Below are 85,582 nucleotides of genomic sequence, written 5' to 3' on the forward strand. Positions count from 1 at the left end.
GATAAATATTCAGCCTCAGATTCCCCACTTGGCTTTAAGTATTTAGTATCTGTATTTGCATCCCATTTTAATTCTTTTGCAGCTGCTTGGATTCCTTCCCAAGTACCTTGGTTAAATGATTTATCATCAATTGTTCCAGAATCTGTTACCATCCCTACTTTAAATCCTGCTTTTGAATTTGAATCACTTTTGTTTCCAGAATCTTTACCACATGCACCTAAAATAGTACCTGCAGCAAGAGCCATAGATAACACTAACCCCGCTTTTTTCATCTTCATTTGAGCTTTTCCCCCTGTTTTTTTATTTACTTTGTTACTAGTTTGGTATATAATCGCTTTTTAACGATCCACCTCCCTAATAGGAATTTTTTCAAAATAATTCAATAAACTAATAATTCACTAATTAGAATGCGCTTACAAACTAAAAGCGCTTTCTAAACACATTAAAGCTAAACTGGTCAGATCGAAAATAATTAAATGAATGCATTAACGGTCGATCAAGTTCATCATAATGTAATTGTTCAATTAACAGTAATGCTACTTCAGGTTCACATTGTAGTAATGGAGAAACTTTATCATGGTAACCAATTGGTTCGATTCTTGCATTTGAATACATGATATTTCTTCCAGTTTCATTTTTTATGTAATTGAAAAACGATACATCTTCAAAAGAAGGTACTTGCTTAAAATAAGTTGAAGGCATTTTATCAACACAATATACAACAGGCTCACCGTTGGCAGTTCGAATTCGTTCAATTACATAGATTTTGTCATTTTCAGTAATTGAGAAATTTTCTAAATCCTCTTTTGAAGGTGACTGTACCTTTGAAGAAAGAAAAATTGTTCCTGGAGACTTTCCAGCTTCTTCAATCATTTCTGATACACTACTAAGTTGTTCAATCCCTGTCCGAAATACAGGTTTAGGCTTTATAAACGTACCTACACCATGCTTTCTAACTAATACACTCTCTTCTTCTAGTACTCTTAGAGCCTCTCGTAATGTAGCCCTACTTACCCCAAAAATCTTAGATAACTCATACTCTGATGGAAGTTTATGATGCGGTAAATATATTCCGTTTTCTATATCTTGTTTAATTCGTTCCATCACCTGGAGATAGAGTAATCTTGAATCAGTTTTTATCTTCACGGTGTATCCCCCAAACTACAGATTTCAGACAACTGTTGTTAGACATCAGTCGTATAATCCATCTTTACTATACTTTGTTTTAATCTACTTTTCAATCAATTTTAATGTAATTCTAGTCTTTTTAATCAAACATTAGCAAAAAAAGCATTTTTCACAATATTTGTGCAAAAAAAATTCTTCTAATCGCCTTATTCACTATGTGAAAAAGCCAGATTAGAAGAATAGTTGTTTACAATTTATGTATGCATCCATTTCTTTACCAATGCTTTTTCCCCATAGTATAGCAATTAAGGTTGCCATGTAGAGACTTTTGACCCATATCGTCAAAATTATATGAGGAGTATTTGTATATCTGAAGTCATAATATCATTCAATTCCAAAAGTTGTCAACATTATTCGACATTTTATAAAAAGATTGCATATTCTTAATAGGTCATTAAAGTCTATTATAATATTTGGAAAGCCTCTTCCTTTCAAAAGAAGACAATAATTAAAAAGGCTGACTTCTTATACTTTGTTGCTATTTGATAATGTGGTAAGTTGATTTACAGTTCAGGTTGCTCGCTTTCCGTGGGGCGGGCGGTGAGCCTCCTCGTCGCTATCGCTCCTGCGGGGTCTCACCTGTCCCGCTGGTCCCACAGGAGTCTCGCACCTTCCGTTCCAATCAACTTTATAATCAACATTTTCCAAATATAAAAACTTTTAACAATATACTTAGATAAAAGTGACATTAAAAAAGCTTCAAGTAAATTATCAAATAATTACTTGAAGCTTTTTTATCCTATTCAATTAAGAAGATGCTTGCTCTTCAATTGGTGTAGTTGTAATAAGAACTTCTCTTGGTTTACTTCCTTCATAAGGTCCAACTATTCCATTTGCTTCCATTGCATCAATTAGCCTTGCAGCTCGAGTATAACCAATTCTAAATCTTCTTTGTAGCATCGATACAGAAGCAGATTGCATATTTAATATTAATTCAACCGCTTCCGGATATAGATCATCATCTACACTTTGTTGTTGCTCACTTTCTTCTTTTACCATCATTTCTTCTTGATACTGTGCCTTTTGCTGTGAAACCGTATATTCAACTACTCTTTCAACTTCATCATCAGACAAAAATGCACCTTGTACGCGAACTGGTTTAGAAGCACCAATTGGTTGATATAACATATCTCCGCGACCTAAGAGCTTTTCAGCACCACCTGAATCTAAAATTGTCCTTGAATCAATTTGTGAAGATACACTAAATGCAATCCTTGATGGGATATTCGCTTTAATTATACCCGTGATAACATCTACAGATGGTCTTTGGGTTGCAATAATTAAATGGATTCCAGCTGCACGAGCCATTTGGGCTAATCTCGTAATTGAATCTTCAACGTCAGAAGAAGCAACCATCATTAAGTCTGCTAACTCATCAACTATTACAACAATGAAAGGAAGTAATGGTTGTTTTGCTTCTACCATTTCATTATTTTGTCTAACTAATTCATTGTATGATTCAATATTTCTCGTACCAGTATGTGAAAACAGATCATATCTTCTTTCCATCTCACTTACAACTTTACGCAAAGCTTGAGAGGCCTTTTTAGGATCTGTCACAACAGGTGTAAGTAAATGAGGGATTCCATTGTAAACACTTAACTCAACCATCTTTGGATCAATTAGCATTAATTTTACATCTGAAGGTTTTGCATTCATTAAAAGACTAACGATGATCCCATTTATACATACACTTTTACCACTTCCGGTAGCTCCTGCAATTAATAGATGTGGCATTTTATTTAATTCTGCAAAAACTGCCTCACCAGAAATATCTTTTCCTAATGAAACGGCAAGTGGATTTGTAAGTTTCGGATTTTTTGCCTCAAGTACTTCTCTTAGGAGTACTGCTGATACGACATTATTCGGTACTTCAATTCCAATAGCTGATTTCCCAGGTATTGGAGCCTCTATTCTAATATCTTTTGCAGCTAGAGCTAAAGCTAAGTCATCACTCAAATTAACAATTCGACTTACTTTTACTCCTGCATCAGGGTGAACCTCATATTTCGTAACAGCAGGACCATGATGTACTTTCATTACTTTTGCTTTTACACCAAAACTTTGGAAAGTTTTCTCAAGAATATCTGCATTTTCTTTTAATTTCGATTCATTCTCTCGTTTTTTTACTCCTTTTGGCATCATTAATATGTCCAATGAAGGTAACTCATAAGATGATTCTTCATTTTCATCAACAGATAACTCAATAGATTGTTCATCATTTAAATCTTGCTCACTACCGATTTCTAAAGTATTTCTAACTTCTTGGATTGCTTTTTCTGTTTGATTCTCAGCTTGATTCACTGGTTGAAAACTAGGTGCATATGAAATTTGTAACTCCGGTTGATTATTTTCTTCTTGTTCAACTTCAAAGGAATTTGAATTTATTGCAATTTCATCCCTATTATTTTCTTCCTCTATCTGTTTATTAGCTCTAGTAGATCTTTTTTGCTTAACTGATGCTCTAGTACCTACTGGTTCACTCTTTTTCGTAAAGAATTTTTTAATATCCAATCCTACTGTTTTCCAAAAATCCACAATTTTAGGTTGAATGGAATTAAAAAGATAACTTCCAAGAGGTTTTCCTGTAATAAACAATATACCTGCAGCAATCATAATAATACCAAAGATAATTGTTCCAGTACGGTCGAATAAAAAATAGAAGACAGCGAACAGAATTGCTCCAATCATTCCCCCACCTAAATCAACGGTATTGGCTTGTCCTTTGGCTTCTATCATAAACAAGTCATATGTATTTTTTATAACAGATGGATCCTTAAATTGACCATTTTTTGTCAGTAAATCAAAAAGTGTTACATGGCTAAACATCAAAATGCTTAAAAATATTAATGAACCTCCAATTGTAATTGAGGAGATAAATGGCGGTTTTTTACGATAAATTATACTATATCCGGATAACCCGATAATAAATAAAAAACTTAGCATATACCATTCGCCGAAGAAGAAGCGAAGGAAAAGAACAAATAGTTTTCCTACAAAACCTAATTTTAAAATTGTGATAAGTGATAAAGCTATGAATAATAATCCACTAATTTCATACCAAATGGATCCATTCGATATGTTTTTAGTTTTAGCCTTTTGTTGTTTTTGTTTTGCCATCTTTTCACCTCCTAGTACGATTTTATACAGTTAAAGAAAGCAGCCTTAGTGGCTGCTTTCCATTTTTACATAATTATACCATATAAGAACATATGTTTACCATGTATTCTAACTTAATTAAGCTTATGAAGTTACATAAATTTTTTGACCTGGTTGGTATTGCATAAAATGTTGTGGGTCTGTACTCATAACTCTGGAAATTTCATATGATGTACCATCAACACTTTGAACAAGCATTGGCACTCCATTATATTCTAAATATTTTTGCTGAGTAAATATTTGCTGATCAATCGGATAAATTGTTTCTTGAGGCATTATTGTATAGAGAATCATATTTTTCATTACTCCCCATTTTTTGTTTGTTCTTGTCTTTGGTCAATAAACTGTTGTAATTTTGCAAGAGCTTGACCAATTCCTCCAACCTCATCAATAATTCCATATTTAACAGCATCTAATCCTACAACATTCGTACCAATGTCTCGAGTTAAGTTTCCTTTTGTAAACATTAGCTCTTTAAAGCGTTCATCTGTTATTTTTGAATGCTTCGTTACAAACTTTGTAACTCTTTCTTGCATTTTATCTAGATATTCAAAAGTTTGCGGGACACCAATAACAAGGCCTGTTAATCTTATTGGATGAATTGTCATTGTAGCAGTTTCGGCAATATATGAATAGTTTGTACTAACCGCTATTGGCACACCAATACTATGTCCGCCACCTAATACAAGTGACACAGTAGGTTTTGACAATGTTGCAATCATTTCTGAAATTGCTAATCCGGCCTCTACATCTCCACCAACTGTATTTAATATGATTAACAAGCCTTCTATTTTTGGATTTTGTTCAATCGCTACAAGCTGTGGTATTAAATGTTCATACTTTGTTGTTTTATTTTGTGGTGGTAATGCAACATGCCCTTCAATTTGACCCACAATCGTTAAACAATGAATTTTTGATTCACTTAAAGATGGAACATTCGTTTGCCCTAGCTGCTGGATTTTTTCTACAAGGCTAGATTCTTTTGAATCTGGTTGATTATTTGGCACTTCCTCATCTGAGGTTGGTTGATTATTAATTGAATTTGACACGGTACTTCCCCCAATCTTATTCATACAATTTAGTATGTAAAAAAGAAGGAAATTCATGCATTCATGTTCCAATTTTACTCAAAAAACCTAAACTAGTTATATTTCCATTAATATAGGTAAAATCATCGGACGCCTCTTTGTTTCTTCGTACAAATAGGCATTTAATCCGTCTCTAATAGAATTTTTTAACAAGGTCCATTCAATTTGATCATTTTCAAGTATTCTTTCTGTAATTTCTTTAACGATGTCTGTTGACTTTGAAATTAATTTCTCCGACTCCCTAACATAAACAAAGCCTCTTGTAATGATTTCAGGACCTGAAATGATAGACTTTCTTTGTTTACTGAATGTAACAACTACAACTAAAATACCATCTTTAGATAAAAGCTTTCGATCACGCAGAACAATATTGCCTACATCGCCGATTCCAATACCATCTATTAAAATATTTCCTACTTCCACTCGTTCAGATGGAATAGCTAGTTTATTTTTAAATGCGATTGAATCACCTTTATCAATTATGAAAATATTACTTTTACTTATCCCAACTTCTTCTGCAATGTGGCCATGCGCTTTTTGCATTCGAAATTCTCCATGAACCGGAATAAAGTATTTAGGCTTCATTAATTGAAGCATTAATTTCAATTCTTCGTCGTAACCATGGCCTGATACATGCACCTTTTTATATCCATAAATTACATTAGCACCTGCTTTAAAAAGCAAGTTAACACTTGAAGATACAAGCATTTCATTACCTGGGATAGGCGTTGCAGCCATAATGACAGTATCACCTTTTCGAATAGATACTTGTTTATGTGTCCCCTTTGCAATACGTGATAAAGCAGCCATCGGCTCCCCTTGTGTTCCAGTTGTTAAAATCACAATATCACTTTCTTTATAATTGTCTGTATCAACAATTGAAATAACTAGATCTTCAGGAATATGAATATAATTTAGCTCCTTGGCAATTTCAATCATTTTTACCATACTTGCCCCAACTACTGCTAATTTTCTTTCGTTTTGGGCACAAGCATCAATGACTTGTTGAATACGATATATATTTGAAGAGAAGCACGCAATAATTACTCTTCCCTTTGCATTTTGAACTTCTTTACTGATTTCTTCAGCTACTTTCTTTTCTGAACCAGAATATCCTTGTCTTTCAGCGTTTGTACTATCTGATAGTAAACAAAGAACTCCTTTATCACCTATTACTGCTAGTTTTCCGATATCTGCTCCAGGATATGGACTTTTTGATTGATCAAACTTAAAATCGCCTGTATAAACAATTGCCCCTTGGTTAGTATGTATTGTGAAACCAAAAGAATCTGGAATACTATGTGTTGTTCTAAAAAAAGAAATAGATGCTTCATTAAATTGAAATGAAGATGTTTCATCATAAATTACAACATGATTAAAATGTTTTATTCCTTGTTCACTTAATTTTTCTAAAAGTAGTGAACGAGTTAATTTATTTACATAAAACGTTACATTTGGCAGTTTTTTCAAGACATATGGAACTGCTCCAATATGATCTTCATGTCCATGTGTAATGAATATTCCGACAATTCTATCTGCATTTTTTTCTAAGTAGCTTATATCAGGTATGACTAGATCTATCCCGTACATTTCTTGTTCAGGAAACTTTAATCCTGCATCGAGAACAAATAGATCTTGTCCAACTTCAACTACGTACATATTTTTTCCAATTTCACCTATTCCACCTAAAGCAAATACTTTTACTGTTTCTGTAATATCTCTTTGCAATGTCCTGTCCTCCTAATAATCCCATAACTTTTAGACCGTTCAAAATCTTACAAATATTATATCCTAGATGATTATTAGAAAACAAGATGATTTCGAATTATGTTACAGATTGCTATTACATTATGTGTAAGTTGATTTCCACTCCAGGATGCTCGCTTTCCTGGGGCGTGAGCTGAGCCTCCTCGTCGCTTACGCTCCTGCGGGGTCTCAGCCTTCCCGCATCTCCCACAGGAGTCGAGCATCCTTCCGTTCCAATCAACTTCTGTCTTTTTTATAACATAAGCTAAAAGCAACAATCTTTAAAAAAGAGACACCCATTCTAATAAAATTTACACCATGGCCCATGAAAATAAGGAATTCATCCTATAATGACTATCTTTTAAGATGTTATTTTCAGGGGTAGGCTAATAATTAATCAAAGAAGTTTTGAAATATTATCCGCTGTACTACTGCTCAAAAACAAGGCAGCCTAGACCACATAGTAGGGAATCCAATGGTTCTTCCGAAGAAATCAAGTAAATTTAAGCGAATTTCAACAATCCGTTTAACAAACCTAAATATAAAAATACCCTAGAACCGTTTTGGTAAAAAACGATACTAGGGCAAATTTTATTAAGCGTTTTGCAATTCTATCTCTAACTGTTCAAGTAAACTTTTTACTGTAGTACGTTCATCTTCAGATAATGGAACTAATGGTAAACGAACTGATCCAACATCTAGGCCTTTCATTTGTAAAGCAGTTTTTACAGGAGTTGGACTTGGCGCCATAAACAGTCCAGTAAAAATTGGATATAATTTACGGTGATAAAATTGAGCAGTATTTAATTCTCCTGTAAAGAATGCCTCAACAAGAGATTGCATCTCTTTTCCTACGATGTGTGAAGCAACAGAGATTGTTCCCTTAGCACCGATAGATAGAGCTGGTAATGTAAGTCCATCGTCACCACAATACAGTTCAAAATCTTCTGGTGTTTTTTCAATAATTTCCGTCATTATACCAAGATCACCAGTAGCATCCTTAATTGCAACAATGTTTTCAATTTCGGATAATCTTACAACTGTATCTACAGAAATGCTCGTAACTGTTCTTCCAGGTACGTTATAAAGCATAACTGGTAAATCTGTACTCTCTGCAATTGCTTTAAAATGTTGGTACAGACCTTCTTGATTCGGTTTATTGTAATATGGTACAACAACCATAATTGCATCAACGCCAGTTTGGGCAGCCTTTTTAGTCATTTCAATTGTAGCATACGTATTATTGCTACCTGTACCTGCAATGACAGGAACTCGGTTATCCGCTACTGTTACCACATGTTGTAATAAAGCTAATTTTTCTTCTGTTGTTAAAGTTGGTGACTCTCCTGTAGTTCCACAAACAACAAGTGAATCTGAGCCATTATTAATTAAATAATTTACCAGTTTTGTTGTTTTAGCAAAGTCAATATTCCCTTTTGCATCAAAAGGTGTTACCATCGCCGTCGAAATTCTTCCAAATCTAGACAAACTCCCACTCCTCTTTTAAAAATTTATTTAGATTAAAATCTTTATTATTTTTCTGCGCTCAATTCAAATACTTCATGGAGAGCGTTAACTGCGTCTATCATATCTTCATTTTTCACTAATACCCAAATTGTCGTATGACTATCTGCAGATTGTAAGATTTTTATTCCTTTTTCCGCTAATGCAGTTACCATTTTTGAAGTAACACCAGGTACTCCGTTCATAGCCGCTCCTACAATCGATACTTTTGCACAACTTGAAGTAATAATAGGTTCATAACCAATTCCTTGAAGAACATCAACCGCTTTAGGAGCCACATCATCATTTACAGTATAGACAACACCATTTGGAGAAATGTTAATAAAATCAACACTAATCTCGTTATTTGCCATTGCTTTAAATACTTGTGAATGTAAATCATATGTGTGTTCTTTTGACGTAACTTTAATTTGCGTAACATTTGGTACGTGCGCTATTCCTGTAATTACACGATCTTGAATATCTGTAGCTGCAGCACCTTCTTCAGGAGAAGAAGTAACAAGTGTTCCTAAACTGTCTGAATAAGTTGATCGTACTCGAATCGGAACTTTTCCTTGCATTGCAATTTCAACAGCACGAGGATGAATAACTTTAGCACCTTGATAAGCCATATTACATATTTCAGCATATGTCACGACTGATAAAGGTCTTGCTTCTTTTACAATTCGTGGATCAGCAGTCATTACTCCTTCAACATCGGTAAAAATTTCGATTGTTTCAGCACCAACTGCTACTCCTAAAGCAGAAGCTGATGTATCACTTCCACCACGGCCTAAAGTTGTAATATCTCCTTGTTTTGTTGCACCTTGAAAGCCTGCAACAACTACTACATCATACTCTTCTAATTCGTTTACTAATCGTTCACATTTCATATCAACAATTTTAGCATTACTAAATTCTTGATTTGTTCTAAATCCTGCTGCAGCACCTGTTAAAGCTGTAGCTTTGATACCATTATCATTTAGAAGATTAGAAAAAACAATCGATGAGATTGTTTCTCCACATGACATTAGTAAATCTAGCTCTCGAAGTGAAACATTACTTTCTTTTGCATTTACTAAACTTAATAATGTATCAGTTGCGTATGGTTCTCCTTTTCGCCCCATCGCAGATACAACAACAACGACTTTATAGTCATTTTCTAACGCTTCTTTTATATGTTTAAGTGCGTGAAATCTACCGTTATCATCTCTTACAGATGTTCCGCCAAATTTCTGTACTAAAATTTTCATTCTTGCACCTCTCTAGCTAAACTTTCTAAATGATGTTTAATGCAATTAATCTTTCTGCAATTTGTACTGAATTCCAAGCTGCACCTTTTAATAAATTATCAGATACAACCCATAAGTGGAAACCTAGTGGATTATCTAAGTCTTTACGAATTCGACCTACAAACACATCATTACTTCCAATGCTATAAAAAGGCATAGGATAAAGTTGTTGACTTGGATCATCTTGTAATACGATCCCTGGTGCATCCTTTAATAAGTTTTGCAGTTCTTCAACAGTCATTTCTTTTTCTACTTCGATATACACTGACTCTGAATGACCAGAGATTACTGGTAATCTAACACATGTAGCACTTATTTCTAATTCTGGTAAATGCATGATTTTTTTTGTTTCATTTATCATCTTCATCTCTTCGTAAGTATAGCCATTTTCAGTGAAGACATCGATTTGTGGAATCGCATTGAACGCAATTTGGTAATGTTTTTCACCACTTTTTACTGGAAGTACTGAAGGTGCTAATTCTTCATTATTTAAAAATGCTTGTGCTTGATCTTTTAATGCCTCAATTGCCGTTACACCAGCACCAGAAACTGCTTGATAAGTTGAAACAATCACCTTTTTTAACCCAATTGTTTGTCTGATTGGCTCAAGAGCAACAACCATTTGAATTGTAGAACAATTTGGATTTGCAATGATTCCTTTATGCTCAAATAAATCCTTTTCATTTACTTCAGGTACGACTAATGGTACTTCAGGATCCATTCGGAATGCACTTGTATTATCTACTACAATTGCTCCTCTTTTTACAGCCTCATGAGCTAATTCTTTTGTAACTGATCCACCTGCACTAAATAAAGCGATGTCTACACCTTCAAATGAATCTGGAGTAGCTTCTTGTACTGTTACACTTTCGCCGTTATATGATAAAACAGTTCCAGCTGAACGTTTTGATGATAAGAAACGAATTTCTTTAACTGGAAAATTTCTTTTCTCTAAAGTAGAAATCATTTGTTGCCCTACTGCTCCTGTTGCACCAACAACCGCAACTACGTAAGCTTGTTTATTCTGCATGATCTACACCTTCCCTGTTTACAACATTTCTTTTTCTACTTTTACTTTCGAACAAATTTGTCGATTGTAAATTAAAGTGTTAATTAAATTAACATCATGATAACGAGTATGTATCAGATTTGACACATACTCAATTTTCTTCATTCTATCACATCTATCTTACTGAAATAAATTTTTTTACAAATTATTTATTCCAAATCACGATATTTTTCGACTAGGATTGGTTGTAACTGTTTTCCTGTAATTGCTGTTTTTACTGTATCAAGTAATGCAGACATTCTAGCCACCATCGAATTTGGTTTTTTAACAGGATCATCTTGACCAAAAGGAATAAAATAAATATGTTTTGTACTCAATAAGCGCATTAAATTTGTTCCATTTAATCCTAAAGCGTCATTTGTTGAAATACCAAGAACTACAGGACGACTATTTCGCAATGTTGCTTTGGCCGCCATAAGTACAGGAGAATCTGTTTGAGCATTTGCGAATTTACTCATCGAATTACCTGTTAACGGAGCTATTACCATACAATCCAATTGTGTTTTCGGTCCGAAAGGTTCTGCTCCAACAATTGAATCGACAGTTTTATTCCCTGTTATTTCTTCAATTTTACGGATCCAGTCTTCCCCTTCTCCAAATCTAGTAGTTGTGTTTTTCACTGTAAAGGTTACAACTGGATAAACATCTGCTCCTTCATCTACTAATTTTTGAATTTGTGGAACTACTTCACTATACGTACAGTGTGATCCTGTGATTCCAAATCCGATTTTTTTTCCTACTAATGTCATTTTTGCTTTTGCCCCTTTCTAGCATCTATATCATCTTTTAATAATTGAGATAAGACATTTGCTATAATCTGTCCCGCTGTCTTTGGAGCGACAATCCCTGGCAAACCAGGAGCCAACAAAGCTTTTATCCCTCTTTTTTCAGCGTATCTAAAATCCGTTCCTCCTGGTTTAGAAGCTAAATCAATGATTAAAGTATGTGGCTGCATTTTTGAAATGACACTTGCATTTACAATTAAGTGAGGAATTGTGTTGATCACTACATCTACATTTTTCAATGAATTTTCAATATTTTTCAATTCAAAAGGTTCTAATCCCATTTCAAGGATTCTTGCTAAATGCTCTGACTTTCGTGCTCCTACCTTTACTTTTGCACCAAGATTATAAAATGCTCTTGCGACACTCATTCCTGTTCTACCAAGACCTAAAACCGCAACTTTTGAACTGTGAATCGTGTACTCTGTATGCTGAATTACCATCATAATTGTCCCTTCAACAGTTGGGATACTGTTAAAGATCGCAACATCATCTCGTTCAAATAATTTAACTAATTTATGATTAGTAGAGGACGTAATGTCATCTAAGTATGCATTACTAATACCTGAATAAATCGTGCAATGTTTTGGTGTTTTCTGTAAAAGCTCCTTTGTTAAAACTACTTTTTCATTTGAAAATATTGTATCTACTACTCCTTCTTGATTTGTACCTGGTATTGCTAATAGAATTGCATCAAAATCTTCAAAATTAGCTTCATTTATTAATTTCTTATTAGCTCCTGTAAACCCATGATCTAATTGTTCAAACCCGATTAAGGTAACCTTCGCATCAAGCTCTGTTAATTTCCGGATTACTTCTAGCTGTCTGGCATCTCCTCCAATTACAGCAATTTGAAGATCAGTTAACATGTATCATTCACCTTCTTTATCCGCAGTGGTAAATGGAATTATGACCAACATTTTATGGACAACTGCCTAACTTATTGCTCTTCAACATATTATGAAAATAAGGTGTTTTTGGTGAAAAAAAAATAAAGAAAACGCCCTTATTTAAAGGGACGTCTTCTTTATTAAATCCCTTCTGGAAGAATTCCATCTGGGCTCACAAGTGCAATGGCATGTTCATCAGTAAAAACAAATTTCGCCATTTCCATCACACTATTTATTGTGACTTTATCAATTAAGTCAATAACTTCATCTAATGATTTATGAGATTGAAGTAAAAGTTCATTTTTTCCATTTCGACTCATTCTACTATTCGTACTTTCAAGTCCCAGCATTAAATTACCTTTAAGCTGTTCTTTACAATTTTGAAGCTCTTTTGCAGAAATACCATCAGATTTAAGCGTATGTAATGTTTGTTGAATCGTATCAAACAACTGGTTTACTTGTTGCTTTCCGGTTCCTCCATAAATAGCTACCATTCCACTATCTTGATATGCTGAGTGATAAGAGAAAACGGAATATGCAAGACCTCTTTGCTCACGAACTTCTTGGAACAATCGGCTACTCATGCTTCCGCCAAGAATATTATTTAATGTGATTAATGAATAAATCTCTTCGTGACCAATTTCTAACCCGCGATATCCAATACATAAATGAGCTTGTTCTGTTTCTTTTTTACGAACAATTTTATCATCAAGTAAAATTGGTATTTCAATTTTTGTTTCCTTTTTCTTTCCTTCATATCCACCAAATAATTTCTCAACTTGCTGAATAAATTTTTCATCTACATTACCAGCAATTGAAATGACAGTTTGATCTGGTGTATAGAAATCTTTCATATATTGACGTAATGTATCTCCATTAAACGTACTCAATGTTTGTTCATTTCCTAAAATTGGGTATCCAATTGGATGTGAACCGTACATCGCTTTGCTTAGTAAATCATGTACTAGATCATCTGGTGTATCTTCATACATTTTAATTTCTTCATAAACAACGTTTTTCTCTTTTTCTAGTTCTCCTTCATCAAAAGTTGAATTAAAGAACATATCACCTAATATTTCAAGTGCGTAAGTAGCATGTGTATCTAAAACTTTTGCATAATAGCAAGTATATTCTTTTGAAGTAAAAGCGTTAACTTGGCCACCGATTGAATCGAAGCTTTCTGCTATTTCTTTTGCAGATTTAGTAGTTGTCCCTTTAAAAAACATATGTTCTAAAAAATGTGAAACTCCATTTAATTCTGGTGTTTCATTATTTGAACCTGTTTTAACCCAAATACCTATGGCAACTGATCGAACTGTAGGTATATTTTCTAGTACAATCCTAACGCCATTCTTACATTTTTGTCTAACGATCATAAAGTGCCTCCTAGTGTATGTTGAACTCTATAAAAAATATAGCTTATTGTTCAATATTAAAGCATGTTGATATGAATCTTTTTTGAAACGTTTTCAACTTTAAAAGTTGCGTTTCATGATGTTCACTATTCATCTTAACAAAGCTAGCAAATATTGTCATTTATTTTTCAATTACTCTCTGTTTTCACTTAACAAAGTTGATATATTAACCACTTTTCTACCGGTTTTTTCTATTTTAGTTAATAATTCATCTAAAGAATCCGAAGTTGGAGATGTTGGATGCATTAACACAATTGTACCATTCTCTAATTTTTTCATTACACGATTAATTAGGATCTCTCTAGAAGGTCGTTGCCAATCAATCGTATCCGCTGTCCACATGATTGTTCCCAATCCTAATCGTGCTGCTTCCTTTATCACATCATCTCGATAGCTTCCACTCGGTGGTGCAAACCATTTTACTTTTTCTTTTGTAGTCGCTTCAATAATTGAGTTTGTTTTGATCAATTGTAAATTGATTGCTTGAGTTGTCAAATTAGCCATATCAGGATGTGAATAAGAATGATTTCCAATTTCTTGATTTGCATGCTTTATTAATTGGGCAAGTGTTGGATTATCCTTTACCCAGCGTCCTTCTAAGAAAAAGGTTGCTCCCGCATGATGTTTTTTTAAAACTTCGAGCATCTTTGGTAAGTATTCATTTCCCCATGCTACATTTATTGTAAATGCTACCATTTTTTTATCTGAAACCCCTCTATAAACTGGGGTAGGAGGTAAGTCACTTAAATGTACTTTTGGCGGAACTTGCTTAAATACTAGTTTATCTTTATTAAACTTACCGGAATCTTTCATCTTATTATAGGATGCTTTTATATCAACTTTTAAGCCATTGTATCCTGGTATAGCTTTCCAAACACTATCAATATGAGCATCTTTTGGCGCCACTTCGTATTTTGGTGCCTCTTTTTCAATTGTTTTTATTAATTCGTTTGAACTTCCATTAGTTTCAATCGATACAGAGGCTAGAGTCTCAGTAAAACGATTGGTATATTTGTTATTCACTACAAATACAATGATAAAAAATGATACAAAAACTGCCCACATTTTTAAATGAGTTTTCACCATTTGAGCCAACCTCCTAATAGAAGGAATATGTAAGATTGTAAATAAATAGAACAAGCTATTAAATTTAGTGTAACCAAAAAAAGTGTCATGCACTCTTAGGAAATCCTAAAGTACATGACACTTTTTTATTAATTTTTATTTTACAGTTGTGAGCAAGTCGATTCCGCTTTTTCGTTCTGTCTAGCTTCATGAACTAGCTCTTCGGTCGTTTCATAAATACTAAGTGAAGGGAAAACCACCCTTCTCTTAGTATTTACTCCAACGCCTTTCAGAGCTAAGCGAGTTCATTACGCTTTTCGTTATTCTCCAGCTTTCTCTTTTTGCTCTTTTAATACTGCTTTACGAGAAAGGTTTACTCTACCTTGTTTATCGATTTCAGTAACTTTTACTAGGAATTCGTCACCTAATGCAATAACATCTTCCACTTTATTTACACGTTCTTCTGCAAGTTCTGAAATGTGTACTAATCCGTCTTTGCCAGGGAAAATTTCAACGAATGCACCGAATTTTTCGATACGTTTTACTTTACCCATGTATAGTTCTCCAACTACTACTTCACGAACTAGGTCTTCAATGATTTGTTTTGCTTTGTCATTCATATCTTGGTCCACTGAAGAAATGAAAACTGTACCATCTTGTTCGATGTCAATTTTAACGCCAGTTTCTTCAATAATCTTATTAATTTGTTTTCCGCCAGGTCCAATAACATCTTTAATTTTTTCTGGGTTAATTGTCATCATTAAGATTTTTGGAGCAAATTCAGATAAAGCTTTACGTGGTTTACTTAACGTCGCAAGCATTGAATCTAAAATTTGCATACGGCCAATTTTCGCTTGTTCAAGAGCTTCTTTTAAGATATCACGAGAAAGACCATCAATTTTAATATCCATCTGAAGTGCAGTAACACCCTTAGCCGTACCTGCAACTTTAAAGTCCATATCTCCTAAATGATCTTCCATACCTTGAATATCTGTTAACACTGAGTAATGTTCACCAGATTTAATTAACCCCATTGCAATACCAGCCACTGGTGCTTTAATTGGCACACCTGCGTCCATCATTGCCAGAGTACTAGCACAAATACTTGCTTGAGAAGTTGAACCGTTAGATTCTAATACTTCAGAAACAAGGCGGATTGTGTAAGGGAAATCTTTTTGATCTGGAAGACTTGGTTCAAGTGCACGCTCACCTAATGCTCCATGACCGATTTCTCTTCGACCTGGTCCACGCATTGGTCCAGTTTCACCAACACTGAATAATGGGAAGTTGTAATGATGCATGAAACGTTTTGACTCTTCAATTCCTAATCCATCTAAGATTTGAACATCACCTAGAGCTCCTAGTGTACAAATACTTAGAGCTTGAGTTTGCCCACGTGTAAATAATCCAGAACCGTGAGTACGTGGTAAAAGACCAACTTGTGAAGATAAAGGACGAATTTCTTCTAATTTTCTACCATCTGGACGTACTTTTTCAACTGTGATTAGACGGCGAACCTCTTCTTTTACAAGCATTGAAAGAATTTCTTTTACTTGTCCAAGTACTTCTTCTTCTGCTTCATTTTCTTCAAATTGTGCAATTACACGATTTTTCACTTCAGTAATCGCAGCTTCACGAGCGTGTTTTTCTTGTACTTGAATTGCTGTTTTTAAATCTGATTCGCAAAGATCACGAATTTGCTTTTCAAGATCAGCATCAACCTCATAAAGAGAAACTGCAAGTTTTTCTTTACCAACTTTAGCCACTACTTCTTCTTGGAAAGCAATTAATCGTTTAATTTCTTCATGACCAAACATAATAGCTTCTAACATCACTTCTTCAGGTACTTCATTTGCTCCTGCTTCTACCATGTTAATAGCATCTTTTGTTCCTGCTACAGTTAAATGAATATCACTTTTTTCTGCTTGGGTAACTGTTGGATTAATGATAAATTCTCCATCAATACGTCCAACTACAACACCAGCGATAGGACCATTGAACGGAATATCCGACACTGATAATGCTAACGAACTACCAAACATTGCTGCCATTTCTGAAGAACAATCTTGATCAACACTCATTACAATGCTGACAACTTGTACTTCATTACGGAATCCATCTGCAAATAACGGACGGATTGGACGATCGATTAGTCGACTCGCTAAAATTGCTTTTTCACTTGGACGGCCTTCACGCTTAATAAAGCCACCTGGTATTTTTCCTACTGCATATAAGCGTTCTTCATAGTTAACAGTTAACGGGAAAAACCCAACTTTTTTTGGTTCTTTTGACGCTGTAACAGTTGATAAAACAACTGTATCACCGTATCTTACTAATACCGCTCCATTTGCTTGCTTTGCTAATTGACCAATTTCAACTGTTAATGGTTGGCCAGCAAGCTCGGTGGAAAAAACATGCTTTTGTTGTTCCATATGGTATAAATACCCCTCTCTATTGCTATTCAATTATGTAAAAAATTTATATGTAAAATTAAACTCATATCTTCTATTATCTCCTATGTTAGTAAAAGAAATCAACTAACTTATAGATAATTAATGTTTTATTTACAAGAAAAAGCGGGAAATATCCCGCTTTTCTAATTGGTCATTGTATTTAATATTAAAATTAGCGACGTAAACCAAGTTTTGTGATTAATTCACGGTAACGAGTAATGTCTTTGTTACGTAAGTAGTTAAGTAAGTTACGACGTTTACCAACCATTTTTAATAGACCACGACGAGAATGGTGATCTTTTTTGTGAACACGTAAGTGATCGTTTAAAGTGTTGATTTCGTGAGTTAAAACAGCGATTTGAACTTCTGGAGAACCAGTATCGTTTGCATGTGTTTTGTACTCGTTAATGATTTCGTTTTTACGTTCTTGAGAAATTGCCATGTTTTTTCACCTCATAATATTTTTCTTGAACACCTATTACCGAGCAATCGTTGGTGAATCGAAGAGCCAAGCAATGGTTTTTCAAATACGTACTTTAGTTTACTATGTTTCGTAACGAATTTCAAGTCAATGAATTAGACTTTGAGAAATAATTTTTAACTGTTTCACGATCCTCATTTAATTGAGCTACTAATTCATCGATTGAATTAAATTTTTTCTCATCTCGAATTCGTGCATAGCAATAAAGAATAAATTCTTTACCATAAATATCTTCATTGAAGTCAAAAATGTTAACTTCAATTGTTTGTTTTTGGAACTCTGTATAAAAAGTAGGTTTATATCCTATGTTACACATACCCGTATACATTTCACCATTAACTTCACATTTTACAGCATAAACTCCCACGGTTGGAAGTGCATAAGGAATTGCTACAGCAATGTTTGCAGTAGGAAAGCCTATTGTGCGTCCTCGTTTATCACCATCTACAACGATTCCTTTTATTTGATAATTACGTCCAAGCAATGAAGTAACTTCTTCCATTTGACCATCTCTAATTGCTTGACGAATTCTTGTTGAACTAACTTTTTCATTTTCAAATTCAAATTTATTCACAACAGTTATGTCAAAAGCATTTCTTGAATGAAATGGTAATGTTTCCATTGTCCCTTTTCCGTATTTCCCAAAAGAGAAATCAAATCCGGCAACTACATGTTGTACATTTAATCCAATAAGATAATTGTCAACAAACTCCTGTGGTAATAAATTTGCAAAAGCCTCATTAAATTCAACGATATAGAGTAAATCAATTCCTAAGTCTGCAACTAGTTTTACTTTTTCATCTGTCGGTGTTAAGTAAGAAATTGTTTCTTCTCTATTTCCTAATATAGTAGAAGGATGTGGATCAAATGTCATTACAGCACTTTTATACCCATTTTCATCTGCTATCTTTTTTGCTGTCATAATCACCTGTTGGTGACCTTTATGAACTCCATCAAAAAAGCCCAATGCCATAACCGTATTAGGACATGTTTTTGCATCAATTGAATGAGGATGGGTGATAGTAATAATTTCCAATTTTTCATCACCTTTTCTAAATCTTATCTTCTACAACATTATAGAGCAAAAAACAAAATTAATGTAGTATTTTCTATTGGCCTGTTAACTTTGTTGCTATTTAGTATGCGTTAGTTGATTACAACTCCAGGATGCTCGCTTTCCTTGGGGCGTGAGCTGAGCCTCCTCGTCGCTTACGCTCCTGCGGGGTCTCAGTCTTCCCGCATTTCCCACAGGAGTCGAGCATCCTTCCGTTGTAATCAACTTCTGTCTCTAAAGTTACAAAACCTAAAAGCATCAATCTTTAAAAGAAAGTGCAAAGAAAAAGAGCCTTTTTATTTGTTATGAAATACTCTAGTAGGCTTAATTAATTGGTCATTTTTGGGGTTAACCGAATATACCGCAATTATTTTCGAATTACTATTTTTGACAGTAGCATATTCGCCTTCTTTGAGACCTATTTCATTTCTAAACATTCCACCATTGAAGACCTTTGTCTCATCTTCTTCGTTTACAGTTATACTTGGATAATCATCTAACGCTTCTTCAATCGTCATGAAGGCTTCGTTTAATAAATCAGCGTTTATCATTTCCTCAAGTTGTTCAAATGTTACACAATCCTCGATTGTAAATGAACCAGCTTTTGTTCTAGTCAAGTAAGACATATGAGCAGGATATCCAAGCATTTCACCAATTTGAACTGCTAATGTTCTTACATATGTTCCTTTACTACAAAATACTTCAAATGAAAAAGAAACTTCTTCGCCTTCAAATTCAAGTTGATCATCTAATAAATTAAGATGATAAATTTCAACTTCACGTGTGGGTCTTTCAACTTCTATACCCGCTCTAGCATATTCATATAGTTTTTTTCCATTTACTTTTACAGCTGAATACATCGGAGGAGTTTGCCTAATGGTGCCAGTAAGTTTTTGAAATATAGTTAGAATTTCATCACGAGTGATTACTCGGTCAACATTTTTCTTTTCTACTACTTCACCATGAGCATCTTCAGTAGTTGTTGAATAGCCAAGAGTTACTTTCCCTATGTATTTTTTTCGATCATCTGTTAAGTATGGAATTAGCTTTGTTGCCTCACCAACGCAAATTGGAAGTACTCCAGTTACTTCAGGATCAAGTGTACCCGTATGACCAACTTTTCTTGTTTTTAGTAGTTTTCTTACTTTATACACACAGTCATGCGAAGTAAGACCTGCTGGTTTATTTAAAGGTATTACACCGTTCATTTTGCTCACCTAACTTTTAAAAATTTTATCAACTATTTGTGAATAAAAATGGATAGACGCTTGCCGCCTATCCATTTTCTAATTATTCTTTTATTATTTATCTTCATTATTAATTTGAGTAAGGATCGTTTCGATACGGTGTCCGTAATCGATTGATTCATCAAACTCAAAAATTAATTCCGGTGTTTTACGCAAACGGATTCTTTGGCCGATTTCTGATCTAATAAAGCCTTTAGCTTTTGCTAGACCTCTTAATGTGTTCTGTCTTTGTTCTTCATCACCTAACACAGAAATATAAACCTTTGCTTGTTGTAAATCACCACTTACTTCAACGTCAGTGACTGTAACAAAACCGATTCTTGGGTCCTTAATTTTACGGCCAATTATTTCACCAAGTTCTTTTTTCATTTGTTCACCAACACGGTGTGCTCTAACTTTCATGATTTCACCTCAACTTACAGAGAAAAACTATAGTACTTTCATAAGTAGTTTAACTAAAGTGTCTTCATTTTATGAAGTACATGTTTTGGCATATTATTAAGCGCGTTTAATTTCTTCCATTACGAACGCTTCAATAACGTCGCCTTCTTTAATATCATTGAATTTCTCGATTGTAATACCACATTCGTAATTAGTTGCAACTTCTTTTACATCGTCTTTGAAACGTTTTAATGTATCTAATTGACCTTCAAAAACAACAATGCCATCACGAATTAAACGAACTCCGCTCTCACGAGTAATTTTACCATCAGTAACATAACATCCAGCAATTGTACCAACTTTAGAAACTTTGAAGACTTGACGAACTTCTGCTTGACCAATTACTTTTTCTTCAAACTCTGGATCAAGCATACCTTTCATTGCAGCTTCAATTTCTTCGATAGCTTTGTAAATAATGCGATGTAAACGAATATCTACCTTCTCTAATTCAGCTGTACGTTTTGCATTTACATCTGGACGAACGTTAAATCCAATAATAATTGCATTTGATGCAGATGCTAAAATAACATCAGATTCTGTAATTGCGCCAGCACCAGTATGAATAATTTTTACTTTGACACCTTCAACTTCAATTTTTTGAAGTGAACCTGCCATTGCTTCAACAGAACCTTGAACGTCCGCTTTAACAATGATATTGATGTCTTTCACTTCACCTTTTTGGATTTGAGCAAATAAATCTTCTAAAGATAATTTTGAACTCTCACTACGTTGTTGAAGAATCGCATTTTTCGCACGAGATTCACCAACTTGACGAGCACGTTTTTCATCTGAAAAGACCATAAAACGATCGCCAGCTTGTGGAACTTCATTTAAACCAGTAATTTCAACTGGTGTTGATGGACCAGCTTCTTTAATACGACGGCCTAAATCGTTTACCATTGCACGAACACGTCCAAATGTATTACCTACAACGATTGGGTCACCAACTTTTAACGTACCATTTTGCACTAGTAAAGTTGCTACTGAACCTTTTCCTTTATCTAATTCAGCTTCGATAACAGTACCAAGTGCTAAACGGTTTTTATTCGCTTTATATTCTTCTACTTCACTTACTAGTAAGATCATTTCTAATAACTGATCAATTCCATCACCAGTTAGTGCAGAAAGTGGAACGAAAATTGTATCTCCACCCCAAGCCTCAGAAACTAATCCATACTCAGTTAATTCTTGCATAACTCTGTCAGGGTTTGCTGACTCTTTATCCATTTTATTCACAGCAATAATAATTGGTACTTCTGCTGCTTTAGCATGGTTAATCGCTTCAACAGTTTGTGGCATAACACCGTCATCTGCTGCAACTACGATAATTGTAATGTCTGTTACTTGTGCACCACGAGCACGCATTGTTGTAAATGCTGCGTGACCTGGAGTATCTAAGAAAGTAATTTTTTTGCCTTCTACTTCTACTTGATAAGCACCGATATGCTGAGTAATTCCGCCAGCTTCTCCAGCAGTTACTTTCGAATTACGAATTGAATCTAATAATGTTGTTTTACCATGGTCAACGTGTCCCATAATTGTAACAACTGGTGGACGTTCTGATAAATCAGCTTCATCATCTGCTACATCGATAAAATTTTCAAAGTCATTCTCATCAATTACAACTTCTTCTTCAACCTCAATACCATAATCAGTTGCGATTAATTCAATTGCATCTTTGTCTAAATCCTGATTTATAGTAGCCATAACACCTACCATAAATAATTTTTTAATAATTTCTGAAGGTTCTTTTCCTAATTTTTTAGCAAGTTCAGAAACTGTTAAAGAACCTGCAAAAGTAATCTTATTTGTTGCGTTCTCTGTTGAGTTATTTTTTTGAGTCATATTGTTATTGCCTTTCTTATTCCCATTGTTAAATTGATCTGAACGATTTTGTATTTGCTTTTTACTATCTGTCTTTTTCTTTTTATTACTATTTTTCTTTGAAGTATTCTTTGTTTCTTCTTCATACTTAACTTCAAAATCTAGCTCTTCGCTTGTTTCCTCTTGGAATGCAGGCTTTACTTTAACTACAGGAGTTGATTTTTGGACTTGGGGTTGTTTAACAGCAACGGATTTTGGATGAAAAGATTGATTTAACTTTTCAACGACATCCTCCGCAATTGTGGCCATATGATTTTTAACGTCAACTTTTAAGTCTTTGAGCCTTTGGATAATCTCCTTACTGGAAACATTTTGTTTCTTTGCATACTCATAAATTCTTATTTTTGTCATACGTTCACCCCCAGATTATTCAATCATTCTAATAATGTTTGTAGTTTACTTGCAAATCCTTGATCAGTAATTGCAACAACTACACGAGCATCTTTTCCAATTGCATGACCTAATTCATATCGATTTTCAACAAAGCAAAGTGGAACTTTATAGAAAGTTGTTTTATCTGTGATTTTCTTTGCGGTAAGCGTAGAGGCATCCTTTGAAAGGATAACTAGCTTAGCACGCTTTTGCTGTACTTCTTTCACTACTAATTCTTCACCTGAAATTAATTTTCGTGCTCTTGCAGCTAATCCAAGTAAAGAAAGTCCCTTTTGATTCATTTTTACTCCTTCTCAATAAATGCAAGAAGTTCATCATAAAGGCTTGCATCAATTTTTGTTTTTAATTGGTGATCAAGAGTTTGCTTTTGCTGAGCCAGTTTTACGACTTCAGCTGACTTTGTTAAATAAGCTCCTCTCCCCGACTTTTTCCCTGTAGGGTCAATGGAGACTTCACCTTCTTTTGAACGAACGATACGAATTAATTCTTTTTTAGATTTCATTTCTTGCGTAACAACGCATTTACGTAATGGTATTTTACGATTCATGAGCTACCTCACTCCTCATTAAAATCGTTTTTGAAAACATCAAATTCTTCACTTGAACTATTCAAATTACTAGAATAATCAATGCCTAACTTATCAGCATCTGATTGTGATTTGATGTCTATTTTCCAACCAGTTAAACGTGCTGCTAAACGAGCATTTTGTCCACGTTTACCAATTGCTAATGAAAGCTGGTGATCAGGAACAACAACAGTTGTTGCTTTTTCTTCTTCATTTACTAATACTTTTAAAACTTGTGATGGACTTAGAGCGTTTGCAACAAACTCAACTGGATCTGCAGACCAACGTACAATATCAATTTTCTCACCTTTTAATTCATTGACAATTGTTTGAACACGTTGACCTTTTTGACCAACACAAGCGCCAACTGGATCTAAATCTGGATTGCTTGTATAAACTGAGATTTTTGAACGATCTCCAGCTTCACGAGCTACAGAGCGAATTTCTACAACTCCATCGTAAATTTCTGGCACTTCCGTTTCAAACATTCTTTTTAAAAGTCCTGGATGAGTTCTAGATACGAATATTTGTGGACCTTTTGACGTTTTTTCTACTTTCGTAACAAAAACTTTAATACGGTCATGAATTTTATACTTCTCAGTTGGAATTTGCTCATTAACCGGAAGGACAGCTTCAATTTTACCTAAATTGATGTAAATTGCACGTGCATCGATTCGTTGAACGGTCCCCGTCATCATATCTTCTTGGCGATCAATATATTCTGAATAGATTACACCACGTTCTGCTTCACGAACACGTTGTGTTACAACCTGTTTAGCTGTTGTTGCAGCAACACGTCCAAAATCTTTCGGAGTTACTTCAAGTTCAATAACATCGCCAACATGATAGTTAGGATTATGTTCTCTAGCTTCCTCAACTGAAATTTCTAAGCGCGTATCAAAGACATTACTTACAACTTCTTTACGAGCAAATACACGGATTGATCCGTTTTGTAAGTTAAAATCAACTCGCACATTTTGTGCTTGGTTAAAGTTACGTTTATAAGCAGAAATTAAAGCTGCCTCAATTGCATCAATTACGACATCTTTACTAATGCCTTTTTCTTTTTCAATAATCTCAAGAGCTGTTAATAGTTCAGAACTCATGGTTCTTAAATCCCCCTAACTAGAAAAACGTTACTGCAAGTCTTGCGCTTGCAATTTTTTGTGTTGGAATTGTTATTTGTTTTTTGCGTGTTTTAATGGTTAATTCAAGTACTACTTCTTCAGAAGAATACGATAAAAGTTTACCTTCAAAATTCTTTTCATCTTGGATTGGTTCATAAGTTTTTATCGCGATATATTTACCAATAGCTTTTACGAAATCTTCTTCTTTTTTTAATGGACGTTCAGCACCAGGTGAAGAAACATCTAAAAAGTATAAATTTTCAATTGGGTCCTTTTCATCAAGTACCTCACTCAATCTTTCACTTACGGCCCCACATTGCTCTAGATCAATACCTGTTTCACTATCTATAAATACTCGAAGGAACCAATCTTTTCCTTCTTTTACATATTCTACATCAACAAGCTCTAATCCTAGTTCTTCTACAATTGGTTTCGCAAATTCTGTAACTAATTCTGTAACCGTTTTACTCAAGAAACGTCCTCCTTTCAACGTATAAAGATGAAAATACCCTGCATTTTAGCAGGGAAATTAATAGTAGTATCTCCAAATAATCTTGTTTTTCGTTAAGAAAAAATATCTATTTCAAACGAAAACAAGAAGATGAATCGGGTCAAACTAATAAGAAAGAGCAGGTTTCACCTGCTCTTTAAAAATCCCGTGCTAAAAACATCTAATCTAACTATACCATATTTTCACTGTTTTGCAAGTTTTAAAAGCCGTCAAACAATGATAATTGGTTTTGATCAGGGAGTGATTGAAGACATCCTTGTTTATCTAAATACTCTAGTATTGTTTTTGAAATTTTACTTCTTTGTTGTAAATCTTCTTTTGAAAGGAATTCTCCATCTTCTCTTGCTGATACAATATTTTTCGCAGCATTCGTTCCAAGACCAGGTATTGAATTAAATGGTGGTAGTAATTTATTGCCTTCAACTAAAAATTCGTCAGAACTAGATCTATAAAGATCAATTCGATCAAATGAATAGCCTCTTTCACACATTTCGAGTGCTAACTCAAGAACAGTCATTAAGTTTTTCTCTTTAACAGAAGCGTCTAGACCTTTTATAGCAATTTCCTCTATCTTAGCACGAATAGCAGCTGGTCCAGCAACCATTGCTTCAATATCAAAATCCTCTGCGCGTACGGTGAAATACGCTGCGTAATACAGAATTGGGTGATGGACTTTAAAATAGGCAATTCTAACCGCCATTAAAACATAGGCAGCAGCATGGGCTTTAGGGAACATATATTTAATTTTTTTACATGAGTCAATATACCAGGTAGGAACATCATTTTTGATCATTTCCTCTTCCCACTCTGGTGGTACGCCTTTACCCTTACGAACTGATTCCATAATTTTAAATGCTAAAGAAGGTTCAAGTCCTTGATAGATTAAGTAAACCATTATATCATCTCGACAACCAATAACTTCTGGAAGAGTACATGTACCACTATTAATTAATTCCGATGCGTTCCCTAACCAAACGTCTGTACCATGAGATAACCCTGATATTTGCACTAGTTCTGAGAACGTTGAAGGCTTCGTATCTTCAAGCATTTGGCGTACAAATTTCGTTCCAAATTCAGGAATACCATATGTTCCTGTTTTACAGCCAATTTGATCCCCTGTTACACCAAGTGGTTCAGGTCCAGCAAATATTTTCATTACTTCTGGATCATCTGTTGGAATCGTTTTTGGATCAATTCCACTTAGATCTTGAAGCATACGAATAACTGTTGGATCATCGTGACCAAGTATATCTAGTTTTAACAAATTATCATGGATTGAGTGGAAATCAAAATGCGTTGTCTTCCATTCGGATTTCGTATCATCAGCAGGGAACTGTATCGGTGAAAAATCAAAAATGTCCATGTAATCAGGAACAACGATAATACCACCTGGATGCTGACCAGTCGTTCTTTTTACACCCGTACAGCCCATTGCTAAACGATCAAATTCAGCACCACGTAAAGTGAGATTATGATCGTTCGCATATCCTCGTACATATCCATATGCTGTTTTATCAGCAACTGTACCAATTGTACCTGCACGGTATACGTAATCTTCACCAAACAATACTTTTGTATAGTTATGTGCAATTGGTTGATATTCACCGCTGAAATTCAAGTCAATATCAGGTACCTTATCTCCCTTGAATCCAAGGAACGTTTCAAACGGTATATCATGCCCATCTTTTTTATAAGCAGTTCCACACTCTGGGCAATCTTTATTTGGTAAATCAAAACCTGACCCGACTGATCCATCGTTAAAGAACTCCGAATGCTTACACTTAGGACATACATAATGAGGAGGTAATGGATTAACCTCTGTTATTTCAGTCATCGTTGCTACAAATGAAGAACCAACAGATCCACGAGAACCTACTAGATAGCCATCATCAAGTGATTTTTTCACGAGCTTGTGTGAGATAAGATAAATAACCGCAAAGCCATGACCGATAATACTCTTAAGTTCTTTTTCAAGACGAGCTTCTACGATTTCAGGTAACTCTTCACCATATATTAGTCTTGCTCTCGCATAACTCATCTCACGCATTTCTACATCTGCACCTTCAATTTTAGGTGTGTAAAGATCATCTTTAATTGGTTTTATCTCTTCAACCATACTTACTATTTTTTGTGTATTTGTAACAACAATTTCCTTTGCCTTCTCCTCACCTAAAAATGAGAAGCATTTTAACATTTCATCAGTTGTTCGGAAATGAACATCTGGAAGACGATGTCGATTTAATGGGTTTGCACCACCTTGAGATCCAACTAAAATCTTCCGATAAATTTGATCCTCTTTATGAAGATAGTGAACATTTCCAGTTGCAACAATTAATTTACCTGTTTTTTCACCGATATTAACAAGCTTTGAAATAACTTCTCTTAAATGTTGTTCATTTCGAACAAGCTCTAATTCAATTAAATGCAGTAGCACTTCTGGTGGCATTACTTCAATATAATCATAGAAATCAATTAACTTTTCAACTTCTTCTGGTGCTTTTTGAATATTCGCTTCAAACACTTCACCTTTATCACATGCTGTTCCTACTAATATACCTTCGCGATGCTTCATTAATAGAGATTTAGGCACACGTGCTACTCGATGATGATAATGAAGATGAGAATATGAAACAATTTTGAACAGATTCTTTAATCCGATCTCATTTTGAGCAATCAGCGTTGCATGAGACGGTCTTGAACGTTTCCATGCATCACCTTTACCCATTGAATCATTTAATTGTTCATGATAAAGCATACCCTCTTCTGCAGCATCCTTTAACATTTTTATCATTAGAAAACCTGTGGCTTCAGCATCATAAATTGCTCGGTGATGCTGTGTTAAATTGATATCAAACTTTTTACATAACGTATTTAATCGGAAGTTTTTAAATTCAGGATACAAATTCCTTGCGAGTTCTAATGTATCAATTACACTATTTTGTGTTTCACCGATTTCATATTTTTTAAAGCCCATTTGGATGAAGCCCATATCAAATGATGCATTATGTGCAACTAAGATACAATCTTCCATCCACTCTTTAAATTCTTTCAAAACGATGTCAATGTTAGGAGCATCTTTAACCATTTCATCCGTAATACCTGTTAATTCAATTGTTGTTGCAGAAAGAGGATGATGTGGATTTGCGAAACGTTCAAATCGATCAATAATTTCACCATTATGAATCTTAACTGCAGCTAGTTCAATAATGGTGTCATAAACAGCAGAAAGCCCCGTTGTTTCTACGTCAAATACAACGTAAGTAGCATCACTTAAAGAAATGTTCCTTGGGTTATAAGCAGTTGGTACACCATCATTTACTAAGTTGATTTCTACACCGTACAATATTTTAACGCCATTCTTCTTACCACTGTTAAAAGCTTCGGGGAATGATTGAACAACAGCGTGATCTGTTATTGCTATTGCTTCATGACCAAATTTACTTGCAAGTTTTACTAAGTCTCCTGCAGAGCAAACAGCATCCATTTGACTCATTTGAGTATGAGCATGTAATTCTACTCGTTTCTCCCCTTCAGGAGCTTCGTCTTTTCTCTCAATTGGCGTAATTTCATTAATGTCATTTGCAATCATTACTAAATCTCTTACAAATGTATCATTTTGTACTGAACCTCTTACTTTTACCCACATTCCCTTTTTAATACTTGATAATAAAGGTATGTCTTCCTTGTCTCTAGAGAACATTTTAACAAGAATTGAACTAGTGTAATCTGTGATTTTAAATGTGACTAAAACACGTCCACTCTTTAACTCTCTTACATCAGAATCAAAAACATAACCTTGAACAACGATACGTCTCTCTTCTTCAATAATCGTTGAAATTGAAGCGATGTCATCCTCTTTAATATAGTAACCAACTACTAATGGGCCTTGTGGCTCTTCTCCAGATTGTTCTTCTGCTTCACGTTTATCAAGTTCAACTAATACTTCCATCGCACGCAGACGATCTTCTTCCGCCTTTTTTTCCAAAAATTCTGCTTGAACAGCATCATTGTTACTTAATTCTGTTTCAAATAATAATTTGGGAAATCCAGCTTGTACATAAAGTTGTTGTAATTGAGGGATATATCGACTTCTAAATGTCTCAGCTTCAATTTCACTTTTTACTGAAACGATAATTTTTTTATTTTCGATTTTTGGTATAGACTGTTCAATATGCTGTAAAATTGGTGATTTTGACTGTACGTTATTCAATAAATAAGACCAATAGTCAACCACATTTTGTTCTTCAAAATTAACATGTTCAATTTGTAGATTTACAGAAACTGAAGCAATATGTTGAAAGCTTGTTATCATTTTTGAAACAAAAAGTTGATAAGTTGAAAAAGGCAAAGTATTTTCTACTTTAACTGTAAATTCCCAGCTTTTTTCTTGTTTATTTACTTCTAAACTAACAATTTCACCATTTTGAAAATACTGGGCTGTTAGTTCACTCGGTAATTTAATTTGTTCTAAAAGAATTGCAAACTTTTCTTTTCGGTCTTGATTCATGATCTCACCATCCTTTCAAAAATGCATATAGACATAACAGAAAGTACCCCTATGAAGAGGTACTCACTTATATTAATTATTGGCTGATTTCTTAAACTTTGCTATTTAACATTGCGATAAGTTGATTCCACTCCAGGATGCTCGCTTTCCGCGCGGCGTGATTTAGCTTCCTCGGCAAACCTACGGGGTCTAAGCCTTCCCGCTATTTCCACAGGAGTCTCGCACCTTCCGCACGAATCAACTTCTGTCTTTCAAGTTAGAAATCGCAAAAGCAATAATCTTTTAGAAAAATGCCTTTAATTTAAGGTTCTTTATTTCATTTATAAGTTCTGCAACGGTAACTTCTTTACTAAATTCACCATTTCTAGTTTTTAATTCTACAATTCCTTCTGCAGCACGTTTTCCTACAGTGATACGAATAGGAATACCAAACAAATCAGCATCAGCAAATTTTACACCAACACGTTCATTTCTGTCATCTACTAAGACATCTTGTCCATTTTCTATTAATAGTTTTTCAATTTCATCAGCTAATTGAACTTGCTCTTCATTTTTCGTGTTAACAGTTAAAACATGCACGTCAAAAGGAGCTAAATTTATTGGCCACACAATTCCTTTTTCATCATTATATTGTTCTACAATCGCAGCTAATGTACGAGATACACCTATTCCATAGCAACCCATAATGATTGGATTTGTTTTACCATTTTGATCAAGGAATTCAGCATTCATCGATTCAGAATATTTCGTTCCGAGCTTAAATACATGACCTACTTCTATCCCTTTCGCAAAAGAAATAATTCCTTTTCCATCTGGTGAAGGATCTCCCTCTTGTATGAATCGTAAATCTACAAATTCAGTAACAGTATAATCACGGTTTACATTGACATTTAAATAATGATAGCCTTCATCATTTGCTCCACAGCAACCATTTCCAATTGCTTGAACAGCTTTATCTGCAAGAATTTTAATATCAGAATTTACACCAACAGGTCCAAGTGAACCAATTTCACAACCCATAATTTCTTTCACATCTTTTGGATCTGCAAGTTCAACTTGATTAGCTCCTAAGTAGTTTTTAAGCTTAATATCATTAAGGTCATGATCTCCTCTTACCAAAACAAGAACAAATTCATTATCCGCTTTAAAAAGAAGTGTTTTGATACTTTTTTCTACTGGTAAGTTTAGAAATTCAGTTACTTCTTCAATTGTTTTTTTGTTAGGTGTTGAAACCTTTTCAATATCTGCAAGTACATCTAAACTTGGAGAATAATCTACAACTACTGGTGCCATTTCGATATTAGCAGCGTAGCTAGAGTCAGTTGAAAATGCAATTGTATCTTCACCTATATCTGATAATACCATAAATTCGTGTGTATCTTTACCACCCATTGCTCCAGAATCAGCAACTACGGCACGGAAGTTTAATCCACAACGAGTGAAAATGTTACTATATGCTTGGAACAAACGATCATATACTTCATCCAAGCTTTCTTGAGATGCATGAAAAGAATAAGCGTCCTTCATCATAAATTCACGTCCACGTAACAAACCAAAGCGAGGTCGTTTTTCATCACGGAATTTTGATTGGATTTGATAGAGTGTAATTGGTAATTTTTTGTAGGATTTTAATTCATCACGAATAACTGAAGTTACAACCTCTTCATGAGTTGCCCCTAAAGCAAAGCCTCTTCCATGACGATCACGTAATCTCATTAGTTCTGGTCCAAAGTTTTCCCAGCGACCAGATTCCTCCCATAATTCTTGAGCTTGAAGGGATGGCATTAACATTTCCATTGCTCCAGCCTTATTCATTTCTTCACGGACAATGTTTGCTACTTTTTGAAGTACTTTATGACCTAACGGTAAAAAGCTATAGATTCCAGATGCATTTTGTCTAATAAAACCTGCTCTAAGTAACAATTGATGGCTTTTAATATCTGCATCAGCTGGTACTTCTCGTAATGTTGGGCTAAAGACCAAGCTTTGTTTCATTTCATTCACCTCATTAAATAATGAAAGAGACTGTCCATTTAGAAATACAAATGATTCTCTAAGGACAGACTCAATTTTTTTACATGGCTATTTATGTAAAAAGCCTTTTACATAAATAATCGTTTAATATCGTTCCAAGTTACAATAATCATTAAAAGCATCAAAAGTGCAAAACCAATAAAATGCACAATGCCTTCTTTTTGACGGTCAATTGGACGACCTCTTAATGCTTCAATCGCAAAGAATAATAATCTTCCACCATCTAACGCAGGTAATGGTAATAAATTCATTATTCCTAAGTTAATGCTTAAAAATGCTGCCCATTTCATCAAATAAAAGATTCCAGCTTGTGTAGCTTGTTCAGTTACTTGATAGATTCCTACTGGACCAGAAAGATTATTAATTGAAAACTGTCCTGTTACTAAATGGCCAACAGCAGTCACAATTTCTTTCGTCCAGTTAATCGTTTCTGTTACTCCATATTTTACAGAAGTAAGGATATTTTTTTCAACTGGTTGATAAACTCCAATTAATCCGTATTTAGTACCCTTCGATGTTTCTGCCTTAGGAATAACAGTAAATGTTTTATCTTGGTTATCACGCTTAATAATAAATTTTAAATTTTGATCTGGATTTTTTCTTACTATATCAACTACTTCATCCCATTTTGAAACTGGTTGATTATTAATTGAAAGTACAACATCACCTGTTTTTAAACCAGCTTGTGATGCTGGACCACTTGAAACTAATTGTCCAATTTTCGCATCATTTACAGGAGTTCCTTGTAATAATCCTAGCAAGATAAAAATGAAAAACGCTAAAACAAAATTCATCATTGGACCTGCAAAAATAGCAATTGCACGTTTTCCAACTGATTTACTATTAAATTGACGATTATAAGGCGCAATTTGATTTTCTTTTCCTTCATTAACGACGAAGGCTTTTTCATTAATTTTGAAGGTCTGGATTTGTTCTTTGCCTTCTTCGACACCGATAAGTTCCAATTTATGTTCTAAGTCTATTGAATCAACTTCGACAAATAATAAATCTTGAAACCTGTCAAATCCATCAACTACTAATTTTATTACCTCATTTTGTTGATTAAATAGCAATCCAACATGTGTACCTGGTTTAATTTCATCAGTTTCAGGATCTTCTCCAGCATACCTAACATATCCACCAAGTGGTAATAATCTAATCGTGTACATTGTTTCATTTTTGAAGAAAGAAAAAACTTTTGGTCCAAATCCAATCGCAAATTCCCGACAAAGAATCCCAGCTCTTTTTGCGAAATACAAATGCCCTAGTTCATGGAAAAAAACAAGTACTCCAAAGATTACGATAAACGCAATTGCCGTTTGCATATGTATTACCACCTTTACTTTATAAGTGATGAAACGTACTTTCTAGTTTCTTCGTCGATCAGCTGAATTTCCTCTAATGTTGGATTTGAAATGATAGAATGATTTTCCAATGCATTTTCAATTAATTCCTCAATTTGAAGGAAACTAGCTCTCTTATGCAAAAATGCACTTACCGCAATTTCATTTGCTGCGTTTAAAACAGTTGGCATGCTTCCACCTGCTTTTCCAGCATCATAAGCATATTTTAAACATCTAAAACGATTTAAATCCATTTCTTCAAAATGAAGACGACCAAATTTAATCAAATCTAAAAACGTATGGTTTTGTATTGGTTTTCGATCTGGATAATTTAACGCATACGCAATTGGCACTCTCATATCCGGTGTACCTAATTGTGCCATGACACTTCCATCAATAAACTCTACCATTGAATGGATGACACTTTCACGGTGTAAAATAACGTCAATCTGATCATATGGCATATTAAATAACCAATGCGCTTCAATTACCTCTAATCCTTTGTTCATCATAGAAGCTGAATCGATTGTAATTTTTGCTCCCATTGACCAATTTGGATGATTTAATGCATCCTCAATTGTTACATTGGTTAATTGATTACGAGTTAAGTCGCGAAAACTACCACCTGATGCCGTAATAATTAACTTATTTATGTTTTGATAATTTTCACCATTTAAACATTGATAAATCGCAGAATGTTCGCTATCAACAGGTAATATACTTACTCCATATTTTTTAGCTTCTGCCATTACAATATGACCTGCAGTTACAAGTGTTTCTTTATTGGCAAGTGCAATTGTTTTTCCACATTGAATTGCCTTCATTGTTGGAGTTAAACCTACACTTCCCATAACCGCATTAACAACTATATCTGATTCGTGGTGAGTTGCAACTTCAATTAAACCTTCTTCTCCGTAGTAAACGCTTGTCTCAGAAGGCAGCGCGAAAGTTTTTAACTTTTCAGCCTCTTCTTTTCCTGCTACTGAAACAACTTGCGGCTTAAACTCTAAAATAATTTGAACTAACTCTTCAACCCTTGTACCAGCTGAACATGCAACTAACTGATAGTCAGAAGGTTGATTACGAATTAAATCAATTGTTTGAGTGCCAATTGAGCCAGTTGCTCCAAGTAAGCTGATTTTCTTCATTTCTTACAACTCCTTATGAAAGCAATACAACTATAGGACAAATAATAAATAGACGATTGGGAAAGTAAAGATCCAGCTATCGCATCGATCTAAAATACCGCCATGACCAGGAAGAATCTTACCAGAATCCTTTACCCCATAATATCTTTTATATGCAGACTGAACTAAATCTCCTATTTGTCCAAATACTGAAACTAAAATTGCTACAAAAATCAAATAGATTACCGAATAATTTAAAGTTAACACAAATGATAAAATTACCGCAACAACTATCGCACAAACCACGCCGCCTAAAGATCCCTCAATCGTCTTATTCGGACTAATTTCTGGCCATAGCTTTGTTTTACCAAATGCTTTTCCGATAAAATAAGCACCACTATCAGTTGCCCATATAACAAATAATGGAAAAAACAAATCTGCTAATCCCATTAATCTAATCTCATGCATGTAATGGAATCCATATCCAACATACAGTGCAGATAACGTTACAAATGAAGCATCCTCAAAAGTAAATGTATTCTTAGTTAGTACAGTATATGATAGAAGTAATAGTAACAAGATAATTAATAGATCAGATTTATCTATCCCATATTGAAACATATTCATCGACCAATCATTTGGTATAATGGCCAACCATGTAAGAAGAAGGCCAATTACAGTTGGTGGACTAAATACATCTTGTTTTTTCATCTTAATTAATTCAAAATAACCTATTGTTCCTAATGCAAAAATTAAGAGCGAAAACGGCCATTTACCGTAAATTACGATTGATAAAAACAAAACTCCAGCTACAATTCCAGTAATGATTCTTTCCTTCAAAGCTCTTCACCACTTTCTCAAACTCCACCAAAACGACGCGATCTATTTTGGTATTCTAAAATTGCATTTCTTAAGCTTTCTTCTGTGAAGTCTGGCCAAAATTCATCGGTAAAATACAGTTCACTATAAGCAATTTGCCAAAGCATAAAATTACTAATACGAAGTTCTCCACTAGTTCGAATTAATAGATCAGGATCTCCTAACTCACTGGTCATTAAATAGTCATTGAATAATGCTTCATCAATCGATTCAATTGCAATTTTATTTTCTTTTACGTCATTTGCAATTGCCTTGATCGATTGAATCATTTCATCTCTACTACCGTAATTCAAAGCGAAGTTTAAAATCATTCCTGTATTATTCTTTGTAGCTTCTACTGCTTTTTTCACAGCTTCAACTGTATAGCTAGGAAGTTGATTTTCGTTACCCATTAATCGAACTTGAACATTCTCTTCTATCAGTTCAGGTAAAAATGTTCCTAAAAATTCTTGAGGTAACTTCATTAAAAATTCTACTTCTGTTCGAGGACGTTTCCAATTTTCAGTAGAAAATGCATACAATGTAAGCACTTTTATCCCTAATGAATTTGCTTCTCTAGCGATTTTCCGAACTACCTTCATGCCTTCATGGTGCCCTGCTATCCTTGGTAAGTTACGTTTTTTAGCCCATCTACCATTTCCGTCCATAATGATTGCTACATGCCCTGGAATCGTAGAATCATTATTTACATCTAATTTTGTTGGAGGTACTATTGGCTCTTGCTCTTTTCTTTTTCTAAAAGAAAAACCTTTAAACATTTTCTATCCTCCGATATATCGTAAATCAAATTATTGTAGAATTGAGTAAAAAAACCCCCTTAAGGCAGAGGGTCTTTTTACTCAAAGCTTATATATTTAATCTAAATGATTATTTATCAAACTTCTAGTATTTCTTTTTCTTTTTCTTTTGTAATTGAATCAATTTTTTCAATGTGAGCATCAGTTTGCTTTTGGATATCATCAGAATATCCACGTAATTCATCTTCAGTGATGTCACCATTTTTTTCTAATTTCTTTAAATCGTCATTCGCATCACGACGAACATTACGAACAGCAACTTTTGCATCTTCAGCATATTTTTTCACTACTTTTACTAAATCTTTACGACGTTCTTCAGTTAAAGCAGGAAAAGCAATACGAATGATTGATCCATCATTTGATGGATTTAAACCTAAATCCGCTTTTTGGATCGCTTTGTCGATTTCACTTAAAATCGATTTATCGTACGGAGTAATCATAAGTAGTCTAGCTTCAGGCACTGATATGTTAGCCATTTGATTAATAGGTGTTGGTGCACCATAGTAATCAACTACTACTTTATCAAGAATAGCTGGATTCGCACGACCAGCTCTTACTGTTGCAAGCTCTCTTGAATATGCTGATACAGCTTTTGTCATTTTTTCTTTTGCAGAAGATATGATTTGATTAGCCATTTTTATTTCCCCTTTACAATTGTTCCAATGTTTTCGCCTAACACTGCACGCTTAATGTTACCTTCTTCCATGATTGAGAATACAATAAGAGGAATATCATTGTCCATACAAAGTGAAGAAGCAGTTGAGTCCATTACACCTAAACCTTCTTTTAAGACATCTAAGTAAGTTAAGGTATCATATTTTACAGCATTTTCATCAATTGATGGGTCTGCATTGTATACACCATCAACATTATTTTTTGCCATTAAAATAACATCTGCTTCAATTTCAGCCGCACGTAATGCTGCTGTCGTATCAGTAGAGAAATAAGGATTTCCAGTACCAGCCGCAAAAATAACAACACGTTTCTTTTCAAGATGGCGAATTGCTTTTCTACGAATATAAGGCTCTGCAACCTGTCTCATTTCAATTGATGTTTGAACACGTGACTGAACATCTAATGATTCAAGGCTATCTTGAAGTGCTAAAGAGTTCATTACTGTTCCTAGCATACCCATATAATCTGCAGTAGCTCGGTCCATTCCCATTTCACTACCTGTTTTTCCACGCCAAATATTTCCGGCACCAACAACTACAGCAACCTCTACATCTAATTCAGCGATTTCTTTAACTTGTTGTGCAATTGATTTAATTATGCTTGGGTTTATACCGAACCCCTGTCCGCCTGCTAATGCTTCACCACTAAGTTTTAGAACTACGCGCTTATACTTTGCACTACTCATAATTACCTCCGTTATACGTCAATTCCTACTGTATTCTATTCCTTTAAAAATAGGGAACACATAGTGTCCCCTTATTTTTTATTATACTGAACTAACCTTAATAATTAGTTACCTTTTACTTGATTCATTACTTCTTCAGCAAAGTTATCTTCGCGTTTTTCTAAACCTTCTCCAACTTCATAACGAACGAAAGATTTTACAGTTCCGCCAGCAGATTCAACGAATTTACCTACTTTTACGTCTGGGTTTTTAACAAACGATTGATCTAATAAGCAAATCTCTTCGAAGTATTTACCAATACGACCTTCAACCATTTTCGCAACGATAGCTTCTGGTTTACCTTCGTTTAAAGCTTGTTGAGTTAAGATTTGACGCTCATGGTCAACTTCTTCTTGTGATACAGCATCACGAGAAATGTATTTAGGGTTAATTGCAGCGATGTGCATTGAAACATCTTTTGCAACTTCTTCATTTGTAGTTCCTTCTACAACAGTTAAAACACCAATACGTCCGCCACTATGTAAGTATGCGCCGAAAGCATCTGCATCTGTTTTTGAAACAAGTTCAAAACGACGTAAAGAGATTTTTTCTCCAATTTTAGCAATTGCATGGTTGATGTAAGTTTCAACAGTTTCACCAGTTGAAATTGTTTGTTGTAATGTTTCTTCAACTGTTGCAGGTTTGTTTGTAACGATGTGTTTTGCAAGAGCAGCGATTAACTCTTTGAATCCTTCGTTTTTAGCAACGAAATCAGTTTCTGAGTTAACTTCTAATAATACAGCGTCATTTCCGTTAACTTCAACAAAAGTTAAACCTTCTGCTGCGATACGATCGTTTTTCTTAGCTGCTTTCGCGATACCTTTTTCACGTAAGTAGTCAATCGCTTGATCCATATCTCCGTTTGTTTCAGTTAACGCTTTTTTACAATCCATCATACCTGCGCCAGTTTTTTCACGTAATTCTTTTACCATTTGTGCAGTAATAGCCATTGTATTCATCTCCTTATGTATATCTATTGTTTATTATATTTTTAACAATGTAAAAGGACAATTAATTTCTTTGTCCATTAATTGAAATTTACCTTAAAAAAGGTGATAAAAGGCTAAACCTCTTATCACCTTCCATCATTCATTAAGCAGTTGTAATTTCTTCGCCTTGTTTCGCTTCAAGAATCGCATCTGCCATTTTTGATGTAAGAAGTTTTACAGCTCTAATAGCATCGTCGTTTGCTGGGATAACATGATCGATTTCATCTGGATCACAGTTAGTATCAACAATACCGATGATAGGAATGTTTAACTTACGTGCTTCAGCAACAGCAATACGCTCTTTGCGAGGATCAACAACAAACAGTGCATCTGGAAGTTGTTTCATATCTTTGATGCCGCCTAAGAATTTTTCAAGACGTTCTAATTCTTTTTTAAGTTGGATAACTTCTTTTTTAGGTAATACTTCGAAAGTGCCATCTTCTTGCATTCTTTCGATATCTTTTAAACGTTTAACACGTTTTTGGATTGTTTGGAAGTTTGTTAATGTACCACCTAACCAACGTTGGTTGATGAAGTACATTCCAGAACGAATAGCTTCGTCTTTAATAGCTTCTTGAGCTTGTTTTTTTGTACCAACGAAAAGAATGTTGCCGCCTTCAGCTGCGATTCCTTTCATTACGTTGTAACATTCTTCAACCTTTTTAACTGTTTTTTGTAGGTCGATGATGTAGATTCCGTTACGCTCTGTAAAGATGTAACGTTTCATTTTTGGGTTCCAACGGCGTGTTTGGTGACCGAAGTGAACACCAGCTTCTAACAATTGTTTCATAGAAATAACTGACATGTTTCTTCCTCCTAATGGTTCTTTTTCCTCCGCTAACATCACTTTTTCCTACCACTCCCTATCAGGGTAGCACCAGTAAGAAAATCAGTAAGCGTGTGTATTAACACCATCAATTACTATAGCATATACGTTAATGATAATCAAGTAAGAAAATGATTTCATATTCGTAGTTTTAACATTAGTTCGATCTCAGTCTTACCTTTGTCTAATTTCTTGGCTATTTCATCAATAGTGTATCCTTCTTTTTGCAATTTTAAGATTCTCTCAAATTCACTGATCTGAGAAGTTTCTTCTTTTTGAATTGAAAAGTTACTTTGAGTATTTTCTTGATCATAAGATATAAACTCGTTGTAATTAATGTTGTTTTCATCTTCTCTATATTCATAAGTAGTAAAAGGCTTTGAATCTGATTCAAGAATTTGTTCTTTCAATTCTACTTTGTCAGTATGCGGCTTATTTGCTAATTTATTCAAAAATTCCTCATTTTCTTCTTTCCATTCCTCTATAAATGTATATAAAACATCCTCTGTCTCATTTTTTAAATGGATAAATGAAGATTCCATTTCTTTATATTTTGATAGTTGTATAGTTAAATAGATGTTCCAAATACATATGAAAAGAATCAGGATTATACATGTAATAAATAATCCAATCATTTTACTAATCACTTCCTGCTGTTACGACTATGAATTGAATTAAAATGGCTGATTTCATAAACTTTGTTGTATTTAAGCATGCGATTAGTTGATTTCCGCTCCATGGCACTCGCTTTCCGTGGGGCGTGCGGTGAGCCTCTTCGTCGCTATCGCTCCTGCGGGGTCTCACCTGTCCCGCTATTCCCACAGGAGTCTCGGACCTTCCGCTCCAATCAACTTATTAATCAAAAATCTTAAATAATAACAATCATATAGAAAAAGCCATTAAAATTAGGCTCTGTTATATAAAAATGTTGATAATTAATAAAATCATCTTTATTAATTATCAACAAAATACTTTAACAGAGCCTAAAATTAAATAAATCTTTTTACATAGATTTATTTAATAATTCCCTTAATTTGAAAATTGATTTCGCATGAATTTGTGAAACCCTAGATGTAGATAAATTTAATATGACTCCAATTTCTGTAAATGTTAATTCTTCAACGTAAAATAAACTTATAACAGTTTGTTCTTTTTCATTTAAATCAGTCGTAATTGTCTTTGACAAGTGCTCGATCTGTTCTTCTTTTAATATTTCCTCTTCAGGTGTTAACGTATATGTATCTTTTAATGTTTGTATAAAATTGACTTGTCCGTCTCCGTCTTCTTTTATTTGCTCATCGACAGAAAGTAAATTCGAGAAAAACACGTCGTTTATTACTCCCACCACTTCAGTAGAAGAAAATCCAGTTTGTACAGCAATCTCTTCAGCTGTAGCCTTCCTTTGGAGCTTTTGTTCTAATGATTCAATTGCATGCTCAATTTTTTTAGCTTTATCCCTGGTTGTTCGTGGTAGCCAATCTTCCTTTCGAAGGCCATCCATTATACTACCTCTAATCCGAATTGACGCATATGTTTCAAATTTTAAATCTCGATTTGGATCAAATTTTTCAAGTGCATCATAAAGACCCATCATTCCAAAACTTTTTAATTCATCTCTACTTACATTTGATGGTAGATTTTGAGAGATTCGACTTACCTGAAAATTTACTAATGGCAAATAAATACGAATTAATGCATCCCCAGCATATTTATCTCGATCTTCAACCCATTTTTTCCAATAATTTTGCGAATCACTTTTTTGAACAATCGACATTGTTATTCACCTCAGCTACTTACTAAATAATGATTACACCCTGACTTACAATTTTTATGTTTAATAGTGAGTTATCTGGTGAAAATTCAATGGTTCTACCTTTGCTACCACCAACATCTGAACCTAACACCTGTATCTGCAATTTTTCTAATTGTTGTAAAACTGCTTCGACGTTTCTCGGACCTATTCTCATCGTGTCACTAGATGATGAGAATTGAAACATTTGAGCCCCACCGGCTAATTTAGCCTTTAAGGATGATCTTCTACCGCCACTTAACACTACTTTTTCTACTAAAGCATTAATCCCAGTATCTGCAAATTTTGCTTCATTTACATGATTATCTCTTGCGAGTCCCGAATCTGGTAGCATGATGTGGACCATACCAGCAATTTTCCGTTCTCCATCAAATACTACTACTCCAACACAGGACCCTAGTCCACAAGTGCGGATAACTTGATTTCCTTTCACTACTCCTAATTCTGCAATACCAATATTAATAAGTTGTTCTGTTTTATCCATTGTCACTTATCCCTAATGAAGAAAAAATTTTCGTAAAGCTATCAGGATCTGGCAAAAGGAAAAAATGGCCATTTAACTCTTCATTTTGTTTATCTGATTCAGCAAAAAATACTGTATCTACTACAATTGCCACATCGCTAACTTGTCCAATTTCCATTAAACCGTAACTAATTATTGCTCCAAACATATCAATTGATAACGATGGAACTGAATGCTGTAGATTCAGTTGTGTAAAATCTGATAAAGATGAAACATATGAGCCGATTAATATATTCCCTACTTCCTGAATAGCAGAAACGGCAAAAGGATGATTTTCAATTTGTTCAATTGTAAAGGTATTATCGTCAATTAATCGGCTAATGATGGATGTAGCCTGTTCTAAACTCATAACAAAATACATACTTCCAGGGGCTTCACCATCTATTCTAAAGTAGATAGAAACCACTACATTTTCAGGGCCGCCAACTAATTCCATCATTTCATTAAATGAAACAACCTCTACTTTAGGGACACTCATGTCAACTTTTTGATTTAGTAATGTAGAAAGTGCAGTTGCTGCATTACCTGCTCCAATATTACCGATCTCTCTTAAAATATCTAAATGAATTGTTTTTATTTCATCCATAAAAGGCATAATTTATCCCTCTTATACATTAGTATTTGTTTCATATGATGGATCAAGTATATTCTCTAAATCTAGTAAAATTAATAAACGTTTATCAAGTTTGGCAACACCTTTAATATAATCTCGCTCAATTTCACCAACTACTTCAGGTGCTGATTCAATTTGTGATTGCTCAACGTCTAATACATCATTTGCAGAATCTACAATGAATCCAACTTCTTTTTCATTAATTGAAACGATAATAATTCTAGTTTGTTCATTAAAAGGTAATTCTGGAAAATCGAATCGTAACCTTAAGTCAATAATAGGTGTTACAACTCCTCTAAGATTTATAACCCCCTTAACAAATGGTTCCACCTTAGGGACACGTGTGATATATTGAATTTTTTCAATTGATTTTACAAATTTAACTGGTATACAATATTCTTCATTATTTAATTCAAAAACGATTACTTTTTCTTCTTGGGCAATCATCGTTTATTCTCCTAACAGTTATTTAATTAAAGCATTACAATCAATGATTAAAGCAACTTGGCCATCACCTAAAATAGTTGCTCCCGAGATTGCAAAAACATTGGTTAAATAGTTACCAAGCGATTTTAGAACGATTTCTTGTTGGCCAATAAAAGAATCAACTACTAGTCCAGCTAATTTTTCTCCTTTGCGAACAATTACAATCGAATAACCATCTTCAACTTGTTCATTACTATTTGGAACATTAAATAAGTCATTTAAGAATAAAAGAGGAACAACCTTACCTCTAAAATCAATAACCTTTTGATTATGAGCACTTAGAATATCTGATTTTTTCACATAAGCAGTCTCAATTATTGATGATAACGGAATAGCATATTTTTCATCTTGCAATTCAACTAACATGACAGAAATAATTGATAATGTTAATGGTAATTGGATTGAGAAAGTAGTTCCTCTACCGAGCTCAGAAGTAACCGTTACTGATCCTCCTAGAGCCTCGATTTTGCTCTTAACTACGTCTAAACCAACACCTCGGCCAGACACATCTGAAATTTTTTCAGCAGTTGAAAAACCTGATGCAAAAATTAATTCAAAGATTTGTTGTTCAGTAAGTGAAGATGCAGCTTGTCTTGTAATTACTTTTTTAGAAATCGCTTTTTCTAGAATTTTTTCACTACTAATTCCAGCACCATCTTCTTTTACTTCTATAAATACATGGTTCCCACTGTGATAAGCCTTTAATTCTACTGTACCGGTTTCAGATTTCCCTTTTTGCACTCGGATTTCAGGCTTTTCGATTCCATGATCAAGTGCATTGCGAATTAAATGAACTAACGGATCCCCAATCTCATCGATTACTGTACGATCAAGTTCAGTTTCCGCACCAATTATTTGTAAATCAATTTTTTTATTTAAATCCTTTGCCAATTGTCTAACCATTCTTGGGAAGCGGTTAAACACTGTATCAATTGGAATCATTCGCATATTTAATATAATATTTTGTAAATCACTAGACACCCTTGTCATACGTTCAACTGTTTCTTGAAGTTCGCTATGATTTAACTCTCGAGAAAGCTGTTCTAAACGTCCACGATCGATAACTAATTCTTCAAATAAATTCATTAAGATATCTAATCGTTCGATATTTACTCGAATTGTTTTAGTATTTTGTTGCGTTGTCTTTGTTTTTGAAGTCTGCTCTTTTGCTTGTGCTTCCTTCTCTGCATTTTCTTTTGACATATCTTCGTTAGCGTTTGTTTCTTCAGTTACTTTTGATTCTTCATTTGAGTCATTGTGATCTACATTACGCGAGGATATAAGGATATCAAGATCAACATTCGTAAATCCAACATTTTCTATTTCGGAAATATTCAATAACTTTTGTTTAATTTCCTCGATATTGTTTTGTGTAATATATGTAACGAAAAAGAAGTTATCGAATTGTTCTTCTTCAATTTTCTCTACTGAAGGATTACTTTTAATAACCTCACCATTTTGTTCTAAAGTTTCAAACACCATATATGATCTTGCAGCTTTTAATAAACAATTTGTTGAAAGTTCAACCTTCAACTCTACTATTTCATATCCTTGTTCTTTTGACTCCTGTAGCACAGTAATTTCATATTCATCGTATTCTAAATTTGATATAGTTGCTTCAGCTGTTGCAGCTACTTCTTCCTTAGCTACTACCCCGCCATTTTCAATTTCTGCTAGTAATCTAACAATCTCGTGAACATCTCTTTTACCATCTCCACCTGAACTTATCGAACCAACCATAGCTTCTAAATCATCAATGGATTGAAAAACGACATCAAGTAAATTTGAGTTAACTTTAATTTTATTGTTTCGAATACCATCAAGAACATTTTCCATTCTATGAGTTAATTTAGCTAAATCTTCATAGCCCATTGTTGCAGACATACCTTTTAATGTATGGGCACTTCTAAATATTTCATTAACAATTGAAAGGTTAGTAGGATCTTTTTCAAGTTCTAATAAATTCTCATTAATACTTTGCAAATGTTCTCTACTTTCATCAAGAAATATATCTAAGTATTGATTCATTTCCATATATGTACTCCCCTATTAATTGGAATGTTTTATTATGGTATCTGCTATATTCTGGATAGTTACTATTTCATCGACTAATTTTGTTGCAATTGCCGCTTTTGGCATCCCAAAGACTACAGATGTTTCTTCAGACTCAGCAATGGCGATCGAACTTAATTTTTCTTTTATTTTTATTAATCCTTTTGAACCATCTGAACCCATTCCTGTTAAAATGACTGATATAACATGATATCCAGTAAGATTACTAACTGATTCAAACAGTACATCAACGGAAGGACGATGCCCACTTATTTGAGGTTCCTTATTTAATTCAATAAATAATTCGTTATTTCTTTGATTAACTACCATGTGATATCCACCTGGAGCAATATACGCTGTCGATTGTTCAACTTTTTCACCATGTTCTGCTTCTTTCACATGTATATTAGAAAGTTTATCTAAACGATTTGCTAGCGAATTTGTAAACCCACTCGGCATATGTTGCACAATAAATATAGGTTTTTTAAATCTTTCAGGTAATTTTGAAAGGACTTCTTGAAGTGCTTTAGGTCCTCCTGTTGAAGTTCCTAAGCAAACGATTTGCGAAGCTCTTTCATGTAAATTTTCTTTCCTATTATTTTCAAATGATGAAAATTGCTTTATAGGTTGATGATTTACAAGGTTTTTTACATTTACATTTACTGCCATTTTTACTTTCTTAATTAACTCATCCTGAACTAGGTCTATATCAAGTGAAATAGAACCTGAAGGCTTTTGAACAAAGTCCACTGCCCCATTTTCCATTGCCAAAATCGTGCTAGATGCTCCTTCTTTTGTAAGACTAGACAACATGACAACAGGGACAGGAGATTCTTTCATAATTATCTTTAATGCCTCTAATCCGTTTAGTTTAGGCATTTCAATATCAAGCGTTACAACATCTGGTTTGAGTTGTTTAACTTTTTCTACTGCTTCCATACCATTCTTTGCTGTTGCAATAACTTCAATTTGATCATCTGAAGATATCATAGATGAAATTACTTTCCTCATGAATGCTGAATCATCTACAATTAGTACATTTATTTTGCTCAAGAATATCACTACCTTTTTAAAAATAAAGATTTAACACGATGTATAAAGGAAAAAGACACTTCTTTTACTTGTTGCTCATTAACGTACTTTCTTGCAATATCATCAATATTTTTTGATGCTTGACTAGTAGAAGAAAATAATATAAATGGAGATTGTGCAATAACAGCTTTTCTCACAACTGCATCATCAGCTATTAATCCCAAGAAATGAATATCAACATTCATAAAGTGCTTAATAGCCTGTTTCAACCTAGAAGCAACTGAAGTTCCTTCAGCTCTAGAACTAGAACGATTAACAATTATTGAAATATCTGATTCATTTCCATCTACGATTAAATGTTTGATCATTGCATATCCATCTGTAATTGCTGTCGGTTCTGGAGTTGTGATAACAATTATTTCATGCATCGCTCGAAGTAATTTTAATGTTTGATCACTCACCCCTGCACCCATATCAAATAGAATAATGTCAAAATCTACCGTAGCTTCTTCTAGCTGTGATAAAAGTAATCCTAATTTTCCCTCATCCAAAGAAAAAATAGATGAAAAAGCCGAACCTCCAGAAATATAATGTAGATTTTCAGGTCCTATGTTCATAATATCACGAATTGTCATTTTTTTACTAAAAATGTCAATAATTGATAAATTAGTCACAGAACCTAATAAAACATCAATATTTCCCATACCTATATCTAAATCAATTAGAAGAACCTTTTTTCCCCTTTTACAGAGAGAAATGGCAAAATTCAAACTAAAATTTGATTTTCCTACTCCACCTTTTCCACTTACCACCGCTATAGCTTTGCTTGAAATTCTATGACTGCTATTTCTTAATTGTTCTCTTAATCTAGCTGCTTGATCATTCATAAGCTACTTCCTTTGATAAAATTGAATAGATTTTTGATGGACTACCTTCAACAATATCATCTGGGACGTTTTGGCCATTTGTTAAATAAGCAACACCTATTTGCTTTTCAACAATAAAATTCAAGATTGAACCATATGACTCAGTCTCATCAATTTTAGAAAATACAACTTTTTTAATTGGAATTGAATGAAATTGATCAAAAATTTTTCTCATATCTTTATATTTAGAAGTCACAGCTAAAACTAAATAAGTTTCAAGTTCACTAAAATCGATTATTTTCTTAAGTTCCTCAACATATATTGCATCTCTAAAGTTTCGCCCCGAGGTATCAATCAAAACTAAATCATAATTTAAAAACTTTTCCTTTGCAGCTTTAAAATCTTCAAGATTATAGCAAACTTCTATAGGAACATTTAAGATTGTTGCATACGTTTTTAATTGGTCAATTGCAGCAATTCGATATGTGTCAGTTGTAATAAACGCAACTTTTTTACGATATTTTAATACTGCTTCAGCACCTATTTTTGCAAGAGTTGTAGTCTTCCCTACTCCAGTTGGTCCAACTACATTTACGTATTTTATTTCATCGTGTCTATGACCGAAATCAAAATTCGATATTAAATCAAGAATTAAATCTTTCATCCAACTATGTATTTGTTCATCAGATACTTGATTCGATTGAAGAGCCATTCTAGGCCTTATTTCATTTACGATTTTTTCGATTATACTCGGCAATACATCTTGCTCAAATAGATCGTCTTTTATGTTCTCTAATTGAGGAGGTAAAATTTCTTCACCATTTTGTTGTTTTTGAAGGGTTGTCAACATAGACTTCAATTCCTTCATTTCACCAATTAGATGAGATTGATCGTTCTGATTTTTTTGATTCATGTCATTTTGCGGTTTATTAATTGGCGCTTCAAATGAAAATGGTACAAATTCATTTGGATTGTTTACTTCAACTGTTTTTTGAATTGGTTTTAATGTTTTTGATTGTTTAATAGTATTTGGTGACTGGTCTAAAGCAGCAATTACCTCGAATTTCTTCTTTGTAAAGAATCCGAAAACTCCACCATCCCTAACAACTCGAGAGTTAAGAATGACCGCATCTTGACCGAGTTCCTCAGAAACTTTTTTCATTGCTTCAGCCATTGTTGGTGCAATAATTTTTTTTACTTTCATTCTACCCTCACGACTCCTACACTTTGAACTTCAAGCTCTGCGTCTAATTCATTATATGAAAGGACAGGTAATGATGGCATATACCTTTCAATCAACTGTTTAACATACATCCTTACAGTTGGAGAACAAAGAATGATCGGTTGCTGTTGTTGCATCGTCATTTCTTCGACCTCTTTATTAACTGCTTGGATAAATTGCCCGGACATAGTTGGATCCATTGATAAATAGTTTCCATGTTCAGTTTGTGAAACAGAATCTGCAATTAATTTTTCAGCTTGTCCTGAAAGTGTAATCACTTTGAGTGAATCTCCATTTTGACTATATTGACTCGTAATTTGCCTTGCAAGTGCCTGACGAACATATTCTGTTAAGACATCAGGATCCGTTGTATATCTACCATAATCAGCTAAAGCTTCAAAAATTACTGGAAGGTTGCGAATCGAAACCTTTTCTTTTAATAACTTACCAAGAACTTTTTGAATATCCCCAATAGACAGTGGATTTGGTGTTACTTCCTCTACCAATATTGCATAATTTTCTTTTAAGTGATCTATTAGATTCTTAGTTTCTTGTCTTCCTAATAATTCATGAGCGTAGTTTTTAATGATTTCTGTAATATGAGTTGAAACAACTGATGGAGGATCCACCACTGTGTAATTAAACATTTCTGCTCTTTCTCTCATTTCCTCAGAAATCCATTTTGCTGGCAATCCAAATGAAGGTTCAAACGTATCAATTCCTTCAATTGACGGCTCATCATATCCAGGACTAAGTGCTAAATAGTGGTCAAGTAGAAGCTCCCCTTTAGCCACTTCATTCCCTTTAATTTTCAACACATATTCATTCGGTTGAAGTTGGATATTATCGCGAATACGTACAACTGGGATCACTAGCCCTAATTCGATTGCTAGTTGACGCCTAATCATAACAATTCTGTCTAATAGGTCTCCACCTTGATTTGTATCTGCTAATGGTATCAGACCATAACCAAATTCAAACTCAATTGGATCAACTTGAAGTAACTTCACAACACTTTCTGGCGTTTTCAAATCATTCGTTACGACTTCCTCTTGTTGCTCTTCAATTAAGGATTCATCAACTTTAGGTTTTCGAGATAATTGATATCCACCAACTGCTAGTAAAATCCCAACAGGCATCGTTACAAGATTACTTATAGGCGTGAATAAACCTAATAGAGTGATAGCTCCTGCAGCAATATATAGTAAAGTAGGATAAGAGAACAATTGAGCTGTTAATTCAGACGCTAAATTATCCTCAGAACCAGAACGCGTTACCATAATACCTGTTGCAGTTGAAATTAAAAGTGCAGGAATTTGGCTTACTATTCCATCCCCAACTGTTAAAACAGTAAATTGCTTGGCAGCTTCTGAAAAACTTAGGCCTTGCTGCAGGACACCAACAATGATCCCAACTATAATATTTATGATAACTATGATAATGGTTGCAATTGCATCCCCTTTAACGAATTTACTCGCCCCATCCATCGAACCATAAAAATCAGCCTCACGAGATACTTTTGAACGTCTTTCTCTAGCTTGTGCCTCCGTAATCATTCCAGCATTTAAATCTGCATCGATACTCATTTGTTTACCAGGCATCGCATCCAGTGTAAAACGAGCTGCTACTTCAGATACACGCTCTGCCCCTTTTGTAATAACCATAAACTGAATAATGATTAAGATTAAAAACACAACAAATCCAACGATGGCATTTCCACCAATAACGAAAGAACCAAATGTTTCTACTACGTTACCAGCGTGTCCTGTTGTTAAAATTGCTCTAGTTGTTGAAACGTTTAATCCTATTCGAAATAACGTAAGTAATAATAAAAGAGAAGGAAACACTGAGAACTCAAGTGGCTCTTTCATATTCATAGAAAGTAATAAAACAAGTAATGCGAACGACATGTTCACCATTATTAGTAAACTAATTAACGTTGTCGGTAATGGAATAACTAACATAACGACAATAAAAATAACGCAAATTAGCACTGTTAAATTTCTTGCTGACATTCAGAGTTCTCCCCTTAAATTTTTCTTTTTAACTTATACACATAAGCTAAAATTTCAGCTACAACTTTAAAAAACTCTTCTGGAACTTCATCACCAATATCTGCTTGTGCATAAAGAGCTCTTGCTAAAGGTCTATTTTCAATTGTTGTAACATCATTTTTTTTAGCAATTTCTTTTATTTTTAATGCCATATGGTCAACTCCCTTTGCAACTACAAAAGGAGCATCTCTTTTTTTTTCATCATACTTTAATGCAATTGCATAGTGAGTTGGGTTAGTAATGACAACATCTGCAGTTGGAATTTCCTGCATCATCCTTCTCATAGCAATTTCTCTTTGTTTTTGTTTTATTTTTGATTTTATTAGAGGATCACCCTCTGATTTTTTATACTCATCTTTTATATCTTGTTTGGACATTCGTATACTTTTCTCAAAATCGAATCGTTGGTAAAAAAAATCCAATGCAGCCAATACGAGAAGGGAAATCGCTGCATATAACCCACTTTTTACTGCTAACGAATAAATTGTATTAGCAACATTATCAATACTCATATAAGGCAAATTAAGAATGGATTGTTTACTTTGCCAAATTACCGTAAAGGTAACTGTTCCTATAATCGTTATTTTTAATAGGGATTTAACTAATTCAACTATTCCTCGTAATGAATAAATTCGTTTAAAGCCTTGTAATGGATTAATTCGATCAAATTTTACATTAATTGCCTCAGATGAAACGTTAAAACCAACTTGAAATATATTTGCTACAATTGCGGCGATAAAAGCAACGCCTAAAAAAGGACCAATCAATATAAGAATTTGCATGTATGTATGAGAAAAAAGAGATTGTACATTTGTCTGTGTCAAATCCTCCAACAAGTAATGCTGTAAATATTCTTTTAGGACATGCTGAAATTGGTCAAAAAGAAACTGACGACCAAATAGTAAAAAGAGAAACATCGAAAGTAAAATCACAGCTGTATTAATCTCTACGCTTTTAGCTACCTGACCTTTTTTCTTCGTTTCTTCCCTCTTTTTGGGGGTTGCTTTTTCAGTTCGTTCCCCTGCGAAAGTTTGAAGATTTAACTTAATGTACGCCATTTTTCATCCCTCCAATTAGTTGGATGATTGAATTTGTCGATTGAGTAATTAATTCAAACATATGTTGAACTAGTACGATGAAGGTTGGCATACCAATTATCAATAACCCAAATGCAACTAATACCTTTAAAGGCATACCCACAACAAAAATGTTTAACTGTGGCACAATACGGGTTAAAATCCCTAGTGCAACATCGACTAAAAACAAAGATGCTACTACAGGTAATGCCATTTGAAAAGCAATTACAAACATAGACATAAAAATTTGAATAATATGGGCAATAAATGCTTCTTGTCCAAAATGCAATCCTGTTGAAAAAATAGGAATAACTTTAAAACTATTTAATATTCCCTGCAGTAAAAGATAGTGTGCATTGACCGATAATAAAAATAGAATGGTAATCACATTGAAAAACTGTCCCATAAGCGGTGATTGTACCCCAGTCTGTGGGTCAAATATAGTGGCCATTGAGAACCCTGTCGAAAAGTCTATTAATCCTCCAGCCACTTGAATTGCACTCATCACAATTGATGCTATGATTCCTAACGACAATCCAACAATCACTTCTTTTATCAATAAGAAAATAAAATTATCCACTGCTCCTAAAGGACCTTGATTTACCATAAAAAAGACTATGTAGCTTACAAAAAAAGAAAAACCAATTTTATGCATTGTTGGAATTGATCGATTTGAAAAAACAGGTGCAGTTACAAAAAATGCCGTTATTCGAACAAAGATCAATAGAAATGCTGGTATGCTTTGAAGTATAGTATTCATTGTCATTACCCTATAAACTGATTTAAATTACTAAAAATTTGGTAAGTGAACTCAACGATTTTTGTCAGCATCCAAGGACCAAAAAATATTAAAGCAACTAAAACTGCTACAATTTTAGGTATAAATGCCAATGTTTGTTCTTGAATTTGTGTCGTAGCTTGAAAAATACTTACTACAAGTCCAACAACCAAGGCAATAATAAGTAAAGGCCCACTGACAACAAATAATGTATAAATGGCTTTTTGTGCTAATGAAATAATAAATTCTTGACTCATTCAGTTCACCTCTTAAAAACTTTCAAGTAACGATTTCACAACTAAATACCATCCATCTACCATAATGAATAGGAGTATTTTAAATGGTAATGAAATCATAACTGGAGGTAGCATCATCATCCCCATTGACATCAGTACACTCGCAACCACCATGTCAATCACTAAAAATGGAATAAAAATCATAAATCCCATTTGAAAGGCAGTTTTTAGCTCACTTATTGCATATGCAGGTACTAAAGTTGTTAGTGGAATATCTTTGATTGTCTTTGGTTTTTTCACATTTGAATAACTCATAAACAACTCTAAATCCTTCTGTCTTGTGTGTTTACTCATATACTCTTTGATTGGTTCAGATGCACGATCATACGCTTGATTTAATGTGATTTTATCGTTGAATAATGGTGTCAAAGCTTGTTTATTTACCTGCTGAAATGTTGGTGCCATTACAAAGAATGTTAAAAACATAGCTAATCCAAGTAATACTTGATTCGGAGGAACTTGTTGAGTTCCAATTGATGTACGAACAAACGATAAAACGATCACAATTCTTGTAAAACATGTCGTTAATATTAAAATTCCTGGAGCAATTGAAAGGACTGTAAGTAATAGTAATAACTTTACAGAAGTCGTAACTGTTTCTGGATTGCTTGAATTTAAGTAATGGATAACATCATTCATTCTTGTCAGTCCCTTTCTCACCTAAGTTACTTAAAAGAGACTTTTTACGTTCATTAAGACTTGATAATTGTTCTTTAAATAGAGATTGAAATGATTGTGGTTGTTTTTTATCAACACTACCATCTCTATTTGTAAACTTTTCTAGCCACTTAGGTACTTTTAAATCATTATTTAATTTATCTTCAAATTGCTTCGTAATTAATGTCTTTTCTTCTTCCTCATCGATCTCTTTCAACAGCGTGACATTCTCACCAACACCTACGACATAGATTGAGTTTCCAATCTTCAATAATTGGACAGATTTATTTGATCCTACTGACTTTCCACCGATCGATTTCACTAACTCGTTTTTTGAAAAAGATGTACCATTTTTCTTAATCCAATATAGAACAAGAAATAATAATCCCATTACAAAAATAAAAGAAAAAATCATTTTGATATAGTCAAAAAAAGTTAGATTTGAGGGTTTATCTATTGATGAAATATCTTGTTGCGACCGTTTCTTACTGTTATCATCACATTTACTTGAATTTTGTTGACCCAAACATTGATTTACAGTTGGTGTAGATTGTGCCGCAAAACTAACTGTATTGTTTAGCGGTACAATAACCATTAGAAACGACAACAACGCTAAAAAAAGAATTTTTCGCATTCGTTGTCACCTTCAACTTCAAATTGATTTATCCCATTTACCGGGTAATATGCTCCCAACTCAATAGTAGAGAGAATAACAAGAAGATAGGTGGGGGATCCCCCACCACACTTTTAATAGTTTCATTTTATTGAATTATGATAATGTTTTAGAGATCGCTTCGATAACACGATCTGCTTGGAATGGTTTAACAATGAAATCTCTAGCTCCAGCTTGAATTGCATCAATTACCATAGCTTGTTGTCCCATTGCAGAACACATGATGATTTTTGCATTTGGGTTAATCTTTTTAATTTCTTTTAACGCAGCGATTCCATCCATTTCTGGCATCGTAATATCCATTGTGACTAAATCTGGTTCAAATTCTTTATACTTTTCAATCGCTTGAAGACCGTCTGCAGCCTCCGCAACAACATTAAACCCATTCTTTACTAAAATATCTTTAATCATCATTCGCATAAAAGCAGCATCATCAACGACAAGAATTTTATTACTCATATCATATCCCTCACATTTGTATTATTTTAAGTTGTTAATACGGTCTGTCTTGCTTACAATATCGGTTAAACGTACACCGAAGTTTTCATCAATAACAACTACTTCACCTTTTGCAATTAATTTGTTATTTACTAAAATATCGACAGGTTCCCCAGCTAACTTATCTAATTCGATGATCGAACCAGTAGTCAATTCTAGTATTTCTTTAACTGAACGTTTCGTTCTACCTAGTTCCACCGTTACATTTAACGGAATATCATATAGCATATTTAAATTTCTAGCTTCATTTTCAGGTATTGACATTTGTTGCAATTGTGAAAATGCAGCTGGTTGAACAGTTTGATTAATTACTTGATGAGTCCCACCTAATGTTTGATTTCCATTTGAAGATGGAGTACTTACCACTTCTCTTAGAACTTCATTATTTGGTACAGGCTGAGAAGTTTGTGACATTTCACTTACCTGCGGTGCAGGTGCACTCTCTTCTTTTTCAATCTTTGGTTCATTTACTTCAAATAATTCACTAACTAATTCTTTTCCAAAATTGATAGGCAATACTTGCATGATACTTGAATCAATTAGATCTCCTACTCGAATTCGGAAGGATACCTTAATTAGGTATTCATCTTCAGGTAGTTTATTCGTTCCTTCTCCAATCTTAAAGTCTAGTAGACCAATAGAAGGTGGGGAAATATCTACTTTCTTTTTAAAGATTGTACTCATTGATGTTGCAGCTGACCCCATCATTTGATTCATCGCCTCTTGAACGGCGCTCAAATGAATTTCATCTAGTTCTACATCGTCAACAGTGCCATCTCCACCAAGCATTAGATTAGCAATAATCGCAGCATCTCTAGTATTGATGACAAATAAATTTGAACCAACAAAACCAATTGTATATTTAACTTGTACAGCTACATATGGTTCTTGGAACTCTTTTTCTAATGTATTACGGTGAATTACAGTTATATTTGGAGTGGTAATATCGACTTTTTGATTTAACAATGCCGATAATGCCGTTGCAGAACTTCCTATTGAAATATTTCCAATTTCTCCAAGTGTATCTGTTTCCATCGAAGACAAGAATTCTTCTAAAAGGGGTATATCATCCTCTTCTACAGGTTCTTCGTTGCCTTCAGCAGATGCTGCACCTTTTAGCAATAACTCTATTTCTTCTTGTGATAAGATATCATCACTCATCATCAAGCTCTCCCCCTTTCAGCTCGTCTAGTACTTGAATGGCCATTTTTTTATTAACAATACCCGGCTGTCCTATAAACTTGGTTCGATTTCCTACTTTAATGTTTAATGGTTTAGTAATAGGATTGTCCATTACGATCACGTCACCAACATCCATATGTAGAAAGTCATTAATCTTTATGATTGTTTTACCTAATTCAGCTACAACATCTAAATCCGTCTTAAAGATTTTCTTTTCGATAAATTGCACTTCTTCAGGTAATTTTTCTTTTTCAGTTTTTTGCATCCAGTATCGAACTGAAAGCTTCGGTATCATTGGCTCTAGTACTACATGTGGGATACAAATATTGATCATTCCTGTTGTATCCCCAATGACTGTATTAAATGAAATAACTACAACAGTTTCATTTGGTGAAACAGTCTGTAAAAATTGTGGGTTCACTTCAAAATCAGTTAAAATCGTTTCTATTTCTGCAATTGAACTCCAAGCTTCTCTAAGGTTTTCGACTGCTCTTTCAAAAAGCTGAGTCATTATTTTTGTTTCAATCTCAGTCAAATTTTCTACTTTATTAATACTGTTCCCTTGTCCACCCAGTACACGGTCTAGCATTGCATACGCAATGTTAGGATTAATTTCAAAGATGATTCGCCCATCAAGCGGAGGTACCTCATATACATTTAAAATTGTCATCTTTGGAATCGAGCGAATAAATTCCTCATATGGAATTTGATCTGTTGATGTAACACTAATTTGAACGTAAGTACGTAATTGAGCCGAAAAATATGTAGTTAAAAGTCTCGCAAAGTTTTCATGTATTCTTGTAAGACTTCGTATATGGTCTTTAGAAAAGCGTAAGGCACGTTTAAAATCATAAACTTTTACCTTCTTTTCACTTTCTTCTTTTTTAAGTTCTTCAGCGTCCATTTCACCTGTTGAAATAGCAGATAAAAGAGCATCTATTTCATTTTGTGACAATACTTCACTAGACAATTGCTTCACCTCCTCTTACATAGATGTTGAACTATTGAAGGATGAATGAGGTGGTGTAAACTCGTTCAACTTTTCCATCCTGCATTATATTATTTAATTGATTTTTTATCGTGTTTTCTAAATTAGTGATACTATTTTTTTGTTTAAATTGCTCACTTTTCATTTGAGAGAGCTGCTGAATAATAATATTTTTAACTTGAAAATCACGCTTTGTTAATTCAGCTTTTGCATCTTTATTCGATGTTTGAATTTTATAAGAGATTTTTATAAAATCACCGTTATATAAGTTAGTTGTAATTTCAGGTTCATCAACTGAATATTCGATAATTTGATCAATTGATAGCTTGCCATTAGTAGGTTTTGCATTGACTTTTTGAATAATAATGACAGTTACTGTCCCTACAAGTGCAATTACTAAAAGTAAAATAATCATGATATTTACTAACTTGTTCTTAAACAATGGACTACCCCTCCATTTTTTTATCCGTCCCCAACAAATTAATTACTTTGTAATAGTCAGTTATTAATCTAGTAACCTCTTGTTCTGACTCTTTTACCAAAAACTTGTGACCATTTGCTAAGGTAATTGTTGTGTCTGGAAAAGATTGAATCTCTTCAATATAAATTGCATTTAAAGTAAAGGTTTGACCATTTAATTTCGTTAAATTAATCATAAAGGTAAGAGTTAAGATAAACTTAACTCTTATTCACCTACCTTAACGTTTTAAGTTTACTAGCTCTTCTAAAATTTGATCTGATGTTGTAATGATTCGTGAGTTAGCTTGGAAACCACGCTGAGCAACGATCATATCAGTAAACTCTTCTGATAAGTCAACATTTGACATTTCAAGAGAACCAGAATTTATTACCCCTCTTGAATTACCTGGTGTTGAAACATTCGCAATACCTGAGTTATTACTGTCTTGGAATGTATTACTACCAGCCTTAATTAGGCCACCTGGATTAGAAAATGTCGCTAAAGCCAGTTGTCCAAGTGTTTTAACTTGTCCATTTGAGAATACACCTGAGATTTCTCCAGATTGGCCAATTGTATAACTTGAAAGCGAGCCTGCAGAATAGCCATCTTTATCTGCAACAGATAAACTAGATGGAGCTGCATTTTGAGAAATACCTGAGTAATCTAGGCTTGCAGGTGCAATAGGTTGAACTATTCCACCATATCCTGCATTGGCAGTCAATGTTATTGTATTTACTGGTGCAGTATTTAATGTACCATTATTATTAAACGTTATATTTCCTGTATTTGCTGTTATTGTAAAGTTTGGACTTGTCGTAGTATAATTTACTGTCCAAGAATTAGTAGCTGCGTCTTTTGTAAATTTTGCAGTAATCGGTACATCATTTCCTAAAGAGTCCTTGATATTAAAATCCATTGAAGCAGTGGCTCCAACAACTGCATTACTATCTAAGTTACCTGCATACTTAACAAATGATGTTTGGGATGGCGGTACAGTTGCATTTTTGTTAATAGTTAAATTAACTAGTTTAGAAGTGTTAGGTGTTCCATTTGCATTCATTCCATACCCTTGAACTTTCAATCCATCACCATTTACTAAATTTCCAACACTATCAATATCAAGGTTACCTGCACGAGTATATAATTGTTGGTTTCCATTCTTAACAATAAGGAAGCCATCCCCATCAATACCAAGGTCAAGTGGTCGACCAGTTGTTTGTAAGCTTGAATTTGTCATGATTGTATCAATAGTTCCCAGTGCTGAGCCAAGTCCTATCTGTTTAGCATTCGTTCCCCCACGATTTGCCTGAGCACTACTAGCTCCAGAAATTGTTTGGCTTGCGATATCTTTAAATGTTACGCGACCTTTCTTAAAACCATAAGTATTAACATTGGCAATATTATTACCAATTACATCTAATTTTGTTTGAAAGTTTTTCATTCCACCAATTCCTGAATACATTGAACGTAACATTTAAAATCCTCCTCTATTCTCTCTGCAATTATATTTCATCTATTCAACTTTTGGAGTTTCATCGGAATTACCAAGTATTGACGAAACATACTCTGGATAGGTTGTTTTCCCATTAGTAAGATGTAAGACAAAACCATCACTTTTTCTCTCAACGGATTGGACAACACCATTTTGAAATGTATGTGTTGTTCCGTCTGCTGATAATTCGGCATATGAAATCTTTTTTCCAATCAATTCACTATATTGCAATATGTTTGATGACATATATGATAGAAAACTATTAAAAGATGTATTCATATTTGTCATTTGTTCTAGAGATGAGAATGTTGCTAATTGTGCAATATAATCCTTGTCTTGCATTGGACTTAATGGATCTTGATTTTGCATTTGGGTGATAAGAAGTTTTAAAAAATCATCTTTCCCAAGTGCGCTTCCATCTTTTTTCGCATTTTTAGAATCATTAGTAGTTAATGCATTTAAGGCTTGAGTAATTGTATTCATTCCTTTTATATGCTCACTTTCATTAGCTCATCTAAGAAAGAAGTTGTTTCATCTTCTTTACTTTGATTAGATTGCTGATTTGATTTTCCCTGGTTATCTTGCTTTTCCTGACGACGCTCTTGATTTAAATAAGAAGAACGATCAGATTGAAGTGACTGATACAAGTCTATTTTTTCTAATTGAAGATTGCTCGATTGCATCGCTTGCTTTAAACTATCTAAATTTGACTGAAGTAATTCCTTTGCTTCATGAGTAGAGGCAATAATGGTTGCCATCATACCTTGGCTGTTTTTTACTAATTCAATTGTCACTCTACCTAAATTTTCCGGGAAAAGTTTAATAAATAATTTTTGTTGGGTTAAATCATTCGAAAATGCTGCTTTACTAATAATATTTTGAAAATCTTTTACAAACTGAGTAGTTGTTTGATTAGAGTTTGATTTTCCTACAAATAAAGCAAATTGCTTAATATTTGATTGTTGAAGTTGATTTCCATTTAAAAAGTTTTGATCCGTAGATTTAGATTCCACTTTTTTTGTAGGTAAATCTAAGCTAGTTTCAATACTAATTTCATTAGTTTGTGAGTTTGAAATAGTAGACTGATTCTTAAGCTCTGGTAGTTTACTATTTGTTAATAACGCCTCAACTTTTGTTGTGATTTCACTAACTTGATCTTTATTAACTCCAACTTGTTCAAGAATTTGACCTAGTTTATCCAAAGAAAAATCCACTTTCTTATTATCTTCTTGGTTTGCACCTTGATCTAATTTAAAGTCGTTTTTCTGAACTACTTGAGATTTCTCGTTATTGTTTAGTAATTGCTCTAATTGTTGAATCAATTTATCAATATCAGTGTTATTTACTACTTCTTGACTTTTACTGGCAGTTTTTGAATTTTGTAAATCACCTGTATTTTGGGTATTACTATTTAATTTTAAAAGTAGGTAATTCAATAAATTCTTATTACCTGTTGCTTCTTGTAAATTTACAACACTCTTGATATCACCCTTATTTTCCATTATGTTACTAATCTCTTGTTTTTTAGGAACTTGAGTGTTATCTTCTTGTTTAAACATATTTTGTAAGTATTGTAGTAAGTTAATTAAAGCATCCAATAACTGCTTATCATCGCTTTGTTCACTAGAAGATAAATCTCCTAACTTTTGGACAATTGATTTTATTTTTTCTGATATGTCACTTTGCTGATTAGAAGTTAATTCTTCTAGTTTTTGGACTATAGTTTCTGGAATCTCAGTTTTGTTTTCTCTGTTAATTTGAGTATTCCGACTATCGTTCGGTTGAACTTGTTGATGAGATTGTGTATCCTTCATCACATGCTCAAATGATATATTGCGTTTTACCGTTTGTGATGGTGGTTTTTGAATTTTTGGTAATAGATCAATTGTTCGATTTTTACTAATCTCATTCACTTTGTCCACCTCCTTCCAAAGGTTATGACTATTTACCGTTAGTCGTTAACTTAGCTGTAATCCTTGCAGCCTTTTTCACATCCATACTTGCTAATATTGCAGATACTGTTTCATTCTTTAAATTCGAAATGATGTAAAAGGCTTCATCTTCAGGCAGTGCAGATAGAATTTTTGCAGCTTGTTTTGGATCCATTTGTTCATAGCTTGCAAACAATTTTTTAGATAGTTCCTGTTTCTTTTGATTAGCTGCTACTTTTTCAGCCTGTCCAGATTGTAAATCCTTAACTTGTTGGCGAAGTTTTTCTGCATCAATACGTAAATTCGTGATTTCTTGATCCTTTTGATTGGATTGATCTTGTATTTTTTTTAAGTCAGATTCTGTTTTTAAATTCGTTAATTTTAATTTACTATTCTCATTTTTAATTTGCTCTTTTTCAGACATTGGTTTAGTTGGATTAACCCATTTTTGTACGTAAGGTATATGTGAAGCTAGTTGTTTTGCCTCTTTTGATACATTAACTCCAGCAACCGAGAGAATGATTATTGCGATCGTAATAGTAAATAGTAACGGAATTAGGAAGACAAAAACAAAATATTGAAAAAAACTATACTTTTTTTCTTGCATTTCAACATTTTCCATAACATCACCTATACATTTCGATTTACAAATTGCTGAAGTGAAATCTCATCCATTTGTTTATTTTCTAATGATAAGAGTATTTCTGAGTGAGATTTTATAGCTTTTTCTCTCATTTTTTCATACTTTTTCACTTCAACATTATGTTCTATTAACACTTCTTGCTTTGTATTCATATGATTCCGTGCGTTTATTACTTGCAATTGAGAATGTTTTATATCCTTCTCTAACGCTTCTACAAAAAGGAGTTGTTGTTTTAATCCATCTATGGATACCCCTTTTTGTAGATTTTGTTGCTTTTGTTCTTCAACCATTTCTTTTCTTTTCAAAACCTCATACAATTTATTTGCTTCTTTTTCAAAAGATTGAACTGATAATTCATAGTCTATTTGTACTTGTTCTTTTTCTTTTTGTTTAATCATTAAAATTTTTTCAAATTTATAGGGAATTCCCAATTCTACTCACCTTCTTTGACAATTGTACTGAGTAATTGAACAGTTTCTTCTGTCGTAAATTTTTCATGTACAGCTTGCTTAAAGAACTCAATAATTTTCGGATAAAAATAAATTGCTTCGTCAATTTGTGGATTCGAACCACGTTTGTATGCACCTATATTAATTAAATCCTCTGAATTTAGATAAGTAGATAATAAAGTTCTAACCTTTTCTGCTAGAGTGATATGTTCTGACTCGACAATAGATGACATTACCCTACTTACACTTTTCAAAACATTAATTGCAGGAAATTGTCCTTTATTAGCAAGTTCACGATCAAGTACTATATGTCCATCAAGTATTCCCCTAACAGTATCAGCAATCGGTTCGTTCATATCATCGCCATCAACTAAAACTGTATAAAATGCACTGATTGTTCCATCTTCACTAGTTCCAGTTCGTTCTAGTAATTTAGGTAAGAGCGCAAAGACAGATGGGGTATACCCTTTTGTAGTTGGAGGTTCGCCAATTGCTAAACCAATTTCACGTTGTGCCATTGCAACTCGAGTTACAGAATCCATCATAAACATGACGTTCATTCCGCGATCTCTAAAATATTCAGCAATCGCACTTGCTGTTAATGCACCTTTTAATCGCATTAATGCTGGTTGATCAGAGGTTGCTACAACTACTATGGAACGTTTTAATCCTTCAGGACCTAAATCCTTTTCAATAAACTCACGTACCTCTCTACCACGTTCCCCGATTAATGCAATTATATTGATGTCAGCATTCGTATTACGAGCTATCATCCCCATAAGTGTACTTTTTCCTACACCACTTCCAGCAAAAATCCCCATCCGCTGCCCAGTTCCAACCGATAACATGCTATCAATAACTTTAACGCCAACTTCAACTTTATCTTTGATTGTTGGTCTCTGCATCGGATTTGGTGGTTCAGCATCTGTAGGGACTGAACTCAATCCTTTCGGTAATTCTGAACCATTTAAAGGTTCACCAATTGAATTGAGGACTTGTCCAATTAACGATGTACCTACTTTAACTTGTAACGGCTTACCTGTTGTTTCTACCATGCTTCCTGGCGAAATATCATTCAAATTCGTAAAAGGCATTAATAATACATTTTCATCACGAAATCCTACAACTTCTGCATAAACCTTTTTTGTTTGTGCTCGATCTAAATAGATAAAACATAAATCACCAATCGATGCTTTTGGACCCTTTGACTCAATCATTAAGCCAATTACTCTTAAAACTTTTCCGTATCTTCTAAAAGTATCAATTGAGGAAAGATTTTGAATGACGTTACTTAGTTGCATGGTCTTCCTCCTGTACCATCTCAATCAGTTTTTTAGAGATTTCACTTAATTGAACATCTACACTTGCATCAATTCTTCCAAATGAAGATTCAATAATGCAGCTCCCAATTGTTAATGTCTCATCAGGATAAATATAAATCTTTGATTCATTTATTAGGATTTTCTCTAATTCTGATCTGTGGGTAATCACCAATTCATACTGATCAGGATGAATAGTCAAACGAATATCCTTTTCTTCACGTAATTCTCGAATAACTTTTTTTACAACTGGAATGATTACATTAGGATCATTTGTAAGCTCTTGGTCCAAAATATGAGAGGCAATTTTTAATCCTAACCTTAAAATTGTTTCATCGCTTTCTTCGATTCTTTGTATATAATCTTGTTTCGATGAGTTAATAATGTTTTTTGCCTCTTCAATTAAAAACTTGTATTCATCCATTCCTAGCTTTCGTCCTTCAAATTTACCAGTATCTAATCCCTCTAGATAAGCTTGGTGTTGTAAATCCTTTTTTTCATGCTCCCAATTTTCTCTATGAAGTTGAATATCTCTTAGTGCTTCTTCTTTAAGAGATATCATTTCATTTTGTAAATCGATGAGTTTATTCTTTTCGATTTGAACTCTTTGTTCTAAATCTTCTATAGTTTGTGTTTGTTCATTTATGTATTGATTTTCTTCGTTTTTTGTAGAAACTTTTCTTATACTGATCGTTTTTGATGGAGGTGCTTCTTCCAAGACATGTTGTCTTTTAATAAAATTAGACAATAATATCCTCTCCTCCGCCACGAGCAACTACGATGATTCCCGCCTCTTCTAACCTTCTAATTGTTGCAACAATACGTGTTTGTGCTTCTTCTACATCTCTTAAACGAACTGGGCCTAAATATTCCATTTCCTCAACAAATGTATCTGCCATACGTTTAGACATATTTTTAAAGACAACATTTTTAACTTCTTCACTAGCCACTTTAAGAGCAAACATAAGATCTTCATTTTCAACATCCCTAATAACACGTTGAATTGAACGATTATCAAGAGTAACAATATCTTCAAAGACAAACATTCTCTTCTTAATTTCCTCTGCAAGCTCAGGATCTTGAATCTCTAATGCTTCAAGAATTGTCTTTTCAGTACTACGATCAACACCGTTTAATACGTCTACAACTGCTTCGATTCCGCCTGTTTGAGTGTAATCTTGAGTTACTGTCGTCGATAATTTTCTTTCTAACAACTGTTCAACTTCATTTATTATTTCAGGTGATGTACTATCCATTAAAGCAATTCTTCTCGCAATATCAGCTTGATCCTCATGTGGTAGCTCTGAAAGTATTTGGCCCGCTTGAGCTGGATCTAAATATGATAGGATTAATGCGATTGTTTGCGGGTGCTCACTTTGTATAAAATTAAGTATTTGACTAGGGTCGGCTTTTCTAGCAAAATCAAATGGCTTCACATGTAAAGATGAAGTAAGTCGATTAAGAATTGATTGAGCTTGGTCTCCCCCAAGCGCTTTTTCTAATATCGTTTTGGCATACCCAATCCCACCTTGAGTAATATACTCTTGGGCTAATGCAATTTGATGAAATTCTTCAATAATATTTTCTTTTTCTTTTGAGTCAACGGTTCTAACACCAGAAATTTCTAGTGTCAACCTTTCAATTTCTTCTTCGCTTAAGTGTTTATATACGGAAGCTGAAACATCTGGGCCAAGAGAGATTAATAGAAGCGCAGCTTTTTGTTTTCCTGTTAGTACATTTTTATCTTTTTTAGCCATTTTTCTCCTCCTAGTCCTCCGCTAACCAGCTGCGTAATAATTTGGCAAATTCATCTGGCTTATCCTTTGCCATCCTTTCTAATTGTTTTCTACGTACTGTAGAATCTGTTTCCTGCTCATCATTAATGTCTGGTACATCAATCATATCTTCTTCATTTAGATCTTCAACAAGAACTTCTTCATTACGTTTTTTACGTAATAAAAGAATGATTAGTAGCAAGATAACTAAAAGTAGAACTCCTCCTACAATATACATCCAAACTGGAATCGTACTTTGTGGTTGGATTTGTTGAATTGTATTCCCATTAAATGGCAGAACAGATACAGCTATTTTATTTCCTACTTGTTGAGGAGTTAAAGCTGTTCCACCTTGGATATAACTTTTATCAATAGAAGTACTTACGATTGTTCCTAACATTTGTTTAATATCATTAATTGTTTGTTGTGGCAGTGAATTAGGATTCTTTGGATTTGGTGGCTCTACTGCCACTTGTATTCCTAAATCCCTTATTTTATAAGGACTTTCCACTATTTTTCTTTTTATTCGATTTACATCATAATTAATTCGTTCTTCACTTCTAGAATAGTCTCCATTATTTGATGAACCACTCGATTGATAGGTAGTAGTATCCGGTGTACCGGTCCCCGCAACACCACCAGTGGCAGGTTTTCCGCCTACATATGCTTCTTTGATTCGTTCTGCACTTACAGCAATCCCTTGCATATTCGTTTTATCAACTGGCTCTACTAGATTCTCTTCCCTTGCTTCTTGTGTAAAATCGATATCAGCAGTTACTCCAACCGCTACTTTATTTTGACCTATCATTGTTCCAAGTAACTGCTGGACTTGGCGTTGGATATCTCTTTCAACATTCTTCCTAACTTCTTGTTGCGTGTCATATGTATTAGCTGTTGAATTATTTTTTTGATTTGGTAAGTCAATATACTCAAAATTCTGGTTAGTAATGACGATATTATCAGTAGGTAAGTTAGGTATACTTTTTGATACTAAATGGTACAGTGCTGTTATTTGATCTGGAGTGAAATTATACCCTGGCTTTGTATCTAACACAATTGACGCAGAAGCTGTTTGATTCTGGTCACTTACCCATAAACTTTGTTGCGGTAAATTAATCATGACTTTCGCATTATTAACACCATCAATTTGTTTCATCAAATTAGCTAGTTCATTTTGCATAGCTTCCAGTTTGAGAACGTTGAATTCATTATCAGTCATACTGAAATTACTATTTTTACTAAAAAATGAATAATCAATTGTTCCTGAATCAGGAATTCCTTTTGCTGCTAAATCGACCTTTAGGCTATCAACAACGTTATCTGGTACATAGATCGTTTTCCCATTATCTTGTATTTCTGATGAAACACCTTGACTATCCAGAGTTTGTTTGATTTGTCCCGTTTCTGCAGGTGTTAAATTACTATATAATGGTACATAATTTACTTTTGTTAGGAAATAAGTTGTAATTCCGATTATAAGTGCGAGAATAAGTGGAATCCCAATAATAAGCCCTTTTTGAAATTGTGTTCGACTTTTCCAATAGCTTTTTATTCGATTTAAACTCTCATTTAATTTTTCATTCATTTAAATCCCCCAGATGTTTGTTCAAATTATGACAAATTAACACAATTTTCAAATTATAAGAAAATTACATTTGCATTCTCATAATTTCTTGATAGGCATCAATTACCTTATTTCGAATCTCAATTGCCGTTTGTAGCGTAATGTTCGCTTTTTCAGCATCAATCATTACATTGTGTAAATCAATGTTATCTCCTTTAACGAGCTTAGTTGTCGAATCAATTGATTTTACTTGACTATCATTTAATTCATTGATCGAGTCTTTTAAAAAGTTTGCAAATTTTGTTTGCGTTCCGCCTGAATTATTTTGCAAGCTGTTCATATTAATTGGCTGAAGGTTTTGTAGATTAACTTGACTAATTGGATTCATTTCAGTTTATCTCCTATTTCCCAATTTCTAAGGCTTTTAGTAACATTCCTTTTGAAGCATTTAAAACAGTTACATTTGCTTCGTATGCTCTAGATGCATCCATTAAATCAACCATTTCTTTAAGTGGATCAACATTTGGCATTTTTACATACCCATTTTGATCAGCGTCTGGGCTTGACGGATTATAGACTAATTTAAATGGGGACTGATCCTCACTTATTTTTGTTACTTTTACACCTGATCCAACATTAGTTGAAGGATTCATAGAATGATTAAAATATGATCCAAAGCTGTTTTCATCCCCTGCTGATGAAATTTCAACAAGTTTACGTCGGTATGGTTCCCATACTCCATTAACTAGTTTTCCTCTTGTTGTATCTGCGTTCGCCATATTAGACGAAACAACATCCATTCTCAATCTTTGCATTGTAAGTGCTGAAGAAGAAATATTTATACTATTAAAGATGCCCATCGATTATTTTCCTCCTCGAATGACCATTTTTAGTGAATTAAATTCGTTGTTCAATTGATCAACTAATGCTTGGTTATAGATTTGATTTTGTGCCATTAAAGACATTTCGTTATCAATATCCACGTTGTTACCATTTTCGTTATAAGAAGTATTGTTTTTTTCTTCAATGCTAATCATAGAAGACTGACCATATTTAAAATCAAGATGCTTTGGATCAGTTTTTTTAGCTTGCATTTGTGATTGCAGAGCTTGATCAAACTCTGTACGAAAAGAAACATCTTTAGCTTTATAATTTGGTGTATCAACGTTAGCAATGTTTTGAGAGATAACTTTTTGTCTTAATGATGAATAATCTAACCCTTGTTCTAAAAAATTGATTGAATTTGAGAACAACTTCATAAAATCCTCCCCACCACTTTTCATAAAAAAAAGACATATTCTATTAAATTTCTACGTTTTCCATAAAACTTTTTATTTGTTAGACAAAAAACGCCAATATTCTATGTTTAAATTATATCTTTCAAGGATAAATATGGAAACCGTATATTTTCACATATTTCAAATAGGCAATATTCCCTATGAATTATGAATTTTGATAAAAAATCAAATTTGCTTATTCTCCTAAATATGACAATTTTATAATTAATTGAAATTTTTCCACAACATTCAACCCTTATATTACCAATATATAAGCAAAATTAATATATATTTATGTCGAATTTTACAATTATGGAACAATTTGTCAATAATTGTTCACAAAATAATAAAAATAGACCCTTACAATTAAGTAAGGGTCTATTTTTATCATTAATTTGATTTAAGTTTTTCTAATTCAATTAAGAATTTATCATTTAATACTTTAATGTAAGTACCTTTCATTCCTAGTGAACGAGATTCAATTACACCAGCACTCTCTAGTTTACGTAAAGCATTTACAATTACAGAACGTGTAATTCCAACGCGGTCAGCAATTTTACTTGCTACTAGTAAACCTTCATAGCCATTTAATTCTTCGAAAATATGTTCAATTGCTTCTAATTCACTATATGATAGAGAAGAAATTGCCATTTGAACAACAGCTTTGCTTCTTGCTTCTTCTTCAATTTCTTCAGCTTTTTCACGTAATACTTCCATACCTACTACAGTTGCACCATACTCAGCTAAGATTAAATCATCGTCTTTAAACTCATCATTAATTCTACCAAGTACTAATGTACCTAAACGTTCTCCACCACCAATGATTGGTACAATTGTTGTAAGGCCGCCAGCGAAAAGTTCTCTATTTTCAACTGGGAATGAAGTGTATTCACTTTCAATTTTAATATTTGGTGAAGTTTCATTAATGTTAAACAGACTATTTGTATATTCTTCAGGGAATCTACGATCTGATAACATTTTTTGCATACGATCGTTTTCAATTTTTTGGTGAAGTGCATAACCTAATAATTTTCCTTTACGGCTTAAAACGAATACATTTGCTTCAATTACTTCTTCTAAAGTATCAGCCATTTCCTTAAAGTTTACTGGTTTACCAGCTGATTGTTGTAAAAGCTTATTAATTTTTCTAGTTCTTTCTAATAATTGCATGTTATTAATATCCTCCTATTAAGTTGTACGGTTATTACAAAATAAATTGACTTATATCCTTATCCTTAGCAATATTTACTAATTTTTCGTTAACATATTGTGGCGTTATAAGGATTTTACCCATTTGAATTTCTGAAGCTTCATATGACAAATCTTCTAAAAGTTTTTCCATTATTGTTTGTAATCTTCTCGCACCAATATTATCTGTCGATTGATTTACTTCATAAGCAATTTCAGCAATTCTAACTATAGCATCGTCAGAAAATTCGATTTGTATACCTTCTGTAGACAATAATGCTTTATATTGTTTGATTATTGAAAAATCAGGTTCAACTAAAATTCTAACGAAATCATCTACGACAAGTTTTGCTAATTCTACACGAATTGGAAAACGTCCTTGTAACTCCGGAATTAAATCAGAAGGCTTTGAAATATGAAATGCCCCTGCTGCAATGAATAATACATGATCTGTACGTACAGGACCATATTTTGTCATTACAGTACTTCCTTCAACAATCGGTAAAATATCTCTTTGGACGCCTTCTCTTGAAACGTCTTGTGTACTATTTTGTTTACTTGCGATTTTATCTATTTCATCTATAAAGATTATTCCAAGTTGTTCAGCACGGTATATTGCTTCCTGCGTAACTTCATCCATATCAATTAACTTTTGAGCTTCCTCATTCGTTAATATCTTTCTAGCTTCTTTAACAGGAAGTTTTCTTTTTTTAGTCTTTTTGGGTAATAAATTACCTAATGATTCTTGAAAATTCATTCCCATTTGTTCCATACCAGTACCTTGCATAAAATCAAACATTTGAGGTTGTTGCTGTTCAATCTCAACCGAAATAAGTTCATTTTCTAATTTACCAGACTTAAGCATTTGCTCAATATCTTTACGCTTCGTACTTATTTCAGGTTCAATTTGTTCTTCTTCCACTGGTTCTTCTTGGCCTGAATTATTAAACAACATTTCAAATGGTGATTTAAAGGAATTCTGTTTCTTTAAACTTGGGACTAAAAGCTTTACGATACGTTGATTAGCTAATATTTCTGCTTGTTCTTTAACTGTACTCATTTTTTCTTCTTTGACAATTCGAATTGATGTTTGGATTAAATCTCTAACCATCGACTCTACATCTCTACCAACATACCCAACTTCTGTAAACTTAGTTGCTTCCACCTTTATAAATGGAGCTCCAACTAATTTTGCCATTCTTCTAGCAATTTCAGTTTTCCCCACACCAGTTGGCCCGATCATTAATATGTTTTTTGGAGAAACTTCTTCACGTAAAGAATCTTCTAATAAACTTCTACGATATCTATTTCGGAGTGCAATTGCTACTGCTTTTTTCGCTTGTTGTTGCCCAACAATATATTGGTCTAATCTTTCAACAATTTGACGCGGAGTTAAAGAAGTATTCATTCTACACTCTCCTATTCTAATTCCTCTAAAATAATATTCCCATTCGTATATACACAAATATCACTTGCTGTTTTTAGGCTTGCATAAGCAATTTCTTTAGCTGTTAAAGTATCTCCTGCATTCTCTTTTAGGGCTCTTCCTGCTGCCAATGCATAATTGCCACCTGAACCAATTGCTAAGATCCCATCATCAGGTTCAATTACTTCACCAGTTCCAGAAATTAGCAATAGATTTTGATGATCCATTACAATCAAAAGTGCTTCAAGTTTATGTAATACTCGATCAGTACGCCATTTCTTTGCTAGTTCAACAGCTGCTCTTTGTATATTGCCATTATACTCTACTAATTTACCTTCAAATAATTCAAATAAGGTAAAAGCATCCGCAACCGATCCTGCAAATCCAGCAAGTACCTTTCCACCAAAGAGCTTTCTAACCTTTCGAGCAGTATGTTTCATAACAACTGCATTTCCAAACGTTACTTGACCATCTCCAGCCATAGCACTTTGTCCCTTATGATGTATAGCAAATATTGTTGTAGCATGAAAATTTGACATAAGCAGCCTCCTCAAACTCTAAATTCCTAAAAAATTCTATACACTTATGCTCTAGGATGATGGGCATTATAAACTTTTTGTAGCCGCTCCTTCGTAACATGTGTATAAATTTGAGTTGATGACAAATTTGAATGTCCAAGTAACTCTTGAACACTTCGAATATCTGCACCATTATCTAATAAGTGGGTCGCAAAAGAATGTCTTAACATATGTGGATGTATTTTACATGTAATAGATGTTTCTTCAATTAGTTTACTAAGAATAACACGTACACCCCTAGGTGTAAGCTGTGTTCCTCGAAAATTAAGAAAAACTTTATCCTCAGTACTATTACCATTTATTAAAAGTTTATTTCTACCATCCTCAATATATGTTTGTAATGCTTTACCTGCAAATTTTCCAAATGGTACATAGCGTTGTTTATTTCCTTTACCTGTAACTAAAATCGTACCGATTTGATAATCAATATCATTTAATTTCAAGTTACAACATTCACTAACTCGTATACCAGTTGCATATAGCAGTTCCAAAAGCGCTTGATTTCTTTGCCCCAATGCAGTATCCAGTTTACTTATACCAAATAATTGTTCAAGTTCTTCTTTGTATAAAAAACGGGGTATCAAACTTTCTTTTTTAGGAAGCGAAGCCAATGCAAAAGGATTGTCTTTTGCAACATTTTCTCTCATTAAAAAACGATAAAAGCTTCTTAAACATGAAATATGCTTGGAGACTGACCGTCTTGATAGCTGTTTGTCATGTAGTGTAGTTAAATAAAGACGAACATCAGAATATGATACGGAAGAAAATGAAGTTATTTCTTGCTGTTCCATAAATGCTATGAATTGTTCAATTATCTTTTCATAACTACCTAAAGTGTATTGTGAAGAATTTTTCTCTAATTGTAAATATTGAACGAACAATTGACACAATATCTTAACATTCAAGACCATATCACCTCACAAGAGCCACTACATATTAACATATCTAGTGGCTATAAGCAATTAAATTCTCTCAACATTCTATATAATTCATAATAGTTTCAAGTGCTCTATTTGCATATGCTTCATAACGTTCTTGTTTTTTCTTAATTTTAGCCTCTAATCTAGGAAATAATCCAAAATTAGCGTTCATTGGTTGGAAGTGTTTTTCACTTGTAGTCGTTATATAATGTGCCATACTTCCTATAGCTGTTTCTGCTGGAAATTCGATTAGCTCTTTTTCTAATACATAACGAGCAGCATTGATTCCTGCAACTAGTCCAGATGCTGCTGATTCTACATACCCTTCTACTCCAGTCATTTGCCCAGCAAAAAATAAATCTTCTTTACCTTTAAACTGGTATGATGCACTTAGAAGTTTAGGTGAATTAATGAATGTATTTCGATGCATTACACCATATCGAACAATTTCAGCATTTTCTAATCCAGGGATTAATTGTAGCACTTCTTTTTGTGGTCCCCACTTCAAATGAGTTTGAAATCCTACAAGATTATATAATGTTCCTGCACTATTATCTTGACGTAATTGTACAACAGCATAAGGAGTTTTTCCTGTTTTTGGGTCTTCTAACCCAACCGGCTTCATTGGACCAAAAGTCAATGTTTGCTTCCCTCTTTTTGCCATTACTTCAACAGGCATACATCCCTCAAAGAAAATTTCTTTCTCGAATTCTTTTAATGGAACCGTTTCTGCTGATATTAAAGCTTCATAAAAACGATCAAATTCTTCTTCTGTCATTGGACAATTTAAGTAAGCAGCTTCACCTTTATCATAGCGAGATTTTAAATAAACTTTATTAAGATCAATGCTATCTTTTTCAATAATTGGTGCTGCAGCATCATAAAAATAGAAATAATCTTGTCCAGTTAATGCTTTAAGCTTTTCTGATAATTCTGGAGATGTTAGAGGACCAGTTGCAATAATTGTAGGTCCTTCAGGTAATTCTGTAACCTCTTCATTTATAACAGTAACATTTGGATGATTTTTAACATATTGAGTCACTTTTTCAGCAAACTCATGTCGATCCACCGCCAAAGCACCACCAGCTGGAACAGCACACTCATCTGCAGAACGAATGATAACTGAATCTAATCTTCTCATTTCTTCTTTTAACACACCAACTGCATTTGTTAATGTATTTGCTCGTAATGAATTACTACAAACAAGTTCTGCAAATTTATCAGTATGATGTGCCGGAGTTTGTCTTACTGGTCTCATTTCGTATAATCTTACTTTAATACCTCTTTTGGCAATTTGATATGCAGCTTCACTTCCTGCTAAACCTGCTCCAATTACATTAATATATTGCTCTGTCATGATGAACTCCTTTTCCTTGAAACGAGATAAAATCTCAGTTTCATTCCATAATTTTAGTATAATAATCTTAATATTTCCTTAAAAGAAAATGAAATGTGAGCAAAAAATTGCTCACATTTGTTGTTCTTCTTTGTATTCACATGAAACACACTGAACTTGAATACCTTTTTTCAATTTCTTTTCAACTAGCATTCCTTCACATTTAGGACATGGTCTTGCAATTGGTTTATCCCATGATAAGAAGTCACAATCTGGATAGTGAGAACATCCATAGAAAATTCGGTTTTTCTTTGATTTTCTCTCAATAATCTTGCCATCCTTACAGCTAGGACATGTAACATTGATATCTTTTACAATTGCTTTTGTATTTCTACAATCTGGAAAGTTTGAGCAAGCCATAAATTTTCCATAACGGCCCATTTTAAATACCATTGGGTTTCCACATACTTCACAATCTTCACCAGCAGGTTCATCTCTAATTTCAACTTTTTGCATTTCAATTTCTGCTTTCTTGAGATGTGGTTCAAATCCTTTATAAAAATCATCAATAATTTTGATCCAATTTGTAATTCCATCTTCAATTTGATCAAGATCTTTTTCCATTTTTACAGTGAATTCTATATTGATAATTTCTGGGAAGAATTCATGAGTTAATTTAAAAACAATCTGACCTAATTCAGTCGAAACAAAACGTTTATTATCAAGCGAAACATAATTTCTTTTTTGAATTGTTTCAAGTGTAGGAACATAGGTTGAAGGACGACCAACTCCTATTTCTTCAAGCGTTTTTACAAGTCTTGCCTCAGTATATCTTGGAGGTGGCTGTGTAAAGTGTTGCTCAGGTATGATATTTTCTAATTTTACCTTCTCACCTTCGGCCAATTCTGGTAATAATCTATCTTTTTCTTCTGTTCCATCATCATTACTTTCGATATAGACTTTCATAAATCCAGGAAATTTTACAACTGAACCATTCGCTCTAAATATAACATCATTGTTTACTAAATCAATCTTAACTGTATCAAGTATTGCAGGTGCCATTTGACTAGCAATAAATCTCTCCCAAATAAGCTTATATAGTCTATATTGATCTCTACTTAAATGATTCTTTACAGTATCAGGTGTTCTGAGTGTTGACGAAGGACGAATCGCCTCGTGAGCATCTTGTACCTTATCTGATTTCTTTTCGCTTTTTTTCTCAATTGCAACGAATTCTTTTCCGAATGTCTCTTGAATATATTCGATTGCTTCTTTTGAGGCTACTTCAGAAATACGTGTTGAATCAGTTCTCATATAAGTAATTAATCCGACTGGTCCGCCACTACCTAATGATATACCTTCATAAAGTTGTTGTGCAATCATCATTGTCTTTTTAGCACGCATGTTTAGTTTACGTGCTGCTTCTTGTTGTAATAAAGAAGTTGTAAACGCTGTAGCTGGATTTCTTTTTCTTTCTTTTTTAGTAACACTTTGAACTAAAAATTCATTTCCTTTTACCTGACTTAATACGTTGTTAACTTCCTCATCTGAGTGAAGCTCTACTTTTTTTCCATTTAATCCATAGAAATTTGCATCGAATTGGTCTTTTTTAGTTAAAACATTACTTTTTATTGACCAATATTCTTCTGGTATGAAAGCGTTTATTTCATTTTCGCGTTCAATAATTAATCGTAATGCAACAGATTGAACTCGCCCCGCGCTTAGTCCTTTTTTAACTTTCTTCCATAATAAAGGACTAATGTTATAACCAACTAATCTGTCTAATACTCTTCTTGCTTGTTGAGCATCGACTAAATTCATGTTAATTGGACGAGGATGCTTAAAGGATTCTTTTATTGCATCTTTCGTTATTTCATTAAAGACAACTCGACAATCAGAGGAAATATCGATTTTCAATGTATTCGCAATATGCCAAGCTATTGCTTCTCCTTCACGATCCGGATCGGCTGCAAGATAGATTTTCTTTGCTTTTTTTGCCGCCGAGCGTAAATCCTTTAAAACCGGACCTTTTCCTCGAATTGTAATATACTTTGGATTGTAATCGTTTTCGATTTCAATCCCCATTTGACTTTTTGGTAAATCTATAACATGCCCCATTGATGCAATAACCTTGAATTTTTTTCCTAAATATTTTTCAATTGTTTTTGCTTTCGAAGGAGACTCCACTATTACTAAATTTTCTGCCATTATTTAATCCTCCTGAGAGGTTCACTCTTTTAGGGATCCACTCTGTATTTCCTTTTTCTTCATTATTATCATAATTAGTTATTCATCATTAAAATTCCTGTTTTTAATTTAGATAATATATTCATTCATCAACAAATTGTATAGTTTTATACATATATTAGTCAAATTTAATTTGCCTCTAAAATAACATACAAATATGTAGTGTTGTCAATCTTTTTTTAAAACTAGTTATTTTTTTTGATAAAATGATAGCTATATTCCAACTCTTGTATGATATCATTTGCTGAAACTACTAATTTAGCACCAGATTGAATTAATCTGTGACATCCTATATATTCATCCATTATAAACGGACCTGGAACTGCGAATACTTCTCTTCCATACTCTAATGCTAAATCAGCTGTTATCATCGTTCCGCTTTTTTCTTTTGCTTCTAACACAACTGTTCCCTTTGATAATCCTGCAATAATTCGATTTCGCTTTGGAAAATACCATTTTTGAGGTGGGATAAACGGCGGATATTCTGTTAAAAGAAGATGTTTTGATGCGATTAATTTTGATAAATTATCATTTTCTTTTGGGTAAATATACTGAAACCCATTTCCAATGACAGCAATTGTATTTCCATTTGATTTGATTGTTTTCTCATGTACTAACGTATCAATTCCCTTAGCTAAACCACTTATTGTTATCCAACCTTCACTCACAAGTGGAGGTATTAATTCATTTCCAATTATATTAGCAAACATAGTCGGTTTTCTAGAACCAATTAGACTAATTAATTTATCAGTTTGAAGTAATTCTTTTTTACCTAACAGATAGATGACAAAAGGTGGATCAAATATATTTTTCAAAAGGATTGGATAATCAGAATCAAAAATCGTAGTTATTTGGATTGAAAGTTGATTATAACTTTGAAGTAATTCGGAAGAGTTTGTAGAATGTAGAAATTTGTAGAACTTTTCTACCTCTTTTGAGGATAATCTAGTAATACGCTGAAGTTCGATTATTGTAAATTCATATAAATTATCTAAAGTTGGATTAAATAAGAGGAGTTGCTTAAGTGCTGTGTATTTATCAAATAAAAAAGCATGTACATGAAGCAGTCTTGATTTCTTTTTCTCCATTAGTAGCTCCTTTCAAAAGCAGTAGCTCCCTTTATAGGGAGCTACTATTACTTTATACTTAATTTTATACTAATGCCTCATGAGTTTTACATTTTTCATAGATGCCATGTTCTTTGATAGAAGCAATTAATGTTTCACCCATAACAGCTGGAGTTGCTGCTACTTTAATTCCACAGCTTTCCATTGTTGCCATTTTTTCTTTTGCAGTACCTTTACCGCCTGCAATGATTGCACCTGCGTGACCCATACGTTTACCAGCAGGAGCTGTTTGACCACCGATGAATCCAACTACAGGTTTAGTCATGTTTTCACGAACCCACTCTGCAGCTTCTTCTTCAGCAGTTCCACCAATTTCACCGATCATGATAACAGCATAAGTTTCTGGATCTTCGTTAAATGCTTTTAACACGTCGATAAAATTAGTACCATTTACTGGGTCTCCACCAATACCTACAGCAGATGATTGTCCAATACCTGCTTGTGATAATTGATGTACTGCTTCATAAGTTAATGTACCTGAACGTGAAACAATACCTACATGACCTTTTTTGTGGATGTAACCTGGCATAATACCAATTTTACACTCATCTGGAGTGATTACTCCTGGGCAGTTTGGTCCTACTAGTCTTGTTTTCTTGCCTTCCATGTACTTTTTAACTTTTACCATGTCAAGTACTGGAATACCTTCAGTAATACAAATAACGATATCTAATTCTGCATCAACAGCTTCCATAATTGAATCTGCAGCAAATGCAGGTGGAACATAAATTACAGACGCATTTGCACCAGTTTCGTTAACTGCATCAATCAGTGTATTAAATACAGGTACGCCTTCAACAACTGTTCCGCCTTTACCAGGAGATGTTCCACCAACAATTTTTGTACCGTATTCTAACATTTGTTGAGTATGGAATCTACCTTGAGAACCAGTAATACCTTGAACAATAACTTTTGTATCTTTATTAATGAATACGCTCACTCTGTTTCCCGCCTTCCTATATTACACTAATGAAACGATTTTTTGTGCACCGTCTGCCATTGAGTCAGCAGCAACGATATTTAAGCCTGATTCGTTTAACATCTTTTTACCAAGATCAACGTTTGTTCCTTCTAAACGAACAACAAGTGGTAATTCTAACCCAACTTGTTTAGTAGCTTCAATTACACCTTGAGCAATTACGTCACATTTCATAATTCCACCGAAAATGTTAACAAAAATACCTTTAACATTTTTGTCAGAAAGAATGATTTTAAATGCTTCTGTAACTTTCTCAGCAGTTGCATTTCCACCTACATCAAGGAAGTTAGCTGGGTCTCCACCATAATGATTAATGATGTCCATTGTAGCCATAGCTAAACCTGCACCGTTAACCATACAACCGATGTTACCATCTAAAGAAATGTAGTTTAAATCGAATTTAGAAGCTTCGATTTCTTTTACATCTTCTTCTTCTAAATCACGGTAAGCAACGATTTCTGGATGACGATATAAAGCATTTGAGTCAAAGTTTAATTTTGCATCTAATGCCATTACTTTGCCATCACCAGTAGTTACTAATGGATTGATTTCAGCAATTGAACAATCCTTCTCAACGAACACATTGTATAGGTTCATCATGAATTTTGCAGCTTGATTTACTAGATTACTTGGGATATTGATATTAAATGCAATACGACGAGCTTGGAAAGCTTGTAAGCCTACAGCTGGGTCGATATATTCTTTAAAGATTTTTTCAGGTGAATGTTCTGCAACTTCTTCAATCTCAGTTCCACCTTCTTCTGATGCCATAAGAACAACTTTAGAAGTACCACGATCTAATACTAAACCAACGTAATATTCTTTTTGAATATCGCAGCCTTCTTCGATTAGTAAGCGCTTAACTTCTTTGCCTTCAGGACCAGTTTGGTGTGTCACCAAAGTTTTTCCTAAAATTTCACTTGCATATGTACGCACTTCATCTAAATTCTTAGCTACTTTAACACCGCCAGCCTTACCACGGCCACCAGCGTGAATTTGAGCTTTCACAACACATACGGTAGTACCTAGTTCTTTTGCAGCTTCAACAGCTTCTTCGACAGTAAATGCAACCTTACCATTAGGTACACTAACCCCATAGTTTCTTAGGAGTTCTTTCCCTTGATACTCATGGATATTCATAACCCATCCTCCCTTTATTTAAAGCAAAAAGATAAAAAATACATTCTTATTGTATATAAAAGTGAAATGACTGTAAATACTTTAGTAAGAAAGAAATTAATATTCTAATACTTTTGTCTCAAGAAATTGCTTTTGTTAGAAAATAAAGGAATATTAAGTAATATTTTTGTAGAGTTTATTAACTATTCAAGTAATTTCGATAACATTATTTACCTTAGAATAATAATTAACTTATTGACCACTTTTATAATAAATTCTATTTTTGGGGCTGTTTTCGTATATATTGTTGTTATTGTAGAATGCGTTAGTTGATTACAACTCCAGGTTGCTCCCTTTCCGTGGGGCGTGAGCTGAGCCTCCTCGTCGTTAACGCTCCTGCGGGGTCTCAGCCTTCCCGCTATTCCCACAGGAGTCTCGCACCTTCCGCCCGAATCAACTTCTGTCTTTAAAAATAAAATCCAATAAAAACAATCTTTTAAAAAGAGTCATTATTTTTAAAATGTTTTTTTATATGTTATTAATAATCTTAATTGATTTCCCTCCAATCAACTTCTTAATCAACAGTTATTTAAACAAAATAGCCATAATTAAAAAAGTTCGACTTAGATTTCGTCGAACTTTTTTATTGTAAGATTATTTTCGTTCTTTATTTGTTGATCTGCTCTGTAGATTAATGCAAAGATTTCAGCTACAACAGCATATAAATCCTCAGGTATCGTTTGATTAATCTCTAACTTTCCTAAAACTTCTAATAAAGAAGGATCTTCCTGAACTGGGACTCCGAACTCTTTTGCCCTTAAAAGCATTTCATCTGCTATTAATCCTTTTCCTTTTGCCACAACTTTAGGAGCATGTTCTTTCTCAGAATTATATCTTAACGCAACAGCTTCTTTTCTTTTCACTTCTTTCTTCATACAATTATATCCACTCCATGATAAGACTTGCTTGATACTAGGCTACTATTAAACTTAATTTCTTTTATTGTCCCTTCACTTTCAATTGTAAATGGCGAAGTCTTTATAGATGATAACGTAAAATCTAATTTAGCAAGATTTTCTTTTAAGATTGGAGTAGCAGCTTGTACTAGTTCATTCAACTTTTCATGATTATTTACAATATTTACTTGAATTACTCGATTTTGGACAGATACATCTACCATTGTTTCTTTCAATGTTTCTAGTTCTAGATAAAATAATATCTTACAATAATCTGATTGGATTTGTTGATTATTTTTTTCTTGTCCGGTCCATTGAACAGTTAGATCTGTCGCAAAATTATTTAAAAATAACGGGATAGTAGCTGTATATTGTACCTGTGGTCCATCCTGATGGATTGTAACTAACTGCTGTGATGTTATCTTTGTAACAACTTGTTCGATTTTTTCTTTTATACTATTCGGTAAATCAGAATCAAGTGCTTTTAAAGCGATTTCCTTTAAACTAGGAAACTTGTCAATGTTCCAATGATTGGAATCAAATTTAACTTGTTGTAAGTTTTGCTCATATTTAGTACCCATTAAATCTTGAATCGTTCCTAAAGTCGATGGTAGTTTTTCGTTACTAGCTGATTCAATGAAACTTGTAAGAACGTGCAATATATTACTACTTTGACTAAATGTATTATGGTTATCTCCAATTGTAGAATTTAGTATTAGTGATTGTTGTTGAAATTTTGTTAATTGATTAACTTGATCTAAGTTATTTAATTTATTTAAAACATTTGCTGCTATTTGGGGTAAGAACCCCTTATTTTGAATGATTTCTTTTTGAAGTAATCTACTAAACTCAATTGCTTCCTTGTTCTTAAAAAGAACAGGTACTAAAGTAGAATGATCCTCTGTTTTCTGTAAAACAGACTTATCTTGTTTTAAAGATAAATTCTCATCATTGTTGTCAGTATAAACTGTTTGCAAATTTGCTGAAGCTTCTATTTCTTGCTCATTTGCGATAAAAAACTCATTTACTATGGCATCAGGTATTTTATTAAAAAATGATTTAAATTCTTCGAAACTAGGAAACTCTAACACTGAATTAATAAATTCTTTTGCAAGAATAGGTGAGTGCTTTACACTTTGCATAAGTTGCTGACTAACAACCCCTTTAAAGGAATTAACATCTTTTATTTCCTGCCCTGAAAAGCTAGTAGTCCACATTTTCAATTGCTCATCCGTTCCATTTTCACCAAGTAAATTAGTAGCAAGCCCTAGTTGTTGGTCTTGAAATTCACCTATAACTGAGCTATTTTTTATTAATTTGATTATGTCCTGTAGTTGATTAGTTGGATTCGTTGCATTGTTTAATCCAAATTCTAGTTCGTTCAGCAAATTACTTAGTGACAAGTTAACGCCTTCATTCATTGTTGAAAATAATACATTATTTAAAGGTAAATTTTTTTTAAGCAAAAATGAGATCGTATCAAGCCCATTTTGTTTATTGTTGATTTTATTCAAACTATTTAAAATCTCAACTAGTTCATTTTTTGTAATCGGTCGATTCGCCTTTAAATACATCGTTACAACGTCTGAAGCTTCTTGGGACAAAGGTAGATCCAATTCTGATAATATTTGAGACGCCGTTTTAGAATCGTTCTCTTTAAACTCAGAAACTAATTTTAATTGGACTTGTCCATCGACCATACTATTTACTTCAAAATAGTACTTACCTTTGCTAATTGTACTCGCTACAATTGTTGCATCAATCATTTTTCCATTTATCATTACTTTTGCTTTACTGTCTTCCGTAAGCTCCGTAATATTCCCAAGAACGATTTGGCCTTCTTTTAATTCATTCATTGGTAGAAAATATTTATTATTTATTGAAAGTACAGAAGATATCCCTGCATTTGGCATACATCATACACCCTAACTATATTCTTTTATTGGTGCAAATGAACGTCTATGTTCATCGATTATTCCCTTTTCTTTTATTGCATTTAAATGCTCTTTTGTACCATATCCCATATGCTTTTCAAATCCATATTCCGGATATTTTTCTCCTAACTCTTCCATCATCGCATCTCTTGTTTCTTTTGCAAGAACAGAAGCTGCAGCAATACTGATACTATTCGCATCTCCTTTAATAATTGACGTTTGAGAGATAGGTAGTGCTAATTTCATCGCATCAATTAATAGGTGCTGAGGAGATGGATTTAAATTTGAAATAGCTCGTTCCATTGCTATTTTTGTTGCCTCGTAAATATTATGTTGATCAATTTCCTTTGATGTACAAATTCCAATTCCATAAGACACAGCTTCAGTTTTAATTTGTTCAAAGAAGAATTTTCTTTTTCCTTTTGAAAGTTTTTTAGAATCATCAATTCCAATTAAATTTGCATCTTTTTTTAATATTACCGCTGCTGCTACAACTGGACCAGCAAGTGGACCTCTCCCAACTTCGTCAACACCTGCAATCAAGGTTACTCCATTGTTAATCAGGTCTTCTTCATATGCCTGCATCAGTTTATATTTTTCTAAAGCCAATTTTCTTTTTTCTTGATCCTTCATCCATTTTGCAACCAGTTTTTGGACCCCAATCCGTTCATCCATTTTTATCGATCGCAATGTTTCATCGTTTACATCAGAAATAGTCTCTAATATTTCTTTTAGTTCTTTTATCGAATAACCCATAAATAACTCCTTATTTTAAATAATATCGGCAATTTATTTTCTAATTTTACTTTCAAAAGAAAAAAACCTTATCTTTAAAAAAATGAAAAAAGCACGCACGTATGCGCACTTTATTCTTCAATCAGTTCTTCTGTATTTAACATGTCTGGCGTTTCAAAGGTTAAACGCCCTAGTTTGCCTGCTCTTAATTCACGTAAGAATAACTCAGACGTTTTATCATAATCTACAATGCCACCTGCCATTAGACAGCCTCGTTTTTTCCCTATATGATCAAATAATGGTACGATATCCTCTGAATTAAACGTTTCATCATCTAAATCGAAACGCTCCTTCAATATATCTGGATATTTTTCTCTTAAATAGTTTAAAGCAAAAACCATTACTTCTTGTAAATTAATGATACTATCCTTTATTGCACCTGTTGTTGCTAATCTAAAACCAACTTGTTGATCTTCAAATTTCGGCCAAAGAATTCCAGGAGTATCTAACAGTTCAATTTCTTTTCCAACTTTTATCCATTGCTGTGCTTGTGTTACACCTGGGCGATCGCCTGTTTTCGCAATATTTTTCTTTGCTAATTTATTAATCAATGTAGATTTTCCAACGTTCGGAATACCTACGATTAATGCTCGAATCGCTCTAGGTTTAATTCCTTTAGCCTTCATTTTGTCAAACTTTTCTTTTACTAAAAGTTGACATGCTGTAATGATTGCTTTTAATCCTTGTCCAGATTGCGCATCAATTGCAATAGCTTTAACTCCTTGTTCTTCATAATAGGACAACCATTGCTTAGTAGTGCGAGGATCAGCCAAATCAGCTTTGTTTAATAATAACAGTCTTGGTTTATTTGAAATGATTTCATCAATCATTGGGTTTCTTGAAGATGCTGGTACACGTGCATCTGCTAATTCTATGACGACATCAATAACAGAAAGCTTCTCTGTTACTTGTCTTCTAGCTTTTGCCATATGTCCAGGAAACCATTGTATTGTCATGCTGTCACCTACTTATTTTTTCTTTATTTTGCTATTTTCGCTTCTGAAAACGGCCAAAATACAACACTAGCTTTTCCTAAAATTTTATCCATTGGAACTGCTCCAATTATTCGGCTATCTTTACTTACTCTTCTATTATCTCCTAAAACAAATACTTCACCTTTAGGAACTGTTTTTCGTCCTATAACTTCTTCTAGATTGAAATCCTCAGTTAATGGACCATCTGTTGTCTCTTTTTTAAATTCATTTAAATATGGTTCTTTATATGGTTTGCCATTTATGTATAACACATCATTTTTATATTCTACTGTATCCCCTGGTAATCCAATAACACGTTTAATATAGTCTTTCGTTGGCGTTGCATGGAATACGACAATATCAAATCGATCTGGCTGATGTATTTTATAGACAATTTTATTTACGATCATACGACTATGATCCTTTAACGTAGGCATCATTGAAACACCATCAACTAAAACAGGTGTAAATAAAAAGGTTCTGATACCTAATGCTAAAACTAGTGCAATAAATACTGTTTTAATTATATCCCATACTCCACCGTTACTTTCCTTCAATTCGATTCCCTCCTAAATACATGTAAGTCTACATATCAAAGATAACATATTACCAAAATTGTAACGAAATTTCGTTAATTTTTAATGTAAATTTTAGTATAAAATTGTAAAAAAGGAGCTTGTAAGAACAAGCCCCCCTAGGAAAACTATCGAATTTCTTTAATTCTTGCTTTTTTACCAGTAAGTGCACGTAGGTAGTAAAGTTTAGCACGACGTACTTTACCGCGACGAACTACATCTAACTTAGCAATTTTTGGAGTGTGTACTGGGAACGTACGCTCAACACCAACACCGTAAGAAATTTTACGAACAGTAAAAGTTTCGCTGATGCCGCCACCACGACGTTTGATTACTACACCTTCAAATAACTGGATACGTTCACGAGTACCCTCAACAACTTTAACATGTACTTTTACAGTGTCACCAGGACGGAACGCTGGTAAGTCAGTTCTAAGTTGTTCTTTTGTGATATCATTAATTAATTGTTGCATATTTATATGCTCTCCTTCCGACCGATGCTCTTACAAGTACTTTGCTCACAGCGGAACACCGAAAATAAAGGGCCAAAGTCCTCACTTAAGCCACAAGAGATAGTTTAACATAATTAGAATTCATATGCAATATGCATTATTCTTTTTCATTCTTTCCTAATTCTGCTAACCACTTTTCCTCTTGCTTAGTTAGTGGATAACTTTCTAATAAATCTTTTCGACGCTCTAAAGTACGTTTCAAAGATTGTTTTTTCCGCCATTCTTCTATATGCGCATGATTACCTGAAAGAAGTACATCTGGTACCTTATATCCTCTAAACTCAGCTGGGCGAGTATAATGAGGATGCTCCAATAACCCTGTACTAAACGAATCTTCTATTTTTGATGTAGTATTTCCTAGTACTCCAGGTAAGAGCCTTACAACACTATCTGCCACGACCATAGAACCAAGCTCTCCACCAGTTAAAACATAATCGCCAATCGAAATTTCATCAGTCACTAAGTTTTCTCTGATTCGTTCATCATAGCCCTCATAATGACCACAAATAAAAATTAAATGTTCTTCTTTCGCTAATTCCTCTGCTTTTCGCTGCGTAAAACGCTCTCCTTGAGGACACATCAAAATAACTCGTGGTTTCGTATCACTTTGACCTACTAACGTATCAACGGCATCAAAAATAGGTTGTGGAGCTAATACCATACCTGCTCCTCCGCCATATGGATAATCATCAACACTTGAATGTTTATTTGTAGAATACTCTCTAAAATTTACACATTGAAAAGATACTGCTTCTTTTTCTTGTGCTTTTTTTAAGATTGAAGAATGTATTACACCTTCAAACATCTCAGGAAATAATGTTAAAAAATCTATTTTCATGATAGTAATCCTTCCATTACCTCAATTGTTACGATTTTATTTTCTACATCTATCTCTTTAACAATTTGTTCGATATAAGGGATTAATGCATCCTTTTGACCTTTACGTTGAATAACCCATACATCGTTTGCACCTGGAGATAAAATTTCTTTTATTTTCCCTATTTCTTCACCTTCTGTCGTGTTTACAACACAACCGATGATTTCATGATAATAAAATTCATTTTTTTCTAAAGAGTGCTTTTGTTCTTCTTTAATCTTTAATATTCCATTTTTTAACGGTTCAACATCATTTAAAGAATTGTATCCTTCAAGTGTTAATAAATCAAAATTTTTATGGGTACGATGACTTTCTATTTTCACTTCAATTGGGTTTGTTTCGTTTTGTTTGAATAAGTATAAACTATTTCCTTTTTTATATCGAAGCTCTGGAAAATCTGTTCTAGATATAACACGTATCTCACCACGGATACCATGTGTATTTACGATCTTACCTACGTTTAAATACTTTATCATTATCTCACCTATCATTTCTTAATATGTATTATTCATAATTAGTTTAGCCAAATATCAATTAGTATCCAAGTATTTTATTTTAATTTAAATTCTGTTTGATAACTTGTTGCTATTTTAGAATGTGTTAGTTGATTACAACTCCAGGATGCTCCCTTTCCTTGGGGCGTGAGCTGAGCCTCCTCGTCGCATACGCTCCTGCGGGGTCTCAGCCTTCCCGCTATTCCCACAGGAGTCTCGCACCTTCCGTTGTAATCAACTTCTGTCTTTTAAAATAAATATCTCAAAAACAACAATCTTTAAAAAAGAGACATCCATGCTAATAAAAAAACTCTCCACGGCTCATGAATAAAGGAATCATTTTATTAGGATTATCTTTTAAGATGATATTTTCAGGTTAGCCATTAGACAAGAGTAATATTTTTTGTTTCGTATTGAAGCTTCATCTAATCAAATCAATTCTAACTTTAAACAATCGAGTAGGAGGGAGCGACTAACTCCCGACCTCTCACACCACCGTACGTACGGTTCCGTATACGGCGGTTCAAATTAAGTCTGACGCAGAAATTCATATCTTTGATATAGACTTTTAAGAC

At 33.6% G+C, this 85,582-nt stretch carries 82 protein-coding genes and 1 riboswitch (1 of these 83 running past the window's edge); all 82 genes read right to left on the bottom strand.

Translation table 11 applies throughout. The annotated features are described in order from the left end of the window. Positions 1-272, bottom strand: partial view of a BMP family lipoprotein gene (locus J5Y03_RS13445; protein ID WP_209406608.1) — the beginning only. The gene continues 838 nt to the left of window position 1, outside the view; only the first 272 of its 1,110 coding nucleotides appear in the window; it begins with the start codon at positions 270-272; its stop codon lies beyond the left edge, outside the window. 148 nt (positions 273-420) lie between these two features. Beyond that, on the bottom strand, positions 421-1,146 hold the full coding sequence (locus J5Y03_RS13450) for a GntR family transcriptional regulator (protein ID WP_209406526.1): 726 nt from the start codon (positions 1,144-1,146) through the stop codon (positions 421-423). 256 nt (positions 1,147-1,402) lie between these two features. After that, positions 1,403-1,503: riboswitch (purine riboswitch) on the bottom strand. Positions 1,504-1,935: 432 nt separating this feature from the next. Further along, positions 1,936-4,308 (bottom strand): DNA translocase FtsK, encoded by a 2,373-nt coding sequence (locus tag J5Y03_RS13455; protein WP_209406527.1) that lies wholly within the window; start codon positions 4,306-4,308, stop codon positions 1,936-1,938. A 123-nt stretch (positions 4,309-4,431) separates the two neighbouring features. Next, entirely contained in the window at positions 4,432-4,641 is a 210-nt protein-coding gene (locus J5Y03_RS13460; protein ID WP_209406528.1) for a YlzJ-like family protein, read from the bottom strand. A gap of 8 nt (positions 4,642-4,649) precedes the next feature. Further along, on the bottom strand, positions 4,650-5,384 hold the full coding sequence (locus J5Y03_RS13465) for a ClpP family protease (RefSeq protein ID WP_322099586.1): 735 nt from the start codon (positions 5,382-5,384) through the stop codon (positions 4,650-4,652). A 108-nt stretch (positions 5,385-5,492) separates the two neighbouring features. Continuing rightward, the gene (locus J5Y03_RS13470; RefSeq protein WP_209406530.1) at positions 5,493-7,163 is read right to left on the bottom strand and encodes a ribonuclease J; all 1,671 of its coding nucleotides are present in this window, start codon (positions 7,161-7,163) and stop codon (positions 5,493-5,495) included. Between the two features lie 612 nt (positions 7,164-7,775). After that, positions 7,776-8,639 carry a 4-hydroxy-tetrahydrodipicolinate synthase gene (dapA, locus tag J5Y03_RS13475; protein ID WP_407648439.1) on the bottom strand — a complete coding sequence of 288 codons (864 nt, stop codon included), beginning with the start codon at positions 8,637-8,639 and terminating at the stop codon, positions 7,776-7,778. 74 nt (positions 8,640-8,713) lie between these two features. After that, entirely contained in the window at positions 8,714-9,937 is a 1,224-nt protein-coding gene (dapG, locus tag J5Y03_RS13480) for an aspartate kinase (protein ID WP_209406532.1), read from the bottom strand. Between the two features lie 25 nt (positions 9,938-9,962). Next, positions 9,963-11,006, bottom strand: coding sequence for an aspartate-semialdehyde dehydrogenase (gene asd, locus J5Y03_RS13485; protein ID WP_209406533.1), 1,044 nt, complete (start codon positions 11,004-11,006; stop codon positions 9,963-9,965). Between the two features lie 188 nt (positions 11,007-11,194). Further along, positions 11,195-11,794 (bottom strand): dipicolinate synthase subunit B, encoded by a 600-nt coding sequence (gene dpaB, locus J5Y03_RS13490; RefSeq protein ID WP_209406534.1) that lies wholly within the window; start codon positions 11,792-11,794, stop codon positions 11,195-11,197. Continuing rightward, complete coding sequence (gene dpaA, locus J5Y03_RS13495) at positions 11,791-12,696, bottom strand: dipicolinic acid synthetase subunit A (protein WP_209406535.1); 906 nt, start codon at positions 12,694-12,696, stop codon at positions 11,791-11,793. The genes dpaB and dpaA overlap by 4 nt, the downstream gene beginning before the upstream one ends. Positions 12,697-12,857: 161 nt before the next feature. Further along, a complete protein-coding gene (locus J5Y03_RS13500) occupies positions 12,858-14,093 on the bottom strand; it encodes a M16 family metallopeptidase (protein ID WP_209406536.1) in 1,236 nt (411 codons plus the stop codon). A gap of 171 nt (positions 14,094-14,264) precedes the next feature. Further along, complete coding sequence (locus J5Y03_RS13505) at positions 14,265-15,218, bottom strand: polysaccharide deacetylase family protein (protein WP_209406537.1); 954 nt, start codon at positions 15,216-15,218, stop codon at positions 14,265-14,267. A 299-nt stretch (positions 15,219-15,517) separates the two neighbouring features. Further along, positions 15,518-17,629, bottom strand: coding sequence for a polyribonucleotide nucleotidyltransferase (gene pnp, locus J5Y03_RS13510; RefSeq protein WP_209406538.1), 2,112 nt, complete (start codon positions 17,627-17,629; stop codon positions 15,518-15,520). A gap of 193 nt (positions 17,630-17,822) precedes the next feature. Further along, positions 17,823-18,092, bottom strand: coding sequence for a 30S ribosomal protein S15 (gene rpsO, locus J5Y03_RS13515; protein WP_209406539.1), 270 nt, complete (start codon positions 18,090-18,092; stop codon positions 17,823-17,825). Between the two features lie 121 nt (positions 18,093-18,213). Continuing rightward, on the bottom strand, positions 18,214-19,167 hold the full coding sequence (gene ribF, locus J5Y03_RS13520) for a bifunctional riboflavin kinase/FAD synthetase (protein WP_209406540.1): 954 nt from the start codon (positions 19,165-19,167) through the stop codon (positions 18,214-18,216). A gap of 314 nt (positions 19,168-19,481) precedes the next feature. Then, complete coding sequence (gene truB / locus J5Y03_RS13525) at positions 19,482-20,393, bottom strand: tRNA pseudouridine(55) synthase TruB (RefSeq protein ID WP_209406541.1); 912 nt, start codon at positions 20,391-20,393, stop codon at positions 19,482-19,484. Between the two features lie 93 nt (positions 20,394-20,486). Then, positions 20,487-20,834, bottom strand: coding sequence for a 30S ribosome-binding factor RbfA (rbfA, locus tag J5Y03_RS13530; RefSeq protein ID WP_209406542.1), 348 nt, complete (start codon positions 20,832-20,834; stop codon positions 20,487-20,489). Positions 20,835-20,930: 96 nt separating this feature from the next. Next, positions 20,931-23,108, bottom strand: coding sequence for a translation initiation factor IF-2 (infB, locus tag J5Y03_RS13535; RefSeq protein WP_209406543.1), 2,178 nt, complete (start codon positions 23,106-23,108; stop codon positions 20,931-20,933). A 23-nt stretch (positions 23,109-23,131) separates the two neighbouring features. Further along, on the bottom strand, positions 23,132-23,431 hold the full coding sequence (locus tag J5Y03_RS13540; protein WP_209406544.1) for a YlxQ family RNA-binding protein: 300 nt from the start codon (positions 23,429-23,431) through the stop codon (positions 23,132-23,134). A 2-nt stretch (positions 23,432-23,433) separates the two neighbouring features. After that, positions 23,434-23,697 (bottom strand): RNase P modulator RnpM, encoded by a 264-nt coding sequence (gene rnpM, locus J5Y03_RS13545; RefSeq protein ID WP_209406545.1) that lies wholly within the window; start codon positions 23,695-23,697, stop codon positions 23,434-23,436. An 8-nt stretch (positions 23,698-23,705) separates the two neighbouring features. Then, positions 23,706-24,821, bottom strand: coding sequence for a transcription termination factor NusA (gene nusA / locus J5Y03_RS13550; protein ID WP_209406546.1), 1,116 nt, complete (start codon positions 24,819-24,821; stop codon positions 23,706-23,708). A 19-nt stretch (positions 24,822-24,840) separates the two neighbouring features. Beyond that, positions 24,841-25,314: a ribosome maturation factor RimP gene (rimP, locus tag J5Y03_RS13555; protein WP_209406547.1), complete on the bottom strand. Its 474-nt coding sequence runs from the start codon at positions 25,312-25,314 to the stop codon at positions 24,841-24,843. 238 nt (positions 25,315-25,552) lie between these two features. Next, entirely contained in the window at positions 25,553-29,860 is a 4,308-nt protein-coding gene (locus J5Y03_RS13560) for a PolC-type DNA polymerase III (protein WP_209406548.1), read from the bottom strand. A gap of 282 nt (positions 29,861-30,142) precedes the next feature. Beyond that, positions 30,143-31,855 (bottom strand): proline--tRNA ligase, encoded by a 1,713-nt coding sequence (locus J5Y03_RS13565; RefSeq protein ID WP_209406549.1) that lies wholly within the window; start codon positions 31,853-31,855, stop codon positions 30,143-30,145. 107 nt (positions 31,856-31,962) lie between these two features. Continuing rightward, positions 31,963-33,219 (bottom strand): RIP metalloprotease RseP, encoded by a 1,257-nt coding sequence (gene rseP / locus J5Y03_RS13570; RefSeq protein WP_209406550.1) that lies wholly within the window; start codon positions 33,217-33,219, stop codon positions 31,963-31,965. Between the two features lie 14 nt (positions 33,220-33,233). After that, entirely contained in the window at positions 33,234-34,385 is a 1,152-nt protein-coding gene (locus tag J5Y03_RS13575) for a 1-deoxy-D-xylulose-5-phosphate reductoisomerase (RefSeq protein WP_209406551.1), read from the bottom strand. 30 nt (positions 34,386-34,415) lie between these two features. Then, positions 34,416-35,204: a phosphatidate cytidylyltransferase gene (locus J5Y03_RS13580; protein ID WP_209406552.1), complete on the bottom strand. Its 789-nt coding sequence runs from the start codon at positions 35,202-35,204 to the stop codon at positions 34,416-34,418. 17 nt (positions 35,205-35,221) lie between these two features. After that, the gene (locus tag J5Y03_RS13585) at positions 35,222-36,001 is read right to left on the bottom strand and encodes an isoprenyl transferase (protein WP_209406553.1); all 780 of its coding nucleotides are present in this window, start codon (positions 35,999-36,001) and stop codon (positions 35,222-35,224) included. 116 nt (positions 36,002-36,117) lie between these two features. After that, positions 36,118-36,675 (bottom strand): ribosome recycling factor, encoded by a 558-nt coding sequence (gene frr / locus J5Y03_RS13590; RefSeq protein ID WP_209406554.1) that lies wholly within the window; start codon positions 36,673-36,675, stop codon positions 36,118-36,120. Positions 36,676-36,677: 2 nt separating this feature from the next. After that, positions 36,678-37,400 (bottom strand): UMP kinase, encoded by a 723-nt coding sequence (gene pyrH / locus J5Y03_RS13595; RefSeq protein ID WP_209406555.1) that lies wholly within the window; start codon positions 37,398-37,400, stop codon positions 36,678-36,680. 104 nt (positions 37,401-37,504) lie between these two features. Further along, the gene (tsf, locus tag J5Y03_RS13600) at positions 37,505-38,389 is read right to left on the bottom strand and encodes a translation elongation factor Ts (RefSeq protein WP_209406556.1); all 885 of its coding nucleotides are present in this window, start codon (positions 38,387-38,389) and stop codon (positions 37,505-37,507) included. 142 nt (positions 38,390-38,531) lie between these two features. Next, positions 38,532-39,233, bottom strand: coding sequence for a 30S ribosomal protein S2 (gene rpsB, locus J5Y03_RS13605; RefSeq protein WP_209406557.1), 702 nt, complete (start codon positions 39,231-39,233; stop codon positions 38,532-38,534). A gap of 158 nt (positions 39,234-39,391) precedes the next feature. Further along, on the bottom strand, positions 39,392-39,889 hold the full coding sequence (locus J5Y03_RS13610) for a DUF6115 domain-containing protein (RefSeq protein WP_209406558.1): 498 nt from the start codon (positions 39,887-39,889) through the stop codon (positions 39,392-39,394). A 368-nt stretch (positions 39,890-40,257) separates the two neighbouring features. After that, the gene (locus tag J5Y03_RS13615) at positions 40,258-41,028 is read right to left on the bottom strand and encodes a FliA/WhiG family RNA polymerase sigma factor (RefSeq protein WP_209406559.1); all 771 of its coding nucleotides are present in this window, start codon (positions 41,026-41,028) and stop codon (positions 40,258-40,260) included. Positions 41,029-41,050: 22 nt separating this feature from the next. Then, complete coding sequence (locus tag J5Y03_RS13620; RefSeq protein WP_209406560.1) at positions 41,051-41,548, bottom strand: chemotaxis protein CheD; 498 nt, start codon at positions 41,546-41,548, stop codon at positions 41,051-41,053. Beyond that, a complete protein-coding gene (locus tag J5Y03_RS13625) occupies positions 41,541-42,182 on the bottom strand; it encodes a chemotaxis protein CheC (RefSeq protein ID WP_209406561.1) in 642 nt (213 codons plus the stop codon). Before J5Y03_RS13625 ends, J5Y03_RS13620 begins: the two co-directional genes overlap by 8 nt. Before the next feature lie 12 nt (positions 42,183-42,194). Then, complete coding sequence (locus J5Y03_RS13630) at positions 42,195-42,647, bottom strand: chemotaxis protein CheW (protein WP_209406562.1); 453 nt, start codon at positions 42,645-42,647, stop codon at positions 42,195-42,197. A gap of 18 nt (positions 42,648-42,665) precedes the next feature. Next, positions 42,666-44,720, bottom strand: coding sequence for a chemotaxis protein CheA (locus J5Y03_RS13635; protein ID WP_209406563.1), 2,055 nt, complete (start codon positions 44,718-44,720; stop codon positions 42,666-42,668). A gap of 15 nt (positions 44,721-44,735) precedes the next feature. Continuing rightward, complete coding sequence (locus tag J5Y03_RS13640; RefSeq protein ID WP_209406564.1) at positions 44,736-45,791, bottom strand: protein-glutamate methylesterase/protein-glutamine glutaminase; 1,056 nt, start codon at positions 45,789-45,791, stop codon at positions 44,736-44,738. 8 nt (positions 45,792-45,799) lie between these two features. After that, positions 45,800-46,657 carry a MinD/ParA family protein gene (locus J5Y03_RS13645; protein WP_209406565.1) on the bottom strand — a complete coding sequence of 286 codons (858 nt, stop codon included), beginning with the start codon at positions 46,655-46,657 and terminating at the stop codon, positions 45,800-45,802. Beyond that, on the bottom strand, positions 46,650-47,840 hold the full coding sequence (flhF, locus tag J5Y03_RS13650) for a flagellar biosynthesis protein FlhF (protein ID WP_209406566.1): 1,191 nt from the start codon (positions 47,838-47,840) through the stop codon (positions 46,650-46,652). The genes J5Y03_RS13645 and flhF overlap by 8 nt, the downstream gene beginning before the upstream one ends. After that, positions 47,837-49,873 (bottom strand): flagellar biosynthesis protein FlhA, encoded by a 2,037-nt coding sequence (gene flhA / locus J5Y03_RS13655; protein WP_209406567.1) that lies wholly within the window; start codon positions 49,871-49,873, stop codon positions 47,837-47,839. Before flhA ends, flhF begins: the two co-directional genes overlap by 4 nt. A gap of 14 nt (positions 49,874-49,887) precedes the next feature. Next, complete coding sequence (gene flhB / locus J5Y03_RS13660) at positions 49,888-50,970, bottom strand: flagellar biosynthesis protein FlhB (protein ID WP_209406568.1); 1,083 nt, start codon at positions 50,968-50,970, stop codon at positions 49,888-49,890. After that, positions 50,957-51,748, bottom strand: a complete 792-nt coding sequence (gene fliR / locus J5Y03_RS13665; RefSeq protein ID WP_209406569.1) for a flagellar biosynthetic protein FliR — start codon at positions 51,746-51,748, stop codon at positions 50,957-50,959. Before fliR ends, flhB begins: the two co-directional genes overlap by 14 nt. Before the next feature lie 5 nt (positions 51,749-51,753). After that, the gene (gene fliQ, locus J5Y03_RS13670) at positions 51,754-52,023 is read right to left on the bottom strand and encodes a flagellar biosynthesis protein FliQ (protein ID WP_209406570.1); all 270 of its coding nucleotides are present in this window, start codon (positions 52,021-52,023) and stop codon (positions 51,754-51,756) included. Positions 52,024-52,035: 12 nt separating this feature from the next. Further along, the gene (gene fliP / locus J5Y03_RS13675) at positions 52,036-52,701 is read right to left on the bottom strand and encodes a flagellar type III secretion system pore protein FliP (RefSeq protein ID WP_209406571.1); all 666 of its coding nucleotides are present in this window, start codon (positions 52,699-52,701) and stop codon (positions 52,036-52,038) included. Further along, positions 52,694-53,353 (bottom strand): flagellar biosynthetic protein FliO, encoded by a 660-nt coding sequence (locus J5Y03_RS13680; protein WP_209406572.1) that lies wholly within the window; start codon positions 53,351-53,353, stop codon positions 52,694-52,696. Before J5Y03_RS13680 ends, fliP begins: the two co-directional genes overlap by 8 nt. A 135-nt stretch (positions 53,354-53,488) precedes the next feature. Next, the gene (locus J5Y03_RS13685) at positions 53,489-53,851 is read right to left on the bottom strand and encodes a response regulator (RefSeq protein WP_209406573.1); all 363 of its coding nucleotides are present in this window, start codon (positions 53,849-53,851) and stop codon (positions 53,489-53,491) included. A gap of 21 nt (positions 53,852-53,872) precedes the next feature. Next, positions 53,873-55,054: a flagellar motor switch phosphatase FliY gene (gene fliY / locus J5Y03_RS13690; RefSeq protein WP_209406574.1), complete on the bottom strand. Its 1,182-nt coding sequence runs from the start codon at positions 55,052-55,054 to the stop codon at positions 53,873-53,875. Then, positions 55,044-56,042 (bottom strand): flagellar motor switch protein FliM, encoded by a 999-nt coding sequence (gene fliM, locus J5Y03_RS13695; RefSeq protein WP_209406575.1) that lies wholly within the window; start codon positions 56,040-56,042, stop codon positions 55,044-55,046. Before fliM ends, fliY begins: the two co-directional genes overlap by 11 nt. Positions 56,043-56,073: 31 nt before the next feature. Continuing rightward, on the bottom strand, positions 56,074-56,502 hold the full coding sequence (gene fliL / locus J5Y03_RS13700) for a flagellar basal body-associated protein FliL (protein ID WP_209406576.1): 429 nt from the start codon (positions 56,500-56,502) through the stop codon (positions 56,074-56,076). A gap of 4 nt (positions 56,503-56,506) precedes the next feature. Further along, positions 56,507-56,716 (bottom strand): flagellar FlbD family protein, encoded by a 210-nt coding sequence (locus J5Y03_RS13705; protein ID WP_209406577.1) that lies wholly within the window; start codon positions 56,714-56,716, stop codon positions 56,507-56,509. A 42-nt stretch (positions 56,717-56,758) separates the two neighbouring features. After that, positions 56,759-57,994: a flagellar hook protein FlgE gene (locus J5Y03_RS13710; protein ID WP_209406578.1), complete on the bottom strand. Its 1,236-nt coding sequence runs from the start codon at positions 57,992-57,994 to the stop codon at positions 56,759-56,761. Positions 57,995-58,033: 39 nt separating this feature from the next. Then, positions 58,034-58,495, bottom strand: a complete 462-nt coding sequence (gene flgD / locus J5Y03_RS13715) for a flagellar hook assembly protein FlgD (RefSeq protein WP_209406579.1) — start codon at positions 58,493-58,495, stop codon at positions 58,034-58,036. A 5-nt stretch (positions 58,496-58,500) separates the two neighbouring features. Beyond that, positions 58,501-59,925, bottom strand: a complete 1,425-nt coding sequence (locus J5Y03_RS13720; RefSeq protein WP_209406580.1) for a flagellar hook-length control protein FliK — start codon at positions 59,923-59,925, stop codon at positions 58,501-58,503. Between the two features lie 28 nt (positions 59,926-59,953). Then, positions 59,954-60,565: a MotE family protein gene (locus J5Y03_RS13725; protein ID WP_209406581.1), complete on the bottom strand. Its 612-nt coding sequence runs from the start codon at positions 60,563-60,565 to the stop codon at positions 59,954-59,956. A gap of 8 nt (positions 60,566-60,573) precedes the next feature. Beyond that, on the bottom strand, positions 60,574-61,017 hold the full coding sequence (fliJ, locus tag J5Y03_RS13730; protein WP_209406582.1) for a flagellar export protein FliJ: 444 nt from the start codon (positions 61,015-61,017) through the stop codon (positions 60,574-60,576). Between the two features lie 2 nt (positions 61,018-61,019). Next, on the bottom strand, positions 61,020-62,336 hold the full coding sequence (gene fliI / locus J5Y03_RS13735) for a flagellar protein export ATPase FliI (protein WP_209406583.1): 1,317 nt from the start codon (positions 62,334-62,336) through the stop codon (positions 61,020-61,022). Continuing rightward, positions 62,323-63,102 (bottom strand): flagellar assembly protein FliH, encoded by a 780-nt coding sequence (gene fliH / locus J5Y03_RS13740; protein ID WP_209406584.1) that lies wholly within the window; start codon positions 63,100-63,102, stop codon positions 62,323-62,325. The genes fliI and fliH overlap by 14 nt, the downstream gene beginning before the upstream one ends. Continuing rightward, on the bottom strand, positions 63,095-64,111 hold the full coding sequence (gene fliG / locus J5Y03_RS13745; RefSeq protein WP_209406585.1) for a flagellar motor switch protein FliG: 1,017 nt from the start codon (positions 64,109-64,111) through the stop codon (positions 63,095-63,097). Before fliG ends, fliH begins: the two co-directional genes overlap by 8 nt. A gap of 10 nt (positions 64,112-64,121) precedes the next feature. Next, complete coding sequence (gene fliF / locus J5Y03_RS13750) at positions 64,122-65,714, bottom strand: flagellar basal-body MS-ring/collar protein FliF (RefSeq protein ID WP_209406586.1); 1,593 nt, start codon at positions 65,712-65,714, stop codon at positions 64,122-64,124. A 64-nt stretch (positions 65,715-65,778) separates the two neighbouring features. After that, complete coding sequence (gene fliE, locus J5Y03_RS13755; protein ID WP_209406587.1) at positions 65,779-66,081, bottom strand: flagellar hook-basal body complex protein FliE; 303 nt, start codon at positions 66,079-66,081, stop codon at positions 65,779-65,781. 13 nt (positions 66,082-66,094) lie between these two features. Beyond that, on the bottom strand, positions 66,095-66,553 hold the full coding sequence (flgC, locus tag J5Y03_RS13760) for a flagellar basal body rod protein FlgC (protein WP_209406588.1): 459 nt from the start codon (positions 66,551-66,553) through the stop codon (positions 66,095-66,097). 3 nt (positions 66,554-66,556) lie between these two features. Then, complete coding sequence (gene flgB, locus J5Y03_RS13765) at positions 66,557-66,952, bottom strand: flagellar basal body rod protein FlgB (protein WP_209406589.1); 396 nt, start codon at positions 66,950-66,952, stop codon at positions 66,557-66,559. A gap of 408 nt (positions 66,953-67,360) precedes the next feature. Beyond that, on the bottom strand, positions 67,361-68,140 hold the full coding sequence (gene codY / locus J5Y03_RS13770; protein ID WP_209406590.1) for a GTP-sensing pleiotropic transcriptional regulator CodY: 780 nt from the start codon (positions 68,138-68,140) through the stop codon (positions 67,361-67,363). 34 nt (positions 68,141-68,174) lie between these two features. Continuing rightward, positions 68,175-69,566 (bottom strand): HslU--HslV peptidase ATPase subunit, encoded by a 1,392-nt coding sequence (hslU, locus tag J5Y03_RS13775; protein WP_209406591.1) that lies wholly within the window; start codon positions 69,564-69,566, stop codon positions 68,175-68,177. Between the two features lie 11 nt (positions 69,567-69,577). Further along, positions 69,578-70,123 (bottom strand): ATP-dependent protease subunit HslV, encoded by a 546-nt coding sequence (gene hslV / locus J5Y03_RS13780; protein WP_209406592.1) that lies wholly within the window; start codon positions 70,121-70,123, stop codon positions 69,578-69,580. 44 nt (positions 70,124-70,167) lie between these two features. Next, entirely contained in the window at positions 70,168-71,067 is a 900-nt protein-coding gene (gene xerC, locus J5Y03_RS13785) for a tyrosine recombinase XerC (protein ID WP_209406593.1), read from the bottom strand. 67 nt (positions 71,068-71,134) lie between these two features. Continuing rightward, on the bottom strand, positions 71,135-72,439 hold the full coding sequence (gene trmFO, locus J5Y03_RS13790) for an FADH(2)-oxidizing methylenetetrahydrofolate--tRNA-(uracil(54)-C(5))-methyltransferase TrmFO (RefSeq protein WP_209406594.1): 1,305 nt from the start codon (positions 72,437-72,439) through the stop codon (positions 71,135-71,137). 111 nt (positions 72,440-72,550) lie between these two features. Beyond that, a complete protein-coding gene (gene topA, locus J5Y03_RS13795) occupies positions 72,551-74,626 on the bottom strand; it encodes a type I DNA topoisomerase (RefSeq protein ID WP_209406595.1) in 2,076 nt (691 codons plus the stop codon). 224 nt (positions 74,627-74,850) lie between these two features. Next, complete coding sequence (dprA, locus tag J5Y03_RS13800) at positions 74,851-75,753, bottom strand: DNA-processing protein DprA (RefSeq protein WP_209406596.1); 903 nt, start codon at positions 75,751-75,753, stop codon at positions 74,851-74,853. Between the two features lie 64 nt (positions 75,754-75,817). Continuing rightward, positions 75,818-76,732, bottom strand: coding sequence for a succinate--CoA ligase subunit alpha (gene sucD / locus J5Y03_RS13805; protein WP_209406597.1), 915 nt, complete (start codon positions 76,730-76,732; stop codon positions 75,818-75,820). Between the two features lie 21 nt (positions 76,733-76,753). Next, the gene (gene sucC, locus J5Y03_RS13810; RefSeq protein WP_209406598.1) at positions 76,754-77,911 is read right to left on the bottom strand and encodes an ADP-forming succinate--CoA ligase subunit beta; all 1,158 of its coding nucleotides are present in this window, start codon (positions 77,909-77,911) and stop codon (positions 76,754-76,756) included. A gap of 602 nt (positions 77,912-78,513) precedes the next feature. Then, positions 78,514-78,825, bottom strand: coding sequence for an EscU/YscU/HrcU family type III secretion system export apparatus switch protein (locus J5Y03_RS13815; protein WP_209406599.1), 312 nt, complete (start codon positions 78,823-78,825; stop codon positions 78,514-78,516). Further along, complete coding sequence (locus J5Y03_RS13820) at positions 78,822-80,759, bottom strand: hypothetical protein (protein ID WP_209406600.1); 1,938 nt, start codon at positions 80,757-80,759, stop codon at positions 78,822-78,824. Before J5Y03_RS13820 ends, J5Y03_RS13815 begins: the two co-directional genes overlap by 4 nt. A 12-nt stretch (positions 80,760-80,771) precedes the next feature. After that, positions 80,772-81,536 (bottom strand): ribonuclease HII, encoded by a 765-nt coding sequence (locus tag J5Y03_RS13825; RefSeq protein ID WP_209406601.1) that lies wholly within the window; start codon positions 81,534-81,536, stop codon positions 80,772-80,774. 110 nt (positions 81,537-81,646) lie between these two features. Further along, a complete protein-coding gene (gene ylqF, locus J5Y03_RS13830; RefSeq protein WP_209406602.1) occupies positions 81,647-82,531 on the bottom strand; it encodes a ribosome biogenesis GTPase YlqF in 885 nt (294 codons plus the stop codon). A gap of 23 nt (positions 82,532-82,554) precedes the next feature. Beyond that, positions 82,555-83,112 carry a signal peptidase I gene (gene lepB / locus J5Y03_RS13835; RefSeq protein WP_407648442.1) on the bottom strand — a complete coding sequence of 186 codons (558 nt, stop codon included), beginning with the start codon at positions 83,110-83,112 and terminating at the stop codon, positions 82,555-82,557. A 140-nt stretch (positions 83,113-83,252) separates the two neighbouring features. Beyond that, positions 83,253-83,597 carry a 50S ribosomal protein L19 gene (gene rplS / locus J5Y03_RS13840; protein WP_209406604.1) on the bottom strand — a complete coding sequence of 115 codons (345 nt, stop codon included), beginning with the start codon at positions 83,595-83,597 and terminating at the stop codon, positions 83,253-83,255. A 136-nt stretch (positions 83,598-83,733) separates the two neighbouring features. Next, complete coding sequence (gene trmD / locus J5Y03_RS13845; RefSeq protein WP_209406605.1) at positions 83,734-84,474, bottom strand: tRNA (guanosine(37)-N1)-methyltransferase TrmD; 741 nt, start codon at positions 84,472-84,474, stop codon at positions 83,734-83,736. Beyond that, positions 84,471-84,989: a ribosome maturation factor RimM gene (gene rimM / locus J5Y03_RS13850; protein WP_209406606.1), complete on the bottom strand. Its 519-nt coding sequence runs from the start codon at positions 84,987-84,989 to the stop codon at positions 84,471-84,473. Before rimM ends, trmD begins: the two co-directional genes overlap by 4 nt. Positions 84,990-85,582 lie beyond the last annotated feature (593 nt).

Source organism: Gottfriedia endophytica (assembly GCF_017814275.1).
Taxonomy (GTDB): domain Bacteria; phylum Bacillota; class Bacilli; order Bacillales; family Bacillaceae_G; genus Gottfriedia; species Gottfriedia endophytica.

What these genes read in the sequence shown, in the direction of transcription:
- J5Y03_RS13455 (WP_209406527.1), bottom strand. Translation starts at nt 4,308, where the DNA reads ATGGCAAAACAAAAACAACAAAAGGCTAAAACTAAAAACATATCGAAT.
- J5Y03_RS13460 (WP_209406528.1), bottom strand. Translation starts at nt 4,641, where the DNA reads ATGATTCTCTATACAATAATGCCTCAAGAAACAATTTATCCGATTGAT.
- dapA (WP_407648439.1), bottom strand. Translation starts at nt 8,639, where the DNA reads ATGGTAACACCTTTTGATGCAAAAGGGAATATTGACTTTGCTAAAACA.
- dapG (WP_209406532.1), bottom strand. Translation starts at nt 9,937, where the DNA reads ATGAAAATTTTAGTACAGAAATTTGGCGGAACATCTGTAAGAGATGAT.
- asd (WP_209406533.1), bottom strand. Translation starts at nt 11,006, where the DNA reads ATGCAGAATAAACAAGCTTACGTAGTTGCGGTTGTTGGTGCAACAGGA.
- dpaB (WP_209406534.1), bottom strand. Translation starts at nt 11,794, where the DNA reads ATGACATTAGTAGGAAAAAAAATCGGATTTGGAATCACAGGATCACAC.
- dpaA (WP_209406535.1), bottom strand. Translation starts at nt 12,696, where the DNA reads ATGTTAACTGATCTTCAAATTGCTGTAATTGGAGGAGATGCCAGACAG.
- J5Y03_RS13500 (WP_209406536.1), bottom strand. Translation starts at nt 14,093, where the DNA reads ATGATCGTTAGACAAAAATGTAAGAATGGCGTTAGGATTGTACTAGAA.
- J5Y03_RS13505 (WP_209406537.1), bottom strand. Translation starts at nt 15,218, where the DNA reads ATGGTGAAAACTCATTTAAAAATGTGGGCAGTTTTTGTATCATTTTTT.
- pnp (WP_209406538.1), bottom strand. Translation starts at nt 17,629, where the DNA reads ATGGAACAACAAAAGCATGTTTTTTCCACCGAGCTTGCTGGCCAACCA.
- rpsO (WP_209406539.1), bottom strand. Translation starts at nt 18,092, where the DNA reads ATGGCAATTTCTCAAGAACGTAAAAACGAAATCATTAACGAGTACAAA.
- truB (WP_209406541.1), bottom strand. Translation starts at nt 20,393, where the DNA reads ATGAACGGTGTAATACCTTTAAATAAACCAGCAGGTCTTACTTCGCAT.
- rbfA (WP_209406542.1), bottom strand. Translation starts at nt 20,834, where the DNA reads ATGAAAGTTAGAGCACACCGTGTTGGTGAACAAATGAAAAAAGAACTT.
- infB (WP_209406543.1), bottom strand. Translation starts at nt 23,108, where the DNA reads ATGACAAAAATAAGAATTTATGAGTATGCAAAGAAACAAAATGTTTCC.
- J5Y03_RS13540 (WP_209406544.1), bottom strand. Translation starts at nt 23,431, where the DNA reads ATGAATCAAAAGGGACTTTCTTTACTTGGATTAGCTGCAAGAGCACGA.
- rnpM (WP_209406545.1), bottom strand. Translation starts at nt 23,697, where the DNA reads ATGAATCGTAAAATACCATTACGTAAATGCGTTGTTACGCAAGAAATG.
- nusA (WP_209406546.1), bottom strand. Translation starts at nt 24,821, where the DNA reads ATGAGTTCTGAACTATTAACAGCTCTTGAGATTATTGAAAAAGAAAAA.
- J5Y03_RS13560 (WP_209406548.1), bottom strand. Translation starts at nt 29,860, where the DNA reads ATGAATCAAGACCGAAAAGAAAAGTTTGCAATTCTTTTAGAACAAATT.
- J5Y03_RS13565 (WP_209406549.1), bottom strand. Translation starts at nt 31,855, where the DNA reads ATGAAACAAAGCTTGGTCTTTAGCCCAACATTACGAGAAGTACCAGCT.
- rseP (WP_209406550.1), bottom strand. Translation starts at nt 33,219, where the DNA reads ATGCAAACGGCAATTGCGTTTATCGTAATCTTTGGAGTACTTGTTTTT.
- J5Y03_RS13575 (WP_209406551.1), bottom strand. Translation starts at nt 34,385, where the DNA reads ATGAAGAAAATCAGCTTACTTGGAGCAACTGGCTCAATTGGCACTCAA.
- J5Y03_RS13585 (WP_209406553.1), bottom strand. Translation starts at nt 36,001, where the DNA reads ATGTTTAAAGGTTTTTCTTTTAGAAAAAGAAAAGAGCAAGAGCCAATA.
- frr (WP_209406554.1), bottom strand. Translation starts at nt 36,675, where the DNA reads ATGGCTAATCAAATCATATCTTCTGCAAAAGAAAAAATGACAAAAGCT.
- pyrH (WP_209406555.1), bottom strand. Translation starts at nt 37,400, where the DNA reads ATGAGTAGTGCAAAGTATAAGCGCGTAGTTCTAAAACTTAGTGGTGAA.
- tsf (WP_209406556.1), bottom strand. Translation starts at nt 38,389, where the DNA reads ATGGCTATTACTGCACAAATGGTAAAAGAATTACGTGAAAAAACTGGC.
- rpsB (WP_209406557.1), bottom strand. Translation starts at nt 39,233, where the DNA reads ATGTCAGTTATTTCTATGAAACAATTGTTAGAAGCTGGTGTTCACTTC.
- J5Y03_RS13610 (WP_209406558.1), bottom strand. Translation starts at nt 39,889, where the DNA reads ATGATTGGATTATTTATTACATGTATAATCCTGATTCTTTTCATATGT.
- J5Y03_RS13615 (WP_209406559.1), bottom strand. Translation starts at nt 41,028, where the DNA reads ATGTCGATTGTTCAAAAAAGTGATTCGCAAAATTATTGGAAAAAATGG.
- J5Y03_RS13620 (WP_209406560.1), bottom strand. Translation starts at nt 41,548, where the DNA reads ATGGATAAAACAGAACAACTTATTAATATTGGTATTGCAGAATTAGGA.
- J5Y03_RS13625 (WP_209406561.1), bottom strand. Translation starts at nt 42,182, where the DNA reads ATGCCTTTTATGGATGAAATAAAAACAATTCATTTAGATATTTTAAGA.
- J5Y03_RS13630 (WP_209406562.1), bottom strand. Translation starts at nt 42,647, where the DNA reads ATGATTGCCCAAGAAGAAAAAGTAATCGTTTTTGAATTAAATAATGAA.
- J5Y03_RS13635 (WP_209406563.1), bottom strand. Translation starts at nt 44,720, where the DNA reads ATGGAAATGAATCAATACTTAGATATATTTCTTGATGAAAGTAGAGAA.
- J5Y03_RS13645 (WP_209406565.1), bottom strand. Translation starts at nt 46,657, where the DNA reads ATGAATGATCAAGCAGCTAGATTAAGAGAACAATTAAGAAATAGCAGT.
- flhF (WP_209406566.1), bottom strand. Translation starts at nt 47,840, where the DNA reads ATGAAAGTAAAAAAAATTATTGCACCAACAATGGCTGAAGCAATGAAA.
- flhA (WP_209406567.1), bottom strand. Translation starts at nt 49,873, where the DNA reads ATGTCAGCAAGAAATTTAACAGTGCTAATTTGCGTTATTTTTATTGTC.
- flhB (WP_209406568.1), bottom strand. Translation starts at nt 50,970, where the DNA reads ATGGCGTACATTAAGTTAAATCTTCAAACTTTCGCAGGGGAACGAACT.
- fliR (WP_209406569.1), bottom strand. Translation starts at nt 51,748, where the DNA reads ATGAATACTATACTTCAAAGCATACCAGCATTTCTATTGATCTTTGTT.
- fliQ (WP_209406570.1), bottom strand. Translation starts at nt 52,023, where the DNA reads ATGAGTCAAGAATTTATTATTTCATTAGCACAAAAAGCCATTTATACA.
- fliP (WP_209406571.1), bottom strand. Translation starts at nt 52,701, where the DNA reads ATGAATGATGTTATCCATTACTTAAATTCAAGCAATCCAGAAACAGTT.
- J5Y03_RS13680 (WP_209406572.1), bottom strand. Translation starts at nt 53,353, where the DNA reads ATGCGAAAAATTCTTTTTTTAGCGTTGTTGTCGTTTCTAATGGTTATT.
- J5Y03_RS13685 (WP_209406573.1), bottom strand. Translation starts at nt 53,851, where the DNA reads ATGAGTAATAAAATTCTTGTCGTTGATGATGCTGCTTTTATGCGAATG.
- fliY (WP_209406574.1), bottom strand. Translation starts at nt 55,054, where the DNA reads ATGATGAGTGATGATATCTTATCACAAGAAGAAATAGAGTTATTGCTA.
- J5Y03_RS13705 (WP_209406577.1), bottom strand. Translation starts at nt 56,716, where the DNA reads ATGATTAATTTAACGAAATTAAATGGTCAAACCTTTACTTTAAATGCA.
- J5Y03_RS13710 (WP_209406578.1), bottom strand. Translation starts at nt 57,994, where the DNA reads ATGTTACGTTCAATGTATTCAGGAATTGGTGGAATGAAAAACTTTCAA.
- flgD (WP_209406579.1), bottom strand. Translation starts at nt 58,495, where the DNA reads ATGAATACAATTACTCAAGCCTTAAATGCATTAACTACTAATGATTCT.
- J5Y03_RS13725 (WP_209406581.1), bottom strand. Translation starts at nt 60,565, where the DNA reads ATGGAAAATGTTGAAATGCAAGAAAAAAAGTATAGTTTTTTTCAATAT.
- fliI (WP_209406583.1), bottom strand. Translation starts at nt 62,336, where the DNA reads ATGCAACTAAGTAACGTCATTCAAAATCTTTCCTCAATTGATACTTTT.
- fliG (WP_209406585.1), bottom strand. Translation starts at nt 64,111, where the DNA reads ATGGCTAAAAAAGATAAAAATGTACTAACAGGAAAACAAAAAGCTGCG.
- fliF (WP_209406586.1), bottom strand. Translation starts at nt 65,714, where the DNA reads ATGAATGAAAAATTAAATGAGAGTTTAAATCGAATAAAAAGCTATTGG.
- fliE (WP_209406587.1), bottom strand. Translation starts at nt 66,081, where the DNA reads ATGAATCCAATTAGTCAAGTTAATCTACAAAACCTTCAGCCAATTAAT.
- flgC (WP_209406588.1), bottom strand. Translation starts at nt 66,553, where the DNA reads ATGGGCATCTTTAATAGTATAAATATTTCTTCTTCAGCACTTACAATG.
- flgB (WP_209406589.1), bottom strand. Translation starts at nt 66,952, where the DNA reads ATGAAGTTGTTCTCAAATTCAATCAATTTTTTAGAACAAGGGTTAGAT.
- codY (WP_209406590.1), bottom strand. Translation starts at nt 68,140, where the DNA reads ATGCAATTATTAGAAAGAACTAGAAAAATTAATAAGCTTTTACAACAA.
- hslU (WP_209406591.1), bottom strand. Translation starts at nt 69,566, where the DNA reads ATGAATACTTCTTTAACTCCGCGTCAAATTGTTGAAAGATTAGACCAA.
- hslV (WP_209406592.1), bottom strand. Translation starts at nt 70,123, where the DNA reads ATGTCAAATTTTCATGCTACAACAATATTTGCTATACATCATAAGGGA.
- trmFO (WP_209406594.1), bottom strand. Translation starts at nt 72,439, where the DNA reads ATGACAGAGCAATATATTAATGTAATTGGAGCAGGTTTAGCAGGAAGT.
- topA (WP_209406595.1), bottom strand. Translation starts at nt 74,626, where the DNA reads ATGGCAGAAAATTTAGTAATAGTGGAGTCTCCTTCGAAAGCAAAAACA.
- dprA (WP_209406596.1), bottom strand. Translation starts at nt 75,753, where the DNA reads ATGGAGAAAAAGAAATCAAGACTGCTTCATGTACATGCTTTTTTATTT.
- sucC (WP_209406598.1), bottom strand. Translation starts at nt 77,911, where the DNA reads ATGAATATCCATGAGTATCAAGGGAAAGAACTCCTAAGAAACTATGGG.
- J5Y03_RS13815 (WP_209406599.1), bottom strand. Translation starts at nt 78,825, where the DNA reads ATGAAGAAAGAAGTGAAAAGAAAAGAAGCTGTTGCGTTAAGATATAAT.
- J5Y03_RS13820 (WP_209406600.1), bottom strand. Translation starts at nt 80,759, where the DNA reads ATGCCAAATGCAGGGATATCTTCTGTACTTTCAATAAATAATAAATAT.
- J5Y03_RS13825 (WP_209406601.1), bottom strand. Translation starts at nt 81,536, where the DNA reads ATGGGTTATTCGATAAAAGAACTAAAAGAAATATTAGAGACTATTTCT.
- ylqF (WP_209406602.1), bottom strand. Translation starts at nt 82,531, where the DNA reads ATGACAATACAATGGTTTCCTGGACATATGGCAAAAGCTAGAAGACAA.
- rplS (WP_209406604.1), bottom strand. Translation starts at nt 83,597, where the DNA reads ATGCAACAATTAATTAATGATATCACAAAAGAACAACTTAGAACTGAC.
- trmD (WP_209406605.1), bottom strand. Translation starts at nt 84,474, where the DNA reads ATGAAAATAGATTTTTTAACATTATTTCCTGAGATGTTTGAAGGTGTA.
- rimM (WP_209406606.1), bottom strand. Translation starts at nt 84,989, where the DNA reads ATGATAAAGTATTTAAACGTAGGTAAGATCGTAAATACACATGGTATC.